General features: G+C 65.1%; 102 protein-coding genes and 3 tRNA genes (2 of these 105 running past the window's edge). 58 read left to right on the top strand and 47 right to left on the bottom strand.

What is annotated here, in order from left to right:
- The 8 genes from glpK to clpX form a co-directional block, all read left to right on the top strand.
- Positions 1–786, top strand: the 3' portion of a protein-coding gene (glpK, locus tag PAA8504_RS08120) for a glycerol kinase GlpK (protein ID WP_108893687.1). The gene continues 702 nt to the left of window position 1, outside the view; the window shows 786 of its 1488 coding nt (coding positions 703–1488); the start codon falls outside the window, past its left edge; it ends in the stop codon at positions 784–786.
- A 398-nt stretch (positions 787–1184) separates the two neighbouring features.
- Entirely contained in the window at positions 1185–2468 is a 1284-nt protein-coding gene (gene urtA / locus PAA8504_RS08115) for an urea ABC transporter substrate-binding protein (protein WP_108893686.1), read from the top strand.
- A gap of 73 nt (positions 2469–2541) precedes the next feature.
- On the top strand, positions 2542–4482 hold the full coding sequence (gene urtB, locus PAA8504_RS08110) for an urea ABC transporter permease subunit UrtB (protein WP_108893685.1): 1941 nt from the start codon (positions 2542–2544) through the stop codon (positions 4480–4482).
- Positions 4483–4572: 90 nt separating this feature from the next.
- Complete coding sequence (gene urtC / locus PAA8504_RS08105; protein WP_108893684.1) at positions 4573–5817, top strand: urea ABC transporter permease subunit UrtC; 1245 nt, start codon at positions 4573–4575, stop codon at positions 5815–5817.
- Positions 5814–6545 carry an urea ABC transporter ATP-binding protein UrtD gene (gene urtD / locus PAA8504_RS08100; protein ID WP_108893683.1) on the top strand — a complete coding sequence of 244 codons (732 nt, stop codon included), beginning with the start codon at positions 5814–5816 and terminating at the stop codon, positions 6543–6545. The genes urtC and urtD overlap by 4 nt, the downstream gene beginning before the upstream one ends.
- A gap of 1 nt (position 6546) precedes the next feature.
- Positions 6547–7242 (top strand): urea ABC transporter ATP-binding subunit UrtE, encoded by a 696-nt coding sequence (gene urtE / locus PAA8504_RS08095; RefSeq protein ID WP_108893682.1) that lies wholly within the window; start codon positions 6547–6549, stop codon positions 7240–7242.
- Between the two features lie 175 nt (positions 7243–7417).
- The gene (locus PAA8504_RS08090) at positions 7418–8047 is read left to right on the top strand and encodes an ATP-dependent Clp protease proteolytic subunit (protein WP_108893681.1); all 630 of its coding nucleotides are present in this window, start codon (positions 7418–7420) and stop codon (positions 8045–8047) included.
- 127 nt (positions 8048–8174) lie between these two features.
- Positions 8175–9431 carry an ATP-dependent Clp protease ATP-binding subunit ClpX gene (gene clpX / locus PAA8504_RS08085; protein WP_108893680.1) on the top strand — a complete coding sequence of 419 codons (1257 nt, stop codon included), beginning with the start codon at positions 8175–8177 and terminating at the stop codon, positions 9429–9431.
- A 73-nt stretch (positions 9432–9504) separates the two neighbouring features.
- Here the strand turns inward: clpX and PAA8504_RS08080 are convergent, their stop codons facing one another.
- From PAA8504_RS08080 to PAA8504_RS08065, 4 genes are all read right to left on the bottom strand, one after another.
- Positions 9505–10830, bottom strand: coding sequence for an aspartate aminotransferase family protein (locus PAA8504_RS08080; RefSeq protein ID WP_108894063.1), 1326 nt, complete (start codon positions 10828–10830; stop codon positions 9505–9507).
- Positions 10823–11245 carry a universal stress protein gene (locus PAA8504_RS08075; protein ID WP_108893679.1) on the bottom strand — a complete coding sequence of 141 codons (423 nt, stop codon included), beginning with the start codon at positions 11243–11245 and terminating at the stop codon, positions 10823–10825. Before PAA8504_RS08075 ends, PAA8504_RS08080 begins: the two co-directional genes overlap by 8 nt.
- Positions 11246–11247: 2 nt before the next feature.
- The gene (locus tag PAA8504_RS08070) at positions 11248–13887 is read right to left on the bottom strand and encodes a TRAP transporter permease (RefSeq protein ID WP_108893678.1); all 2640 of its coding nucleotides are present in this window, start codon (positions 13885–13887) and stop codon (positions 11248–11250) included.
- Positions 13888–14072: 185 nt separating this feature from the next.
- A complete protein-coding gene (locus PAA8504_RS08065) occupies positions 14073–15056 on the bottom strand; it encodes a TAXI family TRAP transporter solute-binding subunit (RefSeq protein ID WP_108893677.1) in 984 nt (327 codons plus the stop codon).
- A 198-nt stretch (positions 15057–15254) separates the two neighbouring features.
- Here PAA8504_RS08065 and PAA8504_RS08060 point away from each other — a divergent pair, with 198 nt between their 5' ends.
- From PAA8504_RS08060 to PAA8504_RS08045, 4 genes are read left to right on the top strand one after another with little or no spacing between them, the layout of a single operon-like run.
- Positions 15255–15902, top strand: a complete 648-nt coding sequence (locus PAA8504_RS08060; RefSeq protein WP_245897566.1) for a paraquat-inducible protein A — start codon at positions 15255–15257, stop codon at positions 15900–15902.
- Positions 15875–16510: a paraquat-inducible protein A gene (locus tag PAA8504_RS08055; protein WP_108893676.1), complete on the top strand. Its 636-nt coding sequence runs from the start codon at positions 15875–15877 to the stop codon at positions 16508–16510. Before PAA8504_RS08060 ends, PAA8504_RS08055 begins: the two co-directional genes overlap by 28 nt.
- Positions 16507–19719: a PqiB family protein gene (locus PAA8504_RS08050; protein ID WP_108893675.1), complete on the top strand. Its 3213-nt coding sequence runs from the start codon at positions 16507–16509 to the stop codon at positions 19717–19719. The genes PAA8504_RS08055 and PAA8504_RS08050 overlap by 4 nt, the downstream gene beginning before the upstream one ends.
- Before the next feature lie 3 nt (positions 19720–19722).
- Entirely contained in the window at positions 19723–20277 is a 555-nt protein-coding gene (locus PAA8504_RS08045; RefSeq protein ID WP_108893674.1) for a PqiC family protein, read from the top strand.
- Positions 20278–20283: 6 nt separating this feature from the next.
- Here the strand turns inward: PAA8504_RS08045 and PAA8504_RS08040 are convergent, their stop codons facing one another.
- The 9 genes from PAA8504_RS08040 to PAA8504_RS08000 all read right to left on the bottom strand — a co-directional run bounded on the left by PAA8504_RS08040 (position 20284) and on the right by PAA8504_RS08000 (position 28460).
- A complete protein-coding gene (locus PAA8504_RS08040; protein ID WP_108893673.1) occupies positions 20284–21201 on the bottom strand; it encodes a carbohydrate kinase family protein in 918 nt (305 codons plus the stop codon).
- A gap of 55 nt (positions 21202–21256) precedes the next feature.
- Positions 21257–22369, bottom strand: coding sequence for a TFIIB-type zinc ribbon-containing protein (locus PAA8504_RS08035; protein WP_108893672.1), 1113 nt, complete (start codon positions 22367–22369; stop codon positions 21257–21259).
- Positions 22370–22390: 21 nt separating this feature from the next.
- Positions 22391–23473, bottom strand: coding sequence for an SPFH domain-containing protein (locus tag PAA8504_RS08030; protein WP_108893671.1), 1083 nt, complete (start codon positions 23471–23473; stop codon positions 22391–22393).
- 73 nt (positions 23474–23546) lie between these two features.
- Positions 23547–24509 (bottom strand): DUF2927 domain-containing protein, encoded by a 963-nt coding sequence (locus PAA8504_RS08025; protein ID WP_108893670.1) that lies wholly within the window; start codon positions 24507–24509, stop codon positions 23547–23549.
- Entirely contained in the window at positions 24506–25657 is a 1152-nt protein-coding gene (locus PAA8504_RS08020; protein WP_108893669.1) for a toxic anion resistance protein, read from the bottom strand. Before PAA8504_RS08020 ends, PAA8504_RS08025 begins: the two co-directional genes overlap by 4 nt.
- Entirely contained in the window at positions 25654–26529 is an 876-nt protein-coding gene (locus PAA8504_RS08015) for a 5-bromo-4-chloroindolyl phosphate hydrolysis family protein (RefSeq protein ID WP_108893668.1), read from the bottom strand. Before PAA8504_RS08015 ends, PAA8504_RS08020 begins: the two co-directional genes overlap by 4 nt.
- Positions 26529–26732: a hypothetical protein gene (locus PAA8504_RS08010; RefSeq protein WP_108893667.1), complete on the bottom strand. Its 204-nt coding sequence runs from the start codon at positions 26730–26732 to the stop codon at positions 26529–26531. Before PAA8504_RS08010 ends, PAA8504_RS08015 begins: the two co-directional genes overlap by 1 nt.
- A 50-nt stretch (positions 26733–26782) precedes the next feature.
- Complete coding sequence (locus tag PAA8504_RS08005; RefSeq protein ID WP_108893666.1) at positions 26783–27637, bottom strand: TerC family protein; 855 nt, start codon at positions 27635–27637, stop codon at positions 26783–26785.
- A 37-nt stretch (positions 27638–27674) separates the two neighbouring features.
- A complete protein-coding gene (locus PAA8504_RS08000) occupies positions 27675–28460 on the bottom strand; it encodes a pseudouridine synthase (protein WP_108893665.1) in 786 nt (261 codons plus the stop codon).
- A 76-nt stretch (positions 28461–28536) separates the two neighbouring features.
- On the opposite strand from PAA8504_RS08000, the gene PAA8504_RS07995 reads away from it, so the two are divergent.
- Entirely contained in the window at positions 28537–29013 is a 477-nt protein-coding gene (locus PAA8504_RS07995; protein ID WP_245897565.1) for a nucleoside deaminase, read from the top strand.
- A 50-nt stretch (positions 29014–29063) separates the two neighbouring features.
- The gene (gene ade, locus PAA8504_RS07990) at positions 29064–30749 is read left to right on the top strand and encodes an adenine deaminase (protein WP_108893663.1); all 1686 of its coding nucleotides are present in this window, start codon (positions 29064–29066) and stop codon (positions 30747–30749) included.
- Positions 30750–30753: 4 nt separating this feature from the next.
- Here the strand turns inward: ade and PAA8504_RS07985 are convergent.
- From PAA8504_RS07985 to PAA8504_RS07975, 3 genes are all read right to left on the bottom strand, one after another.
- Positions 30754–30828: transfer RNA gene (locus tag PAA8504_RS07985), tRNA-Gly, on the bottom strand.
- Positions 30829–30848: 20 nt separating this feature from the next.
- A tRNA-Gly gene (locus tag PAA8504_RS07980) sits at positions 30849–30923 on the bottom strand.
- A gap of 138 nt (positions 30924–31061) precedes the next feature.
- A tRNA-Cys gene (locus tag PAA8504_RS07975) sits at positions 31062–31135 on the bottom strand.
- A 174-nt stretch (positions 31136–31309) separates the two neighbouring features.
- Between PAA8504_RS07975 and PAA8504_RS07970 the strand changes: the two genes are divergently transcribed.
- The 3 genes from PAA8504_RS07970 to PAA8504_RS07960 all read left to right on the top strand — a co-directional run bounded on the left by PAA8504_RS07970 (position 31310) and on the right by PAA8504_RS07960 (position 34246).
- Positions 31310–31963: a protein-L-isoaspartate O-methyltransferase family protein gene (locus PAA8504_RS07970; RefSeq protein WP_108893662.1), complete on the top strand. Its 654-nt coding sequence runs from the start codon at positions 31310–31312 to the stop codon at positions 31961–31963.
- Positions 31960–33348 (top strand): TolC family outer membrane protein, encoded by a 1389-nt coding sequence (locus tag PAA8504_RS07965; protein ID WP_108893661.1) that lies wholly within the window; start codon positions 31960–31962, stop codon positions 33346–33348. Before PAA8504_RS07970 ends, PAA8504_RS07965 begins: the two co-directional genes overlap by 4 nt.
- A 79-nt stretch (positions 33349–33427) precedes the next feature.
- Complete coding sequence (locus PAA8504_RS07960) at positions 33428–34246, top strand: hypothetical protein (protein WP_108893660.1); 819 nt, start codon at positions 33428–33430, stop codon at positions 34244–34246.
- A 372-nt stretch (positions 34247–34618) separates the two neighbouring features.
- On the opposite strand, the gene PAA8504_RS07955 is transcribed toward PAA8504_RS07960, so the two are convergent.
- A complete protein-coding gene (locus PAA8504_RS07955; RefSeq protein WP_108893659.1) occupies positions 34619–34936 on the bottom strand; it encodes a DUF6280 family protein in 318 nt (105 codons plus the stop codon).
- 212 nt (positions 34937–35148) lie between these two features.
- On the opposite strand from PAA8504_RS07955, the gene efp reads away from it, so the two are divergent.
- Positions 35149–35712, top strand: coding sequence for an elongation factor P (efp, locus tag PAA8504_RS07950; protein ID WP_108893658.1), 564 nt, complete (start codon positions 35149–35151; stop codon positions 35710–35712).
- Positions 35713–35989: 277 nt separating this feature from the next.
- On the top strand, positions 35990–37177 hold the full coding sequence (locus tag PAA8504_RS07945) for an Aq_097 family APC-type transporter (RefSeq protein ID WP_245897564.1): 1188 nt from the start codon (positions 35990–35992) through the stop codon (positions 37175–37177).
- Here the strand turns inward: PAA8504_RS07945 and PAA8504_RS07940 are convergent, their stop codons facing one another.
- Positions 37178–37978: a fructosamine kinase family protein gene (locus PAA8504_RS07940; protein WP_108893657.1), complete on the bottom strand. Its 801-nt coding sequence runs from the start codon at positions 37976–37978 to the stop codon at positions 37178–37180.
- 93 nt (positions 37979–38071) lie between these two features.
- On the opposite strand from PAA8504_RS07940, the gene PAA8504_RS07935 reads away from it, so the two are divergent.
- Positions 38072–39676 (top strand): sodium:solute symporter, encoded by a 1605-nt coding sequence (locus tag PAA8504_RS07935; RefSeq protein ID WP_108893656.1) that lies wholly within the window; start codon positions 38072–38074, stop codon positions 39674–39676.
- Positions 39677–39696: 20 nt separating this feature from the next.
- Here the strand turns inward: PAA8504_RS07935 and ygfZ are convergent, their stop codons facing one another.
- Positions 39697–40434: a CAF17-like 4Fe-4S cluster assembly/insertion protein YgfZ gene (gene ygfZ, locus PAA8504_RS07930; protein ID WP_108893655.1), complete on the bottom strand. Its 738-nt coding sequence runs from the start codon at positions 40432–40434 to the stop codon at positions 39697–39699.
- Between the two features lie 85 nt (positions 40435–40519).
- On the opposite strand from ygfZ, the gene PAA8504_RS07925 reads away from it, so the two are divergent.
- A complete protein-coding gene (locus tag PAA8504_RS07925; RefSeq protein ID WP_108894060.1) occupies positions 40520–41713 on the top strand; it encodes a pyridoxal-phosphate-dependent aminotransferase family protein in 1194 nt (397 codons plus the stop codon).
- A 9-nt stretch (positions 41714–41722) separates the two neighbouring features.
- On the opposite strand, the gene PAA8504_RS22020 is transcribed toward PAA8504_RS07925, so the two are convergent.
- Genes PAA8504_RS22020 through PAA8504_RS07915 form a run of 3 tightly spaced genes read right to left on the bottom strand, consistent with a single transcriptional unit; the run spans position 41723 to position 46230 of the window.
- Positions 41723–41893 carry a hypothetical protein gene (locus tag PAA8504_RS22020; RefSeq protein WP_181375732.1) on the bottom strand — a complete coding sequence of 57 codons (171 nt, stop codon included), beginning with the start codon at positions 41891–41893 and terminating at the stop codon, positions 41723–41725.
- A 36-nt stretch (positions 41894–41929) separates the two neighbouring features.
- Entirely contained in the window at positions 41930–43027 is a 1098-nt protein-coding gene (locus PAA8504_RS07920; protein ID WP_108893654.1) for a pyridoxal phosphate-dependent aminotransferase, read from the bottom strand.
- On the bottom strand, positions 43024–46230 hold the full coding sequence (locus PAA8504_RS07915; RefSeq protein WP_108893653.1) for a valine--tRNA ligase: 3207 nt from the start codon (positions 46228–46230) through the stop codon (positions 43024–43026). Before PAA8504_RS07915 ends, PAA8504_RS07920 begins: the two co-directional genes overlap by 4 nt.
- 125 nt (positions 46231–46355) lie before the next feature.
- Here PAA8504_RS07915 and PAA8504_RS07910 point away from each other — a divergent pair, with 125 nt between their 5' ends.
- Both PAA8504_RS07910 and PAA8504_RS07905 read left to right on the top strand, forming a co-directional pair.
- Positions 46356–48653: a xanthine dehydrogenase family protein molybdopterin-binding subunit gene (locus PAA8504_RS07910; RefSeq protein ID WP_108893652.1), complete on the top strand. Its 2298-nt coding sequence runs from the start codon at positions 46356–46358 to the stop codon at positions 48651–48653.
- Positions 48628–49713 (top strand): T6SS phospholipase effector Tle1-like catalytic domain-containing protein, encoded by a 1086-nt coding sequence (locus PAA8504_RS07905; RefSeq protein WP_108893651.1) that lies wholly within the window; start codon positions 48628–48630, stop codon positions 49711–49713. The genes PAA8504_RS07910 and PAA8504_RS07905 overlap by 26 nt, the downstream gene beginning before the upstream one ends.
- A gap of 22 nt (positions 49714–49735) precedes the next feature.
- Here PAA8504_RS07905 and PAA8504_RS07900 read toward each other — a convergent pair whose 3' ends face one another.
- The 4 genes from PAA8504_RS07900 to PAA8504_RS07885 all read right to left on the bottom strand — a co-directional run bounded on the left by PAA8504_RS07900 (position 49736) and on the right by PAA8504_RS07885 (position 52611).
- A complete protein-coding gene (locus PAA8504_RS07900; protein WP_108893650.1) occupies positions 49736–50218 on the bottom strand; it encodes a PaaI family thioesterase in 483 nt (160 codons plus the stop codon).
- 3 nt (positions 50219–50221) lie between these two features.
- The gene (locus PAA8504_RS07895; protein ID WP_108893649.1) at positions 50222–51142 is read right to left on the bottom strand and encodes an NAD(P)H-dependent flavin oxidoreductase; all 921 of its coding nucleotides are present in this window, start codon (positions 51140–51142) and stop codon (positions 50222–50224) included.
- A 93-nt stretch (positions 51143–51235) separates the two neighbouring features.
- Complete coding sequence (locus tag PAA8504_RS07890) at positions 51236–52060, bottom strand: aldo/keto reductase (protein ID WP_108893648.1); 825 nt, start codon at positions 52058–52060, stop codon at positions 51236–51238.
- An 83-nt stretch (positions 52061–52143) separates the two neighbouring features.
- Positions 52144–52611: an Lrp/AsnC family transcriptional regulator gene (locus PAA8504_RS07885; RefSeq protein ID WP_108893647.1), complete on the bottom strand. Its 468-nt coding sequence runs from the start codon at positions 52609–52611 to the stop codon at positions 52144–52146.
- 117 nt (positions 52612–52728) lie between these two features.
- Here PAA8504_RS07885 and putA point away from each other — a divergent pair, with 117 nt between their 5' ends.
- The 3 genes from putA to PAA8504_RS07870 all read left to right on the top strand — a co-directional run bounded on the left by putA (position 52729) and on the right by PAA8504_RS07870 (position 57298).
- A complete protein-coding gene (gene putA / locus PAA8504_RS07880) occupies positions 52729–56142 on the top strand; it encodes a bifunctional proline dehydrogenase/L-glutamate gamma-semialdehyde dehydrogenase PutA (RefSeq protein WP_108893646.1) in 3414 nt (1137 codons plus the stop codon).
- An 80-nt stretch (positions 56143–56222) separates the two neighbouring features.
- Entirely contained in the window at positions 56223–56945 is a 723-nt protein-coding gene (locus PAA8504_RS07875) for a rhomboid family intramembrane serine protease (protein WP_108893645.1), read from the top strand.
- Positions 56942–57298: a GFA family protein gene (locus PAA8504_RS07870; protein WP_108893644.1), complete on the top strand. Its 357-nt coding sequence runs from the start codon at positions 56942–56944 to the stop codon at positions 57296–57298. Before PAA8504_RS07875 ends, PAA8504_RS07870 begins: the two co-directional genes overlap by 4 nt.
- Here the strand turns inward: PAA8504_RS07870 and PAA8504_RS07865 are convergent.
- Entirely contained in the window at positions 57295–58080 is a 786-nt protein-coding gene (locus PAA8504_RS07865; RefSeq protein WP_108893643.1) for an inositol monophosphatase family protein, read from the bottom strand. The genes PAA8504_RS07870 and PAA8504_RS07865 overlap by 4 nt on opposite strands.
- A gap of 116 nt (positions 58081–58196) precedes the next feature.
- Between PAA8504_RS07865 and PAA8504_RS07860 the strand changes: the two genes are divergently transcribed.
- The gene (locus tag PAA8504_RS07860) at positions 58197–58547 is read left to right on the top strand and encodes a DUF1428 domain-containing protein (RefSeq protein ID WP_108893642.1); all 351 of its coding nucleotides are present in this window, start codon (positions 58197–58199) and stop codon (positions 58545–58547) included.
- Here PAA8504_RS07860 and PAA8504_RS07855 read toward each other — a convergent pair.
- The gene (locus PAA8504_RS07855; protein WP_108893641.1) at positions 58544–59449 is read right to left on the bottom strand and encodes a LysR family transcriptional regulator; all 906 of its coding nucleotides are present in this window, start codon (positions 59447–59449) and stop codon (positions 58544–58546) included. The two genes, PAA8504_RS07860 and PAA8504_RS07855, sit on opposite strands and share 4 nt — an antisense overlap.
- 90 nt (positions 59450–59539) lie before the next feature.
- Here PAA8504_RS07855 and metF point away from each other — a divergent pair, with 90 nt between their 5' ends.
- The gene (gene metF / locus PAA8504_RS07850; protein ID WP_108893640.1) at positions 59540–60397 is read left to right on the top strand and encodes a methylenetetrahydrofolate reductase [NAD(P)H]; all 858 of its coding nucleotides are present in this window, start codon (positions 59540–59542) and stop codon (positions 60395–60397) included.
- Here metF and PAA8504_RS07845 read toward each other — a convergent pair.
- Genes PAA8504_RS07845 through PAA8504_RS07835 form a run of 3 tightly spaced genes read right to left on the bottom strand, consistent with a single transcriptional unit; the run spans position 60394 to position 62404 of the window.
- Complete coding sequence (locus PAA8504_RS07845; RefSeq protein ID WP_108893639.1) at positions 60394–60810, bottom strand: GNAT family N-acetyltransferase; 417 nt, start codon at positions 60808–60810, stop codon at positions 60394–60396. The two genes, metF and PAA8504_RS07845, sit on opposite strands and share 4 nt — an antisense overlap.
- Complete coding sequence (gene trpD, locus PAA8504_RS07840) at positions 60807–61826, bottom strand: anthranilate phosphoribosyltransferase (protein WP_108893638.1); 1020 nt, start codon at positions 61824–61826, stop codon at positions 60807–60809. Before trpD ends, PAA8504_RS07845 begins: the two co-directional genes overlap by 4 nt.
- The gene (locus PAA8504_RS07835; protein WP_108893637.1) at positions 61823–62404 is read right to left on the bottom strand and encodes an anthranilate synthase component II; all 582 of its coding nucleotides are present in this window, start codon (positions 62402–62404) and stop codon (positions 61823–61825) included. The genes trpD and PAA8504_RS07835 overlap by 4 nt, the downstream gene beginning before the upstream one ends.
- A gap of 102 nt (positions 62405–62506) precedes the next feature.
- On the opposite strand from PAA8504_RS07835, the gene PAA8504_RS07830 reads away from it, so the two are divergent.
- Positions 62507–64144: a divergent polysaccharide deacetylase family protein gene (locus tag PAA8504_RS07830; protein WP_108893636.1), complete on the top strand. Its 1638-nt coding sequence runs from the start codon at positions 62507–62509 to the stop codon at positions 64142–64144.
- Here PAA8504_RS07830 and PAA8504_RS07825 read toward each other — a convergent pair.
- Complete coding sequence (locus PAA8504_RS07825) at positions 64141–64704, bottom strand: LOG family protein (protein ID WP_108893635.1); 564 nt, start codon at positions 64702–64704, stop codon at positions 64141–64143. The two genes, PAA8504_RS07830 and PAA8504_RS07825, sit on opposite strands and share 4 nt — an antisense overlap.
- Positions 64705–64786: 82 nt before the next feature.
- Between PAA8504_RS07825 and PAA8504_RS07820 the strand changes: the two genes are divergently transcribed.
- Positions 64787–66424 (top strand): LysM peptidoglycan-binding domain-containing protein, encoded by a 1638-nt coding sequence (locus tag PAA8504_RS07820; protein ID WP_108893634.1) that lies wholly within the window; start codon positions 64787–64789, stop codon positions 66422–66424.
- Positions 66425–66469: 45 nt separating this feature from the next.
- Entirely contained in the window at positions 66470–68305 is a 1836-nt protein-coding gene (locus PAA8504_RS07815) for an ABCB family ABC transporter ATP-binding protein/permease (RefSeq protein WP_108893633.1), read from the top strand.
- Positions 68306–68332: 27 nt separating this feature from the next.
- Here the strand turns inward: PAA8504_RS07815 and PAA8504_RS07810 are convergent, their stop codons facing one another.
- Together PAA8504_RS07810 and PAA8504_RS07805 are read right to left on the bottom strand one after the other, a co-directional pair.
- The gene (locus PAA8504_RS07810) at positions 68333–72052 is read right to left on the bottom strand and encodes an efflux RND transporter permease subunit (protein ID WP_108893632.1); all 3720 of its coding nucleotides are present in this window, start codon (positions 72050–72052) and stop codon (positions 68333–68335) included.
- Positions 72049–73269 carry an efflux RND transporter periplasmic adaptor subunit gene (locus PAA8504_RS07805; RefSeq protein WP_108893631.1) on the bottom strand — a complete coding sequence of 407 codons (1221 nt, stop codon included), beginning with the start codon at positions 73267–73269 and terminating at the stop codon, positions 72049–72051. The genes PAA8504_RS07810 and PAA8504_RS07805 overlap by 4 nt, the downstream gene beginning before the upstream one ends.
- A 199-nt stretch (positions 73270–73468) precedes the next feature.
- Here PAA8504_RS07805 and PAA8504_RS07800 point away from each other — a divergent pair, with 199 nt between their 5' ends.
- Genes PAA8504_RS07800 through der form a run of 3 tightly spaced genes read left to right on the top strand, consistent with a single transcriptional unit; the run spans position 73469 to position 76914 of the window.
- Positions 73469–74128 carry a tetratricopeptide repeat protein gene (locus PAA8504_RS07800; RefSeq protein ID WP_108893630.1) on the top strand — a complete coding sequence of 220 codons (660 nt, stop codon included), beginning with the start codon at positions 73469–73471 and terminating at the stop codon, positions 74126–74128.
- Between the two features lie 11 nt (positions 74129–74139).
- Positions 74140–75429 carry a BamB-related PQQ repeat family beta-propellar protein gene (locus tag PAA8504_RS07795; protein ID WP_245897563.1) on the top strand — a complete coding sequence of 430 codons (1290 nt, stop codon included), beginning with the start codon at positions 74140–74142 and terminating at the stop codon, positions 75427–75429.
- 45 nt (positions 75430–75474) lie between these two features.
- On the top strand, positions 75475–76914 hold the full coding sequence (der, locus tag PAA8504_RS07790) for a ribosome biogenesis GTPase Der (protein ID WP_108893628.1): 1440 nt from the start codon (positions 75475–75477) through the stop codon (positions 76912–76914).
- A gap of 72 nt (positions 76915–76986) precedes the next feature.
- Here der and PAA8504_RS07785 read toward each other — a convergent pair whose 3' ends face one another.
- From PAA8504_RS07785 to PAA8504_RS07765, 5 genes are all read right to left on the bottom strand, one after another.
- A complete protein-coding gene (locus PAA8504_RS07785; RefSeq protein ID WP_108894059.1) occupies positions 76987–77688 on the bottom strand; it encodes a TspO-related membrane protein in 702 nt (233 codons plus the stop codon).
- A gap of 45 nt (positions 77689–77733) precedes the next feature.
- Positions 77734–78045: a TspO-related membrane protein gene (locus PAA8504_RS07780; RefSeq protein WP_108893627.1), complete on the bottom strand. Its 312-nt coding sequence runs from the start codon at positions 78043–78045 to the stop codon at positions 77734–77736.
- 66 nt (positions 78046–78111) lie between these two features.
- Positions 78112–79023 (bottom strand): hypothetical protein, encoded by a 912-nt coding sequence (locus tag PAA8504_RS07775; RefSeq protein ID WP_108893626.1) that lies wholly within the window; start codon positions 79021–79023, stop codon positions 78112–78114.
- Positions 79020–80285, bottom strand: a complete 1266-nt coding sequence (gene serS / locus PAA8504_RS07770; protein WP_108893625.1) for a serine--tRNA ligase — start codon at positions 80283–80285, stop codon at positions 79020–79022. The genes PAA8504_RS07775 and serS overlap by 4 nt, the downstream gene beginning before the upstream one ends.
- A 59-nt stretch (positions 80286–80344) precedes the next feature.
- The gene (locus tag PAA8504_RS07765) at positions 80345–80935 is read right to left on the bottom strand and encodes a trypsin-like serine peptidase (protein ID WP_146190465.1); all 591 of its coding nucleotides are present in this window, start codon (positions 80933–80935) and stop codon (positions 80345–80347) included.
- Positions 80936–81176: 241 nt separating this feature from the next.
- Here PAA8504_RS07765 and yajC point away from each other — a divergent pair, with 241 nt between their 5' ends.
- The 3 genes from yajC to secF are packed head-to-tail and all read left to right on the top strand — an operon-like array spanning position 81177 to position 84172.
- A complete protein-coding gene (yajC, locus tag PAA8504_RS07760) occupies positions 81177–81500 on the top strand; it encodes a preprotein translocase subunit YajC (RefSeq protein WP_108893623.1) in 324 nt (107 codons plus the stop codon).
- 25 nt (positions 81501–81525) lie between these two features.
- Positions 81526–83199 (top strand): protein translocase subunit SecD, encoded by a 1674-nt coding sequence (gene secD / locus PAA8504_RS07755; protein WP_108893622.1) that lies wholly within the window; start codon positions 81526–81528, stop codon positions 83197–83199.
- A gap of 4 nt (positions 83200–83203) precedes the next feature.
- Complete coding sequence (secF, locus tag PAA8504_RS07750) at positions 83204–84172, top strand: protein translocase subunit SecF (RefSeq protein ID WP_108893621.1); 969 nt, start codon at positions 83204–83206, stop codon at positions 84170–84172.
- On the opposite strand, the gene PAA8504_RS07745 is transcribed toward secF, so the two are convergent.
- The gene (locus tag PAA8504_RS07745) at positions 84169–84414 is read right to left on the bottom strand and encodes a peptidase (RefSeq protein ID WP_108893620.1); all 246 of its coding nucleotides are present in this window, start codon (positions 84412–84414) and stop codon (positions 84169–84171) included. The two genes, secF and PAA8504_RS07745, sit on opposite strands and share 4 nt — an antisense overlap.
- A gap of 167 nt (positions 84415–84581) precedes the next feature.
- Here PAA8504_RS07745 and PAA8504_RS07740 point away from each other — a divergent pair, with 167 nt between their 5' ends.
- The 7 genes from PAA8504_RS07740 (at position 84582) to PAA8504_RS07715 (ending at position 88482) form a co-directional block, all read left to right on the top strand.
- Positions 84582–84932, top strand: a complete 351-nt coding sequence (locus PAA8504_RS07740; protein WP_108893619.1) for an Mth938-like domain-containing protein — start codon at positions 84582–84584, stop codon at positions 84930–84932.
- A gap of 7 nt (positions 84933–84939) precedes the next feature.
- A complete protein-coding gene (gene ccmA / locus PAA8504_RS07735) occupies positions 84940–85533 on the top strand; it encodes a heme ABC exporter ATP-binding protein CcmA (protein WP_108893618.1) in 594 nt (197 codons plus the stop codon).
- A complete protein-coding gene (ccmB, locus tag PAA8504_RS07730) occupies positions 85530–86186 on the top strand; it encodes a heme exporter protein CcmB (protein WP_108893617.1) in 657 nt (218 codons plus the stop codon). The genes ccmA and ccmB overlap by 4 nt, the downstream gene beginning before the upstream one ends.
- Before the next feature lie 63 nt (positions 86187–86249).
- A complete protein-coding gene (locus PAA8504_RS07725; RefSeq protein WP_108893616.1) occupies positions 86250–86987 on the top strand; it encodes a heme ABC transporter permease in 738 nt (245 codons plus the stop codon).
- Complete coding sequence (gene ccmD, locus PAA8504_RS22435) at positions 86980–87126, top strand: heme exporter protein CcmD (RefSeq protein WP_245897562.1); 147 nt, start codon at positions 86980–86982, stop codon at positions 87124–87126. The genes PAA8504_RS07725 and ccmD overlap by 8 nt, the downstream gene beginning before the upstream one ends.
- Positions 87119–87661, top strand: a complete 543-nt coding sequence (locus PAA8504_RS07720) for a DsbE family thiol:disulfide interchange protein (RefSeq protein WP_245897561.1) — start codon at positions 87119–87121, stop codon at positions 87659–87661. The genes ccmD and PAA8504_RS07720 overlap by 8 nt, the downstream gene beginning before the upstream one ends.
- Before the next feature lie 254 nt (positions 87662–87915).
- Entirely contained in the window at positions 87916–88482 is a 567-nt protein-coding gene (locus tag PAA8504_RS07715; RefSeq protein WP_146190464.1) for a penta-EF hand family protein, read from the top strand.
- 111 nt (positions 88483–88593) lie between these two features.
- Here the strand turns inward: PAA8504_RS07715 and acnA are convergent, their stop codons facing one another.
- Positions 88594–91395: an aconitate hydratase AcnA gene (gene acnA / locus PAA8504_RS07710; RefSeq protein WP_108893613.1), complete on the bottom strand. Its 2802-nt coding sequence runs from the start codon at positions 91393–91395 to the stop codon at positions 88594–88596.
- A gap of 218 nt (positions 91396–91613) precedes the next feature.
- On the opposite strand from acnA, the gene PAA8504_RS07705 reads away from it, so the two are divergent.
- From PAA8504_RS07705 to PAA8504_RS07670, 8 genes are all read left to right on the top strand, one after another.
- The gene (locus PAA8504_RS07705) at positions 91614–92309 is read left to right on the top strand and encodes a DUF1223 domain-containing protein (protein ID WP_245897560.1); all 696 of its coding nucleotides are present in this window, start codon (positions 91614–91616) and stop codon (positions 92307–92309) included.
- 70 nt (positions 92310–92379) lie between these two features.
- The gene (gene prfB / locus PAA8504_RS07700; protein ID WP_108893611.1) at positions 92380–93504 is read left to right on the top strand and encodes a peptide chain release factor 2; all 1125 of its coding nucleotides are present in this window, start codon (positions 92380–92382) and stop codon (positions 93502–93504) included.
- Positions 93505–93650: 146 nt separating this feature from the next.
- Complete coding sequence (locus PAA8504_RS07695; RefSeq protein ID WP_108893610.1) at positions 93651–95231, top strand: ABC transporter substrate-binding protein; 1581 nt, start codon at positions 93651–93653, stop codon at positions 95229–95231.
- 80 nt (positions 95232–95311) lie between these two features.
- The gene (locus PAA8504_RS07690; protein WP_108893609.1) at positions 95312–96862 is read left to right on the top strand and encodes an ABC transporter substrate-binding protein; all 1551 of its coding nucleotides are present in this window, start codon (positions 95312–95314) and stop codon (positions 96860–96862) included.
- Between the two features lie 10 nt (positions 96863–96872).
- Positions 96873–97859, top strand: coding sequence for an ABC transporter permease (locus tag PAA8504_RS07685; RefSeq protein ID WP_108893608.1), 987 nt, complete (start codon positions 96873–96875; stop codon positions 97857–97859).
- A 34-nt stretch (positions 97860–97893) separates the two neighbouring features.
- Entirely contained in the window at positions 97894–98823 is a 930-nt protein-coding gene (locus tag PAA8504_RS07680) for an ABC transporter permease (RefSeq protein ID WP_108894058.1), read from the top strand.
- On the top strand, positions 98820–99800 hold the full coding sequence (locus PAA8504_RS07675) for an ABC transporter ATP-binding protein (protein WP_108893607.1): 981 nt from the start codon (positions 98820–98822) through the stop codon (positions 99798–99800). Before PAA8504_RS07680 ends, PAA8504_RS07675 begins: the two co-directional genes overlap by 4 nt.
- Positions 99797–100762, top strand: a complete 966-nt coding sequence (locus PAA8504_RS07670; protein ID WP_108893606.1) for an ABC transporter ATP-binding protein — start codon at positions 99797–99799, stop codon at positions 100760–100762. The genes PAA8504_RS07675 and PAA8504_RS07670 overlap by 4 nt, the downstream gene beginning before the upstream one ends.
- 106 nt (positions 100763–100868) lie before the next feature.
- Here the strand turns inward: PAA8504_RS07670 and PAA8504_RS07665 are convergent, their stop codons facing one another.
- The 6 genes from PAA8504_RS07665 to PAA8504_RS07640 all read right to left on the bottom strand — a co-directional run bounded on the left by PAA8504_RS07665 (position 100869) and on the right by PAA8504_RS07640 (position 109584).
- Positions 100869–102131, bottom strand: a complete 1263-nt coding sequence (locus tag PAA8504_RS07665) for a nucleotide disphospho-sugar-binding domain-containing protein (protein WP_146190463.1) — start codon at positions 102129–102131, stop codon at positions 100869–100871.
- 308 nt (positions 102132–102439) lie between these two features.
- A complete protein-coding gene (locus PAA8504_RS07660; RefSeq protein WP_108893604.1) occupies positions 102440–102991 on the bottom strand; it encodes a bactofilin family protein in 552 nt (183 codons plus the stop codon).
- Positions 102981–104297, bottom strand: a complete 1317-nt coding sequence (locus tag PAA8504_RS07655; protein WP_370739685.1) for a M23 family metallopeptidase — start codon at positions 104295–104297, stop codon at positions 102981–102983. Before PAA8504_RS07655 ends, PAA8504_RS07660 begins: the two co-directional genes overlap by 11 nt.
- A 222-nt stretch (positions 104298–104519) precedes the next feature.
- Positions 104520–105275 carry an ion channel gene (locus tag PAA8504_RS07650; RefSeq protein WP_108893603.1) on the bottom strand — a complete coding sequence of 252 codons (756 nt, stop codon included), beginning with the start codon at positions 105273–105275 and terminating at the stop codon, positions 104520–104522.
- Positions 105272–106327 carry a tRNA preQ1(34) S-adenosylmethionine ribosyltransferase-isomerase QueA gene (gene queA / locus PAA8504_RS07645; RefSeq protein WP_108893602.1) on the bottom strand — a complete coding sequence of 352 codons (1056 nt, stop codon included), beginning with the start codon at positions 106325–106327 and terminating at the stop codon, positions 105272–105274. The genes PAA8504_RS07650 and queA overlap by 4 nt, the downstream gene beginning before the upstream one ends.
- A gap of 8 nt (positions 106328–106335) precedes the next feature.
- Positions 106336–109584, bottom strand: coding sequence for a hypothetical protein (locus PAA8504_RS07640; RefSeq protein WP_108893601.1), 3249 nt, complete (start codon positions 109582–109584; stop codon positions 106336–106338).
- Positions 109585–109761: 177 nt separating this feature from the next.
- Here PAA8504_RS07640 and PAA8504_RS07635 point away from each other — a divergent pair, with 177 nt between their 5' ends.
- The 6 genes from PAA8504_RS07635 to PAA8504_RS07610 form a co-directional block, all read left to right on the top strand.
- The gene (locus PAA8504_RS07635) at positions 109762–110220 is read left to right on the top strand and encodes a peroxiredoxin (protein ID WP_108893600.1); all 459 of its coding nucleotides are present in this window, start codon (positions 109762–109764) and stop codon (positions 110218–110220) included.
- 164 nt (positions 110221–110384) lie between these two features.
- Positions 110385–111629 carry an MFS transporter gene (locus PAA8504_RS07630; protein WP_108893599.1) on the top strand — a complete coding sequence of 415 codons (1245 nt, stop codon included), beginning with the start codon at positions 110385–110387 and terminating at the stop codon, positions 111627–111629.
- 75 nt (positions 111630–111704) lie between these two features.
- Entirely contained in the window at positions 111705–112280 is a 576-nt protein-coding gene (locus PAA8504_RS07625; RefSeq protein WP_108893598.1) for a DUF924 family protein, read from the top strand.
- 68 nt (positions 112281–112348) lie between these two features.
- Complete coding sequence (locus tag PAA8504_RS07620) at positions 112349–112555, top strand: hypothetical protein (RefSeq protein WP_108893597.1); 207 nt, start codon at positions 112349–112351, stop codon at positions 112553–112555.
- Between the two features lie 39 nt (positions 112556–112594).
- On the top strand, positions 112595–113755 hold the full coding sequence (locus tag PAA8504_RS07615; protein WP_108893596.1) for an MFS transporter: 1161 nt from the start codon (positions 112595–112597) through the stop codon (positions 113753–113755).
- Between the two features lie 23 nt (positions 113756–113778).
- Positions 113779–113922 carry the 5' portion of a hypothetical protein gene (locus tag PAA8504_RS07610; protein ID WP_108893595.1) on the top strand. The gene runs 63 nt beyond the window's last position, so 144 of the gene's 207 nt are visible here — the first part of the coding sequence; its start codon is at positions 113779–113781; the stop codon falls past the right edge of the window.

Genomic DNA, 113922 nt, shown 5'->3' with positions numbered 1-113922 from the left:
CCGATCCTGGGGGTGGCGGGCGACCAGCAGGCGGCGACCATCGGGCAGGCGTGCTTCAAACCGGGCATGCTGAAATCGACCTACGGGACGGGGTGCTTTGCGCTTCTGAACACCGGGGACGAGCCGGTGAGGTCGCAGAACCGGCTGCTGACCACGGTGGCTTATCAGCTTGACGGCAAGCCGACCTATGCGCTGGAGGGGTCGATCTTCATCGCCGGGGCGGTCGTGCAGTGGCTGCGCGACGGGCTGAAGATCATCCGCTCGGCCTCGGAAACGCAAGGGTTGGCCGAGAAGGCGGACGACACGCAGGACCTTGTGCTGGTGCCCGCCTTCGTGGGGCTTGGCGCGCCCTATTGGAACGCCGAATGCCGCGGCGCGATCTACGGGCTGACGCGCGGCTCGGGCCCCGAGGAGTTCGCGAAGGCCGCGCTGGAATCGGTGGGCTACCAGACCCGCGACCTGCTAGAGGCGATGCGCGCCGACTGGGACGACATGGGCCATCCCGAGACGCTGCGCGTCGACGGCGGGATGAGCGCGTCGGATTGGGCGATGCAGTTCCTGTCGGACATCATCGGGGCCAAGGTCGACCGGCCCGAAGTGCTAGAGACGACGGCGCTGGGCGCGGCCTGGCTGGCCGGGTGGAGGGCCGGCGTCTATGCCGACCGCGACGGTTTCGCGGAGCGGTGGCGCCTGGATCGCTGCTTCGAGCCGGGGATGGACGACGACCTTCGGGCCGAGAAATACGATCGCTGGAAGCGCGCGGTCGAGGCAACGATGAGCGTCTGACAGGGAATCGTCCTGCCGGGCGAAAAAGCTGCCGCGGCCTGCGATGGCCGCGGCAGTTCTGTTTTTGGCGAAGCGCTGTCCCCCCATACAGGGTGGGGTTGTGCGCCAACCGACAGCTCCATCCAGTTTCTGCTGAATATCCGGGCAGGTGCCAATTCGGTGCGCTGCGATCCCGGGCATCCGAGGTCGCGCACCCCTTGGGCCGGTCGGATCGACTCACGTGCGGTGCCGTTTCAGCGTCTCTTGTGTTCGCGCCGGTCAGGGAGCCGGCGAAACCTGTGCGGCAGTCCAGTGAACCGGCGGTCCGCATGTGGCGAAATCGCGCGAGGGGGCGCAAGACCAAGGCACCGGCCCATTTGCGCCGTGCTGTCCCCCGCGCACCGATCCGAGGGAACACGATGTCAATTCGCACCGCTCTTCTGTCCACCGCCCTGGCCACCATGGCCGTCCCGGCCCTTGCCCAGGATGCGGACTGCCCGATCAAGGTCGGGATCCTACATTCGCTGTCCGGCACCATGGCGATCTCTGAGACCACCCTTAAAGACGTCATGCTGATGCTGATCGAGCAGCAGAACGAGGCGGGCGGTCTTCTGGGCTGCGAGATCGAGGCGGTCGTCGTCGATCCCGCCTCGGACTGGCCACTGTTCGCCGAGAAGGCGCGCGAGCTTCTGACCGTCAACGAGGTCGACGTGATCTTCGGCAGCTGGACCTCCGTCAGCCGCAAGTCGGTGCTGCCCGTGTTGGAGGAACTGAACGGCCTGATGTTCTACCCCGTCCAGTACGAGGGCGAGGAATCCTCGAAGAACGTGTTCTACACCGGTGCCGCGCCCAACCAGCAGGCGATTCCGGCGGTGGATTACTTCATGGAGGAGTTGGGCGTCGAGAAATTCGCCCTTCTGGGCACCGACTACGTCTATCCCCGCACGACGAACCAGATCCTCGAACAGTACCTGAAGGATCAGGGCATCCCCGAGGAAGACATCTTCGTCAACTACACCCCCTTCGGCCATTCCGACTGGTCGACCATCGTGTCCGACGTGATCGAGCTTGGCTCGGACGGGTCGCTGGTCGGCGTGATCTCGACCATCAACGGCGACGCCAATGTGGGCTTCTACAAGGAGCTTGCGGCGCAGGACGTTAGCGCAGACGACATTCCGGTCGTCGCCTTCTCGGTCGGGGAGGAGGAGCTTTCGGGCCTCGATACCTCGAACCTCGTCGGTCACCTCGCCGCGTGGAACTACTTCCAGAGCGCGGACACCCCCGAGAACGAGGAATTCATCGCCGCCTGGCACGAGTTCATCGGCAACGAGGATCGCGTCACCAACGACCCGATGGAGGCCCACTATATCGGCTTCAACATGTGGGTGAACGCGGTCGAAGAGGCCGGCACCACCGATGTCGATGCGGTGCGCGAGGCCATGTGGGGCCAGGAGCATCCGAACCTGACCGGCGGCACCGCGGTGATGAACCCGAACCATCACTTGTCCAAGCCGGTGCTGATCGGCGAGATTCAGGATGACGGGCAGTTCGACATCATCAGCGAGACCGAGGAAGTGCCCGGCGATGCATGGACCGACTTCCTGCCCGACTCGGCGGTGCTGACCTCGGACTGGGCCGAGCTCGACTGCGGCATGTACAACACCGAGACTGAAACCTGCGTGCAGCAGACATCGAACTACTGAGGGCAATCCAGCCGGGCGCCGCGCTTCCCTCCGCGGCGCCCGGCACTTTTCGGGTCCCCGGATACAGGCCACCATGCACCGAATTCTCATCGCTATCTTGGCTGTTCTGACGCTGATCCCGGTCGCTGGACGCGCGCAGGATCTTCAGACGATCCTTCAGCTTCACACCGAAGAGGTCGAAAACCCCGGCCGCCGGTCCGTCGGCGTGGTGATCGAGGACCTGATCGCCGCCCGCCTTCCGGCCGTCCCGGTGTTCCTGACCCATTGGCAGGACCGCGAGATCGTGCTGAACGCCGAGGACGGGCAATTCTATGCGCTGGTCGACGAAGACGGCGACACGGCCACGATCCGCAATCTCGACACAGGTGACGAGTCCGAGGTCGCGGGCGACAGCCTGACCGAGGTGCGCCCCAATGGCGGTGTGCGGCGCGAGATCGCCGCAGCCCTGGTGCGATTCCAGCTGTCGGACGAAAACCCGGCCAACCGGCGCGCGGCCCTCGATGCCATCGCCCGGAGACCGGACGCCGACCAGATCGCGCCACTGACGGCCTCGATCGAGGACGAGCAGGACGCCGCGATCCGGGCCGACAAGGACCGCCTTCTGAACATCCTGACTGCCCGCTATGGCGAGACGACCGAGGCCCGGGTCGAGGCCATCGAACGGCTGGGCGGCAGCATCACCTCGGACGCACGCGCTGCCCTCAGCCAGATCCTTGAAGCCGAGGATAGGGTCAGCGCCGAAGCTCCGGACGGGAATATTGCGCAAGTCTATACGCCCGGCGACCAAATTTCCCGCACCGAAGCCTATGGCCGGCTGGTCGACGCAGAGCTTGCCCCTGCGCCCGTCTCGGGCGGGGCGATCCGCGACGCGTTGATCGCGAATATCGACGGGGGCATGGTTCTCGACATCCCTGTCGAGTTACTCGACACAGATGCACAGCGCCGGGCCGCTTATGACCGCCTTGCGCAAGCGGGGCGCGTGCCCCCCTTCGTCACCCAAGACCGGATCGACGCGGCGCTGGACTCGCACAGCTTCTATGCCGTCTACGAAGAAGAGGATGCAGCGGTCACCGACGCAGCCCGCGCCACCCTCCGCTCGGTCGAGACGCAGGTCTCGCTGAACCAGACCGCGGATCTGGCCCTTGACGCGATCTCGCTGGCTTCGATCTACTTCCTCGCCGCGATCGGGCTGGCGATCACCTTCGGGGTCATGGGCGTCATCAACATGGCCCATGGGGAGTTCATCATGATGGGCGCCTATACCGGCTATGTCGTGCAGCAGATCGTGCCCGACTATACGTGGTCGCTGATCATCGCGCTGCCGCTGGCCTTCGTGGTCGCAGGCGCGGCCGGCATCGCGATGGAACGGCTGATCATCCGCCACCTCTATCACCGCCCGCTCGAAACTTTGCTGGCGACCTTCGGCGTCTCGATCGCGTTGCAGCAGCTGGCCAAGAACATCTTCGGCACGCAGGCCCGCCCCCTGACCTCGCCCGATTGGCTGTCGGGGCAGATGGTCATCAACGAGCTCGTCTCGATCAGCTATATCCGCATCGCGATCTTCGTACTCGCCGGCCTGTTCCTGGCGCTTTTGCTGTTCATCCTGAAGCGCACGCGGCTGGGGCTCGAGGTGCGCGCGGTCACCCAGAACCCCGGAATGGCTGCGTCCATGGGGATCGACCCCGACAGGATCAACATGGCGACCTTCGGGCTGGGCTCAGGGATCGCGGGGATCGCGGGCGTGGCGATCGGCCTCTACGCGCAGGTCACTTCCGAGATGGGCGCGAACTACATCGTCCAGAGCTTCATGACGGTGGTCGTGGGCGGCGTCGGCAATGTCTGGGGCACGCTGGCGGGCGCAAGCCTGATCGGGGTGCTGCAAAAGGGGATCGAAAGCCTGAACCCCTCGAACACGCTGGCCGCGCAGACCTACATGATCCTGTTCATCATCATCTTCATCCAGTTCCGGCCGAGGGGCATCGTCGCCCTCAAGGGCCGCGCGGCAGGGGCCTGATCCGATGACCCTCTTCATCCTTGTCGAAATACCCCGGGGAGCGCGAGGGGCTGGCCCCTCGCATTCCTCCCTGGACACGAGAGCCTCGCTATGACCGACGCGACCCTGGCCCTGCCATCCCGCACGCCCCCCGTGCGCCAGACCTCCACCATGGTCTTTCTGGCATCGCTGGCCGTCTTCGCCGTGATCGTCACGATCCTGGCGCAGCAGGGGGTGATCTCGACCTCGTTCGTGAAGACCTTGGGCAAGACCTTGTGCCTGTGCCTTGCGGCCGTCGCGATGGACGTGGTCTGGGGCTATACCGGTATCCTCAGCCTGGGGCACATGGCGTTCTTCGGGCTGGGCGGATACGCCATAGGCATGTGGCTGATGTATGCAAGGACCGAGGCGTTGGTCGCACCAGGCCTCGCTGCGCAGCCAATCCCGCCCACGCCGTCGGAACTTCAGGACGCTATCGGCAGCCAGATCTTCGGGGTCGTGGGATCGTCCGACTTTCCGCTGATCTGGATGTTCGCGGACAGCCTTTTCCTGCAAATGGCCATGGTCGTCCTGGTGCCGGGGGTGCTGGCGCTGGTCTTCGGGTGGCTGGCGTTCCGCAGCCGGGTGACGGGCGTCTACCTGTCGATCTTGACACAGGCGATGACGCTGGCGCTGGCGCTTTACCTTTTCCAGAACGACAGCGGTCTGCGCGGCAACAACGGCCTGTCGGGTCTGCAGAACATCCCCGGTTTCGAGGATGCGCCCCAATCCGCGATCTCGCTGGCGTTCTTCTGGGCCTCGGCGGTGGCGCTTGCGCTGGGCTATCTGCTGTTCGCCTGGGTCGTGTCGGGCAAGATGGGCAGCGTATTGCGCGCGGTGCGCGACGACGAGGCGCGGGTGCGGTTCCTTGGATACCACGTCGAGTCGTTCAAGCTGTTCGCCTTCGTGCTGACGGCCGTGGTCACCGGTATCGCGGGCGCGCTCTATTATCCGCAGGCGGGCATCATCAACCCGGCCGAGATTGCGCCCATCGCGTCCATCTACCTGGCGGTCTGGGTCGCCATCGGCGGGCGCGGGCGGCTTTACGGTGCGGCCATCGGGGCGGCGTTCGTGTCGCTGCTGTCGAGCTGGTTCACCGGGGGCGGGGCGCCCGATATCGACCTTGGCGTCTATACCGTGCGCTGGACCGACTGGTGGCTGGTGCTGCTGGGTCTCAGCTTCGTGGCGGTCACCCTGTTCGCGCCGAAGGGGATCGGCGGCCTGGTCGACCTGCTGACTGAAAAACGCCGCCCCGAACGGCAGGGCGATTACGGCCCCGACAAGGGGGCGAAGCGGTCCGAGGAGGGCGTCGAATGAGGCTGCTGGAAGTGGATGGCGTGTCCGTGACCTTTGACGGGTTCCGCGCCATCAACAACCTGTCGCTCAGCATGGGGGAACCCGAGCTGCGCGCCGTGATCGGCCCCAACGGGGCGGGCAAGACGACCTTCATGGACATCGTGACCGGCAAGACCCGTCCCGACAGCGGCCGCGTCATCTGGGGTGAGGAGAACCGCAACCTGATCGGCCTGAGCGAAAGTTCCATCGCCCGCGCGGGCATCGGCCGCAAGTTCCAGAAGCCTACCGTATTCGAGGACCAGACCGTGCGAGAGAACCTCGCCATGGCGCTGAAGGCCCGGCGTGATCCCTTCGCGGTCCTGTTCCGCCGGTCCGACATGCCCGCACGGCTGGCTGAGCTTGCCGAGGAGATCGCGCTGACCGAGCATCTGACCCGCAAGGCGGGCGAGCTTAGCCACGGCCAGAAGCAGTGGCTGGAAATCGGGATGCTTCTGGCGCAGGAGCCGCGTCTTTTGCTGGTGGACGAGCCGGCTGCTGGCATGACCCCGGCAGAGCGGACCCATACCGCCGACCTTTTGAAAAGGCTGGCGCAAACGCGGGCGGTCATCGTGGTGGAGCATGACATGGAGTTCGTTCGCCGCCTGGAGTGCAAGGTGACGGTTCTGCACGAGGGGCGGGTGCTGGCGGAAGGCTCGCTGGACCACGTGACGAAGAACCAGGATGTGATCGACGTGTATCTGGGGCGCTGAGATGCTTGATGTGACGGATCTGACGCTGCGCTACGGTCAAAGCCAGGTGCTGCACGGGGTGAACCTGTCGGCGCGGGCGGGCGAGGTGACGGCCGTCATGGGGATGAACGGTGTCGGCAAGACGTCCCTGATGAAGGCCATCGCGGGGCGGCACCCGTTCCGGTCGGGCCGGATCACGGTGGACGGGCGCGACCTGGGCCACCCTTCGGCGGTCGAGGCGGCGCGCGCGGGCATTGCCTATGTCCCGCAGGGGCGCGAGGTCTTCGCGCTGCTCAGCGTGGCCGAGAACCTGCAAACCGGGTTTGCCTGCCTCGACCGGGGATCGCGCGCGGTGCCGGACCGGATCTTCGACCTGTTCCCCGTCCTGGCCGAGATGCGCAACCGGCGCGGCGGGGACCTTTCGGGCGGGCAGCAGCAGCAGCTTGCCATCGCCCGCGCGCTTGTGACACAGCCGCGGGTCCTGCTTCTGGACGAGCCTACCGAGGGCATCCAGCCGTCGATCATCAAGGATATCGGTCGCGTCATCTCGACGCTGCGCGAAGAGGGGGAGATCGCGATCGTCCTGGTCGAGCAGTATTTCGACTTTGCCGTGGGGCTAGCCGACCGGGTGACGGTGCTGACGGGCGGGCAGGTCAGCTATACCGCCGAAAAGGGCGGGATCGAGCGTGAGGCGCTGCTGGGCGCGGTTTCACTGTAAGGGGTGAGACGCCGCGATCGCGTTAACGAAAAGTCGATAAAACTCGTGCCAGTCTCGGGGTTGGCACGGCCCGCGCTGCATCCCACATTGGCGGAAACGGGGGATTGGCACTGGCGGCGGCGCCGTCTAAGAGTCCTTCGATCCAAGGACAGAACACCAAACGAAAGGGGCGGTCATGCAAGACCCCGTCGAGCATTTCCAGAACAACCTCGTTCCCATGGTCGTCGAACAGACCAGCCGCGGGGAACGGGCCTATGACATCTTCTCGCGCCTCCTGAAGGAGCGGATCGTCTTCGTGAACGGCCCCATCCACAGCGGCATGAGCCATCTTATCGTGGCGCAGCTTCTGCACCTCGAGGCCGAGAACCCGAAGAAAGAGATCAGCATGTACATCAACTCTCCGGGGGGAGAGGTGACGTCGGGCATGTCGATCTACGACACGATGCAGTATATCCGCCCGGCCGTTTCGACCCTCGTGTGCGGTCTGGCCGCCTCCATGGGCTCGGTGCTGGCCGTCGGCGGCGAAAAAGGTCAGCGCTTTGCCCTGCCGAACGCGGAATTCCTTGTCCACCAGCCGTCGGGCGGGGCGCAGGGCACCGCCTCCGATATCCTGATCCGCGCCAAAAGCATCGAGGACACGCGCGAGCGCATGTACCGCCTTTACATGAAGCACACCGGTCAGGACTATGAGACGGTGCAGAAGGCGCTGGACCGCGACAAGTGGATGACGCCGCAGGAGGCGAAGGACTGGGGCCATGTCGACGAGATCGTCGAAAGCCGGAAAGTCCCCGACGACGCAAGCTGAGGTTCCCTGAAACGCCCGCAAAAGTGATGCTTTTTTGCGATTGCGGGCGATCCGGTCCCGGCCTAGGCTTGGCCGCGGTTGAGCAAGTTGACGAACTAGAGGGGCGAATGCCCCCGAAGGATGGCCCATGGCGAACAATTCCGGCGACAGCAAGAACACTCTCTACTGCTCGTTCTGTGGCAAGAGCCAGCATGAGGTACGAAAGCTCATCGCGGGTCCGACGGTCTTCATCTGCGACGAATGCGTCGAGCTGTGCATGGACATCATCCGTGAAGAGACCAAGTCGGCCGGTCTGAAATCCACCGACGGCGTGCCGACGCCGAAGGAGATTTGCCAGGTTCTGGACGACTATGTCATCGGCCAGCGCATCGCCAAGCGGGTGCTGTCGGTCGCGGTGCACAACCACTACAAGCGCCTGAACAACGCCGGTAAGTCCGAGATCGAGCTGAACAAGTCGAACATCCTGCTGATCGGTCCCACGGGCTGCGGCAAGACGCTTCTGGCCCAGACGCTCGCCCGGATCCTCGACGTTCCGTTCACTATGGCGGACGCCACAACCCTGACCGAAGCCGGCTATGTTGGCGAGGATGTCGAAAACATCATCCTGAAGCTGCTTCAGGCGTCGGAATACAATGTCGAACGTGCGCAGCGCGGCATCGTCTATATCGACGAGGTCGACAAGATCACGCGCAAGTCGGACAACCCCAGCATAACCCGCGACGTGTCGGGCGAGGGGGTGCAGCAGGCGCTTCTGAAGATCATGGAAGGTACCGTGGCCAGCGTGCCGCCACAGGGCGGGCGCAAGCATCCCCAGCAGGAGTTCCTGCAGGTCGACACGACGAACATCCTGTTCATCTGCGGCGGCGCGTTCGCGGGTCTGGAAAAGATCATCGCGCAGCGCGGCAAGGGCTCGGCCATCGGGTTCGGCGCCGACGTGAAGTCGGGCGAGGACAAGGGGATCGGCGAACAGCTGACCTCGTTGGAGCCCGAGGATCTGCTGAAGTTCGGCCTGATCCCGGAATTCGTCGGCCGTCTGCCGGTCATCGCGACGCTGGAGGATCTGGACGAGGATGCCCTGGTCACGATCCTGACCAAGCCGAAAAACGCGCTGGTCAAGCAGTACCAGCGCCTGTTCGAGCTTGAGGATGTCGAGCTGACCTTCACCGAAGATGCGCTGACCGCCATTGCCAAGCGCGCGATCGAGCGCAAGACCGGTGCCCGCGGTCTGCGGTCGATCATGGAGGACATCCTGCTCGACACGATGTTCGACATGCCCGGAACCGAAGGCGTGCAGGAAGTCGTGGTCAACGATGAGGCCGTGATGTCCGATGCGGCACCGTTGGTTATCTATGCCGACCAGAAGGAAAGCGCCTCGGCCGGCTGACGCAAGTGCGGTGTGAACTTATCAAGCGGGGTGCCCGATGGGGCGCCCCGCTTTTTGTTGCGCAGGTCGGGGATCAGGCGGCGATGGACGCGTCGAGGGAGTCGGCCAATGTATCGACCAGCCATCCGATCTGCGCGTCGTCGATTATGAAAGGCGGCGCTAGAAGGATGTGGTCGCCATGGACGCCGTCGATGGTGCCGCCGCCGGGATAACAGATCAGGCCGCGCGCGAAGGCCTCGGCCTTGATCCGGGCGTGCAATTTTCGGGCGGGGTCGAAGGGGGCCTTGGTGTCCCGGTCCGCGACCAGTTCGATCCCGCGGAACAGGCCGCGCCCGCGGATATCTCCGACATGGGGGTGATTTTCCAGACGGTCTGTCAGCGCTTCAACAAGCGTTTGCCCCTTTGCGGGCACCTCGGCGACAAGGCCGTCTTGCGTTAGGCGGTCCAGCACCGCGACGGCGGTCGCGCCGGCAAGGGGGTGGCCGTGATAGGTGTGGCCATGTTGGAACGCGCCGGAGCCATCGGCAATCGCACGGTAAATCGCGTCCGAGGCCAGCATCGCGCCAATGGGCACGTATCCGGCGCCAAGGCCCTTGGCGATCGTCACGATGTCGGGGGCGACGCCGTCCTGATCGCAGGCGAAAAGCGTCCCGGTGCGCCCCATCCCGCACATCACCTCGTCCAGGATCAGAAGCACGCCGTGCCGGTCGCAGATGTCGCGGATGCGGGGGAAATAGCTGGCGGGAGGGGCCAGCGCCCCCGCCGTCGCACCGACGACAGGTTCGGCGATGAAGGCCATGACGGTCTCGGGGCCCAGGCGTTGCAGCTCGTCCTCCAGCGCGTCGGCGGCGCGCAGTCCGTAGGCGTCGAGCGATTCGCCGTCGGCCCTGTCGCGATAGGGATAGCAGGGTGCGATGTGGTGGCAGGTGACGAGGAGAGGGGCGAATTTCTCGCGTCGCCAGGCATTGCCACCGGCGGCCAGCGCGCCCAGCGTGTTGCCGTGATAGCTTTGGCGGCGGGCGACGATCTTCGTGCGCTGCGGCTGGCCGGTCTCCAGGAAATACTGCCGGGCGAGCTTCAGCGCTGCCTCGACCGCTTCGGAGCCGCCGGACAGGGGATATACCCGAGATAGTCCGGGCGGGGCGTGGGCGATCAGGGCACGGGCAAGATCCTCGGCCGGGTCGGACGTGAAAAAGCCCGTATGCGCAAAGTTGAGCCGGTCGATCTGATCATGCATGGCCTGGCGCACTTTGGTATCGGAATGCCCCAGGCACGACACCGCAGCCCCGCCAGACCCGTCGAGGTAGCGCCGGCCCTCCGCGTCGATCAGATAGCAGCCGTCGCCCGCCACCGCACGGGGCAGGGCATGGGCCGACCGTCCGAACAGATGGCTAGCCACGGACAACGAATACCGATTGCGGCGCGTGGCGGACGACGCGGGCGGCGTTGGGGCCAAGCAGGTATTCGGCCAGATCGGTCCGCGGTGCTCCCAGGACGATCACGTCCACGTCCAGCTTGGAGGCGGCGCGGATGATCTCGTCATAGATGCGGCCGTGGGTGACGTGGGGGTGCACGTCTTGCGCGTCGGGTATGTTGGCGCGGATCCAGTCGCCAAGCTGCGCGCCGACATCGTGCAACGCCTGCTTGATGAACCCCTCGTCGAAATAGCTGCCGACCATGGACATGCCGAAATTCGGGATGACCGTTATGACGTGAAGGGTGCCGCCGTCCGCGAGGTTCAGCGCGCGCGGCAGCGATTTGTCCCAGGTGGCGGGAACGGCGAGGTCGATAGGCAGAAGGACGGTCTGGGTCATGATCAGAAGGCCGGTTTGGTTTGACGGCGGCGTTGCAGCACGATCACCAGACCGAGGAGCAGAAGCGCCGGGAGGTAGAAGATTTGCGCGGGCAGCCTGCTGGTGTTGGGCGACAGGACTTCGGTGATGCGCACGGGGTCGTCCATGTAGAAGTCGAAATTCGCCAACTGTTCCTGCAGCGACGTGCCGAACATCGGTTCCTCAAGCGCGGCGTCTTGCGTCTCGCCCGGGCGGAACATCAGACCGGTCTCGTTCAGGCGGGTCTGCGCGTCGCCCTCGGGCACGGTGAGGGAGATCGTCGTCTCGCTTTCGGTGCCGGTGGCGAAGTCCGGGCCGGAGATGCGCAATCGGATCCGGCCGTCGACCGGGGCTTCGGCCAGGATCTGCTCGAAATTGGCGGGGTCCTGCTGGACGAAGCGGGGCTGGACCTGATTCAGCCAGAAGTTCGGCACGAACAGGGTGAAGGCGACCAGAAGCAGCGCGGCGGATTCGAAAATGTTCGACCGGGCCAGGAAATAGCCCTGTGTCGCAGCGGCGAAGAGAAGCATCGCGAAGGTCGCCACGACGAAAACGAAGACCGCGTGGAAGATCCCCGACATGGTTGCCAGATCCACGCCGTAGAGGATCAGCGTGGGATTGTAGATGAACAGGAACGGCAGGGCCACGGTGCGCAGGCTGTAGAAGAACGCGGTGAAGCCGGTCTTGATCGGATCGCCCCCCGATACCGCGGCCGCGGCGAATGACGCGAGGCCCACGGGCGGGGTCACGTCGGCCATGATGCCGAAGTAGAAGACGAAGAGGTGGGCGGCGATCAGGGGCACGATCAGCCCTTCTTGCGCGCCCAGCGAGACCACGACCGACGCCATCAGCGACGAGACGACGATATAGTTTGCCGTCGTCGGCAGGCCCATCCCCAGGATCAGCGAGAACAGGCCGATCAGCACCAGCATGACGATCAGGATGCCGCCCGACAGCGCCTCGACCAGGGCGGCCAGTTCGGTGCCGATCGGGGTCTTGGTGACGGTGGCGACGATGATGCCCGCGGCGGCCGTGGCGACGCCGATCCCGATCATATTGCGCGCACCTGCGATCAGGCCGTCGACCAGGTCATACATGCCTTCGCGCCACGCTTCGGCTTGGCCCGCGCCCTTGCGGAACACGGCCTTCAGCGGCTTTTGGGTGATGATGATGAACAGCATCAGCGACGTTGCGTAGAAAGCGGATTTGGCGGGCGACTGCTGTTCGACCATCAGGAACCAGACGAGGACGAGGATCGGAAGGACATAGTGCAGGCCGGTCTTCCAGACGTCGGCGACCTTGGGCAGCGTGATCTGGCCGCCCTTGTCCTCAAGGCTTTCGGGGTCGAGGTCGGTCTGGTCCGCCGAGATCTTCACCAGCCAGACATAGACTGCGCCAAGGGCGAGGATCATGATAGGCGCCGTCAGGTCGGGCAGAACCGCGTTCAGCGCGCCAATCCCGTATATCAGGGCCGTGAAGCCCAGCCCGAAGATCGCGAAACCGATGGCGAAGTTAAGCGCCATGCGCAAAAGCGACGCGCCTTCGCCCAGGGACTTCATGTCCTTCTTCAAAGCCTCGAGATGCACGATATAGACCAGTGCGATGTAACTGATCACGGCCGGAACGAAGGCGTGCTTGATGACCTGCACGTAGGAGATGCCGATGAACTCGACCATCAGGAAGGCCGCGGCGCCCATGACGGGGGGCATGATCTGGCCGTTGACCGACGAGGCGACCTCGACCGAGCCGGCCTGTTCGTTGGTGAAGCCCACGCGCTTCATCAGCGGGATGGTGAATGTGCCGGTGGTCACGACGTTGGCGATGGACGAGCCTGAGATCAGGCCGGTCATGGCCGATCCGACAACAGCCGCCTTGGCCGGGCCGCCGCGCAAGTGCCCCAGGCCCGCGAAGGCGAGCTGGATGAAGTAGTTGCCCGCCCCGGCCTTATCCAGAAGCGAGCCGAACAGCACGAAGAGGAACACGAACGCGGTCGAAACGCCCAGCGGTATGCCGAAGACCCCCGCCGTATCCAGCCACTGCGCGTTGATCAGCGAGGTGAAGGACAGCCCCTCGTGGCTGATGAGGTCGGGGATCAGCCAGCCCTGCCCGAAATAGGCGTAGGCCAGGAAGATGGCGCCGACGATGGTCAGGGCGGGCCCCAGGGCGCGGCGGGAGGCTTCGAGCAGAAGGAGGATGCCGATGGAGCCGATGATCACCTGCGTCTCGGTCGGGAGGCCCGATCGGGCGGTCTGCGCCAGCGTGTCCGAGGCCAGGAAGACGTAAAGCGTACAGGCCGTTGCCACGATGGCCAGCGCCCAGTCGAGCAGGGGGATGCGGTCGCGCGGGCTGGATTTCAGGGCCGGATAGCACAGGAACGCCAGGAAGATCGCGAAGGCAAGGTGGATGGGCCGCGTCTCGGACGAGTTGAGGACGGGGACATAGGCCCCGAACCACAGTTGCGGCTGCGCAATCCACAACTGGAACAGCGACCAGCAGAATGCGACGATGCCGATCAGCAGCGCCACCCACCGGGTCGAAGGCGTGCGCGCGCCCGCATCCGAGGAGGCGACAAGATCCTGAAGCTCGTCATCGGTGAATTGGCGGTTTTCGGTCTGATCGGCCATGTCGTCGCCCCTGCAATTTCCGTCAGCTTAACGGATCAAAGGTGCGGCGATAGGGAAGAATGCCGGTTTACAGAACATTTTGCCCGCGGGTTCGGCAATTGCCGTTTTACCGGGCATCTCGATCCGGCCCGGCGCGAACAGGGTCATCCAGGGCCGGCCCCTTTCGGAACCGGCCCAGGGTCGTATCACTCGGCGTCTTCGCTCAGAAGGCCGGCTTCTTCGTAGTAACGGCGCGCACCTTCGTGCAGCGGCGCGGACAGACCGTCATTCACCATCTGCTCTCTCTCGAGATTGGCGAAGGCGGGGTGGAGGCCCTTGAACTGGTCGAAGTTCTCGAACACCGCGCGAACCATCTCGTAGACGACGTCGTCGGACACGTCCTCGCGCGTGACCAGCGTGGCGCCGACGCCGAAGGTCGTCGTGTCCTGATCATTGCCGCGATACATGCCGCCCGGGATCGTCGCCTGACGGTAGTAGTCGTTGTTCTCGATCAGCGACTGGCTGGCCTCGTTGTCCACGGGGACCAGAACGGAATCACAGGCCGTGGTGGCTTCCTGAATCGAACCGGAGGGGTGGCCGACCGAGTAGACCATCGCGTCGATGTTGTTGTCGCACAGCGCCTGCGACTGCTCGGCCGCCTGGAGTTCGGACGCCAGCTGGAAGCTGTCGGTGGTCCAGTCCATCTCCTCCATCATGCGTTCCATCAGGACGCGCTGGCCCGAGCCGGGGTTGCCGATGTTGACGCGCTTGCCTTCGAGGTCGTCGAACGTCTCGATCCCGGCGCCGGCGCGGGCGACGACCGTGAAGGGTTCGGGGTGGATCGAGAAGACGGCCCGCAGCGCCTCGTTGGCACCCTGGTCCTCGAACTGTTCGGTGCCGTTATAGGCTTGGAACTGCACGTCGGACTGGGCGACGCCGAATTCCAGCTCTTCGTTGAGGATCGCGTTGACGTTGTAGACCGACCCGCCGGTGGATTCGACCGAACAGCGGATACCGTGGTCGGCGCGGTTGCGGTTGACCAGACGGCAGATCGCGCCGCCGGTGGGATAATAGACGCCCGTCACGCCGCCCGTGCCGATCGTGATGAAATTCTGTTCCTGTGCGGCGACGGGGGCGGCCAGCGTCCCGGCCAGGGCCGTGGCGGCGAAAAAGCGGATGGTCTTGGACATGCAAATCTCCCTTTGGATTTTGGCCCTGTGACGGGCTTCGATACTCAGCATGATGGAGCGGACCCGACCTGACGGCAAGGGCGGGGGGGGTGACGCGCGCCGCAGGAATTGATTGGCGGGGGACTCGCAATGGGCGGTGCCTTCCTTATAACCGCCCGAGGGACGCAGATTTCCGTACCGTCCCCGGGGAGATTGCCGATGTCGATGACCGAGGCGACCGATCTTGCGGACCTTCCGCTGGACGAGCTGATCGCCTGTCCGCAATGCGACGCGCTGTATCGCGCCCGGATGCCGGCGATGGGCAGCCGGGCGGTCTGCAAGCGATGCCATACGGTGCTGATCGCGCCGAAGACCAACGCCTATCTGCACCTGATCGTCCTGTCGCTGACGGTGGTCGTTCTGATGGTGGGTGCGGTGACCTTTCCCTTCCTCGGGGTGAATGTCGCGGGGTTCTCGAACAAGGCGTCGGTCGTCGACACGGCGCTGACCTTCATGGATGGCGGCTGGATGGTGGCGCTGTCGATGTTCGTGGTCGCGTTCATCATCCTGATCCCGCTCTTCCGGGCGCTTTTGGTGCTGTATGTCGTCGCACCCCTGACGCTGGGCCGCAGGCCGTTTCTCGGCGCGCGGCGGGCCTTCGGGTGGAGCGAGGACCTGCGCCCGTGGTCGATGGCCGAGATCTTCATCATCGGCTGCGCCGTAGCCCTGGTGAAGGTCGCGGACCTGGCCAAGGTCGAGTTCGGCCCGGCCTTCTTCATGTTTGCCGCACTTGTCGTCATAACGGTCCTTCAGGACATCAACATGGACCGCTGGAGCATATGGAAGGCGCTGGAAGAGACATCGTAAGCGCGCGGTCCGAGGGACTTGTCGCCTGCCGCCGCTGCACCCGCGTCTGGCCGATGGGGCAGCGAAGCTGTGCGCGGTGCGGCGCGCCACTGGCCTCGCGCGATTGGGGGTCGCTGCAACGTGTGTGGGCGTGGCTGACGGTGGGGATCATCTGCTATATCCCGGCGAACCTGTTTCCGATGCTGCGCACCCAGGTCCTATTCGACGAGAGCGAAGACACGATTATCCAGGGCGCGGTCGAGCTTGCGACCCACGGCAACCTGGCCATCGCGGCGATCATCCTGATCGCGTCCGTGGCGATTCCGGTGGGCAAATTCATCGCCATCGGGTATCTGGCGATCTCGGTCGCGCGGCCCGAACGCCTGCGCCCGAAACAGCGTCACAAGCTGTATCATATCGTCGAGTTCATCGGGCGATGGTCCATGATCGACGTTTTCGTCGTTGCGATCCTGTCCGCCCTTGTGCAACTGAATTTCGCGGCATCCATACGGCCCGGCCCCGCGGCGATCACTTTCGCCCTGTCGGTCATCTTTACCATGTTCGCGGCGATCAGTTTCGATCCGCGCATGATCTGGGACAACGGGGGGCGGGGGCCTCATAAGTCATGAGCGATGAGACGAACGCACGCGCCGACGCGGCCGAGCCCGAGATGACCGAACCGCGCAAGGGCTTGCTTTCGCGCGTCTCTATCGTGTGGCTTCTGCCGATCCTGGCCGTCGTGATCTCTTTGGCCGTGGCGTGGCGCAGCTATACTGACCAGGGCCCGCTGATCGAGGTGACCTTCACCAATGCCGCCGGCGTCCGCGCCGAGGAAACCCAGCTGCGGTACCGCGACGTGGTGGTCGGCCTGGTCGAGACGGTGCGATTTTCCGAGAACCTCGGTCAGGTCGTGGTCGAGATCCGCGTGAACAACGAAGTCGCGCCCTATATCGACCAGGATGCGGCGTTCTGGATCGTCCGTCCCGAGGTGTCCGCGCAAGGGGTGTCCGGCCTCGATACCGTTCTGGGCGGCGTCTACATGATTGGCAGCTGGGACGGCGAAATCGGAGAGCCCGAGACCGAGTTCGACGGGCTGACCCGCGCGCCGCTGGTCACGAACAACCGCGACGGACTGTTCTTCCAGCTGCGCGCCGGCGATGTCGCGGGGCTGAGCGAGAACGCTCCGATCCTGTATCGCGGGATCAATGTCGGACAGGTCGGCAATCTGCGCCTGGCCGAGGACGGCGTGTCGGTTCTGGCCGATGCCTTCGTGCGCGAGCCTGAATCGCGTTTGATCAACTCGGCCACGCGGTTCTGGGATACGTCAGGATTCACGTTCTCGTTCGGGGCCTCGGGCGCGCAGCTCAGCGTCAACTCGCTGTCGTCGCTGGTCTCGGGCGGTGTGTCGTTTGAAACGACGGTCTCGGGCGGGCAATCCCTGGGGGACAACCCGACCTTCCGCCTGTTTCCCAGCGAGGAAGCGGCGCGGTCCTCTGTCTTCGAGGCGTCGGGCGATGGCGAGCCGGTGAATTTCACGGTTGTGTTCGAGGATTCGGTACCCGGCCTCGAAGTTGGCGCGGATGTCGATTTCGGGGGCATCGTTGTCGGCCGTGTGTCGGGCTTGACCGGTGTGCTGGACGAAGAAACTTTCGGCGACCGCGGCGTGCGGCTTCTGACCACGATCGAGATCCAACCGGGCAAGATGGGCCTCGACCCGCAGTCCACGCCCGAAGATGTCCTGGATTTCATGCAGTTCGCCGTCCAGAACGGCCTGCGTGCGCAGTTGACTTCGGCCTCGCTTCTGGGGGGATTGCAGGTCTCGCTCGAGCAGACGAACGATGCCCCCGACGCCGAGATCGTCGTGGACGCCGAGCCGTATCCCCGAATTCCATCGATCCCTGCCAACCTGTCGGACTTCGCCGATACGGCCGAAGGCGTTTTCAACCGGGTCAACAATCTGCCCATCGAAGAGCTTCTGGACAACGCGATCCTGGTCATGCAGTCCGTGACCCGCCTGCTGAACGACGAGGGGATCCAGGAAACACCGTCGGAGGTGCTGGCGCTTCTGGGCGACGTGCGCAGTTTCGTGAATTCCGAGGGCATCCAATCGATCCCGCAGGAGGCAAACGCGACGATGGCCGCCCTTTCGGACACGGCCGTGCAGCTTCAGGACCTGGTCACCCGACTGAACGAGGCCGGGGCGGTTACGGCACTTGTCGACGCGCTGGCCGCGGCCGAGGAGGCCGCCGATTCCGTGTTCGAGACGATGGAGGACGGTCCCGAAACGCTGGAACAGATCAACGCCGCTGTCTCCGAGCTGGAAACGCTGATTGCCGAGGTGAACACGCTGCCCCTGAACGAGGTGGTGACCGAGGTCGAGGGGACGCTGGATGCGTTGCGCACGTTCCTGTCTTCGGACGCGACACAGGGTCTGACCGGCGATGTCTCCGAGCTTCTGACCGAAGTCGAGGGGCTGGTCGCCGATGTCCGGGATTCCGGACTGGTCGAGACGGCGAACGCAACGCTTGAAACCCTGTCCCAGACGGTGGTGGAGATTCAGACGCAGGCGACGCCGATCCTTGAGGAAGTGCGAGTCGCGGTCGCAAGCGCGCAGGGATCGATCAGCGCGCTGCCCACGCTTCTGGGCAACGTGGATCAACTGGTCGCGACGCTGAACGATGTCGCTCAGAGCGTGGGCGCGCTGCCTCTGGACCGGACGCTTGGGAAAGTGAACGATCTTCTGATCTCGGTCGATACGCTCGTGTCGTCCGATGGGATCAGCCAACTGCCGCAGGATGTGCAGGCCACGCTGGCCGACCTGCGTCTGGTCTTCACCTCTCTGACCGAACAGAACGGCACCATCGACCAAGTGAATGGCCTGATCGGGGATGCGGGCACAACGGTCGCGGACGTGAACGCCGCGATCCAGCCTGTCGTGACCCAGATCGAGCCCGTGTTGCAGGAATTGCGGACGACGCTTCAGGCCACGCAGGGGCCGATCAACCAGCTGCCCGGCGTGCTCGACGATGTCGACGCGCTTCTAGCCAGCCTCAACACCGTGGCCGACAACGTGGCGACCCTGCCGCTGGATCGGGCCGTGGCGAATGTGAACGACCTTTTGGTTTCGGTGGATACCCTGGTCTCGTCCGAGGCGGTGTCGCAACTGCCGGCCGAGGTCCAGACGACGCTGGCCGACTTGCGGATCGTCTTCACCTCGCTGACGGAACAGAACGGTGTGCTCGAGAATGCGAACGATCTTCTGGTCTCGACCGACAGCGCGGTAGGCGAGATCTCGGCCGCGTTGTCGCCGGTGCTGGCCGATGCGCAGCGCGCCGCGCGGGCGGTGGCCGATGCCGCCGATACCGCACCAGAGGTGGCCGACCGTGCCAAGCGGGTGGCCGACCAGATCGAGCTTCTGGTGAACGATGTCGCCGACCTGCCGATCCAGGAGATCGGCGATCGGACGTCCAGCCTGCTGGCCTCGGCCGATACGCTGATCTCGTCCCCCGAGACACAGCGGGTTCCCACGGCGCTGTCGAACGCGCTGGAAGAGGTGCAGCGCCTGCTGATCCAGGTTCAGGAAGGCGGGCTGATCGAGAACGCGAACGCCACGCTCAGCTCCATTCGGCAATCCGCCGACCAGGTTCCGACCCTTCTGACCAATGTGGGCGGCTTGCTGAACCAGACCGGCACCATCATCGAGGGCTACGACTCGCGCGGCGCCCTCGGGGCCGAAATCCAGTCGACGCTGCGCGATATCCAGTCGGCGGCCTCGTCCATCGACAGTCTGGCCCGCCAGATCGAACGCAATCCCAATTCCCTGCTGTTTGGACGCTGACCCATGAAGAAGCTTGCCGCTGCCACGGCCCTGATCCTTCTCGCCGCCTGCGGTGACACGCCCTTGCGCTTCGACCTGCCGGCCACGGAGGTCGCCCAGAGGATCCCGGTCTCGGTCGGGTCGGTCGAGGTGATGGATGTCTCGCTTCCGCTCTATGCGGATCAGGAGGTCATCTATTACGAGGACGAGACCGGCGCGCTGGTCAGCAACGAAGCGCTTCTATGGGCGGACGATCCGCAGCGCAGTTTTACCGAGGGGCTGGCGTTTTCGTTGGCCGCGCAGACCCGCGCCACGGTCGCTGCCGAGCCGTGGCCCTTCTTCGACCGGCCGGACGTACGCGTCGATGTGCGGGTGTCACGCGCGCTGCCGGGGCGGGACGGGGTGTTCCGGCTGGCCGGGCAGTATTTCGTCGGATCGGTGCAGGGCGAGACACGCGAACGGGCGCGGCGGTTTTCGCTGTCGGCCCCGTACCAGACCCTCAGCGCTGGATCGATCGCGTCGGCAAAGTCGCGGCTGATCGACGAATTGGCGACCCTGATCGCGCGCGACGGGCTCTGATGGCGGTCAAAGCTCTGCCCGGGTGGGTGGGTTCGCCCCGGCGCGGCTGACCGTGACCGCGGCGGCCTGCACGCCAAGTGACAGGGCGGCGTTCAGATGATCTTCCGTCAGGCTGCGCAGCGCCTTCTTCGTCAGCACGCCCTGTTCGGACAGCGAGGCTAGGACGCCCGCGTTGAACGTGTCACCGGCACCCACAGTATCGACCACGGTGGCGGGACGGGAGGGGACGAAGACCTCCGAGCCCTTGGTGAACGCGGTCGCCCCTTCGGCGCCCCGCGTCAGGCAGACCATCGCAGGCCCCTTGGCGAGAACGGCGCGCGCGCGGTCTTCCAGCGTGCCGGCGTCGGTCAGCCATGCAAGATCCTCGTCCGAGACTTTCACGATGTCGGCCCGTTCGATCATCCGCGAGATGCGCGCGTCATAGCTTGCTCGGTCTCGGATGAAATCAGGGCGGATATTCGGGTCCAGCATCATTGGCATCCGCGCCGACAGTTGCGCGGACAGGGTGTCGTAGGCCGTGCCGCAGGGTTCGGCCGTCAATGAGATACCGCCGAAGAAACAGGCGTCGACGTCGATGTCCGACGGCAGGTCTTCTTCGGACAGCATTCGACCGGCGGTCGCCTCGTCATAGAAGGCATAGCTGGCCTGCCCGTTGACCAGAGTGACGAACGCCAGTGTGGTGGGGCGGTCCGAACGGTGGGCCGGGGCGGCATCGACCCCTGCGGCCTTCAGCGCGGCGACGATCTGTGCCCCGAACAGGTCGGTCGAGATGCCCGAGAAGAACCCCGCAGGCGCCCCGAGCCGGCCCAGGGCCACGGCCGTGTTCAGGACCGCGCCGCCGACATGGGGGGCGAAGGCCGGCTCTCCCCGGTCGGAGGTTCGGGGCAGCATGTCGATCAGGGCCTCGCCCGCGCACAAGATCATCGTCTGGGTCCCCTTTCGTTTTCGATTGCCTAGCGTCCCGCCCCCGATAGCGCAATCAGCCGTTCGAGAAATAGGCGAACACGCCCGCCACGATGACGGCCACCAGTACCGCGAACGCGATCTTCCAGGGGGAGTAGGGGCGTTCGCCGGTCACGCGGCCGTTATGGCCGTTGATGACCACGCGAAAGGTCCGGCCGCGATAGGTATAGGCCGCGATCCACAGCGGCAGCAGGATATGCTTGAACGTGACGTCGGCGATCTCGGTGTCGATCCGGTCGATGCGCTGCCGGTCGCCACCGATATCGAGGCGCACATCCCGCGCGATGACGGCGTCCATCTTGCCGCGCGCGATGCGGTGCCCGTCTTCGACCCCGATCCGGTAGCTTTCGGCCCCGAACCCGGCCAGGTAGTCCGCCGAATAAGGCACCAGCGCCGACAGGTCCCACGGCTCGATCGCATCGACCGTCTTGCCCGGCAGCGTGGGGGAGGCGAGGGCCAGCACGTCGTCGAAGTCCCGCGCAACGGTGCCCGAGACACGGGTCCAGCGGATGGTCATGTCGGTGCGCGTCTTGCCGTCCGCGCCGCGCCGCCGGGTCCGGTGAACGCGGCCGCGCTGCCCGCGATAGGCGGACCGGGTGCGGGCGTCGAAGGTCCAGTAGGGCAGGTAGACGCCGCTCATCCGGCGGCCCTTACGGGCGAAGCGGCGCAGGCCGTTGGGGGCGAACCACAGCCCGCCCAGCCAAGCCGTCATGTCGCGGCGGGCCTGATCCTCGGTCAGGGCGAAGGGCAGCAGGGCGCGCGGCCTGATCTGCTGGTGCGGGTCCGGGTCGGTGACGACGGGCGTGGCGCAGAACGGGCATTCCATCGCGGTCCGCGCGGTGTCGAAGGTGACCTCTGCCCCGCAATTGGGGCAGCGATGGGTGCGGGCGACCTCCAATTCCATCTGTGGAATGCGGTTCGACAGGGCGGCTTCGAAATCAAGCTCGCGGATCGCCTGCGGTGCAGGGTCCGGCGCAAGCTCTTCTTCGTGGCCGCAGAAGTCGCAGTGCAAGGCGCCGCGGGTTGGTTCGAAGCGCAGGTCGGCACCGCAGGACGGGCAGGGGAAATGATGCCCCTCGTCCGACGGCTGGTCGGGGGCGTCGTCATCGGTTTCGGAAGGACGGGACATGCGTGTCTGCGGCTGGCTCGGTCAGGTCGGCGGTGGGGGCGGGGGCATCACGGTGAACAGGCGGGCAAGGGGCGTGATATCCTCGGCCCGTTGCCAGCCGTCCTGGCCGGCGGTCCAGACGAGGGTGTCGCGGGTCAGGTGCCCGTCCTGCGCCATCCTGCCCAGTCGCGCGGTCGAGAACGGCCCCTCTGTCGTGCCGTCCCTGGCGATATGCCAGACCTGTTCGACCGGAGGCGGCGGTGGCGGCGCGGGACGCGGGCCCCAGGGGCCGGCGGCGCCCATCTGCATCCCCAGCCCCGCGCCGAAGCCGGTGCCCATGGCCGCCCCCGCCGCCGAGCCCTGTTCGGTCAGTGCCTCGGCCGCCTGAAAGCGCGTGTACCGGTCCATGTCGCCGATCACGCCCATCGACGTTCGCTTGTCCAGCGCGGCCTCGACAGCCTCAGGCAGGGAGACGTTCTCGATATAGAGTTCCGGTATTTGAAGGCCGTAGGCGGCGACGGTGGGGGCGATGGCCTCGGCCACCAGCTTGCCCAGATCGGCGGTATTAGCGGCCATATCCAGAACGGACAGCCCGCTGGAGGCCAGCGCCCGGCTGACCTCCTGCACGATGACGTTGCGGATCTGAAAGCTGATCTCGTCGGCGGTGAATTCGCCGTCGGTACCCACGATCTCGGTCAGGAACAGGGACGGGTCGGCGACCTTGACCGCGAAGGTTCCGAAGGCCCGCACGCGGGTGGGGCCGAATTCGGGGTCGCGCAGGATGACAGGGTTCTTGGTGCCCCATTTCAGATCGGTGAACCGGGTCGTGTTGACGTAGTAAATCTCGGACTTGAAGGGCGAGCGGAATCCATGATCCCAGTGCTGAAGCGAGGTCAGGATCGGCATGTTGTTGGTTTCGAGGAGATAGAGGCCGGGCCTGAAGACATCCGCCAGCTGGCCTTCATGGACGAAGACGGCGGCTTGGCCTTCGCGCACGGTCAGCTTGGCGCCGTACTTGATCTCGTGACCTTCCCGCTCGAACCGCCAGACCATGCGGTCCTGCCGATCATCGACCCAATGGATGACATCGATGAGCTGACCCTGAAGGAAGTCGAAGATGGGCATCGCGCGCTCCTGCGTGGTTGTCGGGACCTGTATAGGGTGGGGGGATGCGGATGCTAAGCGCAGAATCGGGCCGTCAGCTTTCCCCGGGGATCAGTTCGGCCGCGATCCGGCGCACGATGGGTTCGGCCTCGTCCAGCGTCATGCCCGGGCGAAGACGGTCGTCGTAGAGCATCGCCAGAAGCTGCTCGTCCATCGTGGTCAGAAGCGCAAATTCCTCGTCGTCATTGAAGATCGAGGGGCGTGCGCGGGGGCTGTCATTCGCCAGGCCCAACCCTTGCGCGATCTCTTCGTGGAAGCACGACAGGCGCAGAAGATCGGGGTGTTCGCCGCGGATGATGGCGACGGCGCGGTTGTACCGACCGGTCGTGCCAGGATCGACGGCGAAGACGATACAGTAATTGTTGCGCGGCAGGTCGAGGATGGATTGCAGCGCCGCGTTCTGCAGTTCGGGCACGAGGCGCCGTAATTCGTCGCCCATGTCGCGTCGCTCGGCCTCGTTCACGATAAAGACGGTGAAGTTGCCGTTCGTCGTGGTGGGGGTGATCGGATGACCCGTGACCCGGGCCAGCCGTCGGGTGAACGCGATCACGTCGTTGCGGTCGCGGGTCTGCTGTTCCACGGGAATGGTGTCGCCGAACCGGGTTTCGATCCGGACGGGGATCTCCCAGCGATGAAGCCGGGACTCGGTTTCGCGGGCGACCAGGACCCCGCCGTTCGGCGCGTATTCCTCGTAGAAGGCCAGCCGCAGGAACGTGTCGGCCAGACGGCGAGCGTCCCACGGGGTATCGGGACCGCCGCCATCCTGGCGCAGCAAGCCTTGAACCAGCAGCCCTTGCTCGATCCGGTCGTAATAGGCCGACAACTCCTTGCTTTCGGGCTCAGGCTCGGCGGCTTCTGGGGCCGGCTCAACCGCGGGTGCCGGAGGACGTTCGGGGCGCGAGGGGGGGACCGGGACGGGGTCTGCGGGTTCCAGCTGCGCGCATCCAACCAAGGTGATCGCAGTCAGGAGGGCAGGCAGGACCGCGCGCAAGATCAAACGGCTTTCCGAACTTGATGCGACTTGGCGGCCGACAGGGTCTGTTTCAGGTCCGCTTCCATCTTCTGCAATTCGCCCTCGGCCTCGGCCCGCGCCTTCTTGCCCTGATCGGCGATCTGAAGAGACTCTTCTATTGTGGCGATCAGCTCGGCATTCGCGGATTTCACGGCCTCGATATCGAAGACACCGCGTTCCACCTGGGTGCGCACCTTGGCATTGGCCTCGCGCAGGTTCTTGGCGTTCGAGGTCAGAAGGTCGTTCGTCAGATCGTTCGCTGATTTCACGGCGTCGGCGGCATCCTCGCTGCGCTGGATGGTGACGGCCTGGGCCAACTGCGTCTCCCACAGGGGCACGGTGTTCACCAGCGTCGAGTTGATCTTCATCACGAGGCTCTTGTCGTTTTCCTGCACCAGCCGGATCGAGGGAAGGGACTGCATCGTCACCTGCCGGGTCAGCTTCAAATCGTGGACCCGGCGTTCCAGGTCATCGCGTGCGGCGCGAAGGTCGCGTAGCTGCTGGCTGTCGATGACGTCGTCGCCGCGACCGTCCGCGGCGGCGGCTTCGGCGGCGGGGATGTCTTCGGCGTCGAGGCGGCGCAGCTTTTCCTGCCCCGCGGCGATGTAGAGGGCCAGTTCGTCATAGAAGTTCAGCGTCTTTTCGTAGAGGACGTCGAGCGCCTTGATATCCTTCAGAAGCTGGTGCTCGTGACGATGAAGCTGGCCGGTGATGTCGTCGATCTGGGCCTGCACGTCTTCGTATTTCGCGATGAAGCGAGACAGCGGCGCCGCGCGGCCCAGCATGCGTTCGAAGAACGTGCGGTTGCGACGCGCGTCCAGCTCGGCGCTGGAAAAGCCTCGCAGGGCCGAGACCATGGCGCGCAGGCTGTCGCCGGCGGGCCCGATATCCTTGTTCTTGACGTCCGCCAGCATCGACTGGCTGATCTGCTGAAGTTCTTCCTGCGCTGGCGCGCCGAAGCCGATGATCGAGCCGGTGTCGGTGATGTCGATCTGCGACAGCCGCTGGTCGATGGCGGTCTTCGTTTCCGCATCCGCGCCGTCATATGGCGTGATCTCGGCCGAGGGGGACACGGTCGCCTCAAGCGCCTCGATCTCGGTCGAGGGGCCGGGCTTCAGGGGGCGGTCGTTCATCCTCGGGTCTCCTTGGTTTCGCCCATGCTCACGCCTTCGCGGTCCAGTCTCTCGCGCAGAACGTCGATCTCGATATCCAGGTCCGTGCGATCGTCCAGCAGCATCGTCTCGGACCGCCGCGCGAATCCTTCCTCAAGGTCGTCGAGCAACGCAAGAAAATCGTCGCGGGCGGCCTCGTCATGCCCTCTTTGCGCAAGGCTGGCATATTTTACAGCCGCATCCTTCGCGCCCAGCAGATATACGCCGAGCCATCGGCGCGCCTGCGGCAGGTCGCGCGGGTCTTCCTCGACCCGGCGGAACAGGGCGCGGGCCGTATCGGCGAAGCCGTCCACCCGGGTCAAGAGATGCCGGTCGCCGGTCGCGCGGATGGCCGCGCGCATGTCGGCCAGGTGCGCTTCGGCCTCGTCTACCGCGGCGGCGACCCGTTCGGACTGCCAGCCCGGCGCCCCGCCGGCGATCTTGTTGCGCATCGGGTCAACACCGAAGGCGGCCACGTGCAGGACAACCCCCAGGACGGCCAGAACGATGGCGCCGCCGACGGCCGGAAGCCCGGCCAAGGCCAGACCGGCCCCGGTCAGCGCCGCACCTAGGGCCTTGCGGGGTAGGGCGGGGCGGCGGGCCGTGGCGCGCGCGTCATAGGCATCCTGCGCCTTCAGCCCTTCGCGGGTCATCCACGCCGCCCCGCTGAGCGCGAAGAACGCCGCCAGGTCCAGGGCAAGGCCGGTCGGTGCCTCGCCGAACGCGGTGAACAGAAGCGGGATTGGCGCGATATACAGCGCATTGGCCCGCGCGCCGACGCGCGAGCGTCGCTTGACAGCCCAGCCGCCCTTCGCGCCGCGCGGAGAATGCGGGCCACCGAAGCGTTCGGGCATCAGCCTGCCCCCCAGATCGCGGCATAGAATATCAGGGCGACCAGAAGGACGAAGGACAGGCGTTGCATCGGTGTCTCTCCCAACGGGGCTTGGCGCAGGCGCGCGCGTGCATCGGTCGCGACCTGGCCCAGCGATCGAAGCGCCAAGGACACAAGGGCCACGACAAGCGCGAGGACGAGCGCGGTCAGCAGAAGGCGGGGCATGGAGGCTCCTGTTTCATCCCGACCGATATATGAACGCGCTACGGGCCCTTCTAGGTGCGGATCTGGCGGCGGGCTTCGGACTTGCGTTCCGCATCCAGCTTCCGGCGATACCGCGACTGGATGATCTCGACCGCGAAGAGCACGAGGACCGAGAAGTAGAACGTGGATTTCGACATCGGGACCAGCTCGAACCCGAACACGTGGATTGCCATGTCTTCGGCCGCCTCGTGGGCCATTCCCATCGCCTCGGCGCCGTGGACGGCAGCCTGACCGGCTTCACCCAGAAGGACGACGCCGACGATCAGAAGAACGAACAGGCCCAGAACCTCGAACATGCGGTTCTTCTGGATGAACGCCGTAACCCAGTCGGCCAGCGCCAGCATCGCGATGCCCGACAGTATGATCGCCGCCGCGAGGATCAGGAAGACGTCCGTGATTGCCAGAGCAGACAACACGGAGTCGAACGAGAAGACGAGGTTCATAAAGACGATCAGCATGATCACCTGAAACGCTGACTTCCCGGTCTTGTCCCCCGTCGCCTGACCGATGTGATCGGTCGCCAGCATGTGGGTGATCTCCTTGACGGCAGTGTACATGATAAAGATGCCGCCCAGAATGAACACCAGCGTCGAGAAATTGACCCCGCCGGTCAGCACGCCGTCCCAGTTCAACACGAAGAACGGTTCGCTCAGCATGTCGATCAGGCGGATCATGGCGAACAGCAGCACGATCCGCAGCGTGACGGCGATGACAATCCCCCAGAACCGGACCTGCTTTTGCTGGGCCACCGGCGCGCGCTGGCTTTCGATGGAGATATAGAGAAGGTTGTCGAACCCTAGAACCGCCTGCAGAAACAGGAGCATCAGGAGGTTACCTGTGTTTTCGAAAGTCAGTAGATCGGCCATGCCTCGTGTCCTGTCAGTTCTGGGTCGGTGGGTGTCGCTATTTGCGCCGCTTCACAGTGCGTTTCGGGGCCGATTTCTCGGCGAAGCCTTCGGTGGACAATCCCAGCTGATCGCGCAGGACCTTAGGTCGAACCTCTTCGACGGCCCCGGGTTTCAGATCGCCCAGGCGGAACGGCCCGAATGAAATCCGCAGAAGGCGTGTAACCGGAAGGCCGACGCTTTCCATCGCACGCCGGATCTCGCGGTTCTTTCCCTCGCGCAGGCCGATGCTGATCCAAGCATTCGCGCCTTGCTGACGGTCGATCCGCACGTCCATCGGCTGGAAGCGCTCGCCCTCTATCGTGATACCCTTGCGCAACGGCTCGAGGTCGGCATCCTCGGGGGTGCCGTGGACGCGCACGCGGTATTTGCGCAGCCATCCGGTCTTGGGCAGTTCAAGCTTGCGCTTGATCCCGCCGTCATTGGTCAGAAGCAGAAGCCCCTCGGAATTCAGATCGAGGCGACCGACGGAAACGACGCGGGGCAGCTCGGGCGGAAGGCTTTCGAAAACCGTTTTGCGCCCTTTCTCGTCCTTGGCCGAGGTCACCAGCCCCTGGGGCTTGTGATACAGCCAGAGGCGCGGTGTGTCCGGCGGGCCGATCTCCTGCCCGTCGAGGGTGATGCGGTCCCGTTCGGTGACGTTCAGGGCGGGGCTGTCGATGGTCTTGCCGTTGACGGCGACGCGCCCGGCCTCGATCATCCGCTCGGCCTCGCGTCGCGAGGCGCGGCCGGCGCGGGCGATGACCTTGGCGATTCGGTCGCCTTCATGGGGTGTGTTGGACATATCCCCGTCCTAGACCCGGTGAGCCGACTTGCAAGCGCAAGCGCCACAGATAAGCGAATTCGGCTGGACTGGCGGCATGCGCCCGGGCAAGTCCAGATGCATGGAGCGGTCCGCACATATGGCGCTGGCGCTGGACGCCGCACGCGAAGCCGCGCAACGCGGCGAGGTGCCCGTGGGCGCGGTCGTTGTCAGTCCTGAAGGCCGGGTGTTGGCCGTGCGCGGCAACGAGACCCGGGCCACGCACGATCCGTCCGCCCATGCCGAGGTGCAGGCGATCCGGGCCGCCTGCGCCATGTTGGGGCAAGAGCGACTGCCCGGCGCATCGCTGTACGTCACGCTGGAGCCGTGTGCCGCCTGTGCCGGGGTCATCGCGGCGGCCCGGATCGCGCGTCTGTACTATGGCGCCTCGGACCCGAAATCAGGCGGCACGGAACACGGCGCACGCGTCTTCTCGCATCCGCAGGCGCATCATACGCCCGAAATCTATGCGGGTATCGCCGAGCGGGAGGCCGAAGCGCTTCTGAGGGCCTTCTTTCAGGTACGCCGGGGCTAGATTTCCCCGCCGAAACCCGGCCCAGTGTCCGAAACCTTGCAGGAGCCGCCATGACCGATCTTTCCCACCTCATCGCAGTCGGCGCCGGTCGCGCCCCCGCCGATCTGGTCTTGCGGGGCGGGGCGGTCCTGGATGTGGTTACCGGAGGGATGATCGAGGGCGACGTCGCGATTGCAGGGGGCACGATCGCCGGGATTGGCGCCGATTACGACGGCCCTTCTCGCGACGTGTCCGGCCTGACACTGGTGCCCGGCTTTATCGACACGCATCTGCACATCGAAAGCTCGTTGGTGACGCCGTCGGAATTCGCGCGTCTGGTGGGCGCTCGCGGGGTCACGACGGCGATCTGGGACCCGCACGAGATCGCGAATGTGCTGGGGGTCGCGGCGTTGGACTGGGCGATGGACTGTGCCGCCAACGCCCCCATCGACATCAAGGTGATGCTGTCTTCCTGTGTGCCCTCATCGCACATGGAGACATCGGGCGCCGAGATCGGGGCAGGGGCGCTGGCGCGGCTGGCGGATCACCCGCAGACCCGGGGGCTGGCCGAGTTCATGAACTATCCCGGCGTGATCGCCGGCGATCCCGATTGCCTTGCCAAGCTGGAGGCGTTCTCGGGGCGCCATATCGACGGCCACGCGCCGCTGCTGTCGGGGCGGGGCCTGAACGCCTACACCGCCGCGGGCATCCGCACCGAACACGAGGCAACCAGCGCCGAAGAGGCGCGCGAGAAGCTGTCGCGGGGCTTGCGCATCCTTATCCGCGAGGGGTCGGTGTCGAAGGATCTTCACGCCCTGATCCCGCTGATGACCGACCGTCTGTCGCCCTATCTGGCGCTTTGCACCGATGACCGGAACCCTTTGGATATCGCGGAGGAAGGGCATCTGGACCACATGATCCGCACGGCGATCGCCGAAGGGGTCGATCCGGTGGTCGCCTACCGGATCGCCTCGCTTTCGGGGGCCGAAGCGTTCGGCTTGAAGGATCGGGGGCAGATCGCGCCGGGCAAACGCGCCGATATCGTGGCGATTGGCGCACTGGCGCAATGCGATGCGCAGGCGGTCTGGGCGAATGGGGTCGAATTGGGATCGGCGCGCGGTGTCCCGGATGCCGAGATCGGGCGCAGGTCCGTCCGAATCCCGGCCATCACGGCCAGCACCTTCCGGATGCCGGGGCAGGGTGCGACGCCAGTGATCGGCGTGCGCGAGGGGATGATCCTGACCGACCACCTGACCGAAGACCTCTCCGCGACTGAGGGCGACCGCCGTCCCGATCCCGCGCGCGACCTGGCCCGCGTCACCGTGATCGAACGGCACGGCCGCGCCGGCACCATCGCGTCTGGGCTGGTGCGCGGGTTCGGTGTCGAACGGGGGGCCATCGCCTCGACCGTATGCCACGATCATCACAACTTGATCGCGGTCGGGGTCGACTATGAGGACATGGCCCTCGCTGCCCACCGCCTGGCCGAGATCGAGGGCGGCTTCTGCGTGGTCGAGGACCGGAAGATCCTTGCGGAACTGGCCCTGCCGGTCGCCGGATTGATGAGCCAGGGAAGCTTCGAGGACGTGCGCGCAGGACTAGCCGGTCTGAGGGAGGCGGCGCGGTCGCTGGGCGTGACCCTGAACGAGCCGTTCCTGCAATTGGCCTTCATCGCGCTTCCCGTGATCCCGCACCTGAAGATCACGGATCTTGGGCTAGTCGATGTGGACCGCTTCGAACTAATGAAGGATGTCTGACGGTTGGAGCGGGCGATGAGATTCGAACTCACGACCCTAACCTTGGCAAGGTTATGCTCTACCCCTGAGCTACGCCCGCGCGCCAACCCGTCTGACCGATGGAGCGGGCGATGAGATTCGAACTCACGACCCTAACCTTGGCAAGGTTATGCTCTACCCCTGAGCTACGCCCGCGCGCCATCGGTAAGCGCCCATCTATCCAACCGGATCGGGACACGCAAGAGGGCGCAATCCAGTTTTTCAACCTGCCTCGAGGGGACACGTGGTCTCCCGCGTTTTCAGGTGAAGAAATAGATTCGGGGGGAGGGCTTCTGGAGGCGAGTACCGGAATCGAACCGGTGTACACGGATTTGCAATCCGCTGCGTAACCACTCCGCCAACTCGCCGAAGCGCGTTCCTCATATGCCCCGCGGTTCAGACCTGCAAGCGGATATCGTTACGCTGCCCCGCCCGGCGCGTTCGCTGACCGCCAATGTGATGATCCGGCGCGGGATGAAGCGTTGCCGTCATTCTATCGATATGGCAAAGCGGTCGGATCGGAGACTTGGAAGGGACTTGGGATGACCGATTTCGCGAGCCGCCGCAGGATCATGGTCGACACGCAGGTCCGGCCCTCTGACGTGACGCGGTTTCCCATCATCGAGGCCATGCTGGACATCCCGCGCGAGAAATTCGTGCCGTCGCGCCTCGTCGAAGCGGCTTACCTGGGCGAGAACCTGATCATCGGGCGGGGTCGCGCCATCCTCGACCCCAGGACGCTGGCCAAGATGCTGAACGTACTGGATGTCGGTCCCGGTGATCTTGTGCTCGATATCGCGCCGGGGTTCGGTTATTCGACCGCCGTTCTGGCCCATCTGGCGCAGGCGGTGGTGGCCGTCGAATCCGAAGAGCCGCTGGTGTCCGAGGCCGAGTCTTCCTTGGCCGAAGTGGGGATCCACAATGCTGCCATCCAGCACGGGGATCTGACGCGGGGCGCGCCGGAACACGGTCCCTATGACGTCATCGCGATACAAGGGGCCGTGGATGTTCTTCCCGACGCGATTATCGAGCAACTCGCCGAAGGTGGGCGGATCGCGTGCATCTTCTGGGAAAACAACCTTGGCATCTGTCGTGTCGGCATGAAGGTCGATGGGTTCATCAGTTGGCGATATGCGTTCAACGCCGCCGCGCCGGTGTTGCCAGGGTTCGAGCGCAAAGCGGAGTTCACCCTATGAGGCTGCGATCGCTTTGCCAGGCCGGGGTCGCGGCCTTGATGATCGTCTCGGGGCCCTTGTCCGCCCAGGCGGAGACGTTGGCGGACGCATTCGTGCTGGCCTATCGCCACTCAGGTTTGCTGGAAAAGAACCGGGCGGTTCTGCGTGCCGCGGATGAGGATGTCGCGAGCGCCATCGCCCAGCTGCGCCCCATCATCAACTACACCGTTCAGGCGCAGCAAAGCTTCACGGCTCCGAACGGGTTCGTGCCGCCCACCACCGATACCACGCCGACGACTGCAAGCGCTGCGATCACCGCAGAGCTTTTGTTGTGGGACGGGGGAGCCAGTCGGCTTGCCATCGATGTCGCCCGCGAAACGGTCCTGGCGACCCGACATGGCCTGTTGCAGGTGGAACAGCAAGTTCTCTACAACGCGGTGCTGGCGTATCTTTCGGTGCGCGAGGCGATCGCCTTCGTCGAATTGCGGCAGTCGAACGTTCAACTGATCACCGAGCAACTGCGCGCCGCGCAGGAGCGCTTCGAGGTGGGTGAGGTCACGCGGACCGACGTTGCGATCGCCGAAGCCCAATTAGCGTCGGCCCGGTCCAACCTGGCGGCGGCGCTGGGGGATTTGGAAATCGCGCAGTCGCAATACGTTCAGGCCGTGGGCCAGGAGCCCGGAAACCTGACTCCGATCGAGGCGCATCCGACAATCGTCAACACGCTCGCCGCCGCGCAGGACATCGCCCGCAAAACCCATCCGACGATCCGACGTGACATGCGCGGGGTGACCATCGCGGAGTTGAACGTGCTTCGGGCCGAAGCGCTGACACGGCCGCAGATTACGGGGTCCGGTCGGTTGTCAATCGACGATGAGTTTGTCGAACAAGGATCGGTTGGGATTCAGCTGAGCGGCCCGATCTATCGCGGCGGTGCGCTGTCGGCCGCCTATCGCCAGGCGGTTGCCCGCAGGGACGAAAGCCGCGCGGATCTGCACATAACTGTGGACGATATCCTTCAGCAGGTTGCCGAAGCCTGGGCGCAGCAGGAAGTTGCGATTGCCCGGATCGCGGCGAACGAATTGCAGGTACGCGCGGCACGTGTCGCGTTCCGTGGCCTGCAGGAGGAAGTCAGCCTTGGCGCGCGGACGACGCTGGACGTGCTGGACGCCGAGCAGGACCTGCAAGACGCGCGTGCGGCTCTGATCTCTGCCCAGATCGCCGAGATACGGTCGGCCTATTCTTTGCTTTTCACCATGGGGCTTCTCACGGCCGAGTACCTGGACCTTGGCATTCCGACCTATGATCCGAGCTTGTATTACAATGCCGTCAAGGACGCACCCTCGGGCCGTGTCAGTCCCCAAGGTCAGAAGCTGGACAAGGTTCTCCGCGCTATCGGGCGTTAAGCTTTCCTCCACACCGTTGTGCCAGAATCCGTTTGCCCGTACTATGGGAGGCGAGCAGGAATAACCGCGAAGGTGGGCCATGTCGGACGCAATGTCATCCGATGAGATCGATCGGGTTTTGAACAATATCCGTCGTCTGGTTTCGGTCGAGGGCGATCAGAAGTCTTCCGGAGGCGACCGGCTGGTGCTGACCTCCGATCTGCGGGTCGGTAACGGCGCACCGCAGGCGCAGCCCAAAGCAGAGCCGTATACCGCCGCCGATGATACCTTCATCGAAATGGCGCAGGCGGATTCGGACGCGGATGGGGCGAAGAACGATTTGCCCCCGATCCTCGAAGTCGTTACCGACCCTGCCACGAGCCGAAGCCTGGAAGAACGTATTGCCGGTTTGGAGGCCGCGATCGGGCGCGGGGAAGAGTTCGAACCCGACGGAAGCGAGGCGCAGGATCAGCATCGCCCGGATAAGGTGCCAAACCTCAGATCGGACATCATGCACGAGGTTGTCGACGAACCCGACAACGACGCGCAGTCCCAGGATTCCGCGGCAGATGTGCCTGATAACCAGGACGAAACCCTTGATCCCCCGATGGGTGATCCGATGATGGCTTTCGACCGCCATGACCGTGTACATGCGCCACATCCGGAAGGCCCCACGGAACCGCGGTTTACTCATGCCGAAGACGATCCGACCCCGGAAATGCAGTTCTCGCACCGGTCCGATCCTTTGACGTTGGAGGATCCCGAAGAGGTTCTGGACGAAGAGGCTTTGCGCGATTTGATCGCCGAGATCGTGCGCGAAGAGCTCGCTGGAACGTTGGGAGAGCGGATCACGAGAAACGTGCGCAAACTCGTACGGCGGGAAATCATGCGGATTCTGTCCGCACGTGATTTCGAGTGATCCTGCCTAATCTGAAAACGTCTTACGGCAACCATTGATTGCGTTGCCCCTGAAAAAGAGCACTTGGCGCACCTTGCCTAAGAAATATTGAGGTGCTTCGTTCTTTGGCGTTGAATTGCTTTTGGGGGCCTAACCGCTGTAAGCGGTGAACGCCCCAAAACTTCGATCACTGAAAAGCTGATCGTATCTATGAATACCGATTTTAGTGCTATCCGTATTCAGAAGATCGCCAGCGCTCTGCGACGGGAATGTGGCTCGGCTCCAGAGCAGAGCTTTTACCATTTGATCAACAAGAAAGGCGCCGCGGAAGCTAACCGCGACGCCCTTTCGCTGTGCCGGCGCAAGTGACCGACGGGCAAGGCCCTCAGAAGATCAAGCCGCTTCGGCCTGAGCGGCGTTGCGCCGCTCGCTCTCTTCGCGGCTGAGAGCGACAGATGTGCGCACGCCTTTCTTCACGAATTCCATAAGGCCAGTCACCACCCGCTCGTTGGGGTCGATGCCAGCGCAGCTTAGAACCTCGCGACCGTCGCGAGAACGCGCCCAGCGGGCGATCTGTTCGGGTCCGTTGCCGTATTTCTTGTCATCCGCAATCGCATCATCGAGCGCGGCCAGAACTACAGCCGCAAACAGCTTGCGGGCGCGGTTGCCTTGCTCGTGATTGAAAGCGGTTCCGTCAACGAAGTCGGGCATTCGTCGTTCCTTGTTCTTGGTCTTGGCGGTGGACGTGGCGTGCCTTATGAAGGTTTTGTGTCGCCAAGTGGTATGTCGTTTTCGTATATCACCTATGCGCTGGACGCATTCGACTACTTCCATTGGACTAGATAGGCCGTGTTGCGCGATGATCGATGCACAGATATAGGCTCGGACAGATCATCATCAACCTTGTGACGTAGTTTCGCCATATGCCTAAAATCAACGGAAACGAAATTCGCCCCGGAAACGTGCTGGAGCACAATGGCGGCCTTTGGGTCGCCGTGAAGGCCGATCACGTGAAGCCCGGCAAGGGCGGGGCCTTCGCGCAGGTCGAGCTGCGCAATTTGCGCAACGGATCCAAGCTCAACGAGCGGTTCCGGTCGGCCGACAAGGTTGAGAAGGTGCGCCTGGAACAGAAGGACCAGCAGTTCCTGTACGAGACCGACGGCATGCTGGTCTTCATGGATTCAGAGACTTACGAGCAGATCGAACTGCCAGCCGAGATCCTGGGCGAGCGCCGGCCGTTCCTGCAGGACGGCATGACCATCCAGATCGAATATTACGAGTCCGAGGCGCTGAACGCGACGTTGCCACAGAAGGTGACCTGCAAGGTGGTCGAGACCGAGCCGGTGGTGAAGGGCCAGACGGCCGCAAACTCGTTCAAGCCAGCTATTCTTGACAATGGCGTGAAGGTGATGGTGCCGCCCTTCGTCGGGCAGGACGAGGATATCGTCGTGAATACCGAGACGATGGAATACGCCGAGCGGGCGTGACTGGGGATCGGGCCGGCCACAGGATATGGTGGGCGGACCCTGCGTGCGGCCGACGGGGCGTATGCGCAACGATACCGTGTCGGTGCGGGCGCACTCTTAATCCTGCATCGCCGCACGGCGGCGTAGGGGCGCGGCCGTCGATGTGCGCCAATCGCGCCGGACACTCGCCGGGTATGGGCCGGTCGAACGCCGGACACGCGTCCCGCCAGCGCCGGGCAAGTGTCGGATATCTGTCGGGCGGCCGCCGGGCATGTGCCGGACAGATGAAACTTCTAGCATGGGAAATGGGGCGGCGATGCTGAACGTGGTCATCGCGGCGGTTATCGTCGCGACAGGCGCGGCCCTGATCTGGCCGCCGATCCGCAAGGCCACGCTGTGGCGCGCGGCGATCACGCCGCTGGCGTCGATCATTGGCAGCGGGTTCCTGGTGCTGGGGCCGATCCTTGACATCACCTATGGCGCGTTTGCCCCTGTGGTCATGGCCGCCCTGTGCGCCGTGGCATGGGGGCTGGGAAGCGCGATCCGGTTCAATATCGCGGCGATGGACTGGGACGCCGCGGGCCGGGGGCGACTGGAGACGCTGGGGGCGTGGGCACTGGCCTTCGCATACGTGGTCTCGGTTGCCTATTACCTGAACCTGTTTGGGTCCTTCGCGCTGCGGCTGACGCCGTTCGACACGGATTTCAACGCGCGCTTGGTGACGACGGGGATGTTCGCGCTGATCCTGGCCATCGGGTGGGGCAAGGGGTTCGCGGCGCTGGAACGGGCCGAGATGATCTCGGTCGGGGTGAAGCTGGCGATCATCGCGGGGCTTCTGGTCGGGCTGGGATGGACTTTCGCCGAACGTGCCGGGGCGGGAGAGCTGGTGGCCAAGACGCCCGACATGGGCGGTTGGGCCGGGGTGACGATGGCCTTCGGGCTTCTGGTCACCGTGCAGGGGTTCGAGACGTCGCGCTACCTGGGAGCTGAATACGGCGCTGAGGTGCGGATTCGGTCGATGAAGCTGGCCCAGGCCATAAGCAGCGTGATCTATGTCGTCTATATCGCGATGTTCGCCTACCTGTTCGCGCCCTCTGCGATCGAGCTGGACGAGACGGCGATCATCGAACTGATGGGCCGCGTCGCCGCCATCCTGCCGTTTCTTCTGACAGCCGCCGCCCTGAGCGCGCAGTTCAGCGCGGCGGTGGCCGATACCAGCGGATCCGGCGGGCTTCTGGCCGAGCTGACGGGCGGGCGCGTATCGCCGCGCACAGGCTACGCGATCCTTGTAGGATGTGGACTGGCGCTGACCTGGGGTCTGGGCGTGTTCGAGATCATCAGCTGGGCCTCGCGCGCCTTCGCCGTGTACTACGCGATTCAGGCGACGCTGGCGGCGCAAGCGGCGCGGGGGGGCAAGTCCGTGCTGTTCTGGGGGTTGGCCGCGCTGGCGGCCGCGATCGCGATCCTTGGCACCCCGGTGGAGTGATCAGGCGCCCGCGGCCTGTAGGCAGCGTTCGACCATGCCGCGATAGCTTTCGCCGAACAGCCTGAGATGCAGGATCGCGATCCATAGGCGATATATGGGCCGTCGCTGTTCCCATCCTTCGGGGCAAGGCCCGTAGGCCGCGAAGAATTCGGCCGGCGGCATACTGAACGTCGTGAGCGCAGCCAGATCGACCTCGGCATCGCCGTAGTAGCACGCAGGGTCGATCAATCCCTTGAAGCCGCCATCGAAAACGAGGTTGCCGTGCCACAGATCGCCGTGCAGCAGGCCGGCGCGCGGCTGTCGCGGAAGCAGGTCAGGCAGGCGTGCGGCAAGCCGTTCCAGGCGTTGCGCGATGTCGGCGGGCAACGTCTCGGGCCAGGCCAGAAGGCGGTGTTCGGCCCAGAACGCGGGCCAGTCGTCGGACACGATTGCGGGCTGGGGCGCCGGACCGATTGCGAAATCCTCCTTCCACCCGAAATGGGGGCCGACGGTGGCGTGCAGATCAGAGATTGCATGGCCCGCTTCGGCCCAGCCGGCCTTGGTGGGAAACCCTTGGGGCAGGCGGTCCATCACCAGCCACTTGTCGGATGTTGCCACGACCTGTGCCGCCGGGCACCCGGCGGCAGCGATGGCCTGGAGCATCCGTGCCTCGACCCCGGGAAGGGCAGAGGACTTGGCGACCCGTGGGCCGCGCGGCGTATCAATGGCGATCACCTCTGCGACATCCCCGCCGGAGAGGTGTTCGGAGATGGTCACATCCGTTCCCAGCAGGTCGGACAGCACTTTGGCAGCGTCGGTCATGATGGCCGAACGCGCCTCTTCCGGTTTGGTTCATGGAACGCGAAAGCGACCGTGGAGGTTCAAGCCATACCGGGTTGGTAAAGAGGATGTGACATGGGGGAAGCCCAGTTCAGTTTGGCGCTGGTCGATTATGCGATCATCGCGGCATATTTCATCGGCGTTCTGGCGCTTGGTCTGTATCACTCCAAGACCCGTGGGGACGAAAGCGACGATTACTTCCTAGCCGGGCGGAACCTGGGTTGGTTCGTGATCGGCTTCTCGCTCTACGCCTCGAACATGAGCGGGTCGAGCTTCGTCGGCCTAATGGGCGGCGCCTATGCCAACGGGATCGCGATCTACAACTACGAATGGACGGCCGCCATCGTGTTGATCGCCTTCGCGATCTTCATCTTGCCCAGCTATCTGCGCGCCAGGATCGCCACAACGCCCGAGTTCCTCGAACTGCGGTACGACGTGCGCTCGCGCCGGGCGTATTCGCTGTTCACCATCCTGGCCGTCATGCTGATCGACGTCGCCGGCGCGCTGTACGCGGGCGGGCTGGTCATCGCCAACACGTTCAGCTTCCTCAACATCTGGACTGCGGTGGCCGTGCTGGCGCTGATCGCGGGGGTCTATACCGTTCTGGGCGGGCTTGCTGCGGTGGTCGTGACCGACACCGTGCAGTCAATCCTGCTGATCGCGGGGGGGTTGGTAATCTTCGTGCTGGGCATGCAGGAGATTGGTGGCTGGGACGCAATCTGGACGGATCTCGAACCCTCGAAGACCTCCCTGATCCTGCCGATGGAGAATGATTTCACCCCGTGGCACGGGTTATGGGGGGTGACGCTTCTGTCGTTCTATCTATGGACAATGAACCAGTTCGTGGCGCAGCGGACCCTGGCGGCGAAGGACCTGAAGAACGGTCAGATCGGTGCGTTGTTCGCGGGGTTCCTGAAGCTGCCCAACATCTTCATCATGATCATCCCGGGGCTGATCGCGCTGAAGCTCTATCCCGATCTGGAGACCCCGGATCTGGCGTTCCCGAAGCTGGCGTTCGAGCTGATGCCCATCGGGATCCGCGGGCTGGTGATGGCGGCGCTGATCGCGGCGATCATGTCCTCGGTCGACTCGGCGGCGACGGCTTTGTCGTCGCTGGTGGTGAAGGACTTCGTCGAGCCGGCCAAGCCCGACTGGTCCGACAGCCGGCTGGTTGCCATCGGTCAGATCGCGACCGGGTGCTTTCTGATCTTCGCCGCCCTCTATGCGCCGCTGATCGGGTCGTTCGAGTCGCTTTTCGGGTATTTCCAGAGCTCGCTGAGCTATATCGTGCCGACCATCGTGGCCACTTACATGGTCGGACTCTCGATCTCGTGGTCGAACGGGAACGGGGCGTTCTGGACCATCGTGGGCGGGCTGGTCATCGGCATCCCGATCTTCATCCTGAAAGAGGTGTTCAGCGTGTGGGAGGCCGTGGGCCTGCCGCCGATCCACTATACCGTGATGGGCACCGCGCTGTTCTTTATCGGGATCGCCACGAATCTGGGGATCTCGGCCATGACGCGGCAGCCGGACAAGGAAGGCGTGGACAAGCTGGTCTGGTCCGCCGAAGAGGCGAAGAAGACCTTCGGGTCGTTCCAGAAACCCTATTACTTCGATCCGCTTCTGTGGGCGCTGCTTCTGGGGATCGCCACCATCGGGTTCCTGGTCTGGTTCTGGTAAGGGCGCTGAGGCGTGGGCGGTCAGGGCCGCCCGCGCCAGCTGACGGTAGCGTCGCCGGCCTGCATCGCCTCCGACGCGCGGTCGAACCGCAGCCAAGCCAGCCCCGCACCGCCTGACTGGGTGAACAGCGTCCCGGCGGGCTTGCCGTCGATGCTGATGGGGGTGCCGATTTCGGCCGTGCCGTCGACGCCGACGGTCACAAGGCCCTTCTTCAGCTCGGTCTTGTGCTTCATGCGGGCCGTGACCTCTTGCCCGACATAGCAGCCCTTGCGGAAATCGACGCCGTTCAGCCTGTCGAATCCCATTTCAAGGATAAAACTGTCGTTGGGGATCAGCTCGACCCCCGAGACGGGCACGGTCAGCGCGACGCGCAGCGCGTCCCAATCGGTGCCGTCATCGGCGCCTTCCCGGTCGATCCGTCGCCAGCCGAGGTCCGGGTGACGCGGATCGGGCATTGCTCCTTCGGGCGCGGGACCGGTCCCGCGCGAGACGGCGAGGTCTGTTACTTCGATCTGAACCTTGCGACGCAGGCGATACATCGTCAGCCGCGCGGCAAGCTGGTCGGCCATGTCCTCGGCCACGTCGATCAACAACCGGTCGCCGTCATGGGCGACGAAGAAGTCGAACAAATACTTGCCCTGCGGCGTCAGAAGCGCGGCATAGGCCAGCCGGTCGGGCTGCGTGACGTCGTTCGTCACGAGGTCTTGCAGGAAGTCGATGCGTTCGGGTCCCGAAAGGGCGATGATGCTGCGTGTCATGGGGCATGAAGTCGTGGTGCCGCAGGGCCGCGTCAAGCCGTCAGGTGAGATTGACGCCCCGCGATCCCCGGCATACCCATCGCGGATGAGCTTGTCCCACGGTCGCCCCTATCTTGCCATTCCCGGTCCCTCGGTCATGCCCGAGGAGGTGCTGAGGGCCATGCACCGCTCGGCCCCGAACATCTACGAGGGCCAGATCGTCGACATGACCGCGACCATCGTGGCCGATCTGCGCCGGGTGGCGCGGACCAAGGGCGATGTGGCGATCTATATCAGCAATGGCCATGGCTTGTGGGAGGCTTCGCTGGCCAACGTGTTGGCCCCCGGCGACGCGGTTCTGGTGCCGGTGACGGGCCGTTTCGGGCATGGCTGGGCAGCGCAGGCGGGGCGTATGGGCGCGGAGGTCCGCCTTGTGGATTTCGGCAAGCAGCAGGCGATCGACCCCGCCCGGGTCGCCGAAGCGCTGAAGGCGGACACCGAACACCGGATCAAGGCGGTGCTGGCGGTGCATGTCGATACCTCGACCGGCATCCGCAACGACGTGGCCGCCCTGCGGCGCGCGCTGGACGAGACCGGCCACCCCGCACTTCTGATGATGGACGCCATCGCCAGCCTGGGATGCGACCGGATCGAGATGGACGCGTGGGGCGTCGACGTCCTGCTGGCAGCCAGCCAGAAGGGCCTGATGACCCCGCCGGGGATCGGGTTCCTGTGGGTGTCCGAGAAGGCGCAGGCCGTGCGCGACGGGATCGAGGTGACCAGTCCCTATTGGGACTGGGCACCGCGCCTGCACCCCGAAGGGTATTATCAGCATTTCTGCGGCACCGCGCCGACGCATCACCTGTACGGCCTGCGCGCCGCGCTGGACATGATCCTGACCGAGGGGTTGGAGAATGTGTGGAACCGCCACGAGGTCCTGGCGCGCGCCATCTGGGCGGCGGCGCAGCGTTGGGGTGCGGACGGTCCCCTGACCGTGAACGCGCCTGAGGGTGTGCGCAGCCATGCGGTAACGGCGCTGCGTCTTGGCGGGGACATGGCCGACCGCCTGCGGACGTGGACCGACACCTGCGGGGGCGTCACGCTGGGCATCGGCTTGGGAATGGCCGAACCCGGCGACGTGGATTTCGGCGGGTTCTTCCGCATTGGACATATGGGGCACGTGAACGCGCATATGGTGCTTGGTGCGCTGTCGGTGATCGAGGCCGGGATGACGGCTTGCGAGATCCCCCACGGGGACGGTGCGGTGGCCGAAGCGGCGCGCATCTGCGCTGGGGCCTGACGCCGCGTTTCAGGTCTTGAGACGTCCGATCCGGGTAATTCCCTTGTCGGCCAGGTACGACACGCCCATCACGCTGAGCAATCCGGCCAACGCCCAGATCACGAACAGGGCGATGAACACCAGCGGTGCCAGCGAGACAAGGAATGGCGTCGTGAAATTGGGGGCGGGCTGTCTCTCCATATCGCTGAGAGTAGGCGCGCCGGTCTGGCTGTCACGTTAAAAATCCGTGAGGGCCTTGGGCAGGGTGTCGGCCAGAAGGTCGAGGTCGTCCTCTGACCCGCAGGAGATGCGGATGCATCGATCGAGCGGCGCCACCCCCGGCATGCGGGTGAAGATGCCCCGCGCCGTCAGGGCATTCAGCAGATTGCGCGTGCGGTCCCCCGACCCGGTGTCGAGCGCCACGAAATTCGCGGCCGAGGGCAGGGGCGTCAGGCCGTTCTGCTGCCCGATCCGTGCAATCCGGTCGCGCGCGGCGGCGATCCGGGACACGGTTTCGGCCAGGTAGGTCTGGTCGCGCAACGCGGCCAGCGCGCCGGCCTGGCTGACCCGGCTGAGCCCGAAATGGTTGCGGACCCGTCCGAAGGCCGCGATCAGATCCGGCTGCCCGATGGCATAGCCCATGCGGATGCCGGCCAGTCCATAGGCCTTCGAGAATGTGCGCATCCGGACGACGCGCGTATCCTCCGGGTCGAGCGGGGGCGCCGTGCCTTCGGGCGCACATTCCAGGTAGGCCTCGTCGAGGACCAGCAGGCAGCCCTGCGGCACCTCTTCGATCATCCGGGCGATGCGGTCGGCGTCGTGCCACGAGCCCATGGGATTGTCGGGATTCGACAGATAAATCAGCTTGGCCCCGGTGTCGTGCGCCCTGGCGATCAGGGCATCGGGATCCTCGTGGTCGTCGCGATAGGGCACCTTGTGCAGCGTGCCGCCATAGCCTGCGACGTGGTAGTTGAACGTCGGATAGGCGCCGTCGCTGGTGACGACCGCGTCGCCCGGGGCCACCGTCAGGCGTACGAGCGAACCCAGAAGCCCGTCGATCCCGGCGCCCATCACTAGATTCCCCATCCCCACGCCCAGATGACGCGACAGGGCTGTGCGCAGATCGAAGCTCTCGGGGTCGGGATACATCCAGGCCTCGGCCGCGGCGTCGGCCATGGCCTGGATCGCGCGAGGCGAGGGGCCGAAGACGCTTTCGTTTGCGCCAAGGCGCGCGCGGAAGGACGCGCCCCGCTGCCGTTCCTGTGTCTCGGGGCCGACGAACGGCACCGTGGCGGGCAGGGCGGCGGCCAGCGGGGTCAGGCGCGGGTCGGTCATATCTCGGCCAGCCGCGCCTCGGCTTCCTTCATTCGGTTGCGGTCGGCGGTCTTGTCGGCCAGCAGCGCCTCGGTCTCGGCCACGACCTCCTCCGGCGCGCTTTCGCGGAACTTGGGGTTCTTCAAACGCCGTTCGAGCCCACGGATGTCCTTGTCGAGCTTGCCGAGCGCCTTCTCGACACGCGCCTTCTCGGCGTCCACATCGATGATGTCGGCCAGCGGCAACGCGAAGGACCCACCCTGAACCGGCAGGATCATGGCGCCCTTGGGGGCGGGGCCTTCTGAGACGTCGCCCAGTCGGGCCAGCCGTTCGATCAGCGCGCGATTGCGGTCGAAAGCGCGGCGGCCGTCATCGTCCAGTTCGACCATCAGCAACGGCGCGTGAAGCGAGGCGGGGACGTTCATCTCTCCCCGGACCGACCGGATCTGCTCGATCAGGCCGATGACCCACGACATCTCGCGATCCGCGGCCGGGTCGATCAGGGCGGCGGCCGTATAGTCCGGCCAAGGCGCATGAACGAGGCGGGTGTCGCGTTCGGCGTGGCCCCAAAGCTCCTCGGTCAGGAAGGGCATGAAGGGATGCAGCAGGATCAGGCACTGGTCGAGGACATAGCCCATGGTCGCCCGGGTTTCATCGGCCGCGTCGGTGTCGAAGAGGGGCTTCGAGAGTTCGAGATACCAGTCGCAGACACGGCCCCAGACGAAGGCATAGAGCGTGTTCGCGGCATCGTTGAAGCGGTAATCCTCAAGCGAGGCGTGAACCGCGTCGCGGGTGCGGCCAAGTTCGCCAAGGATCCACGCGTTCGTGGTTTCCTGAACGCGGTCAGGGCGTTGCGAGCCGGACTTCACCTGGTTCATTTCGGCGAAGCGGAAGGCGTTCCAGAGTTTCGTGCCAAAATTGCGATAGCCGGCGACGCGGTCCTTCGACAGCTTCAGGTCGCGTCCCATCGCCGCCATCGAGGCCAAGGTGAAGCGCACCGCGTCCGCGCCGTATTCGTCGATCAAGGTCAGCGGGTCGATGACGTTGCCGAGCGATTTGGACATCTTCCGCCCCTTCTCGTCACGGACGAGGGCGTGGACGTAAACGGTATGGAAGGGTTTTTCGCCCACCATCGCATATTGCATCATCATCATACGGGCGACCCAGAAGAAGATGATGTCGAAACCCGTGATCAGGACGGAGGAGGGGAAATACTTTTGCAGCGCCTCGTTCTGCGCGTCCTTCTCGGCATCGCCGGTCCAGCCCAGTGTGCCCAGCGGCCAGAGGCCGGAGGAGAACCACGTGTCGAGGACATCGGGGTCTTGCCAGAATGGCACAGCCGATTGCATATCCCACCCATCAGGATCAACAAGGTACTCGCCGGGCTCCCGTGCGACTTCCTTGAACTCCGGAATATGCCCCGCTCTTTCCTTCCAAATCTTGGCAATTTTCTCCTTCGCGGCCTCGGCGTTGACGGCGCAGACTTCGACGATCGGGTGGCCGGCCTTGCCTCGTGGGCCATCCCAATCCTCGAGTTTCTTGGTTTCTTCCCGCAGAAACGCCTGTCCCCTGGCCGTCTGCGCCAAATCGCCGCCAACTCTGACTGTCGCCTTACTGATCTGTCCATTGAAGTCAGGCGCGATGGCAGTCCAGACCGGAATCCGGTGGCCCCACCAGAGCTGGCGCGAGATGCACCACGGCTCGATATTCTCGAGCCAGTGGAAATAGGTCTTTGCGTCGCGCTCGGGCAGGATCTTCGTGCCCTCGGTCGAGCCGTCGGCGCGGGCTTGCCCCTGGCGCACCGCGTCGATGGCGGGGGCGACGATCTTTTCGGCATCGACGAACCACTGGTCGGTCAGCATGGGCTCGATCACGACCTTCGACCGATCGCCGAAGGGCTGGGTGATCGTCTTCTTCTCGACCAGCGGGATCATCTCGGCCTGCCGCGTTTCACCGCCTTCCTCGGGCGCGATGGGCGCCTTGGCGGCCGGTGCGCCGAGGCGGGGATCGGTGTCGGGGACCATGACGGCCAGACCTTCCCCGGTGATCGCGTCGATGACGGCCTTGCGCGCGTCGAACCGGTCCAGACCGCGCAGTTCCTCGGGGACGAGGTTGATATGCGTGGCGTCAGCAGGCGCAGGCTCCGCGCCGCGGGCGATGCGCCCCGCAAGCTGAGCGGCCTCCTCGTAGGACAGGCCGTCGGTTCGCATACGCCCCTTCGTGTCCATCAGCGCATAAAGGGGGATGCCGTTGCGGGTCGCGACGCCGTAGTCGTTGAAGTCGTGCGCGCCGGTGATCTTGACCGCGCCCGAGCCGAAATCAGGGTCGGGGTATTCATCTGTGATGATCGGGATCAGGCGCCGATGTTCCCGGGGGCCGACCGGGATTTCGCAGAGTTTTCCGACGATTGGCGCGTAACGCTCATCCGAAGGGTGAACCGCGACCGCGCCGTCGCCCAGCATGGTTTCGGGCCGGGTGGTGGCGATCGAGATATAGTCCCGCTCTTCCTCGAAGAGGGTGTTCCCGTCCTCGTCCTTCTCGACGTAAGTGTACGTTGCACCGCCGGCGAGAGGGTACTTGAAGTGCCACATATGGCCGGGCTGGTCTATATTCTCGACCTCGAGATCGGAGATCGCCGTCTCGAAATGGGGGTCCCAGTTCACCAGCCGCTTGCCGCGGTAGATGATGCCCTTCTCGTAGAACTCGACGAAGGTGCGGATGACGGCGGCGTGGAAGTCCTGCCCGCCCGGCGTGTCGCCTGGATCGCCGGGGGCCCCGCTCATCGTGAAGGCCTCGCGCGACCAGTCGACCGACGCCCCGAGGCGTTCGAGTTGGCCGCGGATGTTGCCGCGCGATTGCTTCTTCTGTTCCCAGACGAGATCCAGGAAGTCTTCGCGTTTCATATCGGTCCGGCGGCGATTGGTCTTGGCCAGCTCGCGTTCGACCACCATTTGCGTGGCGATGCCCGCGTGGTCGGTGCCGGGCTGCCAGAGCGTATCGAGCCCCTGCATCCGCTTCCAGCGCACCAGGATGTCCTGCAGCGTGTTGTTGAAGGCGTGCCCCATGTGCAGCGAGCCCGTCACGTTGGGCGGCGGGATCATGATCGAGAATGTCTCGGCATCGGGGCGGGCGTTGGCGCCTGCGGCGAAACAGCCCTCACGCTCCCAAAACTCGTAGATGCGGGGCTCGGCGCTGGCGGCGTCGAAGGTTTTTTCCATGGGCATGGGGTCTGGTCCTCGGATCCGGTCGGGGTCGGGATAGCCAATCGCGCGGGCGAGGGAAAGGCGGCTTTGAGGCTGGCATTCGCCTGCGGTGCGGGGCAGGTTGGCGCCGAAAAGGAGACCCTGCCATGCTGAAATTCGGGAAGAGCCAGCCGGTGATGCGGCGCGAGGACGTTCGGTTCCTGACCGGAGGGGGGCGCTATGTCGGGGATCTGATCCCCGAGGGCGCGCTGTGGGCCGCCTTCGTTCGCTCTGACGTTGCCCATGGACGGATCGTGTCCGTCGATCTGGATGCGGCGCGCGAGATGCCCGGCGTGGTGCTGGCGATGACGGCCGAGGATGCCGAAGCCGCCGGCGCCGATCTGGGGATGAACTTTACCACTGCGCCCAATCGCGACGGCACGAAGGGCGCAGCCCCCCTGCGACCGTTCCTGGCAAAGGGCCATGTGCGCTTCGTGGGCGAACCGGTGGCGGTCATCGTGGCCGAGACCGAGGCCGCGGCGCGCGATGCGGTCGAAGCCGTGGTGCTGGAAATTGACGACCTGCCCGTCCATGCCGAGGTCGCGCCGGGCGGACCTTCCGTGCATGACGAGGCTCCCGACAACGTGGCGTTCGATTACGGCCTGGGCGACGAGGCCGCGACAGAGGCGGCGCTGGCCGGGGCCGCCCATCGCGTGCGCCTGCGGGTCGAGGACAACCGTATTGTGTCGAACCCGATGGAGACGCGCGCCTGTTTCGCCGAACCCGAGGGGGACCGGATGCATGTCTGCTATGGCGGGCAGGGTGTGTGGTCGCTGAAGAAGGAACTGTGCGAGCGTCTCGGGATGGCGCCCGAGGCCGTGCGCGTGACCACGCCGGACGTGGGCGGCGGATTCGGGACCAAGGCGTCGAACTACCCCGAGTATTTCTGCGTCGCGCTGGCGGCATCGCAGCTGGGCCGTCCAGTGGCGTGGGTCGCGTCGCGTGGCGAGGGAATGCTAACCGACAATGCGGGTCGCGACCTGGTCAGCGAGCTTGAGCTGGGGTTCGACGCGGACCACCGGATCGTCGCCTACAAGGTCGATACGCTTAGCAATCTGGGAGCCTACAATTCGAACTTCGGGCAGATGATCCAAAGCTACCTGTTCGCGCGGGTGCTGACGGGGACCTATGATATCGGGACGGCCTGGCTGCGCGCCCGGGGGATCTTTACCAATACCGTGCAGGTGGACGCTTATCGCGGGGCCGGGCGCCCCGAGGCGATCTTTGCGCTGGAGCGAGTGATGGACCGGGCGGCGCGCGAGCTGGGCCTCGATCCGTGGGAGCTGCGGCGCAAGAACTTCGTGGCCGAGGGGGCGTTCCCCTATACCACCGTCTCTGGCGAAAGTTACGATGTGGGCGCTTTCGCCCGCGTTCTGGACCGAGCCCAGGCTGCGGCGGACAGGGCCGGCTTCGCCAAGCGGCGCGACGCCAGTGCGGCGCAGGGGCGGCTTCGGGGGATGGGCGTCTGCTATTACATCGAGTCGATCCTGGGCGACCCGTCCGAGGGCGCGACGGTCGAGTTCACCGATGACGGCGGCGTGCGGCTTTACGTTGGCACGCAATCGAACGGGCAAGGGCACGAGACGGTGTTCGCCCAGTTCCTGGCCGACCAGACCGGTATTCCGGCCGAGGCGATCGAGGTGGTTCAAGGCGACTCGGATCGGATCGAACGGGGCGGCGGGACAGGTGGATCGCGTTCGGTCACGACGCAGGGCACCGCGACCCTGAAGGTGGCGGGCGACGCCATTGCCGCGTTGGCGGAGTTCCTGTCCGACGAGGAGGGCGCCGAGGTCGAGTTCGACGATGAACGGTTCCGCATCGCAGGATCGAACGAGGCGCCGTCGGTGCTGGAGGCGGTTGCGCGTGCGCGGGCGGCTGGGCGTGCCGATCTGACCCGGTTCGAGGGGCGAGACACGCTGCCCGGACGGTCCTTCCCGAACGGCGCCCACGTGGCCGAGGTCGAGATCGACCCCGAGACCGGCCATGTGGTGGTCGAACGCTATACCGTCGTCGACGATTTCGGCAACCTCATCAACCCGATGCTGGCCGCGGGGCAGGTGCATGGCGGCGTGGCGCAGGGCGTCGGTCAGATCCTGATGGAGCACGCGGTCTATGACGCGGAGGGCCAGTGCCTGACGGCCAGCTTCATGGATTACGCCATGCCGCGCGCGACCGATCTGCCATCGGTGGATTTGTCATTCGAGCCTGTGCCGTCGACGCAGAACCCGCTGGGCATGAAGGGCTGTGGCGAGGCCGGGACCGTGGGCGCGATGGCGGCGGTGATGAACGCGGTTGAGGACGCGCTGTGGGACAGGGGCGTGCGCGACCTGCAGCCGCCGCTGACGCCGGGGCGGCTGTGGCAGACGATACGAGAGGCAGATGATCGACCGCTCGCCGCTGAATAAGGTCCTCCGCCAAGCGCGGGCCTGGATCGCGCGCCGCGGCAAGGTGCGCCAGGTCTCGCGCGGGGTGCGGCGCGGCTCGACCACGCTCGTCGTGATCCTCGACGGGACGATGTCGAGCCTCGAGCCGGGGACGGAGACCAATGCCGGCCTGATCTATCGTCTGCTGGCCGAGCGGACTCCGGCGCGCGACCTGGCCCTCTATTACGAGCCGGGGATCCAGTACACGAACTGGCGCCAGTTGCGCGACGTGATCGAGGGGCGGGGCCTGAACCGCCAGATCCGGCGCGCCTACGGCTGGCTTGCTTCGCATTACCGGCCTGGCGACCGGATCTATCTGTTCGGGTACTCGCGCGGGGCGTATGCCGTGCGGTCGCTGGCGGGTGTGATCGACCGGCTGGGTCTTCTGAAGGCCGAGGCCGCGACCGAGCGCAATGTCCACATGGCCTATCGCTATTACCGGACCTTGCCTGACAGTGCGGGCGCGCGGGATTTTCGACGCCTATATTGCCACGACTCCGTGGATATCGAGATGATCGGCGCGTTCGACACGGTCAAGGCCTTGGGGATGCGGGGGCCGATCCTGTGGCGCTATTCCCAGATGGCGCACCGGTTCCACGACCACGCGCTGGGGCCGTCGCTGAAGCGGGGTTATCACGCGCTGGCCCGGGACGAGACGCGCGTGGCCTATGCGCCCGTCATGTGGCGCCTGCGCGAAGACTGGGTCGGTACGTGCGAGCAGGTCTGGTTCCCAGGTACCCATGGCGACGTGGGGGGGCAGCTGGCGGGTGTGGGCGCGGCGCGGTCGCTGTCGAACATCCCGCTGGTCTGGATGCTGGACCGGGCCGAGGCGGCTGGGCTGGACCTGCCAGAGGGATGGCGTCGCCGCTATCCGATCGATCTTCAGGCGCCGTCCATCGGACTGAATCGCGGATTGGGTCGGTTGCTGCGCTATCGCACCCCGCGCGCGATCGGTATCGACGCCAGTGAGCGGACGTTCGACCCCACCGGGGACCTTCCGAACAGCCGCACTGCCGCGGTGTCGCGGCGGGCGGTATCCTGACCTGCCGCCATGCGCGCCCGGATCAGGCTTCGGGCAGTTGCATGATCAGGCAGGTGGTCGATCCGGTGGCATAAAGTTTGCCGTCCGCAGCGCCGCGAAGCTCGCCCGAGGCGATTCCGGTCGAGCGACCCGCATGGCTGGTCCGGCCTTCGGCCAGCACCTCGACCCCGGGGGGCAGTGCGCGGCAGATGTTTATCTTGTATTCCAGCGTCGTGTAGGTCGATCCCTGCGGTACCTTCGTCATCACCGCGCAGGCCATGCAACTGTCCAGAAGCGTGCCGTACCAGCCGCCGTGCAGACCGCCCATGGGATTGACGTGGTCGAATTTCGGCGTGCCGCGAAAGACGACCCGCCCATCCTCGACGGTATCGAGGCGGTAGTTGATGCCTTCGGCGATGGGCGGCTCGGAAAAGCGGCCTTCCAGCATCGCGCGCATGAACGCGAAGCCCGACATCGACCGCATCGTCGCCATGTCGGGCAGATCTTCAGGGGTTCGGGCAAACATGGCTTACGCGTCCTTGCCCAGCATGGCGCAGGCGTCGCGGTATTCGCGGGTCAGGCGGTCGCAAAGCTCGGCCGCGGGCAGGATGTCGTGGATGGCCGCGACGCCGTGGCCCGCCGACCAGACGTCCTTCCAGGCGCGCGCCTCGCTTTCCATGTTCATCGGCCCGTGATCGGGCAGGTTGTCCGGGTCCAGCCCCTGGCTGATCATCGAGCCACGCATGAAATTGGCGTTCACGCCCGAGATCTTGGGGGTATAGACGATGTCGGTCGTGGTGGATGAGACGACCATATCCTTGTTTTCCTGGCTGACCATCGCTTCCTCGGTGGCGATGAAGCGGGTGCCCAGGTAGGCTAGGTCGGCGCCCATCGCGCGCGCCGCAGCGATCTGCGCCCCGGTCGAGATGGCGCCCGACAGCACGATGGTACCGTCGAAGAAGGACCGGATCTCGGGGATGAAGCCGAAGGCGGAAAGCGTGCCGCCATGGCCGCCCGCGCCGGCGCAGACCGCGACAAGGCCGTCGACGCCCGCCTCGACCGCCTTTTCGGCGTGGCGGGTCTTGATGACGTCGTGGAAGATCTTGCCGCCATAGCTGTGGACGGCGTCGACAACCTCCTTCACCGCGCCCAGCGACGTGATGACAAGCGGCACCTTGTGCTTCACGCAAAGCTCGAGGTCGGGCTGCACCCGTTTGTTCGACTTGTGGACGATCAGGTTGACGCCGTAGGGGGCGGGGCTTTCCACCTCGGCCAAGCGATCTTCGATCTGGGTCAGCCAGTCGCCGAAGCCTTCGGTGGTGCGCTGGTTCAGGGCCGGGAAGGTGCCCAGAACGCCGGACCGGCAGCATTCCACCACGAGGTCGGGCCCCGAGGTCAGGAACATCGGCGCCGCGATGGCGGGGATCTTCAGGTTCTGGAAATCGTGCATGTCGGTCCCTCCCGGTTTCGCGCCCCACCTTGGCGGGGCGTGACCGGAAGGCAAGGGGGACGGCGCGTCAGAACTACGCGCCGTCCGGCCTAATCAGTCATCCCAGTCGGGCGCCATGCTGTCGGGCGAGATCAGGCGGCCGTCGGGGCGGGCCAATCCATCGATGCGCGCGACCTCGTCGTCCGAAAGCGAGATCTCGGCCGCGGCGAGGTTCGGGGCAAGGCGCTTTTCCTTGCTGGTCTTGGGAATCGCGATGCCCCCCTTGTGCAGTATCCACGAAACCGAGATCTGCGCGGGCGTCGCGTCGTGCTGGGCCGCGATCTCCTTCAACGTGGTGTCTTCCATGACGTCGCCGCGGGCGAGGGGGGAGTACGCCTCGAACGGGATCGACATGGCTTCCATTGCTGACATCAGGTTGCGCTGGTCGATGAAGGGATGAAACTCGACCTGATTGGCGGCGATCACGTGACTCATCACCGATTTTGCCTCTTCCAAGAGGGCGATGGTGAAGTTCGACACGCCGCCGAAGCGCACCTTGCCTTCGTCGATCAGCGCGTCGAGGACGGGCAGCGTTTCCTGCAACGGCACCTCCTTCGAAGGCCAATGCAGCAAAAGCAGGTCGACGTAGTCCGTCCCCAGCTTCTGCAGCGATTCCTCGGCCGCCAGCCGGAAGGATTCCGCGTCGTGCCGGGCGGGCAGGATCTTGGTGGTCAGAAAGATTTGGTCGCGCGGCACCTCCGAGTCGCGGATGCCTTGTCCGACGCTTTCTTCGTTGCCATAGGCCTGAGCCGTGTCGATGTGGCGATAGCCTTCGGCCAGCGCGGCGCGGACGAGGTCGGCGGTGCCGCCGGGGTCCATCTGGAAGGTGCCGAGGCCGAGATTGGGGATTTTCGCGGGGCCGATACCTGTGATGGCCATGGGGATGCTCCTGTGTCTTTGGGTCGGGCAGTAACGCGACGGCCCCGCGGAACGTTTCGCGGCCTGCGCGTCCTTTTCGCCCCTCAGCCCGTGGCCCAGGTCGCGTCTTTCACCGATTGCATCGCCACGAAGGTCGAGGTGTGCGCAACATGCGGCAGGGTCGAGATGTCGGCGGCCAGCACCTCGCGGTAGCGGGCCATGTCGGCGGTGCGCACCTTCAGAAGATAGTCGAATGCGCCCGCGATCAGGTGGCATTGCTCGATCTCGGGGATCGACTGGACGGCTGCGTTGAAGGCGGCAAGCGCCCCTTCGCGCGTGTCGTGCAGCTTGACCTCTACGAAGGCGACACGCTCGCGCCCCAGGCGCACGGGATCGATGGTGGCGCGGTAGCCCGTGATGAAGCCTTCGGTTTCCAGCCGCTTCAACCGTGCCTGGACCGGACTTTTCGAAAGGCCGACACGGCCGGCCAGTTCGGTGACGCTGATCCGCCCCTCGATGCCCAGCACTTCGAGGATCGCCTGATCGAATCTGTCGAGATCGCTGAGCTTCATTTGACTTGCGGCCCCGTCGAATTTCAGTCGATCCGCCCGCGACTTACCGCCCCGGCAGTGTGACATCCGGTCGATATCGCCCTATGTTGATCGGATTAGCAAGTGGAGGAGTGCATCATGCCCCGCGACACAGCCTTGCCGCCCTCGGTTCTTCCGATCTCGCCCTATCCGGACCCGGACGCGGTCTTGCAGCGGCTGATTGCCGAAGCGGATCTGACCCCCGAGGCGCGTCGCGCGATCAAGGAAAAGGCGGTCGGGCTGGTCAAACGCCTCCGAAACGATGCCGATCCGGGCCTGATGGAGGTGTTTCTGTCGGAATACGGGCTGTCGACCGAGGAAGGCGTGGCGCTGATGTGCCTGGCCGAGGCACTGCTTCGGGTGCCCGATGACTACACCATCGACGAGCTGATCGAGGACAAGATCGCCCCCGGCCAATGGGGATCACATCTGGGCAAATCGTCCTCCAGCCTCGTCAACGCCTCGACCTGGGCGCTGATGTTCACCGGGCGGGTGCTGGACGAACGTGACACGCGTCCACTGAAGGCCCTGCGCGGCGCCGTCAAGCGCATGGGTGAGCCGGTGATCCGCCGTGCCACGCGCGAGGCGATGCGCGTCATGGGGCGCCAGTTTGTACTGGGCGAAACCATGGACAAGGCAATGGACCGCGCCTCGAAGATGGAGGCGAAGGGTTATACCTATTCCTACGACATGCTGGGTGAGGCGGCGATGACCTACGCCGATGCCGAGCGGTATCGGAAAGCCTATGAGGGCGCGATCGAGAAGATCTCCCGCGCCGCAACCAAGGGCGACATCGCGACCAATCCCGGGATCTCGGTCAAATTCTCGGCGCTGCATCCCCGCTATGAGATGGCGCAGCGCGACCGGGTGCTGGACGAACTGGTCCCCATCGTGCGCGAACTGGCCGCCCGCGCGGCCGAATTGGGCATCGGCTTCAACATCGACGCCGAGGAACAGGACCGCCTGACCCTGTCGCTGGAGATCATCGAGAAGGTGCTGGAAGACGACCGACTGGCTGGCTGGAACGGTTTCGGCGTCGTGGTGCAGGCCTACGGTCCGCGCTGCTCGTCGGTGATCGACTGGATCGCGCAGACGGCCGAGCGGCTGGACCGCAAGCTGATGGTTCGTCTCGTCAAGGGTGCTTACTGGGATACCGAGATCAAGCTGGCCCAGCAGGAGGGGCTGGAGCGGTTCCCGGTGTTCAGCCGCAAGCCCGCCACGGATGTCAGCTATATGGGCAATGCGCGCAAGCTGCTGCGCCATCGCGACCGGATCTATCCGCAATTTGCCACGCACAACGCCCATACGGTCGCGGCCGTGCTGCGGATGGTCGAGGAGGAAGGCGCCAAGACCGATGAGTTCGAGTTCCAGCGCCTGCACGGCATGGGCGAGGCGCTGTATGACATGCTGATGAAGGACGAGGGGATCCGTTGCCGGATCTATGCCCCTGTCGGCGCGCATCGCGACCTGCTGGCCTATCTGGTGCGGCGTCTGCTGGAGAATGGCGCGAACTCGTCCTTCGTGAACCAGATCGTCGACGAGGAGGTCCCGCCCGAAGAGGTCGCCGCCGACCCGCTGGAGGCGATGGGGTATCACGCGCCTGTCACGCCGGGGACGGATATCTTCCTGCCCATGCGCCGCAACTCTCGCGGCTGGGACCTGGCCAATCCGGAACACCTGGAAGAAATCGAGGCGGCGCGTCGCCCGTTCCGCGCCACCCGGTTCGAGGCCGGACCGCTGATCGCGGGCGATACATCGCCGGACGATATGATGGAGCGCGAGAGCCCCAGCGATCCATCCGACGTCGTGGGCGAGGTGCGCTTTGCCAGCCGCACCGATGTGGACACGGCGCTGGACGCGGCACGCACGTGGAAGGCGTCGAAGGACGAGCGGAGCGCGATCCTGAAGCGTGCCGCCGACCTCTATGAGCAGAATTTCGGCGAAATCTTCGCCGTCCTGGCGCGCGAGGCCGGCAAAACGCTGCCCGACGCGCTGGCCGAGCTTCGCGAGGCGGTGGATTTCCTGAACTACTATGCCGAGGAATTGCTGGAGCTCAACAGCGAGCCGCAGGGCCGGTTCGTCTGCATCAGCCCGTGGAACTTCCCGCTGGCCATCTTCACCGGCCAGATCTCGGCGGCTTTGGCGGCCGGGAATGCTGTGCTGGCCAAACCGGCCGAGCAGACGACGCTGATCGCCCATCTGGGCGCGCGCCTGATGCACGAGGCTGGCGTCCCGGCCGAGGTCCTGCAGCTTCTGCCTGGCGCGGGCGAGGTGGGCGGCATGCTGACCTCGGATTCACGGATCAACGGCGTGGCCTTCACCGGCTCGACCGAGACGGCGCGCAAGATCAAGCAGGCCATGGCCGACAATTGCGACCCCTCGGCCACCCTGATCGCCGAGACGGGCGGGTTGAACGCGATGATCGTGGATTCGACCGCGCTGCCCGAACAGGCGGTCCGCGATCTGGTTCAGTCCGCCTTCCAGAGCGCGGGGCAACGATGCTCGGCCTGTCGGTGCGTCTATGTGCAGGAAGATGTGGCGGAAGGGTTCCTGGAGATGCTTACGGGGGCGATGGACGCGTTTCGTCCGGCCGAACCCTGGGGCATCGAATCCGACAGCGGCCCGCTGATCGACGCCGAGGCGCACGTGAACATAGCGTCCTACGTGGCGAAAGCGAAGGACGAAGGGCGACTGATCCATCAGACGGACGGGCCTGATCAGGGGTATTTCCTGGCGCCCGCGCTGGTGAAGGTGAAAGGCATCCACGAGATCGAGCGTGAGGTTTTCGGCCCCGTCCTGCACGTGGCGACCTTCAAGGCCAAGGAGCTGGACCGGGTCATCCGCGCCATCAATTCCACCGGCTACGGCCTGACCTTCGGTCTGCACACGCGGATCGACGACCGGGTGCAATACGTGACCGACCGGATCGCGGCGGGCAACCTTTACGTCAACCGCAACCAGATCGGCGCGATCGTCGGCAGCCAGCCCTTCGGGGGCGAGGGGCTGTCCGGCACGGGACCGAAGGCGGGCGGGCCGTTCTACGTGCCGCGCTTCCAGAAGCCCGTGACGCCGGACGTGCCCGAAAGCCCGATGGTGATGCCCGGGCCGACGGGTGAATCGAACCGTCTGCACCTGGTGCCGCGTCCCGCCGTCGTGTGCCTTGGCCCCACCGAAGAGGACAAGGACAAGCAGGTAGAACAGGTCGAGCGACTGGGCGGCAAGGCCCGTAAGAGCTCGGCCGAGCGCGATCTGGCGATGGAGCCGGAGTTCGGCTGCGCGGTCTGGTGGGGCGACGAGGCGACGGCGCGGAAACTGACGCAGGAGCTTGCCCGCCGCGAGGGGCCGCTTCTGGGCTTGCAAACCGGCCCCGTCACGGTGGCGGACGTTCTGCACGAACGTCACCTGTGCGTCGATACGACTGCATCGGGCGGGAACGCGCAACTTTTGGCCGAGGTGGCCACCAACGATCCCCGCGCCCAGGGCGAGAAGCCGACGACCGGCCCTCAGGTCTGAATGGAACGGCCCAGCTCCGGTGGCTTCCCCCGGAGCTGGGCACGGCTTGATTATTCGCGGATCCGGGACACTTACGGGCGATGTTTCCGATCCGCGACCACAATCCCAGCCGCAAGACGCCTTATGTCACTTACGCCTTGATCGCGGTGAATATCGCGGTGTTCATCCTGACCGCGCCCTATCTGGACAATCCCTATTTCCTGGCAGACTGGGCGTTGATCCCGGCGCTGTTCGCGCCCTCGACCTATATCACCTCGCAATTCCTGCATGGCGGCATCCTGCATCTGGCGGGCAACATGTGGTTCCTTTGGCTGTTCGGGGACAACCTGGAAGACCGGATGGGGCGCCTGACCTATCTGGGGTTCTACCTGGCCAGCGGTGTGGCTGCGGGGCTTGGCCAAGCGTTTTCCGACCCCGGGTCCACAATACCGATGGTCGGCGCCTCAGGGGCGATCGCGGGGGTCATGGGGGGCTATCTGCTGCTGTTCCCCAAGGCCCGGGTGGATGTGCTGGTGATATTCCTGATCTTCTTTCGCATCTTCGCCATTCCGGCCTGGATCGTTCTGGGCATCTGGTTCGCCATCCAGATCGTGTCGGGCGCGTCGGCGCCGGCGAATATGGGCGGCGTGGCGTATTGGGCGCATGCGGGGGGGTTCCTGGCGGGGCTTTGCCTGACCTTTCCGCTGTTCCTGCGCCTTGGCGGGCCGGTGTTCTGGAACCGGACCCACGGCGCGCCGCCATACCCCGAGGCCGATTATCGCTGGCGCCGATCCCCCATCCCCAGCGCGGGGCGTCGGAAATGATGGTACGTGCGACCTGCCATTGCGGCGCGGTCGAGATCGAGGCGACCCTGTCCGAGGAGCTGGCGAAGGCGCGCCGCTGCGACTGCTCGTACTGTGCGCGGCGGCAAGGGGCCAATGTCTCGGCCCGCGTCGGGGACGTGACAGTCCTGCGCGGTGCGGATCGGCTGAGCTTGTATCAGTGGGGCACGATGACGGCCAAGCACTGGTTCTGCTCAATCTGCGGGATCTACACGCATCACCAGCGCCGGTCGGACCCGGGCGAGATCGGGATCAATGTCGGCTGTATCGAAGGTGTCGATCTGCGCACGCTGGAACCGATCCCGACGACGCGCGGCGGGGGCGACGGAACCTAAGGCCGCCGCAGTTCCTTCGTCAGGCTGTCGAAGACGCCGGGGTTTCCGGCGACGATGGTGCGAGAGGTGAAGATATCCTCGCCCGCGAGCGGTTCGACGAAGCCCCCGGCCTCCTTCACGATCAGGATGCCCGCGGCAACGTCCCAGGGCAGGATGCCGCGTTCCCAATAGCCATCATAACGACCCGCGGCAGTGTAGCACAGGTCAAGCGCGGCGGCCCCCCAGCGGCGTACGCCTGCGGTCGCAGGCAAGATGCGGCCCAGATCCTTCAGCTTTAGCGGAAGGTCGGGCCGGTTGCCAAAAGGCAAGCCCGTGGCGAAGATGCTTTCGATCATGCGGGTCCGGCCAGACACCCGCAGGCGCTGTTCGTTCATGAAGGCACCCGCGCCGCGTTCGGCCCAGAACAGCTCGTCCTTGGCGGGGTCGAAGATCACGGCCGAGACGATATCGCCCTTGTGTTCCAGCGCGATCGAAACCGCCCAGTGCGGCAGGCCGTGCAGGAAGTTCGTCGTGCCATCCAGCGGATCGACGATCCAGCGGCGGGTGGGATCCTTGCCGGGAACCTCTTCGCTTTCCTCGGCCATCCAGCCGTAATTCGGACGCTCGCCCATCAGGATGTCGCGGATGGTCTCCTCGGCCGCGGTATCGGCGCGGCTGACAAAATCGCCCGTGCCCTTGACCGAGACCTGCAGGTTCTCGACCTCCCGGAAGTCACGGACCAGTTTGCGACCCGCCGCGCGGGCGGCCTTGACCATGATAGTAAGATTGGCGCTGCCCTGCATGATCCTGCTTCTCTGCGTGGTTCGGCCCCGCCCTATACGGCCCATGCGGACCAAAGCCAACCTTTTGCGGGGAAATGCGTTGATAGATGTGAGGGGACGCCGAGAAGGAGGATTGCATGAATTTTGTTTGGGTGTACGCCGCCGCGGTTCCGAGGGACCGTAAGGAAAGCTTCACGACCCACGCCAGGGAAGCGGCAGAGATGTTCAAATGCGCCGGCGCATTGTCCGTTCAGGAGAATTGGGCGTGCGAGGATGTGGACGGAAAGCTCAGCTCGTTTCCCGTCGCGGTCGGCAAGGCCGACGACGAGGACGTCGTCGTGGGCTGGGTCATATGGCCCGATGAAGACACCGCGCAGGCGTGCATGGCTTCGATGGAAGACGATCCGAAGTGGCAGGATATGGGCGAACGCCCCCATGACGGCAAGCGGATGCTGTGGGGCCATTTTAGGCCGGTGCTGATCAGCTAGCGCCGCATCATCTTCAGGGGCTCAGTCCGTGCGAGGCGGAGCAAATGCGCCATGTAGGGTTGGTCCGCTTCGGACTCGCGGACTGCCGCGTAAAGTCTGCGGGTCACGCCCCCTTTCGTCAGGGGCAGAGTCACGTAGTCGGATTGCAGCCGCACGTCCCGTACCACCCAATCGGGCAGGACCGCCACACCACGTTGACTGGCAACGAGGATAAGGATCATTGCCGTCAATTCGACCTGCCGGATCGCGGCCGGTATGACACCCGCCGGTAGCAAAAGCTCGGTAAACACGTCGAGCCGTTCGCGCGGAACCGGGTAGGTGATGAGCGTCTGGTCGGCAAAGTCGGAGGCTTCGATATACGCCTTCTGCGCCAGGGGATGTGACGAGGCGGCAACGAACACGGGCTCGTAGTCGAAAAGCGGGACGAAGGTCACGCCTTTCAAAGGCTCAGGGTCGGAGGAGACGACAAGGTCGACCTCCTCGCGTTGCAGGGCGGGCAGGGCGCCGAAGGCAAGGCCCGGGCGGATGTCGACATCCACATCGGGCCAGGCCCGGCGGAACTGTTCCAGCACCGGGAAAAGCCATTCGAAGCAGGCATGACACTCGATGGCGATGTGAAGCCGTCCGGACCGACCCGCGACCAGGCCCGCGAACTCGGCTTCTAGCGCGGCGACCTCGGGCAGGATCTTTTCGGCCGCGCGCAGAAGGCGCAGACCGGCATCCGACAGTTTCAAGGGCTTCGATCTGCGGACAAACAACTCCACGCCGGCCTGTTCCTCCAGGTTCTTGACCTGATGCGACAGGGCGGACTGGGTGATGTTCAGCCGATCCGCCGCCCGCGCCAGCCCGCCTTCGTCATGGATGGCCTTGATGGTGCGCAGGTGGCGGAACTCAATATGCATACTGGCGTCGGACTCATGATGATCTTCGAGATTATGAATTTGTCTCACCAAAGCCCATGTGGGACAAGGCAGGAAATCAGAGGTGACCCGATGACGCGCATCAGCTACGAATTCTTCCCGCCCAAGACCCTCGAAGCGTCGTTCCGGCTTTGGGATACGATCAACGTGCTGGCCCCGACCGCGCCCGATTTCGTTTCGGTCACCTACGGGGCGGGCGGGACGACCCGCAAGTTGACGCACGAGGCCGTCACGACGATCAGCAAGTCGACCGGCCTTCGGGTCGCGGCGCATCTGACCTGCGTGGATGCCTCTAAGGCCGAGACTCTGGAGATCGCCGAAAGCTATGCCGCCGCCGGGATCACCGACATCGTGGCGCTGCGCGGCGACATGCCGGGCGGCTGTGCTTTCGCGCCCCATTCCGAAGGGTTCGCCTCCTCGGTCGAGCTGATCGAGGCGCTGGCGGCGACCGGCAAGTTCACCCTGCGCGTCGGGGCCTATCCCGACCGCCACCCCGAGGCCGCATCGGACAACGCGGATGTCGAGTTCCTGAAGCGCAAGATCGACGCCGGCGCAACCGAGGCGATCACCCAGTTCTTCTTCGAGGCCGAGACCTTCCTGCGGTTCCGCGACCGCTGCGACAAGGCCGGGATCACCGCCCCTATCGTGCCGGGCATTCTGCCGATCGAAAACTGGAAAGGCGTGCGCAAGTTCGCCGCCAGCTGTGGCACGGTCATCCCCGACTGGGTGGACCAGGCGTTCGAGGCCGCCGACCGCGACGACCGCTCGGACCTGCTGGCCACGGCGATCTGCACCGAGATGAGCTCGGAGCTTCTGGCCGAGGGCGTGGACAAGCTGCATTTCTACACGCTGAACAAGCCGCATCTGACGCGTGACGTGATCCACGCGCTGGGCCTTGCGCCCGAGCCGGGTCTGGAGAAGGTCGCCTAAAGACGCTTCTGGAAGAAGATGCGCGATTGGCCGGGCGGGTAATCCTCGATCCGGCCGATTTCGGTGAAGCCGTGGCGTGGATAGAAGTCGGGCGCCTGGAAGGAATAGGTATCAAGCCAGATGCCCGTCTTTCCCTTGTTCCGGGCGATGTCTTCGATCCGCCGCAGTAGGCGAGAGCCTAGACCGGCCTGACGGTAATCGGGGGCGATGCCCAGCAACTTCACGAAAACCCAATGGCTGCCGATCTCGGCGTGGAGGGCACCGGCGAAGGTATCGCCGTCCCATGCTTCGAGGATGCAGGGCGCATTCGTGAACGGGTGGCCAGCCTCTTCGGCGTGGGCGGTCAGAACCGTTTCGACCTGATCGCGGGCATCCGGCGATACCGTATCGCTCTCGCGAATCTCGACCGTCATCGCGACAGGGGCGCAACGCGCGCCAACCCCTGGACCTTTCCGTGTGCCGCACCCGAATCAATGCTTTCGGCCGCCGTGGAGACTCCCTCCGCAAGGTCCGCGGCCTTGCCGGCGACGACCAACGCAGCGGCCGAGTTCAGGAGCACGGCGTCGCGGTAAGCCGAAGGCTCTCCCGCAAGAAGCGCGCGGAAGGCACGACCGTTCGCTTCGGGGGTGCCGCCGACGATCTGGTCGAAGGGGTGCTGTGGCAGTCCGGCATCTTCGGGCGCGATCTCGCTCATCTCGACTTTGCCGTCTTCAAGTACTGCGACCGTGGACGGGCCGGCGATCGACAGCTCGTCCGTCCCGTCCGAGCCGTGAACCAGCCAGGCCCGGGTTGATCCGAGCCGCCCGAGGGTTTCGGCCATGGGGGCCAGAACCTCGGCCGAGAAGGCACCCGTCAGCTGGTATTTCACCCCGGCCGGGTTGGTCAGGGGCCCCAGGATGTTGAAAATCGTCCGGGTCCCAAGCTCGACCCGGGTGGGCATGACATTGGCGATGGCCGGGTGATGCATGGGCGCCATCATGAAGCCGATCCCGACCTCGGACAGGGCGCGTTCCACCACGTCGGGCCCCACCATGACGTCGATGCCCTGCTGGGAGACGACATCCGCCGCGCCGGATTTCGAGCTTAGGTTGCGATTGCCGTGTTTTGCGACCGGCACGCCGACGCCGGCAACCACGAAGGCCGCGGCGGTGGATATGTTCAGCGTGCCCTTGCCGTCGCCGCCGGTGCCCACGATGTCCATGGCACCTTCGGGCGCGCGCACCCGACGCGCTCGGGCACGCATAGCAGCCGCGGCGGCAGCGTATTCGGACACCGCCTCGCCCCGGACGCGCAGAGTCATCAGAAAGCCGCCGATCTGGCTGGGCGTTGCCGCCCCGTCGAACAGGATATCGAAGGCGGTGCGCGCCTCGTCCTCGGTCAGGGGGCGGTCGACGGCGGCTGCAATCAGGGGCTTCAGCGCGTCACTCATGCCGGAACGGGGGTCATGTCGAGGAAATTTTTCAGCATCGCGTGGCCGTGTTCGGACCGGATGGATTCAGGGTGGAACTGGACGCCGTGGATCGGCAGGTCGCGATGGGCGAGGCCCATGATCGTCCCGTCCTCCAGCTCGGCCGTGACTTTCAGGGTCTCGGGCAGGCTGTCGCGAGCAACGACGAGGCTGTGATAGCGAGTTGCCGACAGCGGCGAAGGAAGCTGCGAAAAGACGCTTTCGCCGCCGTGATGCATGATCCCCGCCTTGCCGTGCACGATCTCGGAATGACGCACGACCTTTCCGCCGAATGCCTGTCCGATGGCCTGGTGCCCCAGGCACACGCCCAGAAGGGGCACGCGGGCTTCGGCCGCCGCCTCAACGAGGTCAAGGCAGATGCCGGCGCGATCGGGATCGCATGGTCCAGGCGACAGCAAGATCTGGTCGGGCTTCAGGGACATGGCTTCAGCGACGGTCAGCGTATCGTTACGGTGGACCTGCACCTCGGCACCGAGTTCGCCGACGTAATGGACGAGGTTCCAGGTGAAGCTGTCGTAATTGTCGATGAGAAGAAGCACGCCATTGGTCCTTGTCGTCGGGGCGGGGCTGGAAGGCCCGCGCGTGAGGCGTATAGATGGGGGATTGGGCGGGCAAGCGTCAAGACGGGCAGGGAGTTTGCCGTGAAGGGTGTTCTGGCGGGTTTCGGTGGGGGCGCGGTCCTAGGCGTGATCGGAGTGGCGGCGGTGATGACGCTGGTGCCTCCGGTCCCCGAGACGGCCGTGCGCCCGACCCCCCCCGAAGCAGAGACGAGCGTTGGGCCGGACGTCTTCGGGACGGATAAGCTGATGCGCGACCTTCGCGTGCGCGAGGAGGAGGAGCTTGTCGAACCGATCGAGAAGGGGGCAACCGGGGCGGACTCTGCGGCCGAAATTACAGAGCCCTCGGTGGAGACTGCGCCCAACGCGCCGGATGTGATGGCCGAACAACCGGCCCTGTCCCAGCGCACGTTAGACACTTCCACGGTTCCGCGGCGCAATGGGACGCGCGACGCGGATGTCGCGGCAACCGCCGAATTCGCGGGCCTTCAGCCCCCAGCGGGGCGAGATACGCCGAAAGGACTGACGTCCCCGCCAGTACGAAAGTCGAGCGCCGACGAAGCCCCGGCAGCGCGGCTGAGGGACATGGTTGAGGAACGACCGGATGCCGCCACGCTGGTGTTCGCCAGCCCCGCGCCCGTTCCGGAACCGATCGCGGCGGCCTTGACCAAGGCCCCGGCTGGCCCCGGAACGGCACCCGAGACGTCCTCTGCCCCGCGCATCGACGGGTGGCCGGTGGCCGAGGTGCCTTCAGCTTCGGCGATCGCGACGCTACGGGCGCCGGCTTCCTGGTCTTGGCCCGCGTTGGCCGATGGGCCGGTGCCGCAGGTGAAGCCTGAACCGGTCCCGACCGCCGCCACACTGGCACCCACGCCCCCTGAGACACCGGTGTCGACCGAAATGGTGGTGACGGTGGCCTTGGCGCGTGCGTCCGATGCCCGACCTGCCCAAACGATCCCGCCTGCCATGACGGCGCCCACGCAAGCCACCATGCCGATCTTGGCTGCCGCACCGGTTTCGCCCGTGCCGGAGCCCGCGCGATCCGAGGATCCGGAAGGCACTGCACTGGAAAGGAACGCTGTCCCGTCGGGCGAAACGGGGGGACGGCCGCTGATGGCAGTGGTCCTTCTGGACCAAGATGGTGGCGCGCTTCTGCAAACTCTGCCCCTGAGTGTCGCCATTGCCGCGGACGCAACCGACGCCGCCGCGCGGGCACAGGTGTGGCGCGATGCCGGGCAGGAAGTCGTTGCAATTCCCGCGGTGACCGATCCTTCGGAAACCGGGGCGGATGCTTTGATCGATGGGACCGCGTCGACCTTGCCCCAGGCCGCGAGCGTTATGCCGGACGGAGCGAGCGGATTTGCCGGCGGGCCGCTCGTGTCCCGGCAGATCGTGGAATCCCTGGCGCTGACCGGACATGGTTTGATTGCCCGCGGCTCGGCCTTGGACCCGGCGATCCGCGCGGCCGAGCAAGCTGGAGTGCCGGTGACGCGCATCTACCGCAGGATGGACGGGGCAGGGCGCGACGCGCGGGCGATCGCGCGCTTTCTGGATCAGGCCGCGTTCGAAGCGCGCAATCGCGGATCGGTGGTCGTGTTGGCCGCGAATACCGATGAAGTCGCGCGGGCCTTCGACCTCTGGCTGGGATCAAGCCGGGCGCAGAGCGTGGCCCTCGTCCCCGTCTCGGCGGTGCTGCGACAGGGCATGGCCGATGGCGGCTAGAGATGCGGCTCCAGAAGGGCAAGCGCCGCCTCGGGCGTATCGGCCACCTCGACAAAGCCCAGCAGGCTTTCGGCCGCAAACCCTTGGGCGACGACATGAGCCATGAGGTCCAATAGCGGCTCCCAATAGCCCGCCACGTTCAGAAGGACGATGGGCTTTTCGTGCAGGCCAAGCTGGCGCCAGGTCAGAACCTCGAAGAACTCGTCCAGCGATCCGGCCCCGCCCGGCAGAACGACCACTGCGTCGGCATTCATCAGCATGACCTTCTTGCGCTCGTGCATCGTCTCGGTCACGACGAAGCGGGTCAAATCCGTCTTGCCGACCTCGAGATCCAGAAGGTGCCGCGGGATCACCCCGAACGTATCGGCCCCCGCGGATTGTGCCGCGCGCGCCACCCGGCCCATCAATCCCACGTCTCCCGCGCCGTAGACGAGGCGCCAACTGCGCGAGGCGATAGCACCCCCCAGCGCTTCGGCGGCTGTCGCGAAATCGGGATCAATTCCGTCCCGTGACCCGCAATAGACGCAAATTGATACGTTCGAAGAGGGGGAAGCAGGCATGGACTCGCCATTTTTCGAGGTTTAGGCAGAGGTATGGCGGTTCTGCCAGTGGTGGCAAGCCGGTATCCGGAGGATCGCAAACGTGAAGTTTCTGTTCGGCATGGTTGCGGGACTGGCGGCGGTCGTCGCGGTTCTGACTCTGGGCTTTCGCGGTGTCGACATGGCGCAGGATCGCGCCGGCGACGAAGACGCGGAACAGGGTGATGCCGTCGCGCCGGTTTCGACTGCCGAGGTCCAGCCCAAGGAGGGGTCGACAGTTCCCGCACCGCAAGCAGAGCGAACCCCCGGCACCGACAACTTTGACCAGCCCGACACGCCCGCGGCGACGCTTCAGCAGGACCGGAATGTTGCGGCCGTGCCGGATAACCGCAGTGAGGCCACTTCCATGGCGAGCGAAGCTTCCACGGCGGGCGAAGAGGTCTCATCGCCGTCCCGCGCGGCGGTCGCCCCCGCTCCAGATGACACGGTCGTAACCATGGACCCCGTGGCAGAGCTGGATGAGGCCGCCGCCGTCTTGTCCGATCCCGGTCCGGCCGATGCGCCCAGTATTGATCTGCTGCGGATCGAGCGGGACGGTACGGCCATCGTCTCGGGCAACGCGCCCCCGAATGCCGAGGTCGAGGTTCTGTTGGACGACACTCCGATCGAGCGGACCCAAGTCGATGGTAGCGGCAGCTTCGCGATGATCTTGAGTTTGCCGCCAGCATCCGCCCCGCAGATCCTGAGCATCCGGTCCCGCGACAGGTCGGCCGAGGCGCGGGGGACGCAGACCTTCATCGTGGAGCCTGCGACCCTCGACCAGCCGGAGATGGCAGAGGCGCCGCGTGCCATTCGCCCGCCCACGGCCCCCGAAGATCGCGCACCCGATCCGCCCGATACGTCTGAGACCGACGACGTAGCGGCTTTGGCGGAGGAGTCCTTCGGGACAAACGCGCCCGCCGGCGTCGATACACCCGGCATTGCCCGCGACCCGGAACCGCGATCCGAGTCACCGGAAGCCGCCGCGGCCCCTGAAGCGCCGGTCCGGCCCACGGCTCTCGATGCCGTCGAGGGGGCCACACCGGACGTCGCGGGCGAACGAGGCGGCGGGATGGGCAACCCTTCGGGCGTAGGCGCGCCGCAAGCTTCATCCGACGGGCTTCAGGTGCCGACGTCAGACCCTCCTTTGCCCGCGTCCGACCAACCCGAAAGCCCCGCCGCACCGCGTGTCCTGGCGTTGGCGGGCCGCAGTCTCGAAATCGTTCAGGACGACATCGCGACCCCGACTCTCAGCATCGACACGATCTCTTACCAATCCGAAGGGAACGTCGTTCTGGGCGGCAGGGCGCCGGGAAACGCGCCGGTCCGAGTGTATCTGGACGGACGCCCACTGGATGCGAGGCGCACCGAGGCGGACGGCCAGTGGCGCGTGAGCCTGCCGGTTCTTGAGGAACGTGCATATACGCTGCGGGTCGATCAACTGGCAGAAGACGGCACGGTCGCGGCCCGAGCCGAAACGCCCTTCAAGCCTGAATCTCAGGCCGATCTGGATCGGCTGGCAGGGGAGATCTCGGACGGGATCCGGCGAGTCACGGTTCAGCCCGGGTTCACCCTTTGGGCGATTGCCGAGAGGAACTATGGGGACGGCCTGGATTTCGTGCGGGTGTTCGAAGCGAATGCCGAGAAGATCCGCGATCCTGACCTGATCTTTCCGGGGCAGATCTTCACTGTTCCGGACTAGGCCCGCATCTGGTCAAGCCGGCCCACCGCCCTTAGACACGGTGGCATGAGTCCCAGACCCTCCGCCCCCGCCGACGACCTTGACGAGACCCAGGCGGGCGGGTCCCGCATCGTCCTGCGCGTGTTGCCGTATCTCTGGCCCGAGGGAGAGCCCGGGCTTCGTGTTCGGGTCGTGCTGTCGATGGCGATGCTGATCGCGGCGAAGCTGATCGCCGTGGCTACCCCGTTCTTCTACAAGGCCGCCGTCGACACACTGTCGGGCGAAAGCGGCCCGACCGAGGCGGCGTGGATGCTGGGGCTGGGCGCGGTCGGCCTGACCGTCGCCTATGGCATCGCGCGGGCGATGAATGTCGGGTTCCAGCAGCTGCGCGACGTGCTGTTCGCGCCGGTGGGGCAGCGGGCGTTGCGGACCCTCGCGCTCGAGACGTTCCAGCACATCCACCGCCTGTCGCTGCGCTATCATATCCAGCGCCGGACCGGCTCGCTCCAACGGATCATGGAGCGGGGCGTGAAGGGGGTCGAGTTTCTGCTCCGCTTCCTGCTGTTTTCGATCGGGCCGCTGATCCTCGAACTGGTGATGGTGGGCGTCATCCTGGCGGTGGTGTTCGACTGGCGGTACCTGGCCGTGGTCGCCGCAACCATCGCGGCCTATGTCGGCTTTACCTTCGCCGTGACAGAATGGCGCGTGAAGATTCGCCGCGAGATGATCCGGCAGGACAATGACGCCGCGCAGAAATCCATGGACGCGCTGCTGAACTTCGAGACGGTGAAGTATTTTGGGGCCGAACGCCGCGAGGCATCGCGCTACGACGGGGCGATGGGCGCCTATATCGCGGCCGCGTTGCGCACCTCGTATTCCCTCGCGGCTCTGAACGCGGGGCAATCGATCATCATCACCGCGGGGCTGGTGGGAACCATGGTCATGGCCGCCATCGGTGTGCAGCAGGGCGCCTTGACCACGGGCGACTTCGTGATGGTCAACGCTTATATGATCCAGATCACCGTACCGCTCAATTTCCTCGGGACCGTCTATCGCGAGATCCGCCAGGCGCTTGTCGATATGGGCCAGATGTTCGGCCTTCTTGAACAGCCGGCCGAAGTGTCGGACGCGCCGGACGCGCAGGCGCTTGAGGTGCACGGCGGCAAGGTCGTGTTCGATGATGTCCGGTTCGGCTATGGGGCGGATCGTGCGGTTCTGGACGGGGTCAGTTTCACCGTGCCCGAAGGCCGCACCCTGGCGCTTGTGGGGCCGTCGGGCGCAGGGAAATCGACGGTCGGGCGGCTGCTGTTTCGCTTCTACGATGTGACCGGCGGCGCGATCCGCATCGACGGCCAGGATCTGCGCGCGGTGACACAAGACAGTTTGCATGCAGCCATTGGCGTCGTGCCGCAGGACACTGTTCTGTTCAATGACACCATCCTTTACAACATCGCCTACGGCCGGCCGGAGGCCACGCGCGCCGAGATCGAAGATGCCGCAAGGGCCGCGCAGGTGCATGACTTCGTGATGAGCTTGCCCGACGGGTATGACACCCAAGTGGGAGAGCGGGGGCTGAAGCTGTCGGGAGGCGAGAAGCAGCGCGTGGGAATCGCGCGAACGCTGCTGAAGGACCCGCCGATCCTGCTTCTGGACGAGGCGACCTCGGCCCTCGACACCGAAACGGAGATGGGCATCCAGACCGCCCTTCGCGCCATGGGGCGGGGCCGGACCGTCCTTGTGATCGCCCACCGCCTGTCGACCATCGTTGACGCGGACGAGATCGCGGTGCTGGAGGCCGGACGGATCGTCGAGCGCGGGACCCATCGCAAGCTTCTGGAGCGGGACGGGCGGTATGCCCAGCTTTGGAACCGGCAGGCGAACGAGGAGGAAGATGCCGCCTGAGCCGTCGTGTCAGGCCCGGGGCGTTGGCTATTCCGCGGCCTGAAGATGTGTCGGTGGTTTGCCGCTACGTTCCTGGGGCGTCGGGACATCGACATCCCATAGGATCTCGGGGTTCTTGATCTTGCGCGCGGCGCGTCCCAGCCGAAGATCGGCCGCCACGTCGCGCGCCGCCAGGGCCTGGATCCCGCGCAGCCCACGATAGGCGCCCTGCGCCACCCAGTAGCGGAAAGCGAGCGCTGCCGGGGTGAAGACCAGGGTCAGGACAGTCGCCACGGCCAAGCCGAACACCACTGCGGTGGCCAGCTGCTTCCACCACAGGGCCGTAGGGCTGTCGATGGAATAGCCGCCGCCGATGAAGTCGAGGCTGAGGCCGACCACCATGGGCAACAGGCCCGCAATGGTCGTGATCGTGGTCAGAAGGACGGGGCGGATGCGATCCTCGGCCGTACGCACGATCGCCTCGACCTTGGGCATGTACCGCGAATATTCTTGGTAGGTGTCGATGAGCACGATGTTATTGTTTACCACGATCCCCGCCAGCGCCACGATCCCGGTGCCGGTCATGATGATCGAGAAGGGCTGGTTCAACAAAAGCATGCCCCAAAGGCACCCCGCCACTGACATGACGACAGCAACGAGCACCAGCGCCGAATTGTAGAACGAGTTGAACTGCGCCAGCAGGATAATGAACATCAGGCCAAGCGCGCCTGCGAAGGCCGATTGGAGGAAGGCCTGGCTTTCGGCCTGATCCTCTTGATCGCCGGTCCACTCCCACGCGATGCCGCCGGGCAGGGGATCCGAGTTCAACCATTCGGTCAGCATGGCGATGCGTTCATTCGCATTCACTGGCGTGATCGTCAGGTCGCCCCCAGCGTCAGCCGCAGTCAGGTCGTCCGCCGTAACCCCGTCGGCGCGCCAGAACACCTGATACGAGGTATCACCCAGCGTCACGGTTGGCGCATCGGGGCGGGATTCGGGTGCGTCGGTGGGGCGCAGAAGGACCCGTACCTCGCCATCCATGGTCGCCTTCACCAGCGAGGGGGCGACGTCCGCCTTCACATCGAAGAACCGCTTCTGGTCGATGCGGTCGATCTGTCCCAGAGAGGCCACAGGACGGCGTTCGATGAAATTGGACAGCGGGATCAGGCCGTCGGGCGTCCGGACCTTCAGGTTGTCCAGCGTCGAAAGCGCGCGGTCTTTTTCGGGAAGTCGCACGCGGATCTCGATCTCCTCGTCGGAACTGTCGACCCGCATGGTGTCCAGCAGAATGCCGCGGGTGACAAGCTGGACCATGCCGCCCACTGTCGCGACGTCGGCGCCGAAGCGTCCGGCTTTCTCGACATCCACGTCAATTTCGAAATCGATGCCTGGCAGGGGCAGGGAGTCCTCGATATCCGTCAGGCCCGGCATTGATTCGAATCGCGCGCGCGCAATGTTCGCAGCCTCGCGCAGGTCATCCCAATCGTCGCCCATCATCCGAAGATGCACGGGCTTGCCCGAGCCCGGGCCCATGGCGAGGTTCAGGGTCTCGGTCTGCACGCCCGGAAGACGGGCCAGTTGCAGCTCGAGGCTTTCGAGCACGCGATCACCGTCGAGGGTCGCCAAGTCCACCCCATTCGCGGCGGCATAGTCCGGGCGGTCTTCCCACGCGATCAACTCGATCTGGATTTGCCCGATTGTATCCAGCGGCGCCTCTCCGCCACCGGTGTTGTTGTTGATGCCGCCTTCGCCAGCAAAGGCAAACGCCGAATCCACGCCTTCGGTCGACAGGGCGATCTCTTCCGCCTGTCGCAGCAGGGCGTCCTTCTCGGGCAGGCTGAGATTGCCGCGCGCGCGGACGTAGATCAGCGCCTGCTCAGGCTCGCTCTCGACAAAAAACTCGGTGCCGTTGTTATTCTGGCCGTAATAGCCGAACGTGAAGACCACGAAGGCGATCACCCCACCCATCGCAACCAGCGGCATGATCGGGTTGCCCGCGATCAGCTTGATGAGGCGGCCGAACATGGTCCGCCTGTGGCCCGCCCGGATCCGTTTCTGACGGCGTTGCCACGTGACCGAACTGAGGCACACGCCCGTCAGCATCGCCGCCAGCGTGAACAGGATCGCGCCGGGCAGGGCGCCTGCGGGGCTGGGGAACAGATAATTCGGGTTCAGCGCCTGCATCGCGCCGAGAAACACGAGATACGCCGCCCCGGCGGCCAGAACGGCGCGGACGGGCCAGGGCAGGACCCGGCGCAACGCGCTAGCGCTGCGGTCGAAAATGCGCGAGATGCGGCCCGCAACCCCGCCCATGACCGGCAAATAGATCAGTGCGACGACGAGCGAGGCGGACAGCACGAAGATGAGGGTGACGGGTAGCATCCCCATGAACTCGCCCGCCACACCCGGCCAGAACAGCATCGGCAGGAAGGCGCAAAGGGTCGTCGCGGTCGAGGAAACGATCGGCCAGAACATGCGCCGCGCCGCCTCGGTAAAGGCGGCCATTGGCCCCGATCCTTCCTCGATCCGCTTGTCGGCGTATTCCACGACCACGATGGCCCCGTCGACCAGCATCCCCACGGCCAGGATAAGACCGAACATCACGATGTTAGAGACCGAGATCCCCATGAGGCCCAGCAGGATGAAGCATAGCAGAAACGAGGTCGGGATCGCGAAGCCCACCAGCAAGGCCGACCGTATTCCGAGCGCGCCCAGGATCACGATCATCACCAACGCGATCGCGGTCAGCACCGACCCTTCGAGCTGGCTGACCATCGACGCCACCTGACGCGACTGGTCGTTCGAGGTACCCACGTCGATCGCATCGCGCAGAACCTGGGGCCATGCGGCCTCGGCGGCCGCGATCTCCTGACGGACGAGGTCGGCCGTGTCGATCACGTTGAAGCCTTTGCGCTTGACCACCTGAATCGCGACCGTGGTCTCGCCATTGAAGCGGGCGGTGCCTGTCCGATCCTCGAACGTCAGGCGGATGTCCGCCAGATCGCCCAAGGTCACGACGCGGTCGCCGTTCACCTTGACAGGGAGGTTGTAAATGTCCTGCTGCTCGTCGAAGCTCGAGGGGATCTTGACCGCGAACGATCCCTGATCGGACTCGATTTCGCCCGCCGCGATCAGCTGATTGTTGTTCTGGACGACGTTTATAAGCTCGGCCGCTGTCACGTTGTAGGCTTCCAGACGCAATGGGTCGATCACGACCTCGAGCATCTCGTCGCGATGTCCGGCCAAGGGCGCTTCGAGCACGGGTTCGAGCGCCTCAAGCCGATCCTGCAGATCCTCGGCCACCTGCAGAAGCGTGCGCTCGGGCAGGTCGCCGGTCAGGTTGACGATGATGATCGGGAATTCCGAGAAGTTGATCTCGTTGATGGAATACTGTTCCGCGCCTTCGGGGAAATTCGCCTCGGCATTGTTCATCCGGTCTCGCACGTCGGCCAGGGTCTGCGACTTGTCCCAGCCGAACTCGAACTCCATCGCGACGCCCGCATAGCCTTCGGCGGCGGTGGAGGTCATCGTCTCCAGCCCGTCGAGGTCCGAAAGCTCGGTCTCCATCGGTTTGATCAGCAGCGTTTCGGAATCCTGCGCCGAGATCCCGGGGAAGGGGACCGAAACAAACAGCGCCGGAATCTCGATATCGGGCTCGCCTTCCTTGGGCAGGCCGCTGTAGGCAAGCCACCCTGCGGTCACCGACAGGATGATGAACGCCAGAACCATCCGGGCGTGCTCTGCCGCCCAGTCCACCATGCGGGTCATTGCGCAGCCTCGCGATAGGTGACGTTCACCGGGACGCCGTCGGTCACGTATTCCTGTCCGACGACAATGATGTCGGCCGCGTCGGGCAAGCCGGTCAGATAGACACCTTGCGCGGTATCGCGAAGGATGTCGGTAGGCACAAACTCGGCTTGATCCTCGCCGTTCACGATCCGCACGCCAAGATCGCCGTCATCGTTCAACGTCATCGCGGATTGGGGAAGAAGGTGGGCCTGCCGCCCTTCTGTCTGAATTAGGATCTCGGCCGTCTGTCCGTCCCGGATCGCCAGGTCGGCGTTCGGCACCTCGACCTCGACGCGGAAGGTTCGGGTCTGCGGGTCCGACGAACGCGACAGGAACGTCACCTCGCCCTCGGCCCGACCGCCGGACGCAAGCTGCGCGCCGGCCCTGGCGCCCAGTTCGATTCGATCGACCGAAGTTTCCGGAACGAAGCCGACAAGTTTTACGGGGTCGAGCTGGAAGATCGTCGCGCACAACCCTCCGCCCTGCAAAAGTGAGCCGAGTTCGGCCGTATCGCTTTCCAGAACGCCCGCGAAGGGTGCGGCAATGTCCAGCCGCTGCAGCTCGGTCTCGGCACTTGCGACAGCCGCGGCCGCTGATTGTACCCGGGCCTCGGCCGATTCCAGGCCGCCTTTGGCCGCCTCGATGGCGGCCAGAGCGGATTCGACGGATGCGTCGGCCGACGCGACACGGGTCTGGGACGCGAACCCATCCTCGCTGAGGCGCGAGGCGGCGTTCTGGTTGATCTCGGCCTCGGTCAGGCGCGCTTCTGCTTCGGCGATGCGGGCGCGCGCCTCGGGCCGGGCGGCCTCGGCCTCGGCCAACAGGGCCCGCGCTTCGGCCAGCGAGATCTGACGGTCGCCCGGGTCGATCTGGCAAAGGACCTCACCTTCCGAAACGAAGGTGCCCTTGCGCAGGGGTGCACTGACGATACGGCCGCTGGTTTCCGCCCTCACATCCACCTGGCGTGCGGCTTCGGTCTGGCCGCGCACGATCACGGCGGTATCCACGGCCCGGGCTTCGGACCGGACGGCGACGACGGAAACCCCTGTGCTTCCTTCTTCGTCCAACGATTGCTCGGCCGCCCCGATGAGGACCGGATCCGCCCCCGCGAACTCCAGAAGCGCATTGCGCTCGATTACAAGGCCGTAAAGGGCCACCGCGACGAGAAGGGCCGTGATGATCGAGAAAACGCGCATGGCAATATTTCCAGCTGTGTCGCCGTCGAAATAGGGACTGTCGGGACTAATAGGAAGACTCGGAACTGAACTAATCGGTTCAGCGCGCGGTTTTTACGCATTTTCGCGGTCGGCGGATCCGAACTCATCGTGGCGGCGCCCTTGGCAATCCGCCGAATGCCACGTTAAGAGGCACAAACGACAGCCCGGGGATGACAGCGTGAGCGACCGCGACAGTTTCATTGATGAAGTCTCCGAAGAGGTCCGGCGCGACCGACTCTTCGGAATGCTCCGCAGGTATGGCTGGATCGCGATCGCGCTGGTGGTTCTGGCCGTCGGAATCGCGGCATATGTCGAATGGCAGCGCGCGCAGGAGCGTGCCTCGGCGCAGGCTTTCGGCGATCAGATCGTGGCCGCCCTGTCTTACGACAACCCCGAAGAGCGGCGGGAGGCCCTTCTGGGTATCCCGGCCGAAGGGACACGGCGGGCGCTTCTTGCAATGCTAGCAGCGGATACCTTGGAGACGGACGAAGCCGAAGCCCGGACGCTGGAGCTATTGCAGCAGATCGGCTCGGACGACACGATTCCGTCGCTCTACCGCGAACTGGCGCGGCTGAAGGCTGTCATGCTGCTGCAGGATCGCGCCGAGGCGCCAGAGGTTCTGGACCTGCTCGAGCCGTTGACGATTCCAGGCGCGCCTTACCGCCTTTTGGCGCTGGAACAGCAGGCACTGGCGCATGTGCGTGCCGGTGACACCTCTGTCGCCATCGAGACACTGCGCGAAATCGTGCAGGACGGTGCTGCGACGCGAGACTTGCAAGCCCGGGCCCGGCAGTTGATTGTCGCGCTGGGTGGGTCGCTGGAAACGGCCGAGGGATGAGAGGACGCAACATGGTTCGGATCGGCCTTGCGACGGTTGCCACCCTTGCGCTTCTGGCGGGATGCGGGGATCGGGAAGAGCTTCTTCTGGGCGAACGCATGAATCTCCGCGCCGAGGACACCGTTAACGTCGACCGGGCCTTGCCGTTGTCGCTGCCGGCACCTGTCGCCATCGCGGACTGGACGCACACCGCGTATGCACCCGACCACGATATTCCGCACGGCGCGCTTTCCGCCAATCCCGGTTTGCGCTTCAGTGTCGATATCGGTCAGGCGGAAGATCGGCGCCATCGCATCACGGCCAGCCCGGTCGTCGCGAGCGACCGCATCTTCACGGTGGACAGCCGGGCGCGGGTCATGGCGCACACGATTTCGGGCCAGCCGATCTGGTCGACCGACGTGTCGCCTGTGGGCGAGACGACCGAAGCCTCGGGCGCGGGCCTTGCAGTCTCGGGCGGAACCCTCTTCGTCTCGACTGCCTACGGACAGCTGCTCGCCCTAGATACAGGTACCGGTCGGCAACTTTGGGTTCAGGACCTGGGTGCAGCTGCATCCGGTCCGCCTACGGTTTCGGACGGCACGGTCTATGTCGTCGGACGGGACTCCACCGCCTGGGCGATCAACGCCGAGAATGGCCGCATCCTTTGGAGTGAGCAGGGGACGCCATCGTCCGCGTCGGTCGTCGGCGGCGCCGCGCCAGCCGTCGCGAACGGGACGATCGTGTTCCCGTTCGATAGCCGCGAATTGCGCGGGGTTTTGCCGGGCGGCACGCCGATCTGGACTTCGGCCCTCGCGGGAAGCAGGGCGGGACGAGTCTATGCTTCGATCACCGACATCTCTGCCGATCCTGTTATTGCTGGCGACACCGTCTATGCCGGGTCTCCGTCGGGTCGCACGAATGCCTACACCTTGTCGTCCGGTACGCTGATCTGGTCCGCCGAAGAGGGGGCGATGTCCCCCGTCGTCGTCACCGGCGGTTCGGTCTTCGCCGTTACGGACCAGGCCGAACTCGTCCGGCTGAACGCCAACGACGGAAGCCGCGTCTGGGGGGTAAGCCTTCCCTATTTCGAACGGACCGGCATTCGCCGCCGCAAGTCGGTCTTCACGCATAACGGCCCGGTCCTTGCCGGGGGTCGTCTTTGGGTGGCGTCCTCGGACGAGAAATTGCGCGCCTTCGATCCAGAAACCGGAGCGCAAAGGGGTGAAATTGCCCTGCCAGGTGGCGCGGCGTCGGATCCGGTCGTCGCGGGTCAAACGCTCTACGTCGTCAGTCGGGACGGACAATTGCTGGCGTTCCGCTAAGCCGTCCTATAATGGGCGGCCTCTGATAACCCGGAGCGGTAGCCCATGAGCTTCACCCTTGCCATCGTCGGACGGCCCAATGTGGGCAAGTCCACCCTGTTCAACCGCCTCGTCGGACGGCGACTGGCGCTGGTCGATGACCAGCCCGGCGTGACCCGGGACCTGCGGGAGGGGGAAGCCAAGTTGGGAGACCTTCGGTTTACCGTGGTCGATACGGCCGGGCTGGAGGACGCAACGGACGACAGCCTTCAGGGACGAATGCGGCGGCTGACCGAGCGGGCGGTCGAGATGGCGGATGCCTGTCTTTTCGTGGTCGATGCACGCGTCGGGGTGACGCCCGTGGACGAGGTCTTCGCCGAGATCCTGAGGCGGAAAGGGACGACCGTCATTCTGGCAGCAAACAAGTGCGAGGGGCGGGCGGCCGATGGCGGGCTGATCGAGGCCTATGGGCTTGGCCTGGGGGAGCCTTTGCGTCTGTCGGCCGAGCATGGCGAGGGAATGCCTGAATTATATAGCATCCTTAAACCCTTGGCGGCTGAAGCTGAAGCTCGGATCGAGGAAACGGCGCCTGAGACGGACGTGGATGTTGGGGAAGAGGATGAGGACGGTCCACGGGTCCCGACGTTCGAGAAGCCGCTGCAGGTGGCTGTTGTTGGGCGGCCCAATGCAGGGAAGTCCACGCTTATCAACAGGTTGCTTGGTGAAGACCGGTTGTTGACGGGGCCGGAGGCGGGGATCACGCGGGATGCGATCTCGGTCCGGTTGGACTGGGATGGATTGCCGGTGCGAATCTTCGACACCGCTGGCATGCGCAAGAAGGCGAAGGTCCAGGAAAAGCTGGAAAAGCTCAGCGTTTCCGATGGGTTGCGGGCCGTGAAGTTCGCCGAGGTTGTCGTGGTTCTGCTGGATGCCGCCATCCCGTTCGAACAACAGGATCTGCGGATCGCCGACCTTGCGGAACGCGAGGGGCGGGCTGTGGTGATCGCGGTGAACAAGTGGGACGCCGAGCCGGATAAAAACGATAAGATTCTGATGCTTAGAGAGGAATGCGAGCGTCTTCTGCCGCAGCTTCGGGGGGTCCGGTTGGTAACCGTCTCGGCCAAGACCGGGAGGGGGCTGGACCGTTTGCAAGAATCGATTCTGATGGCGCATGATGTCTGGAACCGCAGGGTCAAAACTGCCAAGTTGAATCAATGGCTTGGAGCCATGGTCGAGGCGCATCCGCCCCCTGCGCCGGGCGGGCGGCGGATCAAGCTGCGATATATGACGCAGGCGAAGACGCGGCCGCCGGGATTTGTTGTGATGTGCTCGAATCCGAAAGACATTTCAGAGAGTTATAGCCGATACCTGATCAACGGGTTGCGGCAGGATTTCGATATGCCGGGGACGCCGATCCGGCTTTGGATGCGCTCGCAGGCGGATCAGAACCCGTACAAGGGCAAGACGAAATCAACGCCCTCGCGGCTGCGCAAACACCTGAAATAGCGTCGGACATGCGCCGGACATTTGTCCCGCCCGCGTCGGACATCGGTCGGACACGGGCCGGGCGCGCGCCGGTCAGGCGCCGGACACGCGTCGGGCCTTCGTCATGACGACCCCCGCCAGGATGACGCCGACGGCTGCGATCAGCGCAAGGGCGGTCAGGATCCACGCGTCGTCCCAGTTCCGGATGCCGACCCCCGTGAAGGCCCAGGTGAGGGGCGCGACGTAACCCCAGCTCGGCCGGGCATTCAGGATGCCGAGGCCGATGGCGAGGGCGACCGTCAGCGCGACGAGGGCCGCGGTGAGGTCGGAGGTGATTCCGTAGCCCGCCAGCAGCAGGCCGAGGCTGACGGCGCTGGCGGCGGTGAGCCAGCCGGCATAGAGGCCGATTGGGGTGGACAGGGTCCACGGGTCGGACGGCCCGGCGCGCAGGAGCGCCACCAGAGCGCCCGCCAGCATGATCAGGATGAGGACGGTCGCCCAGACGGGCGAGGAATTGGCGACGGGGATCCAGACGGCCCCCACGGCGAGGCTGACCGCGAGGGGCGCGCGGGTGGGCGCCCAGTCGGGGTCGTCGCCGCGGCGCAGGCCGATGAGGCCGTGGGCGATCAGCGCCAGATAGATCAACCCCCAGATCGAGAAGGCATATCCCGCCGGCACCACGGGCGGATCGTCCTGCGGGACGGGAAAGGCGTTCGGATCGAACCCGCCGAAGGAGGAGGTCACCAGCGGGGAAGCCGCGAAGGCGAGGGCGAGGAGGGGTATGAGGTATCGCATGGGGACGGATGTGGGGCGCGGCGGGGGGATGGGTAGGGCGTGCATTCATGCGCGCCGTTTGGCCAATGGATTGGGGCGGTTCGGGGTTCGGTGCGCATGAATGCGCACCCTACGGTTGCTTGTGCGGGTAGGCGCCCAGTGGGGGTCATCGCCGCGGCGCAGGCCGATGAGGCCGTGGGCGATCAGCGCCAGGTAGATCAGCCCCCAGATCGAGAAGGCGTAGCCTGCGGGGGTGACGGACGGGTCATCCTGCGGGACGGGGTAGGCGTTCGGGTCGAACCCGCCGAAGCTGCCGGTCAGCAGCGGCGACGCGGCGAAGGCGAGGGCGAGGGCGAGGAGGGGGATGAGGTATCGCATGGGGTGCGATGTGGGGCGGTTTGGGGGGAGGGGTAGGGTGCGCATGAGCGCGCACTGTGCATCGCCTCAATCTGTTTCACTGCTAATGAATGTGCGCGCAACCCAAGGGTGTCGAAATTCCTTTAGGAACCCGTCGAGCTTTTGTAAGAAGACATAGTTTATATATATACTTTTTTGGCCAAAGTTCAGTTGTGCGGAGTTGCCGTCCGTGGACGTTTCTAGTTTCAGGCGTTCTTTGTATACTTCCTGAGTCTCGATTGAACCGATTAAGTGTTGGTGCAAGCGTTCGTATATCTCTTTTCGAATGATAATGATTTGATCCAAAAACTCCCGGCTTGCAGCCGTGAATGAGTGAGTTTTCTCAAGCAGGTCGCGGAGCTCTTGGCGAAACTTCTTATTTATCTTCTCGTTATTTATCAATTCTTCGGCGTCCGTTGTCGATTCGAATGATACCTTGCTTCTTGAATTGCCTTTTGGGGAATAGTCAGCGCTCTGAACTCGCTTCCTTCTGAGGGAAACGCCATGAAGAGGGGAGCTATTGTGCATCGCGTGATTTCTAAGCGCGTAGCAAAGCCTGTAGCTGAAGGAGTTGTCGTATTTCTCCGAGAAGATTGCGTTTAGATCAGCCTCCAGCACTCCTACTGCTTTGTGCTTTGGTATGCGTTTTCTGATTCGCTCTTCGAATACGCGGCTTGAGCTCAGGAAGGTTTGCGCTGAGATGTTTAGGTCTGCATAGGGTGTGTCTAAAAATTCGTGGCCAGGCAGCCGCGCGTCGAGTTGGCGATCGCATTCGAGCGCATAGATCAGCTGCCGTTTCTCGAACTCGAAGTGCGCTCGCCAAAGCGCTCGGAATGCCTCTTCGATCTCCCAGAGATCGGAGATGAACGCGTTTGATTGAAAGATGGACGTGGCTTCTGCATCGGACAGAACGATCTCGCCAATCGCACCTGCTCGCCAAACAAGTTGCGCCGTGCTCATCTATCGATCGCCTCCACGCCCCCCATATACCCCCGCAGCACCTCCGGCACGACGATGCTGCCGTCCGGCTGCTGCCCGTTCTCCAGCACCGCGATCAGCGCCCGCCCCACGGCTACTCCGCTGCCGTTCAGCGTATGCACGAATTGCGGCTTCCCCCCGTCTGCGGGCTTGAAGCGGGCGTTCATGCGGCGGGCCTGGAAGTCCCAGCAGTTCGAGACCGAGCTGATCTCGCGGTAGCGCTTCTGGCCCGGCAGCCAGACCTCGATGTCGAAGGTGCGGCGGGCGCCGAAGCCGGTGTCGCCGGTGCAGAGCTTGATCGTGCGGTAGGGGAGATCCAGCGCCTCGAGGATGCCCTCGGCGCAGGCAAGCATCCGCAGCTGCTCGTCATCGGAGGTGTCGGGGTGGGTGATCGAGACCATCTCGACCTTCTCGAACTGGTGCTGGCGGAGCATGCCGGCGGTGTCCTTGCCGGCGGACCCGGCCTCGGACCGGAAGCACAGGGTGTGGGCGGTGAAGCGTTTCGGCAGGTCGGATTCGGAGAGGGTCTCGCCCGCGACGATGTTGGTCAGGGGCACCTCGGAGGTGGGGATCAACCACCAGCCGTTGGTGGTCTGGTAGCTGTCCTCGGCGAATTTGGGGAGCTGGCCGGTGCCGCGCATCGCCTCGTCCTTGACGAGGACGGGGGGAATGATCTCGGTCAGGCCGTTCTGGTCGACATGGGTGTCGAGCATGAACTGCGCCAGCGCCCGGTGGAGGCGGGCGATCTGGCCGCGCAGCAGGGCAAAGCGGGAGCCGGAGAGGCGGGCGGCGGTTTCGAAGTCGATGTCGGCGGTGAGGTCGTAGTGTTCCCTGGCGTTGGCGATCGGGGTGGGGTCGCCGTGGCGCTTGATCTCGACGTTGTCATCCTCGGAGGTGCCTTCGGGGACGTCGGGGGCCATGGTGTTGGGCAGGGTCATGAGCTGGGCGATCAGCTCGGCATCCTTTTCGCGGGCGGCTTGTTCCTGGTCGGCGACCTCGGCCTTTTTCTGGGCGACCTCGGCGCGCAGGCGGTCGAACTCGGCCTCGTCACCCTGCGCCTTGGCGGCGCCGACCTGCTTGGAGGCCGCGTTCTGCTGGGCCTTCGCGGTCTCGGACGCGTGGATGGCGGCGCGGCGGGCCTCGTCCAGGGCCAGGAGGGGGGCGGAGGCGTTCGGGATGCCGCGGCGGGCCATCGCGTCGTCGAAAGCTTCGGGATTGTCGCGGATGGTGCGGATGTCGTGCATGGGGGCCTCCGGGCGGGGTATCGGGCGTGCGTTCGAGTCGCGCGCGTTATGGCGCAATCTCACGGTGGTGTGTAGCCGGGCAGCAGTTGCGGCGAGATCAGCGTGGCGAGGCTGCGCGTCGTGCCGATCCCGGCGATGAGGATGGCGGCGGCGTGCCAGCCGTCGGCGGTGCGGGTCAGGACGGGGCTGCCCCGCTCGGCCGGGGCGGTGGGACAGTCGAGCAGCAGATCCATGCCGCGCCGGTCGATCAGGCGGCAGGTGCGGTGCGCAGGATCGGTGGCACCGGCGGGATAGGTGATCAGCGCCAGGATCGCCCCCACGGGCGGAGCGGGGCCGGTGGGCAGGGGCGTGAGAAGAGTCGCGGGATCGAGCGGCAGCGCGGCCTGGGAAATTTGGGCGTGGTATTCGGGAATCGGCGGCAGGTTCGGACGGAGGATGGCACCGGGGCGGTAGGTCGTCGCAGGGCCCTGGAGGTTCCGGTTCGCCCGGGCGCAGGGCACGGTCGTCAACGCGGTGGCGGGGGCGATCAGGAACGCGGTGCAGGTGTCGCGCTGGTCCGGGCGACCCAGGCGCAGAACACCCTCGGACGGGGGCGGATCGGTGGCGCCGGGCAGCAGCACAAGGGCGATGAGACAAAGGGCGCGGCGCATGCGGGACACGATAGCGCAGGGCTGCGAATGCAAGGAGAGCTTTTGCGCCAGATGGAATTGCCGCACGGTTTTTCGCATGCCGCTTGTCGGTGTTTGCACTTTGTTCACGCATGTCGCGCAATCTGGCGGCAGGTTCGGCGCAGGGTCGGGCTTGCTGGACAACGGGGGAGGGCACAGATAGGACGAAGCCGATTTTGAAGCCGGGCCGCCTTGGCCCCAACCAGCCCTGTGAGGACCGACCATGTTCGCCACACCCGCCTATGCGCAGGCCGCCGGTGGCGCGGGAAGCGCATTTGCCAGCTTCGTGCCGCTGATCCTGATTTTCGCCATCATGTATTTCCTGCTGATCCGGCCGCAGCAGAAAAAGGTGAAGGAGCATCAGAAGATGGTCGAAGCGCTGCGCCGGGGGGACCAGGTGGTCACGGCGGGCGGTCTCGTGGGCAAGGTGACCAAGGTGCTTGACGCAGGCGAGGCCGAGGTCGAACTGGCCGAAGGCGTCAAGGTGCGGGTCGTGAAGTCGACCATCGCTCAGGTCCGTAGCAAGACCGAGCCCGCCGAGGCTTGAGGCCTGCTCGCTGAAAGGCACTGACATGCTGCAAATTCCGCTCTGGAAACGCGTCGTGATCTGGGGGCTCGTGGCCCTGGGGATCGTGCTGGCGGTGCCCAACCTGTTCTATGGACGGGTGGAGCAGGCCAACGATGCCCGTGCCACGATCGAGACCATGGGCGCGACGCCCGAGCGGACCGCTGCCGCCGAGAGCTGGCCGGACTGGCTGCCGTCCGGCTTGGTGAACCTTGGCCTCGACCTGCGGGGAGGGGCGCATCTTCTGGCCGAAGTGCAGGTCGAGGATGTGTATGCCCAGCGGATCGACGGTCTGTGGCCCGAGCTGCGAAACGAGTTGCGCGAGGCGCGGGACACGGTGGGCACCATCCGTCGCACGGACGAGGGCGGGCCGGTGTTGGAGGTGCGGATCTCACGCCCCGATGGACTGTCGCGCGCCTTGGAAATCGTGCGGGGGCTGTCGCAGCCTGTGGCCTCGATCTCGGGTGCGGGGACCCAAAGCCTGGAAGTGTCGGGCGAGCAGACGGGCGATACTGCGGTGCTGCGACTGACCCTCAGCGAAGCAGAACGCGCCGCGACCGACGACCGAACCATCCGTCAGAGCCTGGAGATCATCCGCCGCCGCGTCGACGAGGTCGGCACGCGCGAGCCCACGATCCAGCGCCAGGGCGCGGACCGGATCCTGATCCAGGTGCCCGGCATCGGGTCAGCCGCGGAACTCAAGACCTTGATCGGCACGACAGCGCAACTGACCTTCCACCCGGTTTTGAACCGGACCGGCGATTCCGACGCGAATGCAGGGCCGGGCAATGTGATTTATCCCTCGCTGGACGAAGAGGGAGCGTATTACGTGCTGGAGCGCACTCCGGTCGTCTCGGGCGAGACGCTGACCGACGCGCAGCCGGCGTTCGACCAGAACGGGCGCCCCGCCGTCAATTTCCGCTTCAATCCCCAAGGCGCGCGCGCGTTCGGCGATTACACAGCCGAGAATATAGGATCGCCCTTCGCCATCGTGCTGGACGAGGAGGTCATCTCGGCCCCCGTCATTCAAAGCCACATCCCAGGCGGGTCGGGCATCATTACCGGTAATTTTACGGTCGAGGAATCGACAGAACTGGCCGTGCTTCTGCGTGCAGGCGCACTTCCGGCCGAACTGACCTTCCTGGAAGAACGAACCATCGGCCCCGAACTGGGCCAGGATTCGATCGACGCTGGCCGCATCGCCTGCCTGGTGGCTTTCGCCGCCGTGATGGTGATGATGGCCGCCAGCTATGGCCTGTTCGGGATCTTCGCCAACATCGCGCTGTTGATCAATGTGGGCCTGATCTTCGGTTTGCTGAGCCTGATCGGCGCCACGCTGACGCTTCCGGGCATCGCCGGGATCGTGCTGACCATCGGCATGGCGGTCGATGCGAACGTTCTGGTCTTCGAGCGAATCCGCGAGGAACTGAAGACCGCCAAGGGCCCCAGCCGCGCGATCAGCCTGGGCTACGAGCGAGCGTTGTCGGCGATCGTCGACGCCAACATCACGACGTTCATCATCGCGGGCATCCTGTTCATGCTGGGCTCGGGTCCTGTCCGCGGTTTTGCCGTGACGCTGGGCCTGGGGATCCTGACCAGTGTGTTCACCGCAATCTTCGTGACCCGCCTGATCATCGTGACGTGGTTCGACCGCCGCCGTCCCAAGACCATCGAGGTTTGACGCCATGCGCCTGAAATTCGTCCCCGACGATGTGAATATCGACTGGTTCAAGCGTGCTCGTCTTACCTTCGGCGCGTCGGTCGTGGCCATGATCCTGTCGGTGATCGTCTGGGCCGTGCTGGGCCTGAACTTCGGCATCGACTTCCAGGGCGGGACGACCATCCGGACCCAGGCCGAGGAGGTCGTGGACGTCGCCGAATACCGTGCCGCGCTGGAACCGTTGGGCCTGGGGGATGTCGTGATCTCGGAGGTGTTCGACCCGTCCTTCGGGCCGGACGAGAACGTGGCGATGGTGCGTCTTGGCGCGCAGGGGGAAGAGGCCAGCGTCTCTCCCGATACGATCGAGGAGGTGCGCACCGCGCTGGCAGAGGTTGCCCCGTCGGTGGAGTTCACCAGCGTGGAATCCGTTGGTCCCAAGGTCTCGGGCGAGTTGATCCAGACGGCGTTCCTGGCCGTTGCGGCTTCGCTGGCGGCGATCCTGATCTATATCTGGCTGCGGTTTGAGTGGCAGTTCTCGGTCGGGGCGGTCGCGGCGCTGTTTCACGACGTGATCCTGACGATCGGGCTGTTCTCGGTCCTGCGGATCCAGTTCGACCTGGCGACCATTGCGGCGATCCTGACGATCATCGGCTATTCGATCAACGACACCGTCGTGATCTTCGACCGGCTGCGGGAAAACCTGATAAAGTACAAGTCGCGCGCCCTGAAGGACGTGATGAACCTCAGCGTGAACGAGACATTGAGCCGGACGGTCATGACCAGCGGCACCACCCTGATTGCGCTGATCGCGCTTCTGGTTCTGGGCGGCGATGTGATCCGCGGCTTCGTCTTCGCGATCACCTGGGGTATTATTGTCGGTACGTATTCGTCCGTCTTCGTCGCGAAGAACATCGTTCTGTTCCTGGGCGTGAAGCGCGACTGGTCGAAGCCCGACAAGACAGAGGGCAACCAGTTCGCAAAGATCGACAGCTAGCCCGCGACCAGCGCGCGCGTGATGCCGTAGACGTACAGCCCGGCGAACAGGATGTTGGTGTATTTCAACTGCGGCTCGGTCCTAAGCCAGCCGCAGAAGATCCAGATCAGGCAGAAGGGCAGGCTGAGCGTCATTGCGGCGAATTGCCAGCCCTGCACGATGCAGACGGTGCTGGCGAGCCCGAGGGCGAACGCGATCCATTTCAACGGTTGCTCGGCCCGAGCAAGCATCGAGAGCGTCATGTCATGGCTTTCCGGTGATCGGCGCCGTGGACCCGGCGTTCCGATGGCTCACAGTAGCGTGAGCGAAGAGGTTGGGCAAGCGCCGCCGCTCCGCTGTATTGGCTGCGTCATAGGGTTTCGGTCGCAGGGGCTTTGACCCGTCCGCGAAGGAGGCTAGGGTCCGCGGCATGGAACTGAATCCGACTGAATTCATGGAAGGCGTGCCCATCGACGGGTATGGGACGGGCTTCTTTCGCGTGGGCGGCGAGGTGCACGAGGGGGCCATGTTGCTGTTGCCCTCGGGGCGGTTCGCGTGGAGCGGTTTCGACGCCGCCCCGATCCTGGCGGCCCGCGACCAGATCGACATCATGCTGATCGGGACCGGCCCTGAGATGACACATATCCCCCGCGATTTCCGCGATGCGCTGGATGAGGCGGGGATCGGGGTCGAGAGCATGGCTTCGGGGCAGGGGTGCCGGACCTACAACGTCCTTCTGGGCGAGGGGCGCCGGATCGGTGCGGCCCTTCTGCCGACGTGAGACCACGATGAGGCTGGAGGCCAGAGGGCTGACGGTGGGACGCGGCGGCCTGCCGGTCCTGGCGGACCTGTCCTTCGCGGTCGAGGCCGGTCACGCGCTGATCCTGCGGGGGCCGAACGGGTCGGGCAAGACGACGCTTCTGCGTACCTTGGCCGGTCTGCAACGCGCCTATGCGGGCGAGGTCTCGCCCGGGTCGGACGCCATCGCCTATGGCGGGCACCGCGACGGAATGAAGGGGCAGCTGACCGTGGCCGAGAACCTGTCGTTCTGGGCCCGTTTGCATGGTCTTCGCGACATCACCCCGGCTTTGCGCGCCTTCGCGCTGGAGCGGTTGGATGATCGGCAGGCCCAGCACCTGTCGGCCGGGCAAGCCCGGCGGCTGGGGCTTGCGCGATTGCTCGTCACAGGGCGGCCAATCTGGTGCCTGGACGAGCCCACCGTTTCACTGGATGCCGAGAACACCGGCCGCTTCGCCGACATGGTGCGCGCGCATCTCGGGGATGGCGGGATCGCCGTGATCGCCACGCATATCGATCTGGGGTTGCAGGGTGATACGCTGGACGTCCAACGCTTTCGCGCGACGCTGGAGGCCTTTGGGTGATCCGCCTGATCCTGCGGGACCTTGCACTGGCCGTGCGGGCGGGGGGCGGCTTCGGCCTTGGGCTGGCCTTCTTCCTGATCGTCACCGTGCTCGTCCCGTTCGGAGTGGGGCCGGAGACCGCGCGACTGGCCCCCATCGCGCCGGGCGTGTTGTGGATCGCGGCGCTTCTGGCCTGCTTGTTGTCACTGGACCGCATCTTCGCCATTGACCGAGAGGACGGCGCGCTGGACCTTCTGGCCACAGCCCCCGTCCCGTTGGAGGGGGTGACGCTCGCCAAGGCGGCGGCGCACTGGCTGACGACGGGCCTGCCGCTGAGCCTTGCCGCCGCGCCTTTGGGGGTTCTTCTGGGCATGCCTTGGCCCGGGCATCTGTGGCTGACGGTCTCGCTTCTGGTCGGCACCCCGGCGCTGTCGCTGATCGGTGCGTTCGGCGCGGCGTTGACCGTGGGGCTGAAGCGGGGCGGGCTGTTGATGTCGCTTCTGGTGCTGCCCCTCTATATCCCCACGCTGGTCTTCGGGGCGGACGTCGCGCGGCGGGGGGCGGATGGGCTGGATCCGGGCACGCCGCTTGCCCTTTTGGGGGCGGTCACGCTGGGCTGTGTCGCGGGCTTGCCGTTTGCCGCGGCGGCGGCATTGCGCACCAGCCTGCGCTGACGCGACGAAGGTGTGACCGCCCGTCTCTTGTTGGCCGGGATCGTGCGCGGTAGAGGAAGAACCATGCCGTCGATCTGGACCTTCGCCAATCCGACCCGCTTCATGGCCGTGACGCAACGGCTGGTCCCCGCGTTCGGCGGGCTGGCGGCGCTGTGTCTGATCGGAGGGTTGATCTGGGGGTTCTTCTTCACCCCGGACGATTATCGCCAAGGCGCAACGGTCAAGATCATCTACCTGCATGTCCCCGCCGCCTTCCTGGCGATCAACGCGTGGTTCATGATGCTGGTGGCGTCGCTGATCTGGCTGATCCGGCGGCATCATGTCAGTGCTCTGGCCGCGCGGGCCGCCGCGCCGATCGGTGTGACCATGACGCTGATCGCGCTTGTCACGGGGGCCGTCTGGGGCCAGCCGATGTGGGGGACGTGGTGGGCGTGGGACCCGCGTCTGACCTCGTTCCTGATCCTGTTTCTGTTCTACCTGGGCTATATTTCGCTGTGGGGCGCCATCGACGACCCGGACACCGCGGCCGATCTGACCAGCGTGCTGTGCCTTGTCGGGTCGGTCTTCGCGGTACTTTCGCGCTATGCCGTGAATTTCTGGAACCAGGGCCTGCATCAGGGGGCGTCGCTGTCGCTGGACGCCGAGGAGAACGTGGCCGACGTGTTCTACTATCCGCTGCTGGTCTGCCTTGCGGGGTTCCTCGCGCTGTTCGTCGCCTTGGTCCTTCTGAGGACACGGACCGAGATCCGGGCGCGGCGGCTACATGTGCTGCGCTTGCGTGAAAGGATGGCCGATGCCTGATCTTGGGAAATACGCGCTGGAGGTCGGCCTGGCCTATGGTGCGTCGGCGGTTCTTTTGCTGGCGCTGGTCGGACTTTCGGTACTGCGCGCCGCCCGCGTCAGACGCCAGCTCGAGAAGGTGGAGGCGCGGCGTGGCTAGATTTCCGATTCTGGCGGTCGTCCCGCCCGTGGTGTTCCTGGGGCTGGCCGGGTTGTTCTTTGCCGGGATGCAGCGCGAGGATCCTGATGCGTTGCCGTCGACTTTCGTGGGTCGCGAGGCCCCGGCACTGACAGTCACGCCTTTGGGGGATCTGCCGCCTGTGACGGCCGAGGCATTGCAGGCCGAGGGTGTGAAGCTGGTGAATTTCTGGGCCTCCTGGTGCGCGCCCTGCCGGGTGGAACATCCGAACCTCGAGGCGCTGGCCGAGGACGAGGGAGTGCCGATCTATGGCATCAACTACAAGGACGAGGAAGAGAATGCGCTGGCATTCCTGAACGAGCTGGGGAACCCCTATGCCGGCACATCCGCGGATTCGAGCGGTCGGACCGCGCGTGATTGGGGCGTCTACGGCGTGCCCGAGACGTTCGTCGTCGATGGCGAAGGACGAGTGCTGGCGCGCGTGGCCGGTCCGGTAACGGAACGCACTCTGGACCGGACGATCCTGCCGGCGCTGGAAGAGGCCGGCGTCAGGTGAGCGCGGCGTAGACCAGCGCGATCATCAGCACGGCGGTCTCGACCATCGGAAGGGGCCAATCCAGTTTGGCCGTTGCGGTTCTGATCGCGTCTTTCATGGCGGGAAAAGCGGGTCCGTCAGTATTTTGACCCAGTGTTACCTTGATTCCGCAATATGTCGATGGAGAATCCATCCATCGGCAATGGGATCCTTTACCTGAGGTTAGCAAACGCGGCGATAAGCTCGGCCGATCTTGCAGGCAGGGAGTTGTACCGTTGAAATTGAACATGTTAGGCCTCTCGGCCCTTTTCGCCGTCTCGGCCACGGTCGCCGTGGCGCAGGGGCAGACCTTCAATCAGATCGACAGGGACCGGTCCGGCACGCTGGACCCGGCCGAGCTTCAGGCCGCCTTCGGCGCGGCGGGGAACACGACCCTGGCCGCCTATGACAGGGACGGGGATGGAACCTTGTCGCTGGACGAGGCGAGCCGCTCCGGCGGTGACGATGCGGACGGGGATATCGGTGATGAAGGCGAGGAGGTGGCGAGAGACACCCATTCCTTCAGCCCCGACGCGCAACGCGCGCTATCGAAGTTCGACGAGAACGGCGACGGCATGGTGACCCGGAACGAGGTGCGGGCGTCGGACGATGCGCCGGGCGACCGCGGCCGCGACTCGGACCGGGGCGACTCAAGTGGACGCGACTCGGGCGGACGGGACTCTGGCGGACGGGACTCCGGTGGACGGGACGCGGGCGGACGGGATTCCGGTGGGCGCGGCAACGATGGCGGTCATGGAAAGGGGAACGGTGGCGACAAGGGCAAAGGGCGCGGCCGGGGCTGATCGAAACGCCTTGCGCGCCGGGGTTTTGGTCCGGCGTGCCCCCTGACGCGGGAAGGCCCGCCGCGAAACGTCGCGGCGGGCCCTTTCTTGATCGGCGACTGTCGCGGCCGGTCAGGCGGCCGAGGCGGTGTCCGCCAGGCGACGCAGCACGTAGTGCAGGACGCCCCCGTTCTTGACGTAGTCGATCTCGATCGCCGTATCTATCCGGCTCTTCAGCGTTATGTCCTTGGTCGCACCGTCCGCGTATTTGATGGTGCAGGGCACCTCGGCGCCGGGGCCGAAATCCTCTTCCAGGCCGTGGATCGAGAATTCCTCGTCCCCCGTCAGGTTCAGGCTTTCGCGGGTGTCGCCCATGAACTCGAACGGCAGGACGCCCATCCCCACGAGGTTCGAGCGGTGGATGCGCTCGTAGCTTTCGGCGATGACGGCCTTGACGCCCAGAAGGGCGGTGCCCTTCGCGGCCCAGTCCCGGCTGGAGCCAGCGCCGTATTGCTCGCCCGCGATCACGACCAGGGGGGTGCCCTGTTCCTGATACTTCATCGCGGCGTCATAGATCGGCATTTGCTTCCCGTCCGGACCCTTGGTGTAGCCGCCTTCGACCCCATCCAGCATCTCATTGCGGATGCGGATGTTAGCGAAAGTGCCGCGCATCATCACCTCGTGATTGCCGCGACGCGAGCCATAGGAGTTGAATTCCCGCGGCTGGACTTGCCGTTCGGTCAAATACGAACCGGCGGGTGTCGTTTCCTTGAAGGAACCGGCAGGGCTGATGTGGTCAGTGGTGACCATGTCGCCCAGCAAAGCCAGCATCCGGGCGCCGTCGATGTTCGAGATCTTGCCCGGCTCCTTGTCCATGCCCTGGAAGTAGGGCGGGTTCTGAACGTAGGTCGACCCCGAGGGCCAGTCATAGGTCTGGCTGTCAGTGGTTTCGACCGCTTTCCACTTCTCGTCGCCTTCGAAGACGTCGGCGTATTTCTCCTGGAAGCGGTCGCGGGTCACGGTGTCCTCGACCATCCGCGCGATCTCGTTCTGCGAGGGCCAGATGTCCTTGAGGAAGACGTCGTTGCCGTTATTGTCCTGGCCCAGCGGCTCGCGCGTGATGTCGACATTCATGTCACCGACCAGCGCGTAGGCCACGACCAGCGGCGGCGAGGCGAGGTAGTTGGCCCGAACGTCGGGGCTGATCCGGCCCTCGAAGTTGCGGTTGCCCGACAGGACCGACACGCCGATCAGGTCGTTGTCGTGGATCGCCTTCGACAGTTCCTCGGGGATGGGGCCCGAATTGCCGATGCAGGTCGTGCAGCCATAGCCCACGAGGTTGAAGCCGATGGCATCCAGATCCTCTTGCAGGCCGGTGGCTTCGAGATAAGAGGACACCACCTGCGAGCCCGGCGCCAGCGAGGTCTTCACCCAAGGCTTGCGATCCAGCCCCAGTTCGCGCGCCTTGCGGGCCATCAGGCCGGCGCCGATCATCACGTAGGGGTTCGACGTGTTGGTGCAGGACGTGATCGAGGCGATGACGATCGAGCCGTCATGCAGTTCGAACGATTTCTCCTCGCCGTCGATGTCCTTCATCGTGACATGGGCGCGCTTGTGGTTGCCCTTGTCGCCGGGGATTTCCTTCGGCGCGGGCTGTCCGCCTTCGGCTTCCCAGCGCTTCTCGCGGCGCTCGTCCTCGGGTTTGTCCGAATGGCGCTGTTCCTCGATATAGGCGTGGAACTGGTCGGCCGCCTCGTCGAGGTTGATGTGCTGCTGGGGATGCTTCGGGCCCGAGATGGCGGGCTTCAGCGTGGACATGTCCAGTTCCAGCGTGTCGGTGAACACGGGCTCGTCGCCGGCGTTGCGCCACATGCCCTGCTGCTTGGCATAGGCTTCGACCAGCGCGATTGTCTCTTTCTCGCGACCGGTTTGGTTGAGGTAGCGCAGCGTCTCGTCGTCGATGGGGAAGAACGCACAGGTGCCGCCGAATTCGGGCGACATGTTGCCCAGCGTGGCGCGGTCGGCCAGGGGCACGTTGTCCAGCCCGTCGCCGTAGAACTCGACGAATTTCTGCACAACGCCTTTCTTGCGCAGCATCTCGCAGACTTTCAGGACAAGGTCGGTGGCTGTGCAGCCCTCGGGCATCGCACCGGTCAGCTTGAAGCCGACGACCTCGGGGATCAGCATTGACACGGGTTGGCCCAGCATCGCCGCCTCAGCCTCGATCCCGCCGACGCCCCAGCCCAGAACGGCCGCGCCGTTGACCATGGTGGTGTGGCTGTCGGTGCCCACGAGCGTGTCGGGATAGGCGACCATCTCGCCCGACTGGTCGGTGTCGGACCAGACCGTCTTGGCAAGATATTCCAGGTTCACCTGGTGGCAGATGCCGGTGCCGGGCGGGACGACGCGGAAGTTCTGGAACGCCTTCTGACCCCACTTGAGGAAGGTGTAGCGTTCGATGTTGCGCTCGTACTCGCGGTCCACGTTCATCTGGAAGGCGCGCGGGTTGCCGAACTCGTCGATCATGACCGAGTGGTCGATCACGAGGTCCACGGGGTTCAGCGGGTTGATCTTCTGCGCGTCACCGCCCAGCTGTTCGATCCCGTCGCGCATCGCGGCCAGGTCGACCACGGCAGGAACGCCAGTGAAATCCTGCATCAGGACCCGGGCGGGGCGGTACGCGATCTCGCGGTTGGTCTTGCCGCCGTTCTGTGCCCAGTCGGCGAAGGCCTTTATGTCTTCGACGGTGGTGGTGTTGCCGTCTTCGAACCGCATCAGGTTCTCGGCCAGGACTTTCAGCGATTTCGGCAGGTTGGAGAAGTCGCCCAGTCCCGCCTCCTTCGCGGCATCGAGCGAGTAATAGGCGTAGGCTTTGCCGTCCACGTCCATGGTGCGGCGTGTCTTCGACGAGTCGTGTCCGACTTCGATCGGCATGGCGATGCTCCTTGCGATGGTCAATTCATGCGTCGGGTGTTCCCCGGCGAGCTAGGTTGGAGTTAGACCATTTCCAGATTGTATGCAACAGTATGCAGATGTGACATATGCGCAAGTCGCGCCATTTGGTTACGTCCCTCTCGCAAAACCTTGATTGGCCTCTGAGGGTGGGGGGTCATACGACTGCGCCCTGTCCCGATCGTCCCGGAGGTTGCCCCGTGCTACGTCGTCTTCTGTGTGCCCTGGCGCTTGCCGCCTGGGGTCCTGCCGTGGCAACGGCCGAGGATCAGCCCGTCGTGGTCGAGCTTTTCACCTCGCAGGGGTGTTCGTCCTGTCCGCCGGCGGACCGTTTCCTGCACGAGATGTCCGACCATCCCGACGTTCTGGCTTTGGCGCTGCACGTGGATTACTGGGACTATATCGGTTGGAAGGACAGTTTCGCGGACCCGCGTTTCACGAAGCGTCAGAAGGCCTATGCCCATGCCGGGGGCGAAAAGATGATCTATACCCCGCAGGTGATCGTGGGTGGCGAGGCCCGAACCGTGGGCAGTCGCGTGGCGCAGGTCGCCGACGCGATCATGGCCGAGAAGGGGGACCCCCAGCCCGCCCGAGTCGCAGTTTCGCGCGATGGGGGCACCCTTTCGATCCGGGTCCAGATGGCCGAGGGTGCGGCGGCGCGGCCGATGCTGGTGCAACTGGTAAGTTTCACCCCGCATGAACGCGTCGCCATACACGACGGCGAGAATGCGGGCCGGGTGATGGACTATGCCAACATCGTGCGCGACTGGCAGGTTCTGGGCGAATGGGACGGCACCGGTACCTGGACCGGCGAGGCGGCGGTGAACGGGCCGGCTGCGGTCATCGTGCAAGCGCCCGGTCCAGGCGAAATCCTGGGCGCGCGCCGCGTGGAGTAGGCCTGCCCGCCTTGTAGCCCCCCATGCCCGTTGGTAGAGGAGTGACCCGAAGCCCCGGAGGAGCCCGCCCATGCGCGCCGAGATACAGAACACCGTCGAGTCCATCGAGAAATCGCTCGACCTTCTGCGTCAGCGGATGGACTACGGGACGGCGGCCTTCCGGTTGGAAGAGTTCAACGCCCGGGTCGAGGACCCGACGCTGTGGGACGATCCCGACAGCGCGCAGAAGCTGATGCGCGACCGGCAGGCGCTGGTCGATGCACTGGCGCGCTACGAGGGTATGGCGCAGGAACTGTCGGATCAGGTCGAGCTGATCGAGATGGGAGAGGCCGAAGACGATGCCGACATCGTGGCCGAGGCCGAAGCTGCCCTTAAATCGCTGGAGAAGCGCGCCGACGCCGCCGAGCTTGAAGCGCTGCTGAACGGCGAGGCGGACGGAAACGACACATTCCTGGAGATTAACGCGGGCGCCGGCGGAACCGAAGCCTGCGACTGGGCACAGATGTTGCAACGGATGTATGTCCGCTGGGCCGAGAAGCGCGGCTTCAAGGTCGAGCTTCAATCCGAGGAAGCCGGTGGCGAGGCGGGGATCAAGTCGGCAGGATACAAGATCAGCGGGCAGAACGCATATGGCTGGCTGAAATCGGAATCGGGCGTCCACCGGCTGGTGCGGATCAGTCCCTTCGGGAAGGGCACGCGCGAGACTTCGTTCGCCTCAGTCTGGGTCTATCCGGTCGTCGACGACAATATCGAGATCGAGGTGAACCCGGCCGATATCCGTCTGGACACCTACCGCTCGTCGGGCGCCGGCGGCCAGCACGTGAACACGACCGATTCGGCTGTGCGGATCACCCACATCCCCACGGGGATCGTGGTCACTAGCTCGGAAAAGTCGCAGCACCAGAACCGCGACATCGCGATGAAGGCGTTGAAGTCGCGACTGTACCAGATGGAGCTGGACCGGCGGAACGCGGCAATCAACGAGGCGCATGAAAGCAAGGGCTCGGCCGGTTGGGGCAACCAGATCCGGTCCTATGTGCTGCAGCCCTATCAGATGGTGAAGGACCTTCGGACCGAGCATGAAACCTCGGACACCAAGGGTGTGCTGGACGGCGATCTGGACCCGTTCATGGCCGCGACGCTGGCGATGGACGTCGCAGGCAAGTCGCGGGCTGAGGCCGCGGGCGAAGACTGACGCCCCCCACCCTGGCGGTGCAATCGATGGGCTGCCATGCGCAAGGCCCAGCCCGTGCCGAAGGGATGCATGGCGTCATCACCTTGCGACCCCGGGCGACTTCGATAAACTTCCCTGACCAAGACAACAGACTGACAGGGAAACCCATGAAAACCACCAGCCTGCTTGCCGCAGCCCTTTTGACCACCACCACGGCCGCCTCCGCCGAGACGCTGCGGTGGGCGCGTGCGGGCGATGCGCTGACGCTCGACCCGCATGCCCAGAACGAGGGTCCGACCCACGCTCTGAACCAGCAGATCTACGAGCCGCTTGTCCTGCGCGACAATGACGGCAACTTCGTGCCCACCCTCGCCACCGACTGGAGCGTGAACGAAGACGATCCCAACGTCTGGACCTTCAAGCTGCGCGAGGGCGTGACCTTCCACGATGGCGCCGAGTTCACCGCCGAGGATGTCGTCTTCTCGTTCGAGCGGGCGAAGTCCGAGGATTCGGACATGAAGGAGCTTCTGACCTCGATTACCGAGATTCGCGCGGTCGACGACCACACCGTCGAATTCGTCACCGACGGCCCGAACCCGATCCTGCCGTCGAACTTCACCAACCTGTTCATCATGGACAAGGGCTGGGCCGAGGCGAACGACGCCGTTGAGGTGCAGGATTACGAGGGGGGCGAGACGACCTATGCCGCCGCGAACGCCAATGGCACCGGCGCCTTCAAGCTGGAAAGCCGCGAGCCGGACGTGCGCACCGTCCTGTCGCAGAACGAAGATTACTGGGGAATGGACGAATTCCCCATGGCCGTGACCGAGATCGTCTATACCCCCATCCAGAATGCCGCGACGCGCGTGGCGGCCCTGCTGTCGAACGAGGTCGATTTCATTCAGGACGTTCCCGTCCAGGACCTTGGCCGGGTCGATGGGACCGACGGGCTGTCGATCCAGAGCGCGCCGCAGAACCGCACGATCTTCTTCGGTCTGAACACCGGTGCCGACGATCTGGAGAATGACGACGTCGACGGAGCAAATCCGTTGGCCGACAAGAACGTGCGCAAGGCAATGAACATGGCGCTGGACCGCGCGGCGATCCAGCAGGTCGTGATGCGCGGCCAGAGTCAGCCCACCGGCATCATCGCGCCCCCCTTCGTCAACGGCTGGACCGAAGAGATGGACAACTCGTATGAGAAGAACGTCGAGGAGGCGAACCGCCTGATGGAGGAAGCCGGCTACGGCGACGGCTTCTCGCTCCAGCTCGACTGCCCGAACGATCGCTATATCAACGATGAAGCGATCTGCCAGGCGGCCGTGGGGATGCTGGCCCAGATCGGGGTCAATGTGAACCTAGACGCCAAGCCCAAGGCGCAGCATTTCCCGCTGATCGCGAACGAGACGACCGATTTCTACATGCTGGGCTGGGGTGTTCCGACCTTCGATTCGGAGTACATCTTCAACTTCCTCGTCCACACCAAGGGCGACGAGCGCGGCAGCTGGAACGCCACCGGCTATTCGAACCCCGAGCTTGACGAGCAGATCGTCAGCCTTTCCTCTGAGACCGACGAAGAGGTGCGCAGCCAGACCATCGCCGATATCTGGGACGTGGTGCAGGACGAGACGCTGTACCTGCCGATCCACCACCAGGTGCTGAACTGGGGCATGGCCGACGGCGTCCAGACCGAGGTGGACGTGGAAGACCAGCCGAAGTTCAAGCTGTTCGAGATGTCGTCCTCCTGATTCAGACGGCGCCGCCCGGCAGGAAAGCCGGGCGGCGCGCACATGACGGCCCAACGTCATCTTCAACGAAGGAACGCATCGTGATCCGTTCGACCCTGACCGTTCTGGCGTTCGCCGCCGCCGTTCCCGCATCGGCCGAGACGTTCCGCTGGGCCAGCCAGACCGATCCGTCGACGCTGGACCCGCACGCGAACAACTCGACCCCGGTCCTCAGCTTCCTTGGCAACGTCTATGAGGGACTCGTTCGCCGCGACCGCGTCATGGGCATCGAACCGGCCCTGGCCACCGCCTGGGAGCCCATCGGCGACGGCGAGGGCTGGCGCTTTTCCCTGCGCGAGGGCGTGACCTTCCACGACGGGTCGGACTTCACGGCCGAGGACGTTGTGTTCAGCTATGAGCGCGCCGCGTCGGAGGGGGCAGACACCGCAAGCTGGTTCGCTGGCGTAACCGACGTGACCGCCCCCGACGACTATACCGTCGAGATCCGCACCAAAGCCCCGAACCCGATTTTCCCGGACTCCATCGCGAACTGGCTGATCATGGACTCCGGCTGGGCCGAGGCGAACGGCGCCGAACGGCCGGCCACCACCGAGGCCGGGTATGCCACGCTGAACACCAACGGCACCGGCCCTTACCGTGTGACCGACCGTCAGCCGGGCCTGCGCACTGTGCTGGAGCCGTTCGACGGCTGGTGGGGCGAGGACCGCGGCAACGTGACCGAAGGCATCTTCACCCCCATCGACAATTCCGCCACCGCGGTTGCGGCCCTGCTGTCGGGCGAGGTCGAGATGATCGAGCCCGTTCCCGTGCAGGACGCCGACCGGGTCGAGGCCGCCGCCAATGTCCGCCTGATCCGCGGTGTGGAAGCGCGGGTGATCATGTATGGCTTTTCCATGGACAAGGACACGCTGATCGGCGGAGAGACCGACGGTAATCCATTCCAGGATGCCCGCGTCCGCCAAGCCGTCGCCCATGCGGTCAACGTACCCGCGATCCTGCAAACGATCATGCGCGGCTCGGCCGAGCCTGCGTCCCAACTGGTCGGGTCCGCGATGCGCGGCTACTCGGACGCGCTGCCCGATCGCCCGGCCTACGACCCCGAGCGCGCGCAGGAGCTGCTGGCCGAAGCCGGATACCCCGACGGATTCTCGTTCCTGCTGAAATGCCCGAACGACCGCTACATCAACGACGAAAGCGTCTGCCAGGCCACCGTCGCGATGCTGGCTCAAGTGGGGCTGGACGCGCAGCTGGATGCGATCCCGGTGCGCAACTACTGGCCCGAGTTGCGCGAGGACCAGTTCGACATGTACCTTCTGGGCTGGTCGCCGGGCACCTTCGACGCCGAACACCCGATCCGCTTCCTCGTGGCCACCCAGACCGACCGCATCGGCACCTGGAACTTTGGTGGCTATTCAAATGACCGGATCGACGAACTGCTGCCGCAGGTGCAATCCGAGATCGACGAGGACGCCCGGCAGGCCATGCTGGACGAGATCGCGCAGATCGTTCAGGACGACGCGGTCTATGTGCCTCTTTACGTGCAGCCCCTTCTCTGGGGGGCGGCGGACAATGTCGACCTGACACAGCGCGAGGACAATTTCTTCAACCTGCGCTGGGTTACTGTGAACTGAAGGACGGGGCGTGCTGGCATTCACCATCAGGCGGGTCGGACAGTCGATCCTGGTGCTTCTGGTCACCGGGTTCGTCGCCTTTTCCATGTTCACCTATGTCGGCGACCCCATCGACAACATGCTGGGGCAAGAGCGGACGCAGGCCGATATAGAGCGTCTGCGCGACCAGCTGGGCTTGGATCAGCCTTTCTTCGTGCAATACTGGAATTTCCTGAAAGAAGCCGCGCAGGGCAATTTCGGGCTGAGCTACCGCCAGGGCCGCCCGGTCGGAGAGATCCTGGTCGAACGTCTGCCCGCCACGCTTGAGCTGGCCTTCGTCTCGGGGCTGATGGCGTTGATCGGCGGGATCGGGCTGGGGATCTTCACCGCCATTCGCAAGTCGGGCGCGCTCTCCAGCAGTATCATGGCGCTGTCGCTGATCGGCGTATCGCTACCGACCTTCCTGATCGGGGTCCTGCTGATCTATATCTTCGCGGTTGAGCTGGGATGGCTGCCATCCTTCGGGCGGGGGCAAGTGGTGGATCTGGGGTTCTGGACGACTGGTTTTTTGACCGTCAGTGGCCTCAAGGCGCTGATCCTGCCCGCGATCACGCTTGGCCTCTATCAGATGACGCTGATCATGCGCCTCGTCCGGACAGAGATGCTGGAGGTCCTGCGCACAGACTATATCCGCTTCGCCCGGGCTCGGGGTCTGCGCGAACGGGCGATCAACTTCCGCCACGCGCTGAAGAACACGCTGGTCCCCGTCATCACGGTGACGGGTCTTCAGTTGGGATCCATTATCGCCTTCGCCATCATAACCGAGACGGTGTTCCAGTGGCCGGGCGTGGGCCTGTTGTTCATTAACGCGATCCAATTCGTGGATATCCCCGTCATGGCCGCGTATCTGATGATGATCTCGGTCATGTTCGTGGGCATCAACCTGATCGTGGATCTTCTGTATTTCGCCATCGACCCGCGCCTGCGCGTCGATCGGTCGGCTGCGAAAGGGCACTGACGTGACCGACACACCCGATCACCGCCCGCCCGAAATGCAGGCGCGACCGTCCCGCCTGCGCCGCGCGTGGGAGAGCGATTTCATATACTCCTTCACCCGCTCGCCCGTCGCGATGGTGTCCGCCTTCGTGGTCGTCGTGCTTGTCCTCGGTGCGGTGTTCGCACCGCTGATCGCCCCCTACGATCCTTTCAACCCGGCCTCGCTGAACCTGATGAACGGCTTCACGCCGCCTGGGACAGCCAACCAGTTCACTGGCGACGTCTTCGTGATGGGCAGCGACGACCAGGGGCGGGACGTGTTCTCGACCATCCTATACGGCATGCGGATCTCGCTGTTCGTGGGCTTTGCGGCGGTGCTGCTGGCAATGACCATCGGCGTCACGCTGGGGCTGATCGCGGCCTATGTGGGTGGCTGGGTCGAGACGATCATCATGCGCATCGCGGACGTGCAACTGACCTTTCCGGCGATCCTGGTGGCCATGTTGATCTTCGGCATTGCCCAGGGGATCACGCCCCCTGAATACCGGGACCAGGTGGCGATCTGGGTGCTGATCCTGGCCATCGGCCTGTCGGATTGGGTGCAGTTCGCCCGCGTCGTGCGCGGCGCCACGCTGGTCGAGAAGAACCGCGAATACGTGCAGGCCGCGCGGCTGGTCGGGCGGTCCGGCAATGCGATCATGCTGCGCCACATCCTGCCCAACGTGCTGAACCCGGTGCTGGTGATCGCCACGATCTCGCTGGCGCTGGCCATCATCGCCGAGGCCACGCTCAGCTTTCTGGGCGTGGGGGCGCCGCCGACCAAGCCATCGCTGGGCACGCTGATCCGCATCGGGCAGGAGTTCATGTTCTCGGGCGAATGGTGGATCCTGATCTTCCCCTCGGCCACGCTGCTGGCGCTGGCGCTGTCGATCAATCTGCTGGGGGACTGGTTGCGAGATGCCCTGAACCCGAAGTTGCGCGCATGACCGACCCCGTATTGTCGGTCCAGGGCCTGACCGTCGAGATCCCCGGCCGCCGGGGTATTCTGCGCCCCGTGGACGACGTGTCTTTCGACATCGCGGCGGGAGAGATCCTGGGCGTCGTCGGCGAAAGCGGCGCAGGCAAGTCGATGACCGGAAACGCGGTGATCGGCCTTCTCGACCCGCCCGCGCGAATCTCGGCCGGGCAGGTGATGCTGAAGGGCGAGCCGATTCACACCACGAAGGGCGACGCAATCCGCCGGATCCGGGGCAAGCGCATGGGGATGATCTTCCAGGACCCGCTGACCTCGCTGAACCCGCTTCTGACCATCGGTGACCAGCTGACAGAAACAATCTTGCAGCATCTTGATGTTTCAGAGCCCGAGGCACGACGTCGCGCGATGACCGCCCTTGATGACGTAGGGATTCCAGCGGTCGAGGACCGGATCGACAGCTATCCCCACCAGTTCTCGGGCGGGATGCGCCAGCGCGTCGTGATCGCGCTTGCCTTGTGCGCCGAGCCCGAGGTCGTGATCGCGGACGAACCCACGACCGCGCTGGATGTCAGCGTGCAGGCCCAGGTGCTGGCCCTGCTGAAGCGCCTGTGCCGCGAGAAGGGGTTGGCCGTCATGCTGATCACGCACGACATGGGGGTCATTGCCGAGACCGCCGACCGCGTGGCCGTCATGTATGCGGGTCGCATGGCCGAGCTTGGCCCGGTTCGTGATGTGGTGACGGTCGCGCACCACCCTTATACGGCCGGCCTCATGGCCTCGACCCCCGATGCCAGCCGGGGAGAGGCACGCCTGCGCCAAATTCCTGGATCGATGCCACGGCTGGGTAACCTGCCGGCGGGCTGCCCCTTTCATCCGCGTTGCGACCGGGTGGGCGAGAAATGCCGCCACGATCCCCGGCCAGACCTGTCCGTGGATGGCGGCCGCGCCGCCTGCTGGTTCCCCCTGACCGAAAAGGCCGAGACATGAGCGCGATCGTCAGGGTCCGCAACCTTAGCCGCGTCTTCGATGTCTCGAAGCCTTGGTTGAACCGGGTCATCGAGCGGCTGCCAAAGGCACGGTTGCGGGCCGTCGACGACGTCTCGTTTGAGATCGAGGAGAACGCCTGCTATGCTTTGGTCGGGGAAAGCGGCTCGGGCAAGTCTACGATCGGCAAGATGGTCGTGGGGCTACTGCCGCCCTCGCAGGGGTCGGTCGAGGTCATGGGGGTCGATCTGGCGACCGAGCCCGAGGGCGAGCGCCGAGTTGAGGTGCGGGCGAACCTGCAAATGATCTTCCAAGACCCTTATGCCTCTCTCAACCCGCGCTGGAAGGTCCGCGACATCGTCGCCGAGCCTGCGGTCGCGCAGGGAAAAGCGACCGACGGTCTGGCCGAGGCGCTTCTGGAAAAGGTGGGTCTAAGCGCCGTAGATGCCGGCAAGTACCCCCACGAGTTTTCGGGCGGGCAACGTCAGCGTATCTGTATCGCGCGGGCGCTGGCCGGCGAGCCGAAAGTGATCATTTGCGACGAGCCGACATCCGCGCTGGATGTCAGCGTACAGAGCCAGGTCCTGAACCTCATGTCCGATTTGCGCGCGGATCTGGGTCTGAGCTATCTTTTCATCAGCCACGACCTGACGGTGGTGCGCCATATGGCCGACACGATTGGGGTCCTCTACCTGGGTGCTCTGATCGAAGAGGCGCCGCGGGATCGCCTGTTCGAAGACCCCAAGCATCCCTATACTCAAATGCTGTTCGAGGCAGCGCCCAAGATGGATGCCTTCGGGCGCGAGATCGACCCGCCCAAGGGCGAAATCCCGAACCCGATCGATCCGCCCTCGGGCTGTCCGTTCCACCCCCGTTGCCCGATTGCGGTCGACCGATGCAGCGTGGATCGGCCAGAGTTGAGGTGGATCGGATCGACCCGCGTGGCCTGTCACCTGGCAGAATGATCGCGGAAGCTGGGGGCTTGTTCGGGCCGCTTTAGCGAAGTCTTGAAATGACGGTCGGGACTCGGGGGGCGCTGCCCCCGCCGCTGTGCGGCTCCTCCGGGGTGTTTTACAAGGGTGAATGGCCGCCCTCGACGGCTTGGAGAAGCGCGCGGGCGGCTGTCGCGGCGCCGTCGGGAATAAGCCTTTCGGCGATGTCGCGGGCTCGGTCCCGTGTTTCCGGCGAGAGGATTGCGGCGAGATCGGCGGCGGCCTCGGAAGGGCGGCGGATGCGGCGCCCGATGCCGGCGCGCTCTACCCGCGCCACGTTATCGGGCTGGTCGGCGCCGAGTGGCATGATGAGTTGCGGGATGCCGGCGCGGCATGCAGCCCCCGTTGTGCCGATCCCGCCGTGATGCAGAACGGCTGCTGCGCGGGGGAACAGCGCATCGTGGGATGCCGCCGGAAGGGTGAAGAGGTCGGGAGCGTTCGGCGTGGCAGAGGGACCCGCAAGGAAGACGGCCCGCAGACCGGCGCTTCGGGCGAGCGCGCAGCAATCGCTGTAGAAGGCCGGGCCGCCAAGATTGTGCGACACGCTTCCCAGGCTGACCACAAATGGCGCAGGCCCGGCGTTGAGAAAATTGAGAAGGTCCTGCGGCAAAGGAGTGCCGGGTGGCTTCGGGAAGCCGGTAAGCGTGACGGGGCGATCAGGCGGTGCCTTGGAGAAGGCGGGATCCCACAGGCCCAGTTGCGCAATCGGTTCCGCCGCATGACCAAAGAGGGGGACCGCTCGTGTCGGGGGAAGGCCAAGGTCACGACGGGTGCGGGATTGATCCCGGGCGTGGCGCCGCGAAAACTCTGCGTCGATGACCCGAAGCCAGGCGCGGTTCCAGGTGCGCGTAGCTTGCGATCGGGGCTTTGCCGCCATCGGGGGGCTGAAACCGGGAATGCGCGGCGGGTCCAAGGCTGACCGCAGCAGCATCGGTTGCAGCAAAAGGGGGATGAAAGGCGTTCGGGTAACCTCGGCCGCCAAGGGGGCGGCCATGGCCAAAAGGGTTGCCGAAACGGCACGGGCCTTTTGTGCCTCGGGGATCAGGCGTTGTGCCAAGTCGGCCAGCATTGGGTAGGTCCCGCGCGTGAGGATCGGCGAGGGATTGCGAAATATCTGTCGCGCCAGACCGTCCGGATCGAGCCCGAGCCGATCGAGAAGTTCGGTCTGCGAGGGGCCGAAGTCGAAGGCATCGAGGCCATGGGCCCGAGCGATCAGGGCATCCTCTGGCGAGAGCGCAAGCCGTGCCGGCTGTCCAAGTTCTTCCAACGCACGCGCAACCGCGATGACGGGAAAAAGGTCGCCATGCGACCCGACGGTAGAGAGGAGGATGGGGGCGGTCATCCAAACCCAGATAGCGGCGCTGGCGGGGTCGGCCAGATTGCATTGAGTTCTGGCCCCACAGGTATTCCTGCTCGAGATTTCGGAGAAGACGATCTGAGCGATGTTCAAATCCTAGATTAGAACGGCCGGTGACCGCTGGTTTCTGCCAGGACAACGGCCTCAAGTGCCTTATTGGCCGTGGCTGTCAGGCATAGTAACGGCGGTTGCGATTCTGATTCTCGAATCCGGGCTCAAGTCGGGAGCCTGCAAACGAAAAACGGGCGTCGCGGCATTGCCGGACGCCCGTTGGTCTCTCATACCGTTGTGCTTCAGCTTTCGGAGGAGCCGCTGGTCGCCGGCGCGTTCGACGCGGCCGGAGCGGGGCTGGACGTTCCGGTGCTTCCCATGGGCTGGCGGGATTGGCCACCGCCCTGGGTGTTCAGCGGATCGTCGCGGCGGGCGACGGAGCCTTCGAAATGGGCGCCGGATTCGATCGCGATCGTCTTGTGAATGATGTCGCCCTCGACCCGCGCGGTGGAGGTCAGGCGAACCTTGAGACCGCGGACGCGGCCCACGATGCGGCCGTTGACCACGACGTCGTCAGCCATCACTTCGCCCTTGACCACGGCGCCTTCACCGACAGTCAGCAGATGCGCACGGATGTCGCCTTCGACGTTGCCTTCGATCTGGATGTCGCCGGTGGTCTTCAGGTTGCCCTTCACTGTCAGATCCGAGGACAGGATCGATGCCGGCGGCTTGGCCTTGGGCGCGGTCGAGGACGTGTTGGTCTTGGGTGCGTTCATGGAAGTCTCGCTCGAGGGTTTCACGGCCTCACCGCCCTGTTTCGGCCCGGGCTCGTTGATTTTGGATTTAGAAAACATTGCGCGCTGCCTTGATGTAGGTCATCGGATTGACGGGCTTGCCGCCCACGCGGACCTCGTAGTGAAGGTGGGTGCCCGTCGAGCGTCCGGTATTGCCCATATCACCGATCCGGTCCCCGCGCGAGACCCTTTGACCGACCTTGACGTGGATTGCCGACATGTGAGCGTAGCGCGTCTCGATCCCGAAATCGTGCTTGATCTTGACCAGGTTGCCGTAGCCGGACTGGCGGCCTGCGAAGGTTACGACGCCATCGGCGGTGGTTGCGATCGGCGTGCCGTGGGCGCCTGCGAAATCGGTGCCGTTATGCATCCGTCCCCAGCGCGGGCCAAAGCCAGACGTGAAGCGGAAGCTTCCGTCGACCGGAAGCGCGAAGGGGGCCTTGGCCGCGGCCAGGCGATAGAGGTTCATGCGATCGAGTTTCTCGATGATGCCGTTGGCACGCACGCTGGTCTCGTCCGGCGCTTCGCCCTTGGTCGAGAAGCTGATCGGGGTCAACGGGCCACCTTGGCCCGAATAGCCGCGCCGCACCGAGTTCAGCAGCGTGTCGGTGTTGAGACCGGCGGAGCGGAACATCTTGTCGAGCGGCGCGACCGAGATGGACAGCGCGTCTTCGAGCTGGGTGAAGATCTTGTCGTGGCGATCCTGCTGGAGGCGCGCTTCGAGGATCATCTCCTCGGCGAAGGCTTCGGCCTCGTCCGCATGGTCGGACATCGAGTCGCGCTGCGTCGCGGTGGAATCGAGGGCCGACGCCAGGAAGTCGATAGTGGCCTGGTAATCGTCCAGGCGCGCCAGTTCGGCGGTCGCCCCGGCATCTCCGTCGAGGCGGGCGGCGAACTGGTCGCGTGCGGTCTGCGCGGCGTCCCGTTCGGCGATCGCCTTCTTGAGGTTGGCCTGCGCGATCTCGATCCCGCGGGTCAGTTCCTCGCGCCGGGTTTCCGATGCCAGAAGCTCGGACTGCATGGTGCTGATCTGCTGAAGCGCGGCGTTGAACCGTTCCTGCGCCGCGCCGGCCTCGGCCAGCGCCGTGTCGCGCTTGGTGCTCATCTCGTTCAGGCGCTGTTCATAGGTCACCTGCTCGCGCGCCGCGTTGTCACGCAGGCCGTCGGCGCCGACGGAGTCCATCAAGATCACGGCAGAGGCAAGGATGGTCCATCCGACGACAAGGGCAGAGCCCGATATGGCGAAGAATTGCGTCGCAGGAGATAGGCGGACGAAGCGCGTTTCGGTGTCGGAGCGGAGGAAAAGCCGGCGTTCCGGGAAGGCGCGCGCGAGAGCGTCGCCTACGAATGACCTTCGAACTGTCAGCAATTTCGTCCCCTTGTGCTGTTTTTTCGCCAGCGGCTGCCGCTTCCCGGCTTGATCTGTGCCTACCGGGCGACACACGGCCCCGCAACGATTTTGCCGATACCCCGGGACTTGCGCGCGGAAACCGGCCGTGTTCGGCGAGATTCTGCCGATTCTGTGGGGACTTGCGGACCGCATTTCGGAATAACGCATATCCGTGCGCAAGCATCGGTTGAGAATCGCCTAGGTCTCACCCTCCGTCGGGATGTTAATGACCGTTCCGCAGTGCTTGCAGTGGCTGGCGTCAGGGTCGTGCAGTTTCAGCCCGCATTCGGAACACTCGATTTCGACCTTGTCGGGGCGATACAGCGCCTGGATCAGCTTCAGGAAGAACCCGATCCCGAACAGCATGATGAAGATCGTGAGAATCCGCCCGGCACGGTCGGTGAGGGTGATGTCGCCGTAGCCCGTCGTCGTCAGGGTCGTGATCGTGAAGTAAAGCGCATCGACATAAGTTTCGACGCCCGGGTTCTTGTCGTGTTCGAGGACCCAGACCATCGACGTGACGACAAAGATGAACACCAGAAGGTTGGCGGCAGCGACCGAAACCCGTGTATTGACCGAGATGACCTGGAACACATTGTCCAGTTGACGCATCAGGTGGAAGCCGCGCAACAGCCGAAGGATGCGCAAGGCACGCAGGAAAGCCAGGTTCGACCCGGCGAACAGCGGGACGAGCAGTGTCGCGATGACCACGATATCGGCCAAGGTCGTAACCGAGAGAAAGAACTTCCAGCGATGGTCGGAGATCGAGAACCGCGCGATCAGATCTGCGGCGACGAAGACACTGATGGCAAGGTCGACCGCCAGGATCGTCGAGTCGATGGTCGCCGTGGCCGTCAGCAGGAAATACGCGATGGTCGCCAGGTCGAAGACGAACAGGGCGCCCCGGAACGCCAGCGCCTTGCGATCCTCGCCCTCGTACAGCGCGCGGATCATGCCGGGCGGTCTTCTGGGATCAGAAGCGAGGCGTCGCCGTAGGAAACGAAGCGATAGCACTGCGCGATGGCGTGGTCATAGACGGCGCGGATCTCGTCGACGCCCAGAAAGGCCGAAACCAGCATCATCAACGTGGATTTCGGCAGGTGGAAATTCGTCATCAGCGCGTCGGCGATCCGGAACGAAAAACCCGGCGTGATGAAGATGTCGGTGTTGCCGTGCCACGGGGCGATCACCCCGTGGTCGGTGGCGGCCGTTTCGATCAGGCGCAGGGCCGTGGTGCCCACGGGGATCACCCGACCGCCCCGGCGCTTCGTTTCCATGATCTCGGCGGCGGCTTGTTGACTGACCTCGCCCCATTCGGCGTGCATCTTGTGGTCGCGGATGTCGTCCACCTTAACCGGCAGGAAAGTCCCCGCGCCGACATGCAGGGTGACGTGGGTGAAACCGACACCACGGTCGGCCAGCGCCTGAAGCAGCGCCTCGTCGAAATGCAGCGACGCCGTCGGGGCGGCGACCGCGCCCTGATGCCGGGCCCAGACTGTCTGGTAATCCTCGCGATCGGCGACATCGGCGGCGCGCTTGGCGGCGATGTAGGGGGGCAGGGGCATCGCACCGGCTGCGGCGAGGGCGGCGTCGAAATCGTCGCCGTCGAGGTTGAAGCGCAAGGTGGCCTGTCCACTGTCGCGCCCTTCGACTGTGGCCGAGAAGCCTTCGGAGAACCAAACCACCTCGCCGTCGCGCACCTTTTTCAGGGGTTTGAGAAGCGCGGTCCATGTGCCCTCGGCGCGTGGCTCCAGCAGCGTCACTTCGATCTTCGCGCCCTCGCCGCCGTCACGGACGCGCCGGCCTGTCAGTCTGGCGGGGATGACCTTGGTGTCGTTCAACACCAGACGGTCGCCGGGTCGAAGCCAGTCGGGCAGGTCATAGGCGTGCGCGTCGGTGATCCGCGCACCTTGCGCCACCAGCATCCGGGCCGAGGATCTGGGCCGCGCGGGCCGGACGGCGATAAGGTCGTCGGGAAGGTCGAAGTCGAAATCGGAAAGGCGCATGGGCTGTCTCATTGGGTCGGACGCACCGGGGGCGGGCGTCGGAAGATCTCGCGGAACATGCCCGGGGTCAGGATGGACAGCGGGTTCACCCCGACCTGCGGCTCCGAGACCGGCCCTTGCAAGGTAAAGTTCACGCCGAACAGCCCCTCGCCCCGCCGGGTGAAGATCGAGCCGATGCGATTGAGAAGATAGATCGGCGACACCACGCCCTGCATGTCCATTCGCTTGTTCACGGTGTCGTACACGCCATCCATGGAGAGGCCAAGCGACGCTCCGACCGCCGAGGACCGGTAGAGCGTGATGCGCTGGGGCGCGACGCGGAACTCCGCGCTGACCTCCTCGAACGGGATGCCGGATGTACCAAGCTGTTCCAAAAGTCCCACCACCGAAATTGCCGAGAGGAGTTCAGCAACCGCCGGTGCATCGCGCAACAGAGGGTTCAGGACGCGGGCCTGCCCCTCGTAGGTGCCGCGCGCGCCGGTAGGGCGCAGGATGACCTCCATTTGGCCGCCTTGCACGCGGTCCACCAGTCCCGCGTCGCGCAGCAGCGCCCCGGCATCGTGGGTCTGAACGCGGATCGCGGTGCCCTGCGCCTCGCCCTGCAGGGCGCCCGCGACAGCAACACCGCCATTGACGAGACCGCTAAAACTGCCCGACAGGATAGATCCCGCGGACAGGTCCACGCGCGCATCGCGCAGGGCGATCGTGTCAGTCAGCGTCACCCGGTCGAGGCGCAGGGTCACCGGACCGCGATCACCCCCGGAGCCTTCGCCACTGCCCCCCAGTTGGGCCCGGCGCAGATCGACGCTGCCGGACGTGACGGCGATGGCCGGGGGTTGGCCGGTGCCGCGGGCCGTGATCTGGACACTCGCATCCAGCCAATCGCCCAGCACGACACGGTCGAGCGTCAGCGCCCCGAACCCGCCCCCATCGCTTAGGCGCACGCTGCCGCGCGCCGAAAGGCCAGGCCCATCCAGCCGTATCCGGTCAACCACAGGCGTCGCGCCTAGCGTCGCGGCAAGGTCGAAGCTGCCCTTCTGATCCGGACGCAGCCGCCAGTTGACGGCGTCGACTGCCATGCCGATCCCGGACAGGTCCGAGCTTGCCGTCAGCCGCGGGGATCGTCCCGTGGCGAGGTCCACGCGGATATCTGCCGTTCCGGTTCCGCTCAGCAGCCCGTCGGGCAGGGCGATGCCCAGGGCAGCCAGGCTGTCGTCCGATACCGTCGCCGTCCCCTCGACCGAGCCTTTGCCGCGGTCGGGACCGGACAGGTTCTGGATCCATGCCCCGCGGAACGGAACGCCGTCGAAGGTGAAGGCGCCATCGGCCCGGATTTCGTCCTTGTCGACCGCGACATCGACGCTGGTCGACCGGATCGATCGACCGTTCACCGCGCTGTCCGACTGGAAGTCGGTGATGGTGCCGGAAACGTCGAACGCGACATCCTCTATCGTCAGGCCCTTTTTCAGGGGCAATTCGATCAGCGTCCGCCCCGACGCGGTGCCCTGGGCGATGTCGGGGCTTCGGTCGCTGCGCGACAGAACCGAAAGGGGCGGGCGGTCGACCAAGGCTAGGATCGATGCCAGCGGCCCTTCGGTCACGAGATCGATCTCGGCCGGCGGCGGCCGGAGGCGGGTTTCGGGAATGGTGAATGTCGTGCCTGACAGGTTCACCGGGGACCGGCCCGCGGGGGTCATTCGCCCTTCGTCGAGGCGCAGCGAGAAGCGCCCGTCGGCAAGGTTGGCGAACCCGGCAGCTTCGGTAATGAGGGGCAGGAACGGCACTACCCGGGCGCTCGCGGAGGTGAACCCGAAGCTGATATCCGTCCGGGGCTTGGGCAGATCGGGGCGCATGCGGAGCGACACGACGGGGTCGATGATCGTGCCGGCCTCGACCCGTTCCAGGAAGAACGCCCGCGCCTTCCGCGCCACCGGAACCGGCCAGAGTTGGCGCAGACGCGTCGCCTGCATCTGCTGGGTCCGCAGACTGAGGTCGGCGGACCAGCCGTCCTCGCCTGCTGTCGCCCGGGCAGTGCCACGCAGGGCATCCTTCGGCTGGCCCGTGTCGGACGGAAGGGCCCATTCACCGACTTCCACGGTGAAAGGGTCGAGCCGCAGGCGCAGATCGACGGAACCGCCGCGAACCTCCACAGGCTCGGGGAACAGGTCGGGCGTGGTGATACGCAGTCGATCCACGCTGAACTGACCCAGCAGCGCGCGGGGAAAGCCGTTCGGCCCGATCTCGGACAGGTCGGCATGGCCCGAAAGGCGGGCCGACCCTTCGCGGGCGCTGACGGCGACCTCGGAAAAGGCGATGCGGTTTGTCGCGGGGTCGAAGTCGAAATAGGCGCGCGCGCCGCCGAACGACAGCGGTCGCGCCTCGGCCCGCGGGCTGAGCGCGCCGGCGCCGATCTGCAGCGTGCCCGCCAGTCCGTCAAGCGTGCCGTCGGCCGCCAAGGTGGTCCGGAGGGCGCCGGAGATCGGCGCGTTCAGGACCGACAGGACCGCCAGGGCAGGGGATTGCAGCGCGATGTCCGACGCGGCCACGCGATCCAGTTCGGCCCGCAGCTGGGCGCTGGAATCGTCCAAGTCCGTGGCGATCGACAGTTGCAGCCGTGCAAGGGTGTCCGACCCGTTGAAGAGGTCGGCGTTCAGTCCGAAATCCAGCCCCTCGTCGTCGCGGGTCAGCACCGCGCTGCCATTGGTGATCTGCCAGACGCGGGCGGTGCGCGCGTCCTCGACCGCGATTGCGGCGTTGCGCAGTTCCACCCGCACGACCCGGTCGAGAGGGGGGCGGTCGAACGCGTCTTCGACGAGGTCGAGGAGAGCGCCCGGTGTTTCGGCCGTGAAGCTGCCGCCGCCGCCGAAGCTGATCTCGAACCGGCCGTCGCGATCGCGTCGCAAGATCAGGTCGGCCCCGCCCACGCGCAGCACATGCGGAGCGATGCGCCCTTCGAGGAGGGCGGCCGGTGAGATGGCGACCCCGATTTCCGACAGGCTGGCAAGATCGGCGCCCGTTGGTGACGATAGGCGCACCCGTTCGAGGTAGACTCGCGGTATGCCGCGGCGGTCGATCTCGACCGTGATCCGGCCGAGGTCTATGTCGATGCCGCCCAGGCGCGCGTCGATGCGCGACTGAACCCGGTCGACCAGGGCGTCGGGCAAGGCGAGGCGTGTGTCAGAAAGTGCCAGCGCAGCCAGGCTTGCCAGGAACGCGATGACGAACCCGGTGGCCAGCAGGATGCTGTGCCCGATCACGCCCGGTCGCCGTTTGCGCCTTGGTTTTGCCTGCCCTGCCATCGGCGGCAATCTGACGTCTTTGAGAGCCTTTGGCCACGGTCAGACCGGCGCGTTCCGATCACGTCCGCGTCGGGCGTTGCCTTTTCTCCGCGGCATCGCACCTTTGGGCGCAGTGCAACATGGAAAGGACCCCCGATGGATCTGACCGGCCAGACCGCCCCCGAGATCGAGCTGCCCCGCGACGGGGGCGAGACCGTTCGAATGTCGGATATCGAAGGCCCCGTCGTTTTGTTCTTCTACCCGCGGGCCGATACGCCCGGATGCACGACGGAGGCCAAGGGTTTTACCGATGCCGCCGACGATTTCGCGGCGGCCGGCGTGACGGTCCTTGGGATTTCGAAGGACCCGGTAAAGAAGCAGGACAAGTTTCGCGACAAGCACGGTCTGACGGTGGCGCTACTGTCGGACGAGGAGGGCGATGTCTGCGAACGCTATGGCACTTGGGTCGAGAAGAAGATGTACGGCAAGACCTCCATGGGGATCGAACGCTCGACCTTCCTGATCGGGCCCGACAGGAGCGTGGTACGCGAGTGGCGCAAGGTGAAGGTGCCGGGCCACGTGGACGAGGTGTTGGAGGCCGCACGCGGCATGTAGCGAGAGCTGTGGCGGGCGCGAATGTCTACCATGGCATAGTGTCCGACGATTTACCCTGTTGAAGTATTTACCCGTTTGATAGGCGCGATTTCGACGAATCGAGTCGGCCGCAGCACATTCGGCGTCCGCCCTTGGGGGCAGGCGCCGACAAGGAGATGACGGGAATGATTGCAGTTCTGGGCAGCGCCTGGGCCCTCTTTCTGGGCATGGGCCTTCTGATGATCGGGAACGGGATGCAGGGCACCCTTCTGGGTATCCGTGGTGATATCGAGGGGTTCTCGACCTTCGAGATGTCGATTGTCATGGCGGCCTATTTCGCCGGATTCCTGGGTGGATCGCGTCTGGCGCCGGAGATGATCCGGAGGGTCGGGCATGTTCGCGTCTTCGCCGCCTTGGCGTCTTTTATATCCGCCGTCCTGATCCTTTACCCGTCGATCACCGAGCCATGGGCCTGGATCGCCCTTCGGGTGATCATCGGATTTTGCTTTTCGGGCGTCTATGTCACCGCAGAAAGCTGGCTGAACAACGCCACGACCAGCGAGAACCGCGGTCAGGCGCTGTCGATCTACATGATCGTTCAGATGGGCGGAATCGTGACGGCGCAGTCGGTGATCGTCCTGGGCGACCCGTCGGGCTTCATCCTGTTCGTCATTCCGTCCGTTCTGGTGTCGCTGTCCTTCGCGCCCATCCTTCTGTCGATCACGCCGACACCACCTTTCGCCTCGACCAAACCCATGAGCCTCAAGCGGTTGTTCCAGTCGTCCCCGCTGGGGTGCGTGGGCATGTTCCTTTCGGGCGGCATGTATTCGGCCCAGTTCGGCATGGCGTCGGTTTACGGCGCACAGGCCGGACTGACCGTTACCGAGATCGGGACGTTCATCGGCGCGATCTTCATGGGCGGGCTGCTGCTGCAATACCCCGTCGGCTGGATCTCGGACCGCGTCGACCGCCGCCTGCTGATCCTGGGATGTTCGGTTATCGGTGTTGTCGCCAGCCTGGCCGGCGTCGTGTTGCCGCCCAGTCTGTCGATTCTGATCACGGTGGGCTTCATCGTCGGCGGGATGATCAATCCCCTTTATTCCCTGTTGATCGCATACACCGCAGATTATCTGGAATACGACGATATGGCCTCGGCGTCGGGCGGGCTGCTTTTCATCAACGGGATGGGCGCCGTCGCCGGTCCGCTGGCGATCGGTGGATTGATGACGGCGATCGGTCCGCGCGGGTTCTGGGTTTTCGTGGGCGCCCTTCTTGCGCTGCTGGCTGCTTACGCGGCCTACCGGATGACCCGCCGGACCGCGCCCAGTTCCGACGAGACGGGCGCCTATGTCGTGCTTACCCCATCGGTTTCGTCGGTGGGCCTGACCGCGGGTCAGGAATGGGCGGCCGAGCAACAGGATGAAGAATGACCCGGAACGGCCCTTGCGTAAGGCCCCGGCATTTGTGACGCTACGGTAACTGGGGACCCAAGAGGAGCATTCACCATGGCGTCACCCGAAGAAGTTCTGTCCTTCTGGCTGGACGAGGTCGGTCCGGAAGGTTGGTACAAGCAGGACGACGATCTGGACCAGGCCTGCCGTGACCGGTTTGCCGCGACCTGGGTCGAGGCGCGGGCGGGCGGCCTGTCACTTTGGTTGACCTACCCCTCCGGGACGCTTGCCTATTCCATCGTGACGGACCAGTTTCCGAGGAACATGTGGCGGGGTCATTCCGATAGCTTCGCACTGGATCCCGTCGCGCTGGCCGCGGCGAAGGTGGCGATCGGCCGTGGGTGGGATATGAAGATCGACCCGCCATCGCGTCAGTTCTTTTATCTGCCCCTCATGCATTCCGAGAACCTGAGCGATCAAGAACGATGTGTGCGCCTGTTCCACGCCCGGATGCCCGAGGCAGAGGATAACCTGATCCACGCCTGTGCGCATCGCGAGGTCATTCGTCGTTTCGGCCGGTTCCCCCACCGCAACGAGACGCTGGGGCGCGAGACCTATCCGGCTGAGTTCGAGTTCCTTCAGAACGGCGGCTATGGCGCTGTGGTGCGCGAGACCCGCGCCGCGGCGTGATCCGGCTTAGGCGGGAACCTTGTCTGGCCCGACCCGGTTGATCGGCAAAACCGCTAAGGGAGTCGATCATGCGGAGTATTTGGGCCTCGATCGCGATGCTTGTCGCCGGGCTGAGCATCGTCGTGCTGCGTCCGATGTTCATGGCCGACGAGATGGCCACCAGCGTCTATGAACGGGACACCGGTCTGGTCTGGTTCGGCTGGCTTCTTCTCGTTTTCGGGGCCGGCATGATGGTCTTCAGTGTCGTACGCTCGCGTCGCAAGAAACGGTCGTAGGACCTTGCCTCGGGGCGGTTTCGGGCGTTTGAGGGGGGCATGCCACATGTCCCCGACCGATCCGATTGGCCCCTGATCCTGCTTCTTTTCACGGCGGGGCTTCTGGCCGCGTGGCAATTCGCGAAGATCTCTCTGCTTCTGCCGGTGGTCGCAATCCGATACGGCAGTTCCCCGGCGGATGTCGCATGGCTCGTGTCGATCGTTGGGCTGGTCGGCATCGTGTTGGGGGCGGTTGCGGGGAATGTCGTCGCAAGTCTCGGGGCGCGTCGCGTTCTGCTCTTCGCACTGTGGCTGGGGGCCGCCTTATCCGCCATCCAGATGGTCTGGTTGCCGATTCCGCTGCTGGCGCTGACGCGAGTCCTGGAGGGGATGTCCCACACATTGATTGTCGTGGCTGCACCGACTCTGATCGCCGGCGCGGCGTCCGAAAGCGGGCGTCCGGTCGCGATGGGTTTGTGGGCCATGTTCTTCGGCGTGGCTTTCGCGCTGGGCGCTGTGGTTTTCCCACCGCTGGTGGCACGCTTTGGGCTGGACGGGTTGTTCCTGGCCCATGCCGTCGGGCTTGCTTGGATTGCCATGATCATCGGGCCGTTGCTGGCGCCACAGCCCCGGCAGCGAATCCTGTTCGCCCCTTTGGATCTGCACCGCAGGATATACATCGCCCCGAACCGGGCCATGCCGGGACTTTGCTTCGTCTTCTACACGGTTCTCTTCGTGGCGCTGGTCACGTTGCTTCCCGTCGCGCTGGACCGGCCCGGCCTTGCCGTCAGCCTGCCGCTGCTGAGCCTTCTCGGCACGTTTGGGGCCGGGTGGCTGTCGAAAAGATTTCCACCCCAGTCGGTGACTGCCGCCGGTTTCGTCTGCACGGCCGGGTTCGCCGCGGCAGGCTGGTTTGGCGGGACGTGGCCCATATTCGGACTGTTCACCACCATGGGGTTGGTTCCCGGCGCCTGTTTCGCCTTGATCCCGCATCTGAATCGCACGGTTGCCGACCAGGCCCTTTCGACGGGGGGGATCGCGCAGATGGGCAATGTTGGTACCACACTGGGCACACCCATTTTCGCGGCCGCGCTGGGCGTGGGCGGGCCGCCCACGCTGTGGCTGGGCACAATGGTGATCGCGTTCGGCGGGCTGGGAACGCTTTGGGCGTTGTCACGAAAAGCGGCGAACTACGGAACGGAGCGCACCAGGGTGCATTGATCCCGGGAAGAAAGGATTTAGCCATGCGCAGTATGTGGTTTTGGGGGGGTGTCACCCTTGTCGGCGTGATCGTCGTCTATGCTTCACAAGGTCTGTCCACCGATCCGGCCGTGGACGCGGACACGGCACTGATCTATCCACACTGGTTGGTCCCCGTGGGGTATTTC

It is taken from the genome of Palleronia abyssalis (assembly GCF_900302445.1).
Classification (GTDB): Bacteria; Pseudomonadota; Alphaproteobacteria; order Rhodobacterales; family Rhodobacteraceae; genus Palleronia; species Palleronia abyssalis.
Note: the sequence above shows the minus strand (reverse complement) of the source record. Positions and strands in the feature narration are given on the sequence as shown.

Coding starts and splice junctions, on each gene's coding strand:
- urtA (WP_108893686.1), top strand. CDS start 1,185: ATGTCAATTCGCACCGCTCTTCTGTCCACCGCCCTGGCCACCATGGCC.
- urtB (WP_108893685.1), top strand. CDS start 2,542: ATGCACCGAATTCTCATCGCTATCTTGGCTGTTCTGACGCTGATCCCG.
- urtC (WP_108893684.1), top strand. CDS start 4,573: ATGACCGACGCGACCCTGGCCCTGCCATCCCGCACGCCCCCCGTGCGC.
- urtD (WP_108893683.1), top strand. CDS start 5,814: ATGAGGCTGCTGGAAGTGGATGGCGTGTCCGTGACCTTTGACGGGTTC.
- urtE (WP_108893682.1), top strand. CDS start 6,547: ATGCTTGATGTGACGGATCTGACGCTGCGCTACGGTCAAAGCCAGGTG.
- PAA8504_RS08090 (WP_108893681.1), top strand. CDS start 7,418: ATGCAAGACCCCGTCGAGCATTTCCAGAACAACCTCGTTCCCATGGTC.
- clpX (WP_108893680.1), top strand. CDS start 8,175: ATGGCGAACAATTCCGGCGACAGCAAGAACACTCTCTACTGCTCGTTC.
- PAA8504_RS08075 (WP_108893679.1), bottom strand. CDS start 11,245: ATGACCCAGACCGTCCTTCTGCCTATCGACCTCGCCGTTCCCGCCACC.
- PAA8504_RS08070 (WP_108893678.1), bottom strand. CDS start 13,887: ATGGCCGATCAGACCGAAAACCGCCAATTCACCGATGACGAGCTTCAG.
- PAA8504_RS08065 (WP_108893677.1), bottom strand. CDS start 15,056: ATGTCCAAGACCATCCGCTTTTTCGCCGCCACGGCCCTGGCCGGGACG.
- PAA8504_RS08060 (WP_245897566.1), top strand. CDS start 15,255: ATGTCGATGACCGAGGCGACCGATCTTGCGGACCTTCCGCTGGACGAG.
- PAA8504_RS08055 (WP_108893676.1), top strand. CDS start 15,875: ATGGAAGGCGCTGGAAGAGACATCGTAAGCGCGCGGTCCGAGGGACTT.
- PAA8504_RS08050 (WP_108893675.1), top strand. CDS start 16,507: ATGAGCGATGAGACGAACGCACGCGCCGACGCGGCCGAGCCCGAGATG.
- PAA8504_RS08045 (WP_108893674.1), top strand. CDS start 19,723: ATGAAGAAGCTTGCCGCTGCCACGGCCCTGATCCTTCTCGCCGCCTGC.
- PAA8504_RS08040 (WP_108893673.1), bottom strand. CDS start 21,201: ATGATCTTGTGCGCGGGCGAGGCCCTGATCGACATGCTGCCCCGAACC.
- PAA8504_RS08035 (WP_108893672.1), bottom strand. CDS start 22,369: ATGTCCCGTCCTTCCGAAACCGATGACGACGCCCCCGACCAGCCGTCG.
- PAA8504_RS08030 (WP_108893671.1), bottom strand. CDS start 23,473: ATGCCCATCTTCGACTTCCTTCAGGGTCAGCTCATCGATGTCATCCAT.
- PAA8504_RS08020 (WP_108893669.1), bottom strand. CDS start 25,657: ATGAACGACCGCCCCCTGAAGCCCGGCCCCTCGACCGAGATCGAGGCG.
- PAA8504_RS08015 (WP_108893668.1), bottom strand. CDS start 26,529: ATGCCCGAACGCTTCGGTGGCCCGCATTCTCCGCGCGGCGCGAAGGGC.
- PAA8504_RS08010 (WP_108893667.1), bottom strand. CDS start 26,732: ATGCCCCGCCTTCTGCTGACCGCGCTCGTCCTCGCGCTTGTCGTGGCC.
- PAA8504_RS08005 (WP_108893666.1), bottom strand. CDS start 27,637: ATGGCCGATCTACTGACTTTCGAAAACACAGGTAACCTCCTGATGCTC.
- PAA8504_RS08000 (WP_108893665.1), bottom strand. CDS start 28,460: ATGTCCAACACACCCCATGAAGGCGACCGAATCGCCAAGGTCATCGCC.
- PAA8504_RS07995 (WP_245897565.1), top strand. CDS start 28,537: ATGCGCCCGGGCAAGTCCAGATGCATGGAGCGGTCCGCACATATGGCG.
- ade (WP_108893663.1), top strand. CDS start 29,064: ATGACCGATCTTTCCCACCTCATCGCAGTCGGCGCCGGTCGCGCCCCC.
- PAA8504_RS07970 (WP_108893662.1), top strand. CDS start 31,310: ATGACCGATTTCGCGAGCCGCCGCAGGATCATGGTCGACACGCAGGTC.
- PAA8504_RS07965 (WP_108893661.1), top strand. CDS start 31,960: ATGAGGCTGCGATCGCTTTGCCAGGCCGGGGTCGCGGCCTTGATGATC.
- PAA8504_RS07960 (WP_108893660.1), top strand. CDS start 33,428: ATGTCGGACGCAATGTCATCCGATGAGATCGATCGGGTTTTGAACAAT.
- PAA8504_RS07955 (WP_108893659.1), bottom strand. CDS start 34,936: ATGCCCGACTTCGTTGACGGAACCGCTTTCAATCACGAGCAAGGCAAC.
- efp (WP_108893658.1), top strand. CDS start 35,149: ATGCCTAAAATCAACGGAAACGAAATTCGCCCCGGAAACGTGCTGGAG.
- PAA8504_RS07945 (WP_245897564.1), top strand. CDS start 35,990: ATGGGAAATGGGGCGGCGATGCTGAACGTGGTCATCGCGGCGGTTATC.
- PAA8504_RS07940 (WP_108893657.1), bottom strand. CDS start 37,978: ATGACCGACGCTGCCAAAGTGCTGTCCGACCTGCTGGGAACGGATGTG.
- PAA8504_RS07935 (WP_108893656.1), top strand. CDS start 38,072: ATGGGGGAAGCCCAGTTCAGTTTGGCGCTGGTCGATTATGCGATCATC.
- ygfZ (WP_108893655.1), bottom strand. CDS start 40,434: ATGACACGCAGCATCATCGCCCTTTCGGGACCCGAACGCATCGACTTC.
- PAA8504_RS07925 (WP_108894060.1), top strand. CDS start 40,520: ATGAGCTTGTCCCACGGTCGCCCCTATCTTGCCATTCCCGGTCCCTCG.
- PAA8504_RS22020 (WP_181375732.1), bottom strand. CDS start 41,893: ATGGAGAGACAGCCCGCCCCCAATTTCACGACGCCATTCCTTGTCTCG.
- PAA8504_RS07920 (WP_108893654.1), bottom strand. CDS start 43,027: ATGACCGACCCGCGCCTGACCCCGCTGGCCGCCGCCCTGCCCGCCACG.
- PAA8504_RS07915 (WP_108893653.1), bottom strand. CDS start 46,230: ATGCCCATGGAAAAAACCTTCGACGCCGCCAGCGCCGAGCCCCGCATC.
- PAA8504_RS07910 (WP_108893652.1), top strand. CDS start 46,356: ATGCTGAAATTCGGGAAGAGCCAGCCGGTGATGCGGCGCGAGGACGTT.
- PAA8504_RS07905 (WP_108893651.1), top strand. CDS start 48,628: ATGATCGACCGCTCGCCGCTGAATAAGGTCCTCCGCCAAGCGCGGGCC.
- PAA8504_RS07900 (WP_108893650.1), bottom strand. CDS start 50,218: ATGTTTGCCCGAACCCCTGAAGATCTGCCCGACATGGCGACGATGCGG.
- PAA8504_RS07895 (WP_108893649.1), bottom strand. CDS start 51,142: ATGCACGATTTCCAGAACCTGAAGATCCCCGCCATCGCGGCGCCGATG.
- PAA8504_RS07890 (WP_108893648.1), bottom strand. CDS start 52,060: ATGGCCATCACAGGTATCGGCCCCGCGAAAATCCCCAATCTCGGCCTC.
- PAA8504_RS07885 (WP_108893647.1), bottom strand. CDS start 52,611: ATGAAGCTCAGCGATCTCGACAGATTCGATCAGGCGATCCTCGAAGTG.
- putA (WP_108893646.1), top strand. CDS start 52,729: ATGCCCCGCGACACAGCCTTGCCGCCCTCGGTTCTTCCGATCTCGCCC.
- PAA8504_RS07875 (WP_108893645.1), top strand. CDS start 56,223: ATGTTTCCGATCCGCGACCACAATCCCAGCCGCAAGACGCCTTATGTC.
- PAA8504_RS07870 (WP_108893644.1), top strand. CDS start 56,942: ATGATGGTACGTGCGACCTGCCATTGCGGCGCGGTCGAGATCGAGGCG.
- PAA8504_RS07865 (WP_108893643.1), bottom strand. CDS start 58,080: ATGCAGGGCAGCGCCAATCTTACTATCATGGTCAAGGCCGCCCGCGCG.
- PAA8504_RS07860 (WP_108893642.1), top strand. CDS start 58,197: ATGAATTTTGTTTGGGTGTACGCCGCCGCGGTTCCGAGGGACCGTAAG.
- PAA8504_RS07855 (WP_108893641.1), bottom strand. CDS start 59,449: ATGCATATTGAGTTCCGCCACCTGCGCACCATCAAGGCCATCCATGAC.
- metF (WP_108893640.1), top strand. CDS start 59,540: ATGACGCGCATCAGCTACGAATTCTTCCCGCCCAAGACCCTCGAAGCG.
- PAA8504_RS07845 (WP_108893639.1), bottom strand. CDS start 60,810: ATGACGGTCGAGATTCGCGAGAGCGATACGGTATCGCCGGATGCCCGC.
- trpD (WP_108893638.1), bottom strand. CDS start 61,826: ATGAGTGACGCGCTGAAGCCCCTGATTGCAGCCGCCGTCGACCGCCCC.
- PAA8504_RS07825 (WP_108893635.1), bottom strand. CDS start 64,704: ATGCCTGCTTCCCCCTCTTCGAACGTATCAATTTGCGTCTATTGCGGG.
- PAA8504_RS07815 (WP_108893633.1), top strand. CDS start 66,470: ATGAGTCCCAGACCCTCCGCCCCCGCCGACGACCTTGACGAGACCCAG.
- PAA8504_RS07810 (WP_108893632.1), bottom strand. CDS start 72,052: ATGACCCGCATGGTGGACTGGGCGGCAGAGCACGCCCGGATGGTTCTG.
- PAA8504_RS07805 (WP_108893631.1), bottom strand. CDS start 73,269: ATGCGCGTTTTCTCGATCATCACGGCCCTTCTCGTCGCGGTGGCCCTT.
- PAA8504_RS07795 (WP_245897563.1), top strand. CDS start 74,140: ATGGTTCGGATCGGCCTTGCGACGGTTGCCACCCTTGCGCTTCTGGCG.
- der (WP_108893628.1), top strand. CDS start 75,475: ATGAGCTTCACCCTTGCCATCGTCGGACGGCCCAATGTGGGCAAGTCC.
- PAA8504_RS07785 (WP_108894059.1), bottom strand. CDS start 77,688: ATGCGATACCTCATACCCCTCCTCGCCCTCGCCTTCGCGGCTTCCCCG.
- PAA8504_RS07780 (WP_108893627.1), bottom strand. CDS start 78,045: ATGCGATACCTCATCCCCCTCCTCGCCCTCGCCCTCGCCTTCGCCGCG.
- PAA8504_RS07775 (WP_108893626.1), bottom strand. CDS start 79,023: ATGAGCACGGCGCAACTTGTTTGGCGAGCAGGTGCGATTGGCGAGATC.
- serS (WP_108893625.1), bottom strand. CDS start 80,285: ATGCACGACATCCGCACCATCCGCGACAATCCCGAAGCTTTCGACGAC.
- PAA8504_RS07765 (WP_146190465.1), bottom strand. CDS start 80,935: ATGCGCCGCGCCCTTTGTCTCATCGCCCTTGTGCTGCTGCCCGGCGCC.
- yajC (WP_108893623.1), top strand. CDS start 81,177: ATGTTCGCCACACCCGCCTATGCGCAGGCCGCCGGTGGCGCGGGAAGC.
- secD (WP_108893622.1), top strand. CDS start 81,526: ATGCTGCAAATTCCGCTCTGGAAACGCGTCGTGATCTGGGGGCTCGTG.
- secF (WP_108893621.1), top strand. CDS start 83,204: ATGCGCCTGAAATTCGTCCCCGACGATGTGAATATCGACTGGTTCAAG.
- PAA8504_RS07745 (WP_108893620.1), bottom strand. CDS start 84,414: ATGACGCTCTCGATGCTTGCTCGGGCCGAGCAACCGTTGAAATGGATC.
- PAA8504_RS07740 (WP_108893619.1), top strand. CDS start 84,582: ATGGAACTGAATCCGACTGAATTCATGGAAGGCGTGCCCATCGACGGG.
- ccmA (WP_108893618.1), top strand. CDS start 84,940: ATGAGGCTGGAGGCCAGAGGGCTGACGGTGGGACGCGGCGGCCTGCCG.
- PAA8504_RS07725 (WP_108893616.1), top strand. CDS start 86,250: ATGCCGTCGATCTGGACCTTCGCCAATCCGACCCGCTTCATGGCCGTG.
- ccmD (WP_245897562.1), top strand. CDS start 86,980: ATGCCTGATCTTGGGAAATACGCGCTGGAGGTCGGCCTGGCCTATGGT.
- acnA (WP_108893613.1), bottom strand. CDS start 91,395: ATGCCGATCGAAGTCGGACACGACTCGTCGAAGACACGCCGCACCATG.
- prfB (WP_108893611.1), top strand. CDS start 92,380: ATGCGCGCCGAGATACAGAACACCGTCGAGTCCATCGAGAAATCGCTC.
- PAA8504_RS07695 (WP_108893610.1), top strand. CDS start 93,651: ATGAAAACCACCAGCCTGCTTGCCGCAGCCCTTTTGACCACCACCACG.
- PAA8504_RS07680 (WP_108894058.1), top strand. CDS start 97,894: ATGCAGGCGCGACCGTCCCGCCTGCGCCGCGCGTGGGAGAGCGATTTC.
- PAA8504_RS07675 (WP_108893607.1), top strand. CDS start 98,820: ATGACCGACCCCGTATTGTCGGTCCAGGGCCTGACCGTCGAGATCCCC.
- PAA8504_RS07670 (WP_108893606.1), top strand. CDS start 99,797: ATGAGCGCGATCGTCAGGGTCCGCAACCTTAGCCGCGTCTTCGATGTC.
- PAA8504_RS07665 (WP_146190463.1), bottom strand. CDS start 102,131: ATGACCGCCCCCATCCTCCTCTCTACCGTCGGGTCGCATGGCGACCTT.
- PAA8504_RS07660 (WP_108893604.1), bottom strand. CDS start 102,991: ATGTTTTCTAAATCCAAAATCAACGAGCCCGGGCCGAAACAGGGCGGT.
- PAA8504_RS07650 (WP_108893603.1), bottom strand. CDS start 105,275: ATGATCCGCGCGCTGTACGAGGGCGAGGATCGCAAGGCGCTGGCGTTC.
- queA (WP_108893602.1), bottom strand. CDS start 106,327: ATGCGCCTTTCCGATTTCGACTTCGACCTTCCCGACGACCTTATCGCC.
- PAA8504_RS07635 (WP_108893600.1), top strand. CDS start 109,762: ATGGATCTGACCGGCCAGACCGCCCCCGAGATCGAGCTGCCCCGCGAC.
- PAA8504_RS07630 (WP_108893599.1), top strand. CDS start 110,385: ATGATTGCAGTTCTGGGCAGCGCCTGGGCCCTCTTTCTGGGCATGGGC.
- PAA8504_RS07625 (WP_108893598.1), top strand. CDS start 111,705: ATGGCGTCACCCGAAGAAGTTCTGTCCTTCTGGCTGGACGAGGTCGGT.
- PAA8504_RS07620 (WP_108893597.1), top strand. CDS start 112,349: ATGCGGAGTATTTGGGCCTCGATCGCGATGCTTGTCGCCGGGCTGAGC.
- PAA8504_RS07615 (WP_108893596.1), top strand. CDS start 112,595: ATGCCACATGTCCCCGACCGATCCGATTGGCCCCTGATCCTGCTTCTT.